At 62.1% G+C, this 112,319-nt stretch carries 112 protein-coding genes (2 of these 112 running past the window's edge); 59 read left to right on the plus strand and 53 right to left on the minus strand.

Annotation, left to right across the window (positions count from 1 at the left end; translation table 11 throughout):
- From rkpK to HT585_RS05405, 3 genes are all read right to left on the minus strand, one after another.
- Positions 1 to 17, minus strand: the beginning of a protein-coding gene (rkpK, locus tag HT585_RS05395) for a UDP-glucose 6-dehydrogenase (RefSeq protein WP_176351929.1). The gene continues 1,297 nt to the left of window position 1, outside the view; only the first 17 of its 1,314 coding nucleotides appear in the window; it begins with the start codon at positions 15 to 17; its stop codon lies beyond the left edge, outside the window.
- A gap of 70 nt (positions 18 to 87) precedes the next feature.
- On the minus strand, positions 88 to 1,131 hold the full coding sequence (locus HT585_RS05400; protein WP_176351930.1) for an NAD-dependent epimerase: 1,044 nt from the start codon (positions 1,129 to 1,131) through the stop codon (positions 88 to 90).
- A 69-nt stretch (positions 1,132 to 1,200) separates the two neighbouring features.
- On the minus strand, positions 1,201 to 1,533 hold the full coding sequence (locus HT585_RS05405) for an ArsR/SmtB family transcription factor (protein ID WP_176351931.1): 333 nt from the start codon (positions 1,531 to 1,533) through the stop codon (positions 1,201 to 1,203).
- A 49-nt stretch (positions 1,534 to 1,582) separates the two neighbouring features.
- Here HT585_RS05405 and HT585_RS05410 point away from each other — a divergent pair, with 49 nt between their 5' ends.
- Positions 1,583 to 2,065 carry an SRPBCC domain-containing protein gene (locus tag HT585_RS05410; protein WP_176351932.1) on the plus strand — a complete coding sequence of 161 codons (483 nt, stop codon included), beginning with the start codon at positions 1,583 to 1,585 and terminating at the stop codon, positions 2,063 to 2,065.
- Positions 2,066 to 2,078: 13 nt separating this feature from the next.
- Positions 2,079 to 2,435, plus strand: a complete 357-nt coding sequence (locus HT585_RS05415; RefSeq protein ID WP_176351933.1) for a hypothetical protein — start codon at positions 2,079 to 2,081, stop codon at positions 2,433 to 2,435.
- Positions 2,436 to 2,451: 16 nt separating this feature from the next.
- Here the strand turns inward: HT585_RS05415 and HT585_RS05420 are convergent, their stop codons facing one another.
- Positions 2,452 to 3,189: a L,D-transpeptidase gene (locus tag HT585_RS05420; RefSeq protein WP_176351934.1), complete on the minus strand. Its 738-nt coding sequence runs from the start codon at positions 3,187 to 3,189 to the stop codon at positions 2,452 to 2,454.
- Between the two features lie 235 nt (positions 3,190 to 3,424).
- Here HT585_RS05420 and recO point away from each other — a divergent pair, with 235 nt between their 5' ends.
- The 5 genes from recO to HT585_RS05445 all read left to right on the plus strand — a co-directional run bounded on the left by recO (position 3,425) and on the right by HT585_RS05445 (position 9,317).
- Positions 3,425 to 4,171 carry a DNA repair protein RecO gene (recO, locus tag HT585_RS05425; protein ID WP_176351935.1) on the plus strand — a complete coding sequence of 249 codons (747 nt, stop codon included), beginning with the start codon at positions 3,425 to 3,427 and terminating at the stop codon, positions 4,169 to 4,171.
- Positions 4,172 to 4,185: 14 nt separating this feature from the next.
- Entirely contained in the window at positions 4,186 to 4,695 is a 510-nt protein-coding gene (locus tag HT585_RS05430; RefSeq protein WP_176351936.1) for a PaaI family thioesterase, read from the plus strand.
- Positions 4,696 to 4,885: 190 nt separating this feature from the next.
- Positions 4,886 to 7,720: a DUF2339 domain-containing protein gene (locus HT585_RS05435; RefSeq protein ID WP_176351937.1), complete on the plus strand. Its 2,835-nt coding sequence runs from the start codon at positions 4,886 to 4,888 to the stop codon at positions 7,718 to 7,720.
- Positions 7,721 to 7,729: 9 nt separating this feature from the next.
- Positions 7,730 to 8,386: an HD domain-containing protein gene (locus HT585_RS05440; protein ID WP_176351938.1), complete on the plus strand. Its 657-nt coding sequence runs from the start codon at positions 7,730 to 7,732 to the stop codon at positions 8,384 to 8,386.
- Positions 8,387 to 8,465: 79 nt separating this feature from the next.
- Positions 8,466 to 9,317 carry an MOSC domain-containing protein gene (locus HT585_RS05445; RefSeq protein ID WP_176351939.1) on the plus strand — a complete coding sequence of 284 codons (852 nt, stop codon included), beginning with the start codon at positions 8,466 to 8,468 and terminating at the stop codon, positions 9,315 to 9,317.
- A gap of 22 nt (positions 9,318 to 9,339) precedes the next feature.
- On the opposite strand, the gene HT585_RS05450 is transcribed toward HT585_RS05445, so the two are convergent.
- The gene (locus tag HT585_RS05450; RefSeq protein WP_176351940.1) at positions 9,340 to 10,263 is read right to left on the minus strand and encodes a phytanoyl-CoA dioxygenase family protein; all 924 of its coding nucleotides are present in this window, start codon (positions 10,261 to 10,263) and stop codon (positions 9,340 to 9,342) included.
- Positions 10,264 to 10,391: 128 nt separating this feature from the next.
- On the opposite strand from HT585_RS05450, the gene HT585_RS05455 reads away from it, so the two are divergent.
- The 5 genes from HT585_RS05455 to nadC all read left to right on the plus strand — a co-directional run bounded on the left by HT585_RS05455 (position 10,392) and on the right by nadC (position 16,469).
- The gene (locus tag HT585_RS05455; protein WP_176351941.1) at positions 10,392 to 11,258 is read left to right on the plus strand and encodes a helix-turn-helix domain-containing protein; all 867 of its coding nucleotides are present in this window, start codon (positions 10,392 to 10,394) and stop codon (positions 11,256 to 11,258) included.
- Positions 11,259 to 11,363: 105 nt separating this feature from the next.
- The gene (locus tag HT585_RS05460) at positions 11,364 to 12,602 is read left to right on the plus strand and encodes an MFS transporter (RefSeq protein WP_176351942.1); all 1,239 of its coding nucleotides are present in this window, start codon (positions 11,364 to 11,366) and stop codon (positions 12,600 to 12,602) included.
- A gap of 169 nt (positions 12,603 to 12,771) precedes the next feature.
- On the plus strand, positions 12,772 to 13,851 hold the full coding sequence (nadA, locus tag HT585_RS05465; protein WP_176351943.1) for a quinolinate synthase NadA: 1,080 nt from the start codon (positions 12,772 to 12,774) through the stop codon (positions 13,849 to 13,851).
- Between the two features lie 55 nt (positions 13,852 to 13,906).
- Entirely contained in the window at positions 13,907 to 15,505 is a 1,599-nt protein-coding gene (locus tag HT585_RS05470) for an L-aspartate oxidase (RefSeq protein WP_176351944.1), read from the plus strand.
- Between the two features lie 55 nt (positions 15,506 to 15,560).
- Positions 15,561 to 16,469, plus strand: a complete 909-nt coding sequence (nadC, locus tag HT585_RS05475) for a carboxylating nicotinate-nucleotide diphosphorylase (RefSeq protein WP_176351945.1) — start codon at positions 15,561 to 15,563, stop codon at positions 16,467 to 16,469.
- Positions 16,470 to 16,580: 111 nt separating this feature from the next.
- Here the strand turns inward: nadC and HT585_RS05480 are convergent, their stop codons facing one another.
- The 9 genes from HT585_RS05480 to HT585_RS05520 all read right to left on the minus strand — a co-directional run bounded on the left by HT585_RS05480 (position 16,581) and on the right by HT585_RS05520 (position 22,388).
- Complete coding sequence (locus tag HT585_RS05480) at positions 16,581 to 16,895, minus strand: hypothetical protein (protein WP_176351946.1); 315 nt, start codon at positions 16,893 to 16,895, stop codon at positions 16,581 to 16,583.
- A gap of 144 nt (positions 16,896 to 17,039) precedes the next feature.
- Positions 17,040 to 18,020, minus strand: a complete 981-nt coding sequence (locus HT585_RS05485; protein WP_176352195.1) for an NUDIX hydrolase — start codon at positions 18,018 to 18,020, stop codon at positions 17,040 to 17,042.
- 1 nt (position 18,021) lies between these two features.
- Positions 18,022 to 18,561 carry a tyrosine phosphatase family protein gene (locus HT585_RS05490; protein ID WP_176351947.1) on the minus strand — a complete coding sequence of 180 codons (540 nt, stop codon included), beginning with the start codon at positions 18,559 to 18,561 and terminating at the stop codon, positions 18,022 to 18,024.
- Entirely contained in the window at positions 18,562 to 19,170 is a 609-nt protein-coding gene (locus HT585_RS05495; RefSeq protein ID WP_176351948.1) for a YfbR-like 5'-deoxynucleotidase, read from the minus strand.
- Positions 19,167 to 20,012, minus strand: coding sequence for a CAF17-like 4Fe-4S cluster assembly/insertion protein YgfZ (ygfZ, locus tag HT585_RS05500; RefSeq protein ID WP_176351949.1), 846 nt, complete (start codon positions 20,010 to 20,012; stop codon positions 19,167 to 19,169). The genes HT585_RS05495 and ygfZ overlap by 4 nt, the downstream gene beginning before the upstream one ends.
- 257 nt (positions 20,013 to 20,269) lie before the next feature.
- Complete coding sequence (locus HT585_RS05505; RefSeq protein ID WP_176351950.1) at positions 20,270 to 21,040, minus strand: hypothetical protein; 771 nt, start codon at positions 21,038 to 21,040, stop codon at positions 20,270 to 20,272.
- Between the two features lie 17 nt (positions 21,041 to 21,057).
- Positions 21,058 to 21,327 (minus strand): hypothetical protein, encoded by a 270-nt coding sequence (locus HT585_RS05510; RefSeq protein ID WP_115420638.1) that lies wholly within the window; start codon positions 21,325 to 21,327, stop codon positions 21,058 to 21,060.
- A gap of 159 nt (positions 21,328 to 21,486) precedes the next feature.
- Positions 21,487 to 21,939, minus strand: coding sequence for a TIGR02301 family protein (locus tag HT585_RS05515; RefSeq protein ID WP_176352196.1), 453 nt, complete (start codon positions 21,937 to 21,939; stop codon positions 21,487 to 21,489).
- Entirely contained in the window at positions 21,939 to 22,388 is a 450-nt protein-coding gene (locus tag HT585_RS05520; protein ID WP_176352197.1) for an NUDIX domain-containing protein, read from the minus strand. The genes HT585_RS05515 and HT585_RS05520 overlap by 1 nt, the downstream gene beginning before the upstream one ends.
- Positions 22,389 to 22,446: 58 nt before the next feature.
- Here HT585_RS05520 and HT585_RS05525 point away from each other — a divergent pair, with 58 nt between their 5' ends.
- Entirely contained in the window at positions 22,447 to 23,226 is a 780-nt protein-coding gene (locus tag HT585_RS05525; RefSeq protein ID WP_176352198.1) for an SOS response-associated peptidase, read from the plus strand.
- Between the two features lie 13 nt (positions 23,227 to 23,239).
- Here HT585_RS05525 and HT585_RS05530 read toward each other — a convergent pair whose 3' ends face one another.
- Positions 23,240 to 23,392, minus strand: coding sequence for a hypothetical protein (locus tag HT585_RS05530; protein ID WP_176351951.1), 153 nt, complete (start codon positions 23,390 to 23,392; stop codon positions 23,240 to 23,242).
- A gap of 413 nt (positions 23,393 to 23,805) precedes the next feature.
- On the opposite strand from HT585_RS05530, the gene cysS reads away from it, so the two are divergent.
- The 8 genes from cysS (at position 23,806) to rarD (ending at position 30,933) form a co-directional block, all read left to right on the plus strand.
- On the plus strand, positions 23,806 to 25,197 hold the full coding sequence (gene cysS / locus HT585_RS05535; RefSeq protein ID WP_176351952.1) for a cysteine--tRNA ligase: 1,392 nt from the start codon (positions 23,806 to 23,808) through the stop codon (positions 25,195 to 25,197).
- Positions 25,198 to 25,307: 110 nt separating this feature from the next.
- Positions 25,308 to 25,688, plus strand: a complete 381-nt coding sequence (locus HT585_RS05540; protein ID WP_176351953.1) for a VOC family protein — start codon at positions 25,308 to 25,310, stop codon at positions 25,686 to 25,688.
- Between the two features lie 12 nt (positions 25,689 to 25,700).
- Entirely contained in the window at positions 25,701 to 26,192 is a 492-nt protein-coding gene (locus HT585_RS05545) for a GFA family protein (protein WP_176351954.1), read from the plus strand.
- Positions 26,189 to 26,665, plus strand: coding sequence for a GFA family protein (locus tag HT585_RS05550; RefSeq protein ID WP_176351955.1), 477 nt, complete (start codon positions 26,189 to 26,191; stop codon positions 26,663 to 26,665). Before HT585_RS05545 ends, HT585_RS05550 begins: the two co-directional genes overlap by 4 nt.
- Entirely contained in the window at positions 26,662 to 27,159 is a 498-nt protein-coding gene (locus HT585_RS05555) for a GFA family protein (protein WP_176351956.1), read from the plus strand. Before HT585_RS05550 ends, HT585_RS05555 begins: the two co-directional genes overlap by 4 nt.
- Positions 27,160 to 27,161: 2 nt before the next feature.
- Entirely contained in the window at positions 27,162 to 28,124 is a 963-nt protein-coding gene (gene pip, locus HT585_RS05560; protein ID WP_176352199.1) for a prolyl aminopeptidase, read from the plus strand.
- A 26-nt stretch (positions 28,125 to 28,150) separates the two neighbouring features.
- A complete protein-coding gene (gene cimA / locus HT585_RS05565; protein WP_176351957.1) occupies positions 28,151 to 29,767 on the plus strand; it encodes a citramalate synthase in 1,617 nt (538 codons plus the stop codon).
- A 227-nt stretch (positions 29,768 to 29,994) separates the two neighbouring features.
- Positions 29,995 to 30,933, plus strand: coding sequence for an EamA family transporter RarD (gene rarD / locus HT585_RS05570; RefSeq protein ID WP_176351958.1), 939 nt, complete (start codon positions 29,995 to 29,997; stop codon positions 30,931 to 30,933).
- 75 nt (positions 30,934 to 31,008) lie between these two features.
- Here the strand turns inward: rarD and HT585_RS05575 are convergent, their stop codons facing one another.
- Positions 31,009 to 31,629: an LOG family protein gene (locus tag HT585_RS05575; RefSeq protein WP_176351959.1), complete on the minus strand. Its 621-nt coding sequence runs from the start codon at positions 31,627 to 31,629 to the stop codon at positions 31,009 to 31,011.
- A 243-nt stretch (positions 31,630 to 31,872) separates the two neighbouring features.
- Here HT585_RS05575 and HT585_RS05580 point away from each other — a divergent pair, with 243 nt between their 5' ends.
- From HT585_RS05580 to pssA, 4 genes are all read left to right on the plus strand, one after another.
- On the plus strand, positions 31,873 to 33,663 hold the full coding sequence (locus HT585_RS05580) for a LysM peptidoglycan-binding domain-containing protein (protein ID WP_176351960.1): 1,791 nt from the start codon (positions 31,873 to 31,875) through the stop codon (positions 33,661 to 33,663).
- Between the two features lie 219 nt (positions 33,664 to 33,882).
- Entirely contained in the window at positions 33,883 to 35,775 is a 1,893-nt protein-coding gene (locus HT585_RS05585) for an ATP-binding cassette domain-containing protein (RefSeq protein WP_176351961.1), read from the plus strand.
- A 113-nt stretch (positions 35,776 to 35,888) separates the two neighbouring features.
- On the plus strand, positions 35,889 to 36,587 hold the full coding sequence (locus HT585_RS05590) for a phosphatidylserine decarboxylase (protein ID WP_176351962.1): 699 nt from the start codon (positions 35,889 to 35,891) through the stop codon (positions 36,585 to 36,587).
- A gap of 9 nt (positions 36,588 to 36,596) precedes the next feature.
- A complete protein-coding gene (gene pssA / locus HT585_RS05595; RefSeq protein ID WP_176351963.1) occupies positions 36,597 to 37,472 on the plus strand; it encodes a CDP-diacylglycerol--serine O-phosphatidyltransferase in 876 nt (291 codons plus the stop codon).
- 76 nt (positions 37,473 to 37,548) lie between these two features.
- On the opposite strand, the gene HT585_RS05600 is transcribed toward pssA, so the two are convergent.
- From HT585_RS05600 to alr, 5 genes are all read right to left on the minus strand, one after another.
- Positions 37,549 to 38,289 (minus strand): SDR family NAD(P)-dependent oxidoreductase, encoded by a 741-nt coding sequence (locus HT585_RS05600; RefSeq protein WP_176351964.1) that lies wholly within the window; start codon positions 38,287 to 38,289, stop codon positions 37,549 to 37,551.
- Positions 38,290 to 38,301: 12 nt separating this feature from the next.
- Complete coding sequence (gene purF / locus HT585_RS05605; RefSeq protein ID WP_176351965.1) at positions 38,302 to 39,792, minus strand: amidophosphoribosyltransferase; 1,491 nt, start codon at positions 39,790 to 39,792, stop codon at positions 38,302 to 38,304.
- A gap of 144 nt (positions 39,793 to 39,936) precedes the next feature.
- A complete protein-coding gene (locus HT585_RS05610; RefSeq protein WP_077498713.1) occupies positions 39,937 to 40,560 on the minus strand; it encodes a CvpA family protein in 624 nt (207 codons plus the stop codon).
- Between the two features lie 134 nt (positions 40,561 to 40,694).
- Positions 40,695 to 42,098: a DNA repair protein RadA gene (gene radA / locus HT585_RS05615; RefSeq protein WP_025426437.1), complete on the minus strand. Its 1,404-nt coding sequence runs from the start codon at positions 42,096 to 42,098 to the stop codon at positions 40,695 to 40,697.
- A gap of 157 nt (positions 42,099 to 42,255) precedes the next feature.
- The gene (alr, locus tag HT585_RS05620) at positions 42,256 to 43,395 is read right to left on the minus strand and encodes an alanine racemase (protein ID WP_176351966.1); all 1,140 of its coding nucleotides are present in this window, start codon (positions 43,393 to 43,395) and stop codon (positions 42,256 to 42,258) included.
- A gap of 154 nt (positions 43,396 to 43,549) precedes the next feature.
- On the opposite strand from alr, the gene HT585_RS05625 reads away from it, so the two are divergent.
- The 3 genes from HT585_RS05625 to HT585_RS05635 all read left to right on the plus strand — a co-directional run bounded on the left by HT585_RS05625 (position 43,550) and on the right by HT585_RS05635 (position 45,486).
- Positions 43,550 to 44,407, plus strand: a complete 858-nt coding sequence (locus HT585_RS05625; RefSeq protein WP_176351967.1) for an AraC family transcriptional regulator — start codon at positions 43,550 to 43,552, stop codon at positions 44,405 to 44,407.
- 123 nt (positions 44,408 to 44,530) lie between these two features.
- Positions 44,531 to 45,184, plus strand: a complete 654-nt coding sequence (locus HT585_RS05630) for an AzlC family ABC transporter permease (RefSeq protein WP_176352200.1) — start codon at positions 44,531 to 44,533, stop codon at positions 45,182 to 45,184.
- A complete protein-coding gene (locus tag HT585_RS05635) occupies positions 45,181 to 45,486 on the plus strand; it encodes an AzlD family protein (RefSeq protein WP_176351968.1) in 306 nt (101 codons plus the stop codon). Before HT585_RS05630 ends, HT585_RS05635 begins: the two co-directional genes overlap by 4 nt.
- Before the next feature lie 18 nt (positions 45,487 to 45,504).
- Here the strand turns inward: HT585_RS05635 and HT585_RS05640 are convergent, their stop codons facing one another.
- Complete coding sequence (locus HT585_RS05640; RefSeq protein WP_115420622.1) at positions 45,505 to 47,007, minus strand: replicative DNA helicase; 1,503 nt, start codon at positions 47,005 to 47,007, stop codon at positions 45,505 to 45,507.
- 330 nt (positions 47,008 to 47,337) lie between these two features.
- Between HT585_RS05640 and HT585_RS05645 the strand changes: the two genes are divergently transcribed.
- Genes HT585_RS05645 through HT585_RS05655 form a run of 3 tightly spaced genes read left to right on the plus strand, consistent with a single transcriptional unit; the run spans position 47,338 to position 50,576 of the window.
- The gene (locus HT585_RS05645; protein WP_176351969.1) at positions 47,338 to 47,781 is read left to right on the plus strand and encodes a MarR family winged helix-turn-helix transcriptional regulator; all 444 of its coding nucleotides are present in this window, start codon (positions 47,338 to 47,340) and stop codon (positions 47,779 to 47,781) included.
- Positions 47,782 to 47,786: 5 nt separating this feature from the next.
- Positions 47,787 to 49,493, plus strand: coding sequence for an MFS transporter (locus HT585_RS05650; protein WP_176351970.1), 1,707 nt, complete (start codon positions 47,787 to 47,789; stop codon positions 49,491 to 49,493).
- An 18-nt stretch (positions 49,494 to 49,511) separates the two neighbouring features.
- Positions 49,512 to 50,576, plus strand: coding sequence for an HlyD family secretion protein (locus tag HT585_RS05655; RefSeq protein ID WP_176351971.1), 1,065 nt, complete (start codon positions 49,512 to 49,514; stop codon positions 50,574 to 50,576).
- A 73-nt stretch (positions 50,577 to 50,649) separates the two neighbouring features.
- On the opposite strand, the gene rplI is transcribed toward HT585_RS05655, so the two are convergent.
- The 6 genes from rplI to HT585_RS05685 all read right to left on the minus strand — a co-directional run bounded on the left by rplI (position 50,650) and on the right by HT585_RS05685 (position 54,985).
- Entirely contained in the window at positions 50,650 to 51,225 is a 576-nt protein-coding gene (rplI, locus tag HT585_RS05660) for a 50S ribosomal protein L9 (RefSeq protein WP_176351972.1), read from the minus strand.
- A gap of 34 nt (positions 51,226 to 51,259) precedes the next feature.
- Entirely contained in the window at positions 51,260 to 52,213 is a 954-nt protein-coding gene (locus tag HT585_RS05665; RefSeq protein WP_176351973.1) for a DUF2232 domain-containing protein, read from the minus strand.
- A gap of 195 nt (positions 52,214 to 52,408) precedes the next feature.
- Positions 52,409 to 52,657 (minus strand): 30S ribosomal protein S18, encoded by a 249-nt coding sequence (gene rpsR, locus HT585_RS05670; RefSeq protein WP_025426448.1) that lies wholly within the window; start codon positions 52,655 to 52,657, stop codon positions 52,409 to 52,411.
- A 27-nt stretch (positions 52,658 to 52,684) separates the two neighbouring features.
- Positions 52,685 to 53,131, minus strand: a complete 447-nt coding sequence (gene rpsF, locus HT585_RS05675) for a 30S ribosomal protein S6 (protein WP_025426449.1) — start codon at positions 53,129 to 53,131, stop codon at positions 52,685 to 52,687.
- A 283-nt stretch (positions 53,132 to 53,414) separates the two neighbouring features.
- Positions 53,415 to 53,927 (minus strand): ClbS/DfsB family four-helix bundle protein, encoded by a 513-nt coding sequence (locus HT585_RS05680; protein ID WP_176351974.1) that lies wholly within the window; start codon positions 53,925 to 53,927, stop codon positions 53,415 to 53,417.
- A 14-nt stretch (positions 53,928 to 53,941) separates the two neighbouring features.
- Positions 53,942 to 54,985, minus strand: a complete 1,044-nt coding sequence (locus HT585_RS05685; protein WP_176351975.1) for an aldo/keto reductase — start codon at positions 54,983 to 54,985, stop codon at positions 53,942 to 53,944.
- Positions 54,986 to 55,231: 246 nt separating this feature from the next.
- On the opposite strand from HT585_RS05685, the gene fabD reads away from it, so the two are divergent.
- From fabD to gmk, 7 genes are all read left to right on the plus strand, one after another.
- Positions 55,232 to 56,176, plus strand: a complete 945-nt coding sequence (gene fabD, locus HT585_RS05690) for an ACP S-malonyltransferase (protein ID WP_176351976.1) — start codon at positions 55,232 to 55,234, stop codon at positions 56,174 to 56,176.
- A 27-nt stretch (positions 56,177 to 56,203) separates the two neighbouring features.
- Entirely contained in the window at positions 56,204 to 56,941 is a 738-nt protein-coding gene (gene fabG, locus HT585_RS05695; RefSeq protein WP_176351977.1) for a 3-oxoacyl-[acyl-carrier-protein] reductase, read from the plus strand.
- Positions 56,942 to 57,276: 335 nt separating this feature from the next.
- Positions 57,277 to 57,513, plus strand: coding sequence for an acyl carrier protein (locus tag HT585_RS05700; protein ID WP_003531676.1), 237 nt, complete (start codon positions 57,277 to 57,279; stop codon positions 57,511 to 57,513).
- 221 nt (positions 57,514 to 57,734) lie between these two features.
- Positions 57,735 to 59,000: a beta-ketoacyl-ACP synthase II gene (gene fabF / locus HT585_RS05705; protein ID WP_176351978.1), complete on the plus strand. Its 1,266-nt coding sequence runs from the start codon at positions 57,735 to 57,737 to the stop codon at positions 58,998 to 59,000.
- Between the two features lie 367 nt (positions 59,001 to 59,367).
- Positions 59,368 to 60,555: an endolytic transglycosylase MltG gene (mltG, locus tag HT585_RS05710; protein ID WP_176351979.1), complete on the plus strand. Its 1,188-nt coding sequence runs from the start codon at positions 59,368 to 59,370 to the stop codon at positions 60,553 to 60,555.
- Between the two features lie 104 nt (positions 60,556 to 60,659).
- On the plus strand, positions 60,660 to 61,547 hold the full coding sequence (locus HT585_RS05715) for a YicC/YloC family endoribonuclease (protein ID WP_176351980.1): 888 nt from the start codon (positions 60,660 to 60,662) through the stop codon (positions 61,545 to 61,547).
- A gap of 3 nt (positions 61,548 to 61,550) precedes the next feature.
- Positions 61,551 to 62,210 carry a guanylate kinase gene (gene gmk, locus HT585_RS05720; protein WP_176351981.1) on the plus strand — a complete coding sequence of 220 codons (660 nt, stop codon included), beginning with the start codon at positions 61,551 to 61,553 and terminating at the stop codon, positions 62,208 to 62,210.
- Positions 62,211 to 62,440: 230 nt separating this feature from the next.
- On the opposite strand, the gene rsmA is transcribed toward gmk, so the two are convergent.
- The 6 genes from rsmA to lptF form a co-directional block, all read right to left on the minus strand.
- Positions 62,441 to 63,268: a 16S rRNA (adenine(1518)-N(6)/adenine(1519)-N(6))-dimethyltransferase RsmA gene (rsmA, locus tag HT585_RS05725; protein ID WP_176351982.1), complete on the minus strand. Its 828-nt coding sequence runs from the start codon at positions 63,266 to 63,268 to the stop codon at positions 62,441 to 62,443.
- On the minus strand, positions 63,268 to 64,296 hold the full coding sequence (gene pdxA / locus HT585_RS05730) for a 4-hydroxythreonine-4-phosphate dehydrogenase PdxA (protein WP_176351983.1): 1,029 nt from the start codon (positions 64,294 to 64,296) through the stop codon (positions 63,268 to 63,270). The genes rsmA and pdxA overlap by 1 nt, the downstream gene beginning before the upstream one ends.
- Positions 64,297 to 64,311: 15 nt before the next feature.
- Entirely contained in the window at positions 64,312 to 65,253 is a 942-nt protein-coding gene (locus HT585_RS05735; protein ID WP_176351984.1) for a SurA N-terminal domain-containing protein, read from the minus strand.
- 184 nt (positions 65,254 to 65,437) lie between these two features.
- Entirely contained in the window at positions 65,438 to 67,789 is a 2,352-nt protein-coding gene (locus tag HT585_RS05740) for an LPS assembly protein LptD (protein ID WP_176351985.1), read from the minus strand.
- Positions 67,789 to 68,871 carry an LPS export ABC transporter permease LptG gene (gene lptG / locus HT585_RS05745; RefSeq protein WP_176351986.1) on the minus strand — a complete coding sequence of 361 codons (1,083 nt, stop codon included), beginning with the start codon at positions 68,869 to 68,871 and terminating at the stop codon, positions 67,789 to 67,791. The genes HT585_RS05740 and lptG overlap by 1 nt, the downstream gene beginning before the upstream one ends.
- Positions 68,868 to 70,037 (minus strand): LPS export ABC transporter permease LptF, encoded by a 1,170-nt coding sequence (gene lptF / locus HT585_RS05750; protein ID WP_077498665.1) that lies wholly within the window; start codon positions 70,035 to 70,037, stop codon positions 68,868 to 68,870. The genes lptG and lptF overlap by 4 nt, the downstream gene beginning before the upstream one ends.
- Positions 70,038 to 70,362: 325 nt before the next feature.
- Between lptF and HT585_RS05755 the strand changes: the two genes are divergently transcribed.
- A complete protein-coding gene (locus tag HT585_RS05755; protein WP_176351987.1) occupies positions 70,363 to 71,853 on the plus strand; it encodes a leucyl aminopeptidase in 1,491 nt (496 codons plus the stop codon).
- Positions 71,854 to 71,894: 41 nt separating this feature from the next.
- A complete protein-coding gene (locus tag HT585_RS05760; protein WP_176351988.1) occupies positions 71,895 to 72,344 on the plus strand; it encodes a DNA polymerase III subunit chi in 450 nt (149 codons plus the stop codon).
- Positions 72,345 to 72,411: 67 nt separating this feature from the next.
- Here HT585_RS05760 and HT585_RS05765 read toward each other — a convergent pair whose 3' ends face one another.
- Positions 72,412 to 73,338, minus strand: coding sequence for a Gfo/Idh/MocA family protein (locus HT585_RS05765; protein WP_176351989.1), 927 nt, complete (start codon positions 73,336 to 73,338; stop codon positions 72,412 to 72,414).
- 227 nt (positions 73,339 to 73,565) lie between these two features.
- On the opposite strand from HT585_RS05765, the gene HT585_RS05770 reads away from it, so the two are divergent.
- Positions 73,566 to 74,408 (plus strand): GNAT family N-acetyltransferase, encoded by an 843-nt coding sequence (locus tag HT585_RS05770; RefSeq protein ID WP_176351990.1) that lies wholly within the window; start codon positions 73,566 to 73,568, stop codon positions 74,406 to 74,408.
- Between the two features lie 42 nt (positions 74,409 to 74,450).
- On the opposite strand, the gene abc-f is transcribed toward HT585_RS05770, so the two are convergent.
- Positions 74,451 to 76,340, minus strand: coding sequence for a ribosomal protection-like ABC-F family protein (abc-f, locus tag HT585_RS05775; protein ID WP_176351991.1), 1,890 nt, complete (start codon positions 76,338 to 76,340; stop codon positions 74,451 to 74,453).
- 325 nt (positions 76,341 to 76,665) lie between these two features.
- Here abc-f and HT585_RS05780 point away from each other — a divergent pair, with 325 nt between their 5' ends.
- From HT585_RS05780 to HT585_RS05790, 3 genes are all read left to right on the plus strand, one after another.
- Positions 76,666 to 76,953 (plus strand): hypothetical protein, encoded by a 288-nt coding sequence (locus HT585_RS05780; protein WP_176351992.1) that lies wholly within the window; start codon positions 76,666 to 76,668, stop codon positions 76,951 to 76,953.
- A gap of 69 nt (positions 76,954 to 77,022) precedes the next feature.
- A complete protein-coding gene (locus tag HT585_RS05785) occupies positions 77,023 to 77,301 on the plus strand; it encodes a hypothetical protein (RefSeq protein ID WP_176351993.1) in 279 nt (92 codons plus the stop codon).
- Between the two features lie 88 nt (positions 77,302 to 77,389).
- Positions 77,390 to 77,860: a MarR family winged helix-turn-helix transcriptional regulator gene (locus tag HT585_RS05790; RefSeq protein WP_176351994.1), complete on the plus strand. Its 471-nt coding sequence runs from the start codon at positions 77,390 to 77,392 to the stop codon at positions 77,858 to 77,860.
- Positions 77,861 to 77,944: 84 nt separating this feature from the next.
- Here the strand turns inward: HT585_RS05790 and HT585_RS05795 are convergent, their stop codons facing one another.
- A complete protein-coding gene (locus tag HT585_RS05795; RefSeq protein WP_176351995.1) occupies positions 77,945 to 79,030 on the minus strand; it encodes a GGDEF domain-containing protein in 1,086 nt (361 codons plus the stop codon).
- 249 nt (positions 79,031 to 79,279) lie between these two features.
- Here HT585_RS05795 and HT585_RS05800 point away from each other — a divergent pair, with 249 nt between their 5' ends.
- Positions 79,280 to 81,934 (plus strand): AMP-binding protein, encoded by a 2,655-nt coding sequence (locus HT585_RS05800; RefSeq protein ID WP_176351996.1) that lies wholly within the window; start codon positions 79,280 to 79,282, stop codon positions 81,932 to 81,934.
- Here the strand turns inward: HT585_RS05800 and HT585_RS05805 are convergent.
- Entirely contained in the window at positions 81,875 to 82,387 is a 513-nt protein-coding gene (locus tag HT585_RS05805) for a DinB family protein (RefSeq protein WP_176351997.1), read from the minus strand. The genes HT585_RS05800 and HT585_RS05805 overlap by 60 nt on opposite strands.
- Before the next feature lie 140 nt (positions 82,388 to 82,527).
- Here HT585_RS05805 and HT585_RS05810 point away from each other — a divergent pair, with 140 nt between their 5' ends.
- Together HT585_RS05810 and ndk are read left to right on the plus strand one after the other, a co-directional pair.
- Positions 82,528 to 83,217: a glutathione S-transferase N-terminal domain-containing protein gene (locus HT585_RS05810; protein ID WP_176351998.1), complete on the plus strand. Its 690-nt coding sequence runs from the start codon at positions 82,528 to 82,530 to the stop codon at positions 83,215 to 83,217.
- A gap of 103 nt (positions 83,218 to 83,320) precedes the next feature.
- Positions 83,321 to 83,743, plus strand: a complete 423-nt coding sequence (gene ndk / locus HT585_RS05815) for a nucleoside-diphosphate kinase (RefSeq protein WP_025426476.1) — start codon at positions 83,321 to 83,323, stop codon at positions 83,741 to 83,743.
- A gap of 74 nt (positions 83,744 to 83,817) precedes the next feature.
- Here ndk and HT585_RS05820 read toward each other — a convergent pair whose 3' ends face one another.
- The gene (locus tag HT585_RS05820) at positions 83,818 to 84,327 is read right to left on the minus strand and encodes a hypothetical protein (protein WP_176351999.1); all 510 of its coding nucleotides are present in this window, start codon (positions 84,325 to 84,327) and stop codon (positions 83,818 to 83,820) included.
- A complete protein-coding gene (locus HT585_RS05825) occupies positions 84,324 to 84,884 on the minus strand; it encodes a CGNR zinc finger domain-containing protein (RefSeq protein WP_176352000.1) in 561 nt (186 codons plus the stop codon). The genes HT585_RS05820 and HT585_RS05825 overlap by 4 nt, the downstream gene beginning before the upstream one ends.
- Before the next feature lie 67 nt (positions 84,885 to 84,951).
- On the opposite strand from HT585_RS05825, the gene HT585_RS05830 reads away from it, so the two are divergent.
- Entirely contained in the window at positions 84,952 to 85,848 is an 897-nt protein-coding gene (locus tag HT585_RS05830) for a branched-chain amino acid ABC transporter permease (protein WP_176352001.1), read from the plus strand.
- A 19-nt stretch (positions 85,849 to 85,867) separates the two neighbouring features.
- Here the strand turns inward: HT585_RS05830 and HT585_RS05835 are convergent, their stop codons facing one another.
- The 5 genes from HT585_RS05835 to HT585_RS05855 form a co-directional block, all read right to left on the minus strand.
- The gene (locus tag HT585_RS05835; RefSeq protein WP_176352002.1) at positions 85,868 to 86,332 is read right to left on the minus strand and encodes a molybdenum cofactor biosynthesis protein MoaE; all 465 of its coding nucleotides are present in this window, start codon (positions 86,330 to 86,332) and stop codon (positions 85,868 to 85,870) included.
- A 4-nt stretch (positions 86,333 to 86,336) separates the two neighbouring features.
- A complete protein-coding gene (moaD, locus tag HT585_RS05840) occupies positions 86,337 to 86,597 on the minus strand; it encodes a molybdopterin converting factor subunit 1 (protein ID WP_176352003.1) in 261 nt (86 codons plus the stop codon).
- On the minus strand, positions 86,594 to 87,181 hold the full coding sequence (gene pgsA / locus HT585_RS05845; protein WP_077498627.1) for a CDP-diacylglycerol--glycerol-3-phosphate 3-phosphatidyltransferase: 588 nt from the start codon (positions 87,179 to 87,181) through the stop codon (positions 86,594 to 86,596). Before pgsA ends, moaD begins: the two co-directional genes overlap by 4 nt.
- 126 nt (positions 87,182 to 87,307) lie before the next feature.
- Positions 87,308 to 89,332, minus strand: a complete 2,025-nt coding sequence (gene uvrC, locus HT585_RS05850) for an excinuclease ABC subunit UvrC (RefSeq protein ID WP_176352004.1) — start codon at positions 89,330 to 89,332, stop codon at positions 87,308 to 87,310.
- Entirely contained in the window at positions 89,329 to 90,093 is a 765-nt protein-coding gene (locus tag HT585_RS05855; RefSeq protein WP_176352005.1) for an SDR family oxidoreductase, read from the minus strand. The genes uvrC and HT585_RS05855 overlap by 4 nt, the downstream gene beginning before the upstream one ends.
- Before the next feature lie 365 nt (positions 90,094 to 90,458).
- On the opposite strand from HT585_RS05855, the gene HT585_RS05860 reads away from it, so the two are divergent.
- Entirely contained in the window at positions 90,459 to 91,097 is a 639-nt protein-coding gene (locus HT585_RS05860; protein WP_077498621.1) for an outer membrane protein, read from the plus strand.
- A gap of 48 nt (positions 91,098 to 91,145) precedes the next feature.
- Here HT585_RS05860 and HT585_RS05865 read toward each other — a convergent pair whose 3' ends face one another.
- The 4 genes from HT585_RS05865 to HT585_RS05880 all read right to left on the minus strand — a co-directional run bounded on the left by HT585_RS05865 (position 91,146) and on the right by HT585_RS05880 (position 93,923).
- Positions 91,146 to 91,736, minus strand: coding sequence for a glutathione S-transferase (locus tag HT585_RS05865; RefSeq protein ID WP_176352006.1), 591 nt, complete (start codon positions 91,734 to 91,736; stop codon positions 91,146 to 91,148).
- 101 nt (positions 91,737 to 91,837) lie between these two features.
- The gene (locus tag HT585_RS05870; protein WP_176352201.1) at positions 91,838 to 92,554 is read right to left on the minus strand and encodes a ribonuclease T2 family protein; all 717 of its coding nucleotides are present in this window, start codon (positions 92,552 to 92,554) and stop codon (positions 91,838 to 91,840) included.
- A gap of 2 nt (positions 92,555 to 92,556) precedes the next feature.
- Positions 92,557 to 93,003 (minus strand): hypothetical protein, encoded by a 447-nt coding sequence (locus tag HT585_RS05875; protein ID WP_176352007.1) that lies wholly within the window; start codon positions 93,001 to 93,003, stop codon positions 92,557 to 92,559.
- Between the two features lie 47 nt (positions 93,004 to 93,050).
- Positions 93,051 to 93,923: a 23S rRNA (adenine(2030)-N(6))-methyltransferase RlmJ gene (locus tag HT585_RS05880; RefSeq protein WP_176352008.1), complete on the minus strand. Its 873-nt coding sequence runs from the start codon at positions 93,921 to 93,923 to the stop codon at positions 93,051 to 93,053.
- A 69-nt stretch (positions 93,924 to 93,992) separates the two neighbouring features.
- On the opposite strand from HT585_RS05880, the gene HT585_RS05885 reads away from it, so the two are divergent.
- The 5 genes from HT585_RS05885 to HT585_RS05905 all read left to right on the plus strand — a co-directional run bounded on the left by HT585_RS05885 (position 93,993) and on the right by HT585_RS05905 (position 101,776).
- A complete protein-coding gene (locus tag HT585_RS05885) occupies positions 93,993 to 96,128 on the plus strand; it encodes a molybdopterin-containing oxidoreductase family protein (RefSeq protein WP_176352009.1) in 2,136 nt (711 codons plus the stop codon).
- 15 nt (positions 96,129 to 96,143) lie between these two features.
- Positions 96,144 to 97,037 (plus strand): cation diffusion facilitator family transporter, encoded by an 894-nt coding sequence (locus HT585_RS05890; protein WP_176352010.1) that lies wholly within the window; start codon positions 96,144 to 96,146, stop codon positions 97,035 to 97,037.
- A 47-nt stretch (positions 97,038 to 97,084) separates the two neighbouring features.
- Positions 97,085 to 97,681: an NUDIX domain-containing protein gene (locus HT585_RS05895; protein WP_176352011.1), complete on the plus strand. Its 597-nt coding sequence runs from the start codon at positions 97,085 to 97,087 to the stop codon at positions 97,679 to 97,681.
- A gap of 103 nt (positions 97,682 to 97,784) precedes the next feature.
- On the plus strand, positions 97,785 to 100,394 hold the full coding sequence (mprF, locus tag HT585_RS05900; protein ID WP_176352012.1) for a bifunctional lysylphosphatidylglycerol flippase/synthetase MprF: 2,610 nt from the start codon (positions 97,785 to 97,787) through the stop codon (positions 100,392 to 100,394).
- 38 nt (positions 100,395 to 100,432) lie between these two features.
- Positions 100,433 to 101,776 carry a virulence factor family protein gene (locus HT585_RS05905; protein WP_281410666.1) on the plus strand — a complete coding sequence of 448 codons (1,344 nt, stop codon included), beginning with the start codon at positions 100,433 to 100,435 and terminating at the stop codon, positions 101,774 to 101,776.
- Positions 101,777 to 101,783: 7 nt separating this feature from the next.
- On the opposite strand, the gene purN is transcribed toward HT585_RS05905, so the two are convergent.
- Positions 101,784 to 102,458, minus strand: a complete 675-nt coding sequence (gene purN / locus HT585_RS05910) for a phosphoribosylglycinamide formyltransferase (RefSeq protein ID WP_176352014.1) — start codon at positions 102,456 to 102,458, stop codon at positions 101,784 to 101,786.
- Positions 102,455 to 103,525, minus strand: coding sequence for a phosphoribosylformylglycinamidine cyclo-ligase (purM, locus tag HT585_RS05915; protein WP_176352015.1), 1,071 nt, complete (start codon positions 103,523 to 103,525; stop codon positions 102,455 to 102,457). The genes purN and purM overlap by 4 nt, the downstream gene beginning before the upstream one ends.
- A 260-nt stretch (positions 103,526 to 103,785) precedes the next feature.
- On the opposite strand from purM, the gene HT585_RS05920 reads away from it, so the two are divergent.
- The 4 genes from HT585_RS05920 to ppx all read left to right on the plus strand — a co-directional run bounded on the left by HT585_RS05920 (position 103,786) and on the right by ppx (position 109,513).
- Positions 103,786 to 104,907 (plus strand): AI-2E family transporter, encoded by a 1,122-nt coding sequence (locus HT585_RS05920; RefSeq protein ID WP_176352016.1) that lies wholly within the window; start codon positions 103,786 to 103,788, stop codon positions 104,905 to 104,907.
- A gap of 46 nt (positions 104,908 to 104,953) precedes the next feature.
- A complete protein-coding gene (hdaA, locus tag HT585_RS05925; protein ID WP_176352017.1) occupies positions 104,954 to 105,643 on the plus strand; it encodes a DnaA regulatory inactivator HdaA in 690 nt (229 codons plus the stop codon).
- 148 nt (positions 105,644 to 105,791) lie between these two features.
- Complete coding sequence (locus tag HT585_RS05930) at positions 105,792 to 107,978, plus strand: RNA degradosome polyphosphate kinase (RefSeq protein WP_176352018.1); 2,187 nt, start codon at positions 105,792 to 105,794, stop codon at positions 107,976 to 107,978.
- Positions 107,979 to 107,989: 11 nt separating this feature from the next.
- Entirely contained in the window at positions 107,990 to 109,513 is a 1,524-nt protein-coding gene (gene ppx / locus HT585_RS05935; protein WP_176352019.1) for an exopolyphosphatase, read from the plus strand.
- Positions 109,514 to 109,570: 57 nt separating this feature from the next.
- Here the strand turns inward: ppx and HT585_RS05940 are convergent, their stop codons facing one another.
- Together HT585_RS05940 and HT585_RS05945 are read right to left on the minus strand one after the other, a co-directional pair.
- Positions 109,571 to 110,929: an esterase-like activity of phytase family protein gene (locus HT585_RS05940; RefSeq protein WP_176352020.1), complete on the minus strand. Its 1,359-nt coding sequence runs from the start codon at positions 110,927 to 110,929 to the stop codon at positions 109,571 to 109,573.
- 114 nt (positions 110,930 to 111,043) lie between these two features.
- Positions 111,044 to 111,940, minus strand: a complete 897-nt coding sequence (locus tag HT585_RS05945; RefSeq protein ID WP_176352021.1) for an AraC family transcriptional regulator — start codon at positions 111,938 to 111,940, stop codon at positions 111,044 to 111,046.
- Between HT585_RS05945 and HT585_RS05950 the strand changes: the two genes are divergently transcribed.
- Positions 111,939 to 112,319, plus strand: the 5' portion of a protein-coding gene (locus HT585_RS05950; protein WP_176352022.1) for a DUF2000 family protein. 27 nt of this gene lie beyond the right edge of the window; only the first 381 of its 408 coding nucleotides appear in the window; it begins with the start codon at positions 111,939 to 111,941; its stop codon lies off the right edge, out of view. The two genes, HT585_RS05945 and HT585_RS05950, sit on opposite strands and share 2 nt — an antisense overlap.

Genomic DNA, 112,319 nt, shown 5'->3' on the forward strand with positions numbered 1-112,319 from the left:
ATCATCGTGACTTTCATCTGCTCTTCCTTTTGTTGCGAGAGCTTCGCTTATGCAGAGTATTGGGGACGGCGGTCGTCGCCGATCGGCTCAGGCTTGGCGTGCCGGTGAGCCAGCCATTTCAGGGCGACCGTAATATTCGTCATACCATGCCGCAAAGCGGGCAACGCCATCTTCCACCGAAATCGACGGTTTGAAATCGGTGAGCGCTTCGAGGAGATCCGGAGACGCGTAGGTGCGCGGCACGTCGCCCTGCTGCATCGGCAACAGGTTGCGCAGCGCCGGGCGGCCGACCGCCTTTTCGATGGTTTCGATGAAGGTCATCAGCTCGACCGGCTGGCCGCCACCGATATTGACCACACGGAAAGGCGCCTGCAGCGACAGCGTGTCCGCAGCCTTTTCGGACGGCACCCGGTTTTCCTCGGCGGGAACGACATGGGACAGCCGGAGAATGCCTTCCACCAGATCGTCGATATAAGTGAAGTCCCGGCTCATGCGGCCTTCGCCGTAAATGTCGATCGGCCTGTCGTTGTGGATGGCATCGATGAACTTGAACAGTGCCATGTCGGGCCGGCCCCAGGGGCCATAGACCGTGAAGAAACGGAAGGCCGTCGTCGGCACCTTGTAGAGATGGGCATAGCTGTGCGCCATCAGCTCCATCGATTTCTTCGTTGCCGCATAGATCGTCATCGGCTCGTCGGCTCGGTCGGTCTCGGCGAACGGGATCTTTTCATTGGCGCCGTAAATCGACGAGGTCGAAGCCAACATCAGGTGTCTGGGGCCGATTTCACGCGCCAGTTCCAGCATGTTCCACGAGCCGATAAGGTTTGAATCCACATAGGCCTTGGGATTTTCCAGGCTGTAGCGGACGCCTGCCTGGGCCGCCAGGTGGATGATGACCTCCGGCTCGGCGAGTTCTGCGGCGTGGTTCAGCGCATCCCGGTCTTCGAGCATGCCGACAACAGCCTTGAAGCCGTTCGAACGGGCGAGGATGGCGTGCCGCTGCTCCTTGAGGGCCACGTCGTAATAGGGCGTCATGCCGTCGAAGCCGACGACGAAATGTCCCTCGTCGATCAGTCGCTTGGCAAGATGAAAGCCGATGAAGCCGGCCGTGCCGGTGATGAGGTAGCGCAAGACGATATCCCCAGATTGCGTTGTCGCGCGTTCATACGAAGAAAGCAGGGCGATGGAAAGCCGAAAGCGTCATTCCGAGGGGCGGTCGAGCCCTTGCTGCAAGGCGGAAAGGATCGACATGGCGTGGCCAGCATACTGGCTGATCCAGCGTTGATGGATGGCCTGTATCGGTATGGCGTTGAGATGGTTCCAGCGCTCGCGGCCCTCGCGCTGGACGATCACCAGCTCGGCCTCTTCGAGAACTTTCAGATGCTGCATGACGGTGCAGCGGTCGAGGCTGGAAAACCGCAGGCAGAGCATGCCGGTTGTCTGCGGTTCATCTTTCAGGGCGTCGAGGATCTGGCGGCGCAAGCCGTTCGCGAGGGCCTTGAAAACCAGGTCGTCTTTCGAATCGGTTGACATGTTATGTTTTTATAACATATGCTGCATCAGCACAATGGGAGAAGAGGTCATGTCTTTCGAATTTCGGGTGAATGGACGCATCGATCGGCCTGTCGCCGAGGTTTTCGACGCCGTGGTCAATCCGGATCAGATCAGCAGATATTTCGTCACCCTTGGTGGGGTCAGCGGGCCTTTGGTTGCCGGCACCACGGTGACCTGGTGGGGCAATGTGCCGATCGAGGTCGAGGCGATCGAGCCTCACGAACGCATCGTCTTTCGCTGGGATGCCATGGTGGAGAAGGGCGAGGAGCCTTATCGCACCAGTGTCGAGATGCGTTTCAAGCCGCTCGACGACGGCGCCACGATGGTGACGATCGCCGAGACCGGCTGGCGCGAAAATGCCCGTGGACAGAAGAGTTCCTACATGAACTGCGAAGGCTGGTCGCAGATGCTGGCCTGCATGAAGGCCTGGCTCGAATACGGCATCAACCTGCGCCAGGGCTATTACGTCAGCGAATTGTCCGGGCAGCCGGCAACGGAATCAGGGCTTTAAGGGAGATCAGGCGATGGCAATGACAGGTGGAATCAATATTGCGATGAAGGTGCCGTCGCATCAGTATCAGGCGGTCATCGCCTTCTACCGTGACACGGTCGGCCTCGAGCCCTTCGATGAGAAGGCGCCGGCCAAGGGCTTCATCCTCGGCCCAAACCGGTTATGGATCGATGAGGCGCCGAACTACAGCCAGGCGGAGGTGTGGCTCGAACTCTTCACCGACGACCATGAGGCAGCACTCGGCGGGCTTGCCGAAAAAGGTGTTGTGCGCTGCGACGCAGTAGAGGATCTCGGCGAAGGCTTTCGCGGCGGCTGGATCATGAACCCCGCCAACATCGTGCACATGGTGCGCACGCCGGACGCCTGGTAGGCGCCCGGCGACGGGTTTAGTACATCAGCGGTTCGCCGGCGTTTGCCGGCGTCGACATCGGGGCGAGCATCTCGTTCACCGGCGCTTGTGCCTGCAGGACGACGACGCGCGAGTCCCTCGGGACGCGGTTGTAGAGATCGATAATGTCGGGGTTGAAGAGCCGGATGCAGCCGCTCGATACAGCCTTGCCGATCGACCATGCTTCGGTGGTGCCGTGGATCCGGAACAGGGTGTCGCGGTCGCCCTGGAACAGATAGAGCGCGCGCGGCCCGAGCGGGTTGCGCACGCCCGGTTCCATGCCGCCGGCAAGCGGACCGTAACGTTCCGGTTCGCGTGCCACCATGCTCGAGGTCGGCGTCCAGCGCGGCCATTCGGCCTTGCGACCAATACGCGCTTCACCTTCGAATTCCAGACCGGCTTTGCCGACGCCGATACCGTAGCGCATCGCCATGCCGCCATCCTGAACCAGGTAGAGGAAGCGGTTCTGGGTGTCGATCACGATCGTGCCGGGCGGCTCATGGGTCGCGTAGGCAACTTGCTGACGCAGGTAGCGCGTGTCGACCTTGCTGATATCGATGGCGTCGAGCGGAAACTTTTCGTCCGGCTTCGGTCCATACATCGCGACATAGTAGGGATCGGGGCCCTTCGGCTTCGCCGGTCCGCCGCTGGTCACGCAGCCTGCGAGCGTGGATGTGGCAAGGAGGAGGGCGAAGAGCTGCGCCAAGCGGCCGGCGCTGTTCCGGGACACACACATAATCGGGTCAATATTCCTGCTGATTGCATTTCGGGAAGGAGCGGACGTTGCCGCCGTGCATTGCCGTTCTAACGCCGAACATGGCCGCGGGGAGGCGCGGGTATGGCGAAATCGAGGCAATCGGAGAGTGTATCCGAAAGGCGACAGTTTGCGTGCAGCTCGAAAGCGTTTCGTCCGGGCCCAGTTCAGGCATCATCGCTTGATCCGCTTTCCATCGCGGGTGTATGCCATTTTCATGCAATGGAGCGATCAGGCCATCATTCTCGGGATCAGGCGGCACGGCGAAAGCTCTGCCATCGCCGAAGTCATGACTGCGTCCCGCGGCCGGCATCTCGGTATGGTCAGGTCCGGCCGCTCCCGGGCCATGCAGCCTGTCCTTCAGCCGGGTAATACCGTTGAATTGACCTGGCGGGCGCGACTCGACGAGCATATGGGCGAATTCCGCATCGAGCCGCTCGAACTGCGCGCCGCGCGGCTGATGGAGGCGGCGACATCCGTCTATGGCATCCAGGCGCTGGGCGCGCTTCTGCGCCTGCTGCCGGAGCGCGATCCGCATCCGCATCTCTATGAGGCTCTGGCTGTCATCGTCGATCACCTCGAGGATCCGGCCGATGCCGGTGAACTCTTCGTCCGTTTCGAGTTGGCCGTCCTGAACGACCTCGGCTTCGGGCTTGACCTGACCGAGTGCGTGGCGACCGGCGCGCGCGACGATCTCGCCTATGTGTCACCGAAGTCGGGGCGGGCTGTCTGCCGCGCGGCGGGCATACCCTATGCCGACCGCATGCTGGCACTGCCGGCGTTTCTCGCCGTCGAAGCGCGAAGTGCTGCCGATTACGACAGCCTTGCCGCTGCCTTCCGGCTGACGGCTTTCTTTCTCAATCGCCATGTCTATGAACCGCGAGGCCTCAAGGTTTCGTCCGCACGCGATGGTTTCGTCAACGCGGCGCTGAAGGCGCTGAAGCCTTCTTCCTCAGCCGCGTGAATGAGGAGTATTCCATGTTTCAAGAGCTTTTCCCCGGCATGCCCGTTTCCGGCATCGGCGTGCTTCCTCTGGATCGGGTCGCGCGCGACGGCGGCCTCAAGGTGATGCAGGATCTTCTGAAGGGCGATCTGCCCGCGCCGCCGATGTCGGCGACGCTCAAGTTCGGCCTGACCGAGGTAGAGGAGGGGCGGGTGGTCTTCAAGGGGCTCCCGACCGACGAGCATCTGAACCCCCTCGGAACCGTGCACGGCGGCTGGACGGCGACGGTGATGGATTCGGCGCTCGGCTGTGCGGTCTTCACCACCCTGAAGCCCGGCGAAGGCTACACCACCGTCGAATTCAAGGTGAACCTGGTGCGCCCGCTATTGCCCGGCATGGGCGAGGTCTTTTGCGAAGGCAAGATCGTCCATCGCGGCCGCACCATCGCCACCTCGGAAGCCTGGCTACGCGACGCCGGCGGCAAGCTCCTGGCGCATGGTACGGAAACCTGCGCGATCTTCCCCATCGACAACCTGCGCCGATAGCGGCGTTCGCTGCCACCCCGATTCGATATTGCGATGATCGCCGGTTGTCCGCGTTCGATTTCGAATGCGCGCACAGAATTTATCCAATTGCGCGAAGAGATCGGAGCTCTCAACCGTCTATGCCTTTGGCGGCCGTGCAAAATTCTGTATGGTCGCGGTCGGCCTGCGAATATTGCCGCCAGGGGAAAACATGATTGAACTGATTGCCTTAGTCGCATTTGCTCTGGCGCTCTCTGCCTTTTTCGGTGGTCGGAAAACAGCAGAACGGTTGGACCGCGAAGTCGCCGCGCTCAAGAAGGAGATCGCGCAGTTGAGCGCGGGCGAGCGTCTTGCGCCGCCCGTAGATGCTGCTGCGTCGGTTGAGGCTGCCGCAGTTTCGGAGCGGTCTTCCGAAGCCACGATCGAGGATGATGAAGGCGTCGAAGCGCTCTCGGCAAGCGCGCGCGAAGGGGCAAGAATCTTCGGCAATGCCGAAGCGCTGAACACTGAAAGCGCACCCAGCGAAGCCCTGGCGGCGAACGTCGAGGCGGCTTCGGTCGAGAACGCGCAGCCGCGCCAGGTGGAAAGCCTGGAAAGCCGCCTCGGTGCCCGCTGGGCGGTCTGGGTCGGCGGTATTGCGCTCGCGCTCGGCGGCGTCTTCATGGTCAAGTATTCTATCGACGCCGGCCTGCTGAGCCCGGCCGTCCGCCTGACGCTGGCAGCCCTCTTCGGACTGCTGCTCGCCGGTGCCGGCGAGGTCATCCGCCGTCGCGCCGTACCCGTCATCGCCAATGAATTCCAGAATGCGATGATTCCCGGCATTCTCACGGCCGCCGGTGCCGTCACGCTGTTTGGTGTCGCCTACGCGGCCTATGAGATTTATGGCTATATCGGCACGACGACGGCCTTCGTGCTGCTGGCGATGATTTCGCTTGCGACCGTCGGCTTGTCGCTGCTGCATGGGCAGGCCCTGGCAGGCCTTGGTCTGCTTGCCTCGCTGATCACACCGTTGTTGGTCTCGAGCGATGAACCACGCCCGTGGGTGCTCTTCGGATTCCTTTCGATCGTCTGGCTGGCGACGTTGCTGGCGTCGCGGCTGCGGCGCTGGATGGTCGTGCCGACGCTTGCCAATGTCGGCATCGGGCTCTGGGGGCTCGCCTATGTCACTGCCGTCTCGCCCTTCGACGCGATGCCGGTCGCCTTTGCGCTGCTGGTGATGCTGCTGGGTGTTGGCGTCGTCTGGCCGGGTGCAGAGGAAACGGACGTGGACGCGTTCACCGCGCCGTTGCCTGAGGTGACGAATCGTCCTGTTGCGGTCGCAGGCCCGTGGGAGAAGCTCTTCACGCCGGCCTACGCGGCGATCAGCGTCTCTGCGGCGATAGTCGCAACCGTGCTCGCCCTGATCTTCATCAGCCCGGCCGTCAGCGCGGTAAGCTACCCCGTCAAGCAGTTCTTCGTGGTCATCGCTGCCCTGGCCGCGCTTGGGGCGTGGCGGGCAAATGCCGTCTATCCGGCACTTCTGTCTGCTCTCGGCGCCATCGCCGGCATCGGCAGCCTGACGGCGCTGAGCGGCGTGCTTGCCTATCTCGATCCTTCGCTCGCGGGTGTCGCGCCCGAGATTGTTTTGCCCAGCCGCACCGCGACCCTGACGGCCCTGCTGCTGGCAACGCTGTTCGTGCTGTTCGGTGCATTCGTGCTTGCTCGCCGTCTGCGCGAGCATCCACAACTCGCGATTCTCTGGGCCGGCATTGCTGCCGTTGTCCCGGTTGCTCTGACGACGATGTCGTTCCTGATGACCGGCAACTACGCGTTCGACCTGCCGCACGGCCTGTTTGCGCTGGTTGTCGGCGGTGGTCTGCTTGCCTTTGCCGACTGGCTCTATCGCCGTGATGGCGAAAGCGAAGGCCTTGATATCGCTGCCAGCCTTCTCATCGGCGGCTCCTTCGCGCTGTTCGTCATTGCCCTGCACGCCTGGACCGACGGCCTTGTCACGACGCTTGCGATCGCGCTGCTTGGAACCGCCTATGCCGGCGCGACCCGCATTCGCAACTGGTCGATCCTGCCCTGGATAACCGCAGCTGCGGCCATCGTCGCTCTCGGCCGCATCGCCTGGGAGCCAACGATCGTCGGCGCGGAAAACCTCGGGACCACGCCGGTCGTCAATGCGCTGTTGCCGGGCTATGCTATTCCGGCGCTGTTGCTGGTCGCTTCCGCCTATTTCGTTCGCTCATGGCCGGATGCGCGGGTGCGCAACGTGCTGCAGGCGCTGGCGAGCCTCTTCGTGCTGTTGACGCTGGCGATCCTCGTTCGTCATGCCATGAATGGCGGCTTGCTCGACAGCGCCGTGCCGACGCTCGGCGAACAGTCGATCTACACATTGCTGGCGATCGGCGCCTCCGGAGTGTTCATGACGCTCGACATGAAGTCGCCAAGCCCTGTCTTCCGCTATGGCGGCATGGGGCTCGGCGTGTTCTCGATGCTCTCGGTTCTCTCGGCCCACCTTTTCGGGCTCAACCCCTATTTCAGCGGGGAGCTTCTCGGGCGCATCCCGTTCTTCGACCTGCTGCTGATCGGCTATCTCCTACCCGGCATCGGTTATGCCGGCCTTGCCTGGTACGCGCGCGGAAAACGCCCGCTGCCCTATGTCATGGCGCTCGCCGTCAGCGGCGCGATCCTCGCCTTCGCCTGGGCCACGCTTTCGGTCCGTCGCCTCTGGCAGGGGGAGAACGTGGTCGACTGGAAAGGTTTCCTGCAGGGAGAGACCTACACCTATTCGGTCGTCTGGCTTTTGCTGGGCGTTGCTCTGCTGGTGGTCGGCTCGCGCTTCAATGCCAAGAGCATACGCATCGCCTCGGCCGCGCTTGTCTTCATCGCCGTTCTGAAGGTATTCCTGATCGACATGTCCAATCTCGAAGGTTTTCTGCGCGCACTGTCCTTCATCGGGCTCGGCGGCGTCCTGATCGGCATCGGGCTGTTCTATCAGAAAATCCTGTCGGGCGCCGGTGTGACGCGGCAGCCATCCGCTGCGCCGACACAGCCGCAGTAGGAGCCAGCGATGACACGCGATATTGCACTCGCCGCGGCGTTTGCGCCGCACGCCGACCTCGCCGCCATTCTCCTGCCGCATGCCTTTGCGGCAGACGACGGTTCGCATGACGCCTCCCATTTGATCCGCGTCTGGAAGAACGCGGCCCGGATCCAAGTGGAGGAGGGCGGTGACGATCGCGTGCTTGCCGCTGCCGTGTTGCTGCATGATTGCGTTTCGGTGGAGAAGAATTCGCCGCATCGCATGCAGGCCTCGAGGCTGGCCGCGGAAAAGGCCGAGAGCATTCTGCGCGGTCTCGACTGGACGGCAGAAGACATTGCGTCCGTTGCCCATGCGATCCTCACGCACAGCTTTTCTGCCAATATCGCACCCGAGACGATCGAGGCGAAAACCTTGCAGGATGCCGACCGGCTGGACGCGATCGGCATGGTCGGCGCTGCCCGCTGCTTCTACATCGCCGGGCGCATGGGCAGTGGTCTTTACGATCCGCTCGATCCCTTGGCCGAGGACCGCGAGCTCGACGACAAGGCCTTCGCCATCGACCATTTCGAAACCAAGCTGTTCAAGCTCGCCGATGGATTTCAGACGGCCGCCGGCCGCAGGCTGGCGCTTGAACGCCAGCAACGGCTGCGCGATGTGCTTGCCATGATGCTGGATGAAATCTAAGCCTTTCAACAGATTACTACGGCCTGGTGAATCAGATCGTCAGGCGTCTGAATCATTTTCTGAAGACGAAGGAATTGCCATGAAGGTGACCGGACTGAACATTCATCCGCTGAAGAGCGGCAGGGCGATCCCGCTTGAGACGGTCACCGTCAAGCTCGACGGTTTCGAGGGCGATCGGCGTTTCATGCTGGTGGAGCCTGACGGGCGCTTCATCACCCAGCGCGAACTGCAGGTCCTGGCGCAAATCGAGGCGAGCCACATCGATGGTGGCGTGCACCTGAAGATGGGTGACAAGACGCTGTCGGTGCGCTTCGATCCGGACAACCGGCTCGGCGTTCGCGTCTGGGCCAGCGATGTCGATGCAGCGGTGGCGGACGATGCTGCAAACGAGACGCTGTCGACCTGGTTCGGCCGGCCCGTCAAGCTTGCGCACATGGATGCGTCGGCGGAACGCTTCGTCGGTGAGGAATGGGCCGGCACCGCAGCCCCCGTCGGCTTTGCCGATGGTTTTCCCGTGCTGATCACCACCACCGGCTCGCTTGCCGATCTCAACAGGACGCTCGTGCAGAAGGGACAGGAACCCGTCGGCATGGATCGGTTCCGCACCAACATCCTGCTCGATTGCGACGAGGCCTGGGACGAGGATTTCTGGGAGAGCCTGGAGATCGGCGGCATCCGCTTCGATTTCGTCAAGCCCTGCGCGCGCTGCATCATGACCACCCAGGACCAGATTACCGGCGAGCGCATCGGCGGCAATCCGGTCCAGGGTCTTGCCGAAAAGCGCATGTCGGCCGACCGTCGCGTCGCCGGCGTGCTGTTCGGCTGGAACGTCGTGCCGCGCGGCGAGGGCACCTTGAAGCTTGGCGACGAGGCCCGGATCGTCAGCCGGCGCGCGGAGCGCTGGCCGATGAAGGTGCGCGCCTCCGCTTAAGAAGCGCTCTGCAGCGTTTGCCTCAGAACCAGGGCGTGACACCGAGCAGTTTTGCCCCGAGGTCCGAGAGGTTGGCGGGCGTCGCATTGCGCCTTTCCCATTCGCGCGGGTCGCCCGGAAAGGCGTCGCGCTTGGGATGGTCGAGTTCGCGCCAGAGCCGCACGCGTTCTTCGCGCTCGGCTCTGTTGTCCCATTCGGCCGGATGCATGGAAATGTACTGCGCCATGCGCACCCTTCCATCGGAATGGTTTGGCCGCACGCCATGGGCAAGCAGGCTGTTGAAGATCATCAGGTCGCCGGCCTCCATCTCGATGTTGGTGGTCGCAAGGCCGGACATGTCCGGGTGCATCGAGTCTCGGTCTGCGGGCTGGGTCTTCTCCCAGACCTCGAAATTCTCAAACAACTCGGGAACACACTGAAAGCCGCCGACGTCGCCATCCTGCTTCTTCAGGCTGAGCACGCCCTGGACGCCGATCGGCAGTGGCCGGATCGAGGTGTCGACATCCCAGTGGATGAACCCGTTGGGATTGCCTTTGACCTTCTTTGGCGGGTTGAGATTGGCCCGGTCGATCGTCACCCAAAGGTCTTCGCGATCCCAGATATCGACGAAGGCGCCATAGATGCGTGGCTCCTGGCGATTGTCCCAGAGATACTGGTGATTGTAGATTTCCAGCATGCCGGTGTTGTTGAGTTCCTTCATCTTGTGCTCGCGGCGCTGCGGCGCGTACCAGGTCGTGGGATCGGCAGGATCCTTCTCGTCGAAGCGCCAGAGCAGATCGACAAGCCGCTCGACATTGGCGGCCGGAACGGCCTGCCGAACGATGACGTATCCCCTGGTGATCCAGTGCTGCCAGTCCTCTTCCGAGAGCACGCGCAAGGGTAGGCGCTTCTTGATGTCCTTCAACTGCGTTTCTGCGGCGGCGGTGGGGTGGCTGTCTCTGAGCATGCCGTTGGCTCCTCTGCGTCGGCCTCTGTCTGTCGATGCCGAAAGTTTAAGCGTTTCGCCGCGGCAGTGTTGCCTTCCACAGGCAAAAACTGATACTAATCTGGCGCCATCAGGAGGGTGGATGCAATATGAAGGCCGTTCTTCAGAAGATTGTCCGGCCGACGGATGCATCGTCGGTCATGCTTGATCGCCGGCTCGATGATTGCATCCCCTTCCAGTGGCATCATCATCCGGAGTTCGAGCTGACCCTGACTCTGAATTCACGTGGTCAGCGCTTCGTCGGCGATCACATCGGTACTTACGACGATGGCGACCTCGTTCTGGTCGGGTCGAACCTGCCGCATACCTGGCTTTCTTCCTCCAAGGTCGATGAAGTGGCGCCCCATGTGGCGCTGGTGCTCTGGTTTCACCCGGAATGGGTGGAGCGGATGCAGGACGGTTTCGTCGAGCTCGGCCCTGTGCGGGCGATGTTCGATCGCTCGGCGCCCGGGCTTCAGTTCTCGCAAGAAGTCGCGCATCGCATCCGGCCGTTGTTCGAGCGGCTGCGAACCCTTGCACCTGAAGAGCGACTGCCCGATGTTCTCGCCTTGCTGACCATCCTTGCGCGCGATGAGCATGCGACACGGTTGTCTGAGAGGGTGGTCGCTGCCTCGGGAAGGGCAGTCGATCGCGGTCGCCTCGACCGCGTGCTCGACCACATCCATCTCAGCTATGCCGAGAACCCTTCCATAGAGGAGCTTGCGGATATTGCCGCCCTTAGCCTCTCGGGCCTGCACCGGTTGTTCCTGCGGCATCTTGATATGCCGATTTCGCAATATCTGATGCGTCTCAGGATCGGCGAGGCCTGCGCGTTGCTTTCGGGCACCGAGAAATCCGTTGCCCATGTGTCGGAGATGGTCGGCTATCGCTCGATCGCCAATTTCAATCGGCAATTCAAGGCGCAGAAGGGCATGACACCGCGGCAGTTCCGCCAGAGATTCCAGGCAAACGGATGAAGGTTTCCGGGGCCATCAATTCCAGTGATCGCGCCGTCAATTTAATTGGCTTTTATCTATTTTAGCGCCCGCGTAGGATCTTGGCTCGTCATCAGGAGAAGATCCATGTCCGCCATATCGGGAGCATCTGCGCCGTCCAGCGTTCGCCAGGAAATGCCCTGGCTGATCATCGTCGCCGGCTCGATCGTCGCGATGCTCACCTTCGGCCCGCGCTCGGCGATGGGCTTTTTCCAGCTGCCGATGCTGGCAGAGACCGGGTGGGACCGCACGACCTTCGGTCTGGCGATGGCGTTGCAGAACCTCTGCTGGGGTGTGAGCCAACCTTTCTTCGGCGCGATCGCCGACAAGTTCGGCACCTGGCGCGTGCTGACTATGTCCGGGCTCCTCTACGCCTCGGGCCTGTTGATCATGGCCCATGCCGACGCGCCGATCTGGCTGCATATCGGTGGCGGCGTGCTGATCGGCATGGCCGTCGGCTCCGGCTCGTTCGGCATCCTGCTGTCCGCGTTTGCCCGCAACGTCACGCCCGAGCAGCGCTCGATGGCCTTCGGTATCTGCACGGCGGCAGGGTCTGCCGGCATGTTCCTGTTCGCGCCGCTGAGCCAGGGGCTGATCTCGGCCTACGGCTGGTCCGACAGCCTCGTCTATCTCGGCATCCTGATGCTGCTCGTACCGCTCTTTGCCATTCCTTTGCGCGGCAACTCGTCCTCCGGCAGCCAGTCGGAGGCGCAGTACAAGCAGTCGATCGGTGAGGCTCTGAAGGAGGCGCTCGGGCACAAGAGTTACCTGCTGCTGGTCTCGGGCTTCTTCGTCTGCGGCTATCAAGTGGCGTTCATCACCGCGCATTTTCCCGCCTATATCGGCGATATCGGTATCGACGCCCGTTACGCCGTGATCGCGCTGGCGCTGATCGGCTTCTTCAACATCATTGGCTCGCTATCGGCAGGCTTCATCGCGCAACGCTACTCCAAACCCTATTTCCTGGCGTGGATCTACATTGCCCGGTCTGTCGCCGTCACCGCGTTCCTGCTTTTACCGCAGTCGCCGACGTCGGTGATCGTCTTTGCTATCGTCATGGGCCTGCTCTGGCTTTCGACCGTGCCGCCGACAAACGCGCTTGTCGCCATCATGTTCGGCACGCGCCATCTCGGACTGCTTGGCGGCATCGTCTTTCTGTCGCACCAGGTGGGCTCGTTCCTGGGCGTGTGGATGGGCGGATATCTCTACGATCACTTCGGATCCTACGATCCGGTGTGGTGGCTGGGCGTGGCGCTTGGCCTGTTTGCCGCCGTCGTTCATTGGCCGATCGAGGAGAAAGCCGTTCTCCGTCCGGCCATGGCCTGAAGAAAACCGTGAACGGAACGTCGCGAAATGCGACGTTCCGTTCTTGAAATCTGTCACAAAACTTTCTAAATCAACCCATGCGGCTTTGCCGCTTTTGTTTTGGTTCAATTATGCTCAAGTTGAGCATAATTGAAGAGCCGCCCGAGAGAGGGGCGGAGAGGAGACTTCGATGACGCAGCTTGATTCCCGCACGCAGGGCGTGGCGAACCCGGTTTTTGTCAGCGCCGCCCAGCGCTTCGGCATCATCGAAAGACCCGAGCTTGCCTTTACGCCGGCAGTGGCGCGCGAAACGGAGCACCTCTACGAGAAGGTGAAGGACTTCATTCCCGCGATCGAGTGGCCGGTCTATGCGCCCTATGTTCACGCCATCAACCGGCTGAAGAAGGAGCGCAACGCCGTCATCCTCGCGCACAATTACCAGACGCCTGATATCTTCCATTGTGTCGCCGATATCGTCGGCGACTCGCTGCAGCTCGCCCGCGACGCCGCCAAGGTCGATGCCGAAATCATCATCCAGTGCGGCGTCCACTTCATGGCTGAGACCTCGAAGCTGTTGAGCCCGGAAAAGACGGTGTTGATCCCGGACGGCAAGGCCGGCTGCTCGCTGTCGGAATCGATCACCGGAGCGGACGTGCGGCTGCTGAAGCAGCGCTACCCCGGCGTTCCCGTCGTTACCTATGTCAACACCTCGGCCGACGTGAAGGCCGAAACCGATATCTGCTGCACCTCGTCGAACGTGCTTGCGGTCGTGGAAAGCTTCGCCTCGGACACGGTGCTGTGCATTCCCGACGAATATCTGGCGATGAACGTCGCGCGCCAGACCAACAAGAAGATCCTCACCTGGAAGGGCCACTGCGAGGTGCACGAGCGCTTCACCGCCGCTGAACTCCTCGCCTACAAGGAAGCCCATCCGGGCATCGAGATCATCGGCCATCCCGAGTGTCACCCGGATGTGATCGCCGTCTGCGATTTCGCCGGCTCGACATCGGGCATGATCAATTACGTCAAGGACAATCGCCCGTCGAAGGTGCTGCTTGTCACCGAATGCTCGATGGCGTCGAACATCCAGGCAGAGATCGAGGGGGTCGAGTTCATCAAGCCTTGCAACCTCTGTCCGCACATGAAGCGTATCACCCTGCCGAAGATCCTCGACAGCCTGCTGACGATGACGGAAGAGGTTCTGGTGGATCCGGCGATCGCCGATCGGGCGCGCCTTGCAGTCGAGCGCATGGTCAACCTCAAGCAATAACACCTGCCGGGCGAAAGGCCCGGCATACAAGCATGCGCTGGAGGAGAGCCGTATCATGCTGAGAGATCATTTCCGCCCGCAATCCTTCAACGGGATTGACGACATCGTCATCGTCGGCGGTGGCCTTGCAGGCCTCTTCTGCGCGCTGAAGCTCAGCCCTCGGCCGGTCACCATTCTTGCCGCCGCACCGATCGGCCACGGCGCCTCGTCGGCCTGGGCGCAAGGGGGCATCGCCGCAGCGATGAGCCCGGGCGACACCTTTGAAAAACACGTCGCCGACACGCTGACCGCGGGAGCAGGCATCGTCGACGAGAAGATGACGCGCATGATGGTGGCCGAAGGCCCGGCCCGCATCCACGATCTCCTCGAATATGGCGTCCCCTTCGACCGCGATCTCGAAGGCAAGTTGATCCTGTCGCGCGAGGCCGCTCATTCGGAGCGCCGCATTGTCCGCGTCAAGGGTGACATGGCCGGCAAGGCGATCATGGAAGCGCTGATCACGGCGGTGCGCAACACGCCGTCGATCCGCGTCATCGAAGGCTACGTGGTCGAAGAGCTGGTGCGCGAGGGCCGCTTCATCTCCGGCGTCATCGCCAGGCCGGATGCCGGCCAGTCGAAGAAACGTGTTTCGTTCCCGGCGCGCGCCGTGGTCCTTTGCTCCGGCGGCATCGGCCACCTCTACGCGGTGACGACCAACCCATGGGAAGCCTGCGGCCAGGGTCTCGGAATGGCGGCCAGGGCAGGGGCGATCATCGCCGATCCGGAATTCGTCCAGTTCCATCCGACGGCCATCAACATCGGCAAGGATCCGGCGCCACTGGCGACCGAGGCCCTGCGCGGCGATGGCGCACATCTCGTCAATTCGGCCGGGCATCGCTTCATGCTCGACATTCACCCGGATGGCGAGCTTGCCCCGCGCGACATCGTCTCGCGTGGCGTGTTTGCCGAGGTCCAGGCCGGGCGCGGCGCGTTTCTCGATTGCACCAAGGCGGTCGGCAAGCATTTTCCGGACATGTTCCCGACTGTCTATGCTTCCTGCATCGGTGCCGGCATCGATCCGGTGACGCAAGCCATCCCCGCCGTGCCTGCGGTGCATTACCACATGGGCGGCGTGTTGACGGATGCCGAGGGGCGCACTTCGATCGACGGCCTCTGGGCGGCGGGCGAAGTGACATCGACCGGCGTGCACGGCGCCAACCGTCTCGCCTCTAATTCGCTGCTGGAGGCCGTGGTCTTTGCCGCGCGCATCGCGGAAAACATCAAGGGCACACTGCCGACGCCGCAACTGACCCAATGGGGCGACAATGCCGGCGAGAACGACGATCCGGTCACGGTGGAAGACAGCCCGCAGCTCACGGTTCTGCGCGGTCTGATGAGCGAGTGCGTCGGCGTGGTCAGGACGCGCGAAAGCCTGTTGCGGGCAATTCGACAAATCTCGGCGCTCGAGCGCGACAACGCTCGCATGCGCTTCACCAACATCCTGACCACCGCCAAGCTGATTGCCGTCGGCGCGCTTCGCCGCACCGAGAGCCGCGGCGGCCACTATCGCGCCGATTGCCCTTCGGAGCAGCCGGAATGGCGCCGCCGCACCTACCTGACGCTCGCCGAGGCCAACCGCGTGGCGGCCGAGGTGGCGGAAACCGAAACGGCCTGACCATGACGACGTCATGGCCGCGGCCTTGAGAATACAGACAGGGAACAACCACCAGATGACCGCAGCCCTTCGCCCCGAACTGCCCGCCCTGATGGTCGAAGATCAGGTGCGTGCCGCCTTGCTCGAAGATCTCGGCCGCGCCGGCGACATCACCACCCTGTCGACCATCGGGCCGGAACTGACGGCAACGGCCGGCATGAATTCGCGGGATCCAGGCGTGATCGCCGGGCTCGAGCTGGCGCGCGCGGCGTTCCGGCTCGTCGATCCTTCCATCGTCTTCGAGGCTCTGGTTGCCGACGGCGACCGCGTGAAACCGGGAACGGCGATTGCCCGGATCTCCGGTCGCGCCCGGGGGCTTCTCTCAGCCGAGCGTGTCGGCTTGAACTTCCTCATGCATCTCTCGGGCATTGCCACCTACACGGCGAAATTTGCCGACGAGATTGCCCACACCCGTGCAAAAGTCTGCTGCACGCGCAAGACGATCCCTGGGCTGCGGGCGCTGGAGAAATACGCCGTTCGTCTCGGCGGTGGTTCAAACCATCGCTACGGCCTCGACGACGCCGTGCTGATCAAGGACAACCACATTGCTGTCGCCGGCGGCGTTGCCGGTGCCGTGCACGCCGCTCGCGCCTATTGCGGTCATCTGGTCAAGATCGAGATCGAGGTCGATGGCCTCGACCAGATGCGTGAGGCGCTGACGGCAGCACCCGACGTCATCCTGCTCGACAACATGGGTCCTGAGCGCCTGCGCGAAGCCGTGGCCATCAATGCCGCCCATTGGCAGCTTTCCGGCGGTGCCTATGCCGCCGATCCCAGGCGCACGCGTTTGGAAGCTTCGGGCAACGTTAGGATCGACACGGTCCGCGCCATCGCCGAGACAGGCGTCGACTATATCTCGACCTCCAAGATCACCATGGCGGCACCGACGCTCGATATCGGTCTCGACATCGCGATCAAGCGCTAAATCACGTGATGCGTAGCGGTCGCCAAAGCGCTTGAGGCGTGCCAGGCAAGGCCTTGAATCGATTCCGGTTTAAAGAACTGTCCAGCGACCGTCGCGCAATTGAGTCCGGCGTTATCGCTGCTGAATGAACGGACAGACGACGCGTTGGTCGATGGTGATCTCCGTGCCGCAGTCATAGCGGCAGATTTTGAACTGCCCTCGCATGTCCTGGCCGTTGAGATTGCAGATCGTCACCCCAGGTTGGCCGCCGCCCATCGGGCTGTTCTTGAAATAGTCGGGGATCGCCTTGTTCCCTTGCGGGTTCGGCACGACAGGCTGGTCCGAACGGTTGTTGAAATAGTCGGGGACCGCGTTGTTCCCCTGCGGGTTCGGCAGGAGATGCTGATCCGTCAGCAGGCTGGTGAGCAGCGCAAGCGCAAGCAACATTTATTCTTCCTCGGCGGCAGAGCCGGCACTTTATCTAAGTGAAGGAATATAGCGCCCACTGGCCGAAGTGTTAGATGCAGCCCGCATTTAACCCCGCGACAGCCATTTTATCGCCAGCAAGACTGCTCGGCCGCTTCCGGAGTGTTATGCGGACGACGAGCGACCGCCCACTTTGAGGCCGGGTGCGGGGCGCTCGTCAAGGATTTGGCGTCGGAAGCGGAAGAGTGCGGCTGGCCTTCCGCCGGTCGACGCCAGCGTCATGCCGGTCGGCTCGACCAGCTCGGCGCCTTCGACAAGGCGCCGAAAATTCTGCTTGTGCAGGTGCCGGCCGGAAATCGCCTCCACGGTTGCCTGCAGATCGGTGAGAGTGAATTCGGGCGGCATCAGTTCGAAGATGACCGGCCGGTACTTGATCTTGCCGCGCAGGCGGGCGATCGCGGTCGCGACGATACGGCGGTGGTCGTGGCGCATGGCCTGCCCGGCGACGGCGCCGTCCTGCTCCCGGCTCCGGCCGTCGATCGCTGCCTCGCGCACGAGACCCGCCTCGTAGAGCAGTTCGTAGCGCTCGAGCACGCGCTCCTCGTCCCAGGGGAAATCGCCAAGACCAAAGGCAAGCCGGATGCGCGCGCGTCGTTGCGTGCTGGGCGCCATGCGATCGTCATCGGATGGGCCAAGCTCCCAGCGGGAGAGCGCGGGCAAGATCACCTGGTCAAGGATGACAGGGCGGCCCTGTCGCCAGTCTTCCCACGGCAGATAGCCGTACCAGTCGCGCCAATGCGCACCGGCCTCGGCCAGCCGCTCGGTGTTTTCGGTATCGGTTCGCGTCAGCGCGAGGTAGCCGACCGAGACCATATGCTTGCCCTCTTCGCCCGGCAGTCGTTGCCGCCCGCGGTCGCCGAAGGTGTAGAGCTGTTCGATATAGCCGAGCTTGAGCGCCGTGCGCTTTTCCACCCGGTCGCGAAGGCTGGTCTCGAAGGTGCGGTGACGGGCGGGATCGAAGGGGCCGAACGGCAGGCTGTCGTGCGCGTCGCCGTCCGCCTCGTTGATGGCGAGAATGCGTGGGCTGCGATTGACGACGGCGACGATGGCCGCGTTGAGACCAATTTCGACCGTGACTGCCTGCATCTCAGACGCCAACACCGGCTCCCTCGGCAACAAGCGGCAGCACGAAAGGGACATTGCCGTCCGTGTCCGCACCGCGCCCGATGGAGCGTACGGCAGCAACCAGCCGTCCACCGCGCGACAGGACGGCGTCGCCGATTTCGACCAATCGCGTGTTCGGCGTCGCATAGGGCGAGGCAAGCCGCAGCCGCTCGACCAGGTCCTGGTCGTCCAGTTCGGGCTCGACGGCAAGCGCGGCGATAAGGGCGGCGGCCGGCGATCTTGAAACGCCCATCCAGCAATGAACGAGCATCGGACGCGTGCGGTCCCAGCCTTTGGCGAAGGCGACGATCTGCTGGACGTGCTCCTCCTGCGGTGCGATGAGCCCGCCGGTGCCGGCAAAGCTGATATCGTTCATCCCCAGTGTCAGGTGCCGTGCCTTGGAGATAACGGCCGGACGATGGAAGTCCTGGCCTTTGGCAACGAGGCTCAGCATTTCGGTGCAGCGGTGGCGCACAGCCATTTCGGCTATTCGGGCCAGCGGCGATACGACGATGTGGGACATTCAGGCATCCATCCTGGCTTTGGCGCGTTCCGTTTCGAGTGCAGCAAAGCGCTCGGTAAACAGCCGCTGGGCCTCGATGGCAGGCAAGGGTTCGATCAGCAGGCTGTCACGGGTAATGCCTCGTGGCTGCCCGAAAAATTTTCGTGCTTCTTCGGTCGAAAAGCCGGCAAGCACGGTGGCCTCGAAATAGGCGGCGACATGGTCTGCCTTCTTGATCCGGTCCTTGAGCTCCTTCGAGCAATGGGCAGGCAGCCCGAAGCGCAGATGGATGGCACTTTCCAGCCGGTTCTCGACCAGTTTGTAACCGCCCCCGACCACGGCCTTGAACGGAGAGATCATGTCGCCGATCACATATTCCGGTGCGTCATGCAGAAGTGCGAACAGGCAGTCGTCGGCTTTGCATTTGTAGCTGCGGCGAAAGATATCTTCCACCATCAGGCTGTGCTGGGCGACGGAAAAGGCGTGGTCGCCGGCGGTCTGGCCGTTCCAGCGGGCAACGCGGGCAAGGCCGTGGGCGATGTCGCTGATCTCGACGTCGAGCGGCGACGGGTCGAGCAGGTCAAGCCGCCGGCCGGAAAGCATGCGCTGCCAGGCACGCGCCGAAGTCATGCGCTTGCCTCATCGGCTGAGGTTGGGAAGGCAAGCCCGGTCCATTCCGGAAGTGTCAACGTGACAGGGACGTCGCCCGCCAGAAGCTCAACGCCGTTCGCCATCGCTTCGCCTGCTTTATCGATCCGCACGATCGCGAGCGCCGATGCACCGCGCACCGTGCCGAGCGCACCGATCGACTTGCCGTCGGCGGTGATCGCCGTGCCGCTTGGCGGAAGCGTCGACACGCCGGCGACGATCACCACGCGGCGACGGGGTGTGCCGCGGTGCTGCATGCGCGAAACCACTTCCTGGCCGACATAGCAGCCTTTGCGGAAGGAGAGAGCGCCGTTCTTGTCCATCAGCACATCGTGTGGGAAGGCGTCCTGCAGCGCGTAATCGGGGCCGGAAACGGCAATGCCGGAGACGATCCGGAGTTGATCGAGGTCGGTGGCGGACGCCGCGTCCGTATCGGCTTCGCCATACGAGCGAAACACCGCAGCACCCGCCTTTTCGAAGCGATGGTCGCGGTAACCGTCAGCCTGCGGCTCGTCGAAGACAACGATGGTGGGGGTCGCCGTGTCGAGCGCCAGCGTCACCGCCGAGCGCAGCTTGTACATGGTCAGCCGCTTCAACAGCGCCTCGGCCTGCTCGGCGGCGGTTTCCAGCCGAAAGCCGTCGCCTTCGCGGGAAATCATGAAATCGAACAGGATTTTGCCCTGCGGCGTCAAAAGCGCTCCAGGTCTGGCCTCATCCGGGGTGAGGGCATCGAGATCGGTGGTGATCAGACTCTGCAGGAGGTCTTCCGCGTCTTTGCCGGAAACGGAGACGATCGCGCGGTCGTCAAGGCGAACTCTGGGCATGGCTCGAATCCTGTTCACATTGCCGAACAGGTAGGATGTTCAGGGATGAACGGCAAGCGTGTCGGCGGCGCTTAAAGCGCTTCATCTTCAAACGGAAGCGATTCTGTTGGCTCAAAATGGCCGGTCCGCACGAAGGATGGCGCAGGGCGATGCCGATCCATCGGACAAGCCATCCGACACAGTGGGCGGTCGTTTTCAGCCAACCAGAAGAGCCGGAGGAATTTCGGCAGGATGCTTCCGTTTAAAGAAGAAGCGCTTTAGTCGCCGGCGATGAAAAATTTCCACTTCCCGTCGGGCATGATGCCGACCCGGTAGAAGTTGTAGCTGCCAAATTCTTCCATGTCGGCAAAATCACCCGCCGTCACCAACCGGAAGAGGTCGACCTTTTCCGGAGCTGTCAGTGATGCAAGCGGCTTTTCGGCGAAATAGGGCCAGACATAGGCTTCCTGCGGCGTGCCCTTGTCGACCTGGACGAAGCCGGTCGAAAGCACGTCGAGCAGGATCGCCAGGATCTCGACGCCGTCCTGGTCGCCCGACAGGCTCTTCAGGATCGCGATCGGGTCTTCATCGGCGCTGACGCCGGTAACCTGGGTCTGGGTAGGGCCCTTGCCGAGAAGCGGACGCAGCCGCTCGATATCGCCCGAGGCCGCAGCTTCGACGATCAGTTCGCGCATGCGCGCCACCGGGGCCGGTATCTTGGAAACGTCGCTCAGGACTTCGATCGGCTCGACCGTCTTTGGCTCTTCGACGGCCTGATCTTCCCTCGTTATCGTCACCGTTTTTTTGATCAGCGGGTCCGGCATCGGAATTTCGAGCGGGAGCTTTTCTTCCTGGTCCGGTTCTTCCTCTACAGGCTCGGCCGGCGGAGGGGGCGTGTTCTGGTCGCTCGCGACGGCTTTCGGTTCATCTTGCAATTCGCTGAGCGCAAACGCAGGCGCCGTCATCACCGGAGCGCAGAATGCGACACCGGCCAGAAGCAGCGTAACAAGGCGAACCGGAAAGGTCCGGTTGGCATGGTTCCGGCTCATAGGGGCAGTCCTGCTAATTACTGAAGCGAGCGTTGGGGCGAAAATTCACCGGCGAGCATGCGCTCGCGAAGCGAATTGAGCATCGCTTCCGCACCGTCTTCACCATGAAGCCGAACGGTTTCCCGCATGGCTAGAGCGATGGCCGCATCGGCGATGATCTCTGGCTCGATGCCATCAGCCATGCCGTCCGCCCAGGCTTCGTTCTGGTGTTCCAGCGCTGCCTGCATTTTCTCGTGGACGATCATGTCATCGATGTCGGTCAGGCTTGGTTCCATCATTCGTTCCATGCGACTTCCATTGCTGCAAGTGGCTCACTCTAACGTCGTTCGGCTGAACCTCAACTGAACGACCGTGACCCGGTTGTCACTTCTTACCACTCTCTTAACGAAATTAGCAGCCTTTTCCCGAAACGACACGGGGTCGTGAGAAAAGAGGTTAATTTATCGCTAATTTCCAAAGCGGGCGACGATTTCTGACGCAAGTGTTGCTCCTTCGGCACGATATCGCTGTTCGGCGACGATCGCTGGCTGGGTACAGGTCGTGTAGACGGAGGCAAAAGTACGATACCCGCGGTTGAAGGCGGCGGTCATCCTCTCGCGTCGTTTCGCTTCATTGGCCGTTTCCTTGTCGATCAGTTCCTGCATCGAGCGCCGCCAGACGTCCTCGGGCTCCTTGACGCAGAGATTGCGCAAATAGTGCACCGATCCGAGAACTTCGGCGAGGCGAATCAGTCGCTGGTCATAGGGCGTTGGCTTCTCCTCGACCGCAACGGGCGCGGGGCCTTGCACCTGCGCCTTATCCTGCGGCGGTGACGCCGTCTTCTGCGCCGCTGCGGCGGTTGCCGTGGCGACGATCAGTGTCGTCAGAGTAAGGCGGGCAATGATCGGGCCGAATGTCATCATTCCATCAAGTCCGAATCGGCGGCTGTTTCAAGGCGCCGGCCCTCGGCGGCCAGTTTTTCCACGCATTCACGAACACTGTCGGGGATGGGAAGCGCAAAGATCTCCTGTGGCGTGAACCAGCCGAGCCCGGCCGCATCGTCGCTGGCAACGGCAACGGCACCAGCGTCCGCCTGCGCTCGGAAAACGGAGAGGAAGAAGTGCCGTCCTTCCGATTCCTTGCCGGGCAGATCGTAGGTTTCAAACAGCACCGGTTCGCGTGCGTCGATGCCTGTTTCTTCCCGCAATTCACGCAGGGCCGTCTCTTGCGGCGTTTCACCCGGCTCGGCGCGGCCACCCGGAAACGCGTACATGTCGGCCGAAGGCGGATTGGCGCGTCGCACCAGCAGGTAACGGCCATCGCGTTCGAGAATGACGGAGGAGGCGAGTTCGGGCTGTTTCGGCATGATGGAATCAATTTCGATCGGTATCGTTGACCCATCCTACGTGAAGTGCCACATCCATGTCATGTGCGGACGTTTTGCGCTGACGGCGACGCCGGAAGAATTGATCGAGCTGTTCGGCCTGCTGGAAAGCGATGATTTTCCGGCCCGCTTCAATATTGCACCCACGCAGCCGATCATCGTCGTCATGGCTGCAGATGGCGGCGGGCCGGGCAGCAACCTGCCTGAGCGCCGGGCGCTTCTTGTCCGCTGGGGTTTTACGCCCGGCTGGGTCAAGGACCCCAGGGATTTTCCGCTTCTGATCAACGCCCGCGCCGAGACGGCGATCGAGAAGGCATCGTTTCGCGCCGCGATGCGCCACCGTCGCGTGCTGGTTCCGGCATCGGGCTTCTATGAATGGCATCGCCCCGCAAAGGGCAGCGGCGAGGCCTCGCAGGCCTATTGGATTCGCCCGCGAAAGGGCGGCATCGTCGCCTTTGCCGGCCTGATGGAGACATGGTCTTCCGCCGACGGTTCAGAGGTCGACACGGCTGCGGTGCTGACGACCAGCGCCAATCCGGCAATTGCGCCCATCCACGATCGCATGCCTGTCGTGATTCATCCGGAAGATTTCGCCCGCTGGCTGGACTGCAAGACGCAGGAGCCGCGCGACGTCCTCGATCTCATGACGCCTGCGCCGGAAGATTATTTCGAGGCGATCCCCGTTTCCGACAAGGTCAACAAGGTCGCAAACGCCGGGCCGGATATTCAGGAAGCGGTTGTTCCGCTACTGGTGCCCAAGGCGACGGCAAAGAACGACAAGAACGGGGACAAGTCCGACGACGGGCAAATGTCCCTGTTCTGATGCCCGTCAGTTCTCAGGCCGGCTGCTTCTTCAGCTTGACCGCGGGCTTTGCCTTTATCTGCAGGGCAGCGGCAAGCACGGCTTTCAGGCCGAGCGGGCGATATTGTTGAACCAGATCGGCGGATGTCTTGGCGATATCGGTGGTCTTGGCGGCCTTCACGTGCATGCACTCCTTGATGCTTATCCTGGGCCGGAAACGCCTCGTTCTCGCTTGCGTAAACGACAACGATGCTCCTCCTCGGCTTCTCCGGAGACAGGAATCAGGGTGCAGGGCCAAGCTGCACCGCGAATCTCCTTCCCGCGTGGCGATCCCAGATAAGCCAAATCATGACAAATCCATGACCATATCAGTGCCTTGATAGTCGGCTGTGCTTGGCAGGCCGCTGACCACTTGACCGACGCCATGCGAAGCGCGATAAGTGAGCCCATGAAAACGGTTACCTGCATTATCTGCCGGAAGATTATTCGCTAGCGCTCCGCTGGCCTGGCCGTTTTCGTCTGCCGAAATCCAAGATGACAAACGCGCGGGCCTCCCGGGCGCCGTATTTCTGACGGTTGCATGCGTATTGGAGATTTGGAATGGGCGGAGTGCCGACACTTAAGCTGTACAACACGCTGACGCGGGAGAAGGTCGATTTCAAGCCGATCGATCCTGACAATGTCCGCATGTATGTCTGCGGCCCGACCGTGTACGACTATGCCCATATCGGCAATGCGCGTCCGGTCATCGTCTTCGATATCCTGTTCCGGCTGCTGCGTCATGTCTTTGGCGAGCAGAAGGTGACCTATGTCCGCAACATCACCGATGTCGACGACAAGATCAACGCGCGGGCGTTGCGCGACTATCCCGGCCTGCCCTTGAACGAGGCGATCCGGCATGTGACCGAGAAGACCGAGACGCAGTTCCTCGAAGATGCCAAGTCGCTCGGTTGCCTCGATCCTGACGTGCAGCCGCGTGCGACCGATAACATTCCGCAGATGATCGACATCATCGACAAGCTGATCGCCAAGGGTCATGCCTACAAGGCCGGCGGCGAAGTGCTGTTCGACACCAAGTCGATGCCGGACTACGGCCAGCTTTCCAAGCGCAATCTCGACGAGCAGCAGGCCGGCGCCCGCGTTGCCGTCGAAGTCCACAAAAAGCATCCGGGCGACTTTGTGCTGTGGAAACTCTCGGCCGACCACGAGCCGGGCTGGGAGAGCCCATGGGGCAGGGGCCGTCCCGGCTGGCACATCGAGTGCTCGGCCATGAGCGGACGCTACCTCGGCGAGATCTTCGACATCCACGGCGGCGGGCTCGACCTCATCTTCCCGCACCATGAAAACGAGATCGCCCAGTCGCGCTGCGCCCACGGCACGGATGTGATGGCGAATGTCTGGATGCACAACGGCTTCCTGCAGGTCGAAGGCCGCAAGATGTCGAAGTCCGAAGGCAACTTCGTTACCATTTATGAGTTGCTGCACACCGAAAAATTCGGCGGCCGCAAATGGCCGGGCGACGTGCTGCGCCTTGCCATGCTGATGACCCACTACCGCGAGCCGATCGATTTTTCGATCAAGCGGCTGGAAGAAGCCGAGCACTTGCTGTCGAAATGGCCGGTGCCGGGTGACGTCCAGGGCGAGGTCGACCCGGCTATCGTCGCGGCGCTGTCGGACGACTTGAACACGGTGGCGGCGGTTCAGGCGCTCCATGCTCTGGCGCAGAAGGCTGCCGGCGACCCTGCACTCAGAGGTAGCTTTGCCGCAAGTGCGTCGCTGCTCGGCATCGTGCCGCAGGCCGTCGAACTCGACGAGGCCGTCGTTCACGAGGTTGATGGCCGTGTGCGTGCACGCCTGGAACTGTTGAAAGCAAAGGATTTCGCTGCGGCCGACAGGATCCGCGACGATCTGCTGGCTCAGGGCATTCAGCTCAAGGATGGCAAGGACCCGGCGACCGGCGAACGCGTGACGACGTGGGATGTGAAGCGATGAAAATCGTTTGCCAATCCGTGCTGTCGTGGTCGGTCGACCGATGTCAGGCAGGGAACGGCGCTCGCAGTTTGGTGGCGTGAGGCAAGGGGCATGAAGGAGGAGTTCGGGCAATGATCGATCATACCGGCATTTCGGTTGCGGACTTCGACAAGGCGAAGGCCTTCTATGACAAGACGTTCGCCCCGCTTGGAGCATCCTTCCTGATGATGGTGCCATCAGAGCATACCGGCGGCGTCAAGGTTGGCGGCTACGGTCGCGAGCGGCCAGTCTTCTGGCTGCATGAGGCCGCGGCCGGTCCCGGCCGGCACTATGCCTTCACTGCACGCAGCCGCAGCGAGGTCGATGCTTTCCATGAAGCGGCGCTCTCCGCCGGCGGCCGCGACAACGGCAAGCCGGGACTGCGGCCGCACTATCACCCGGACTATTACGCCGCCTTTGTCTTCGATCTTGATGGCAACAACATCGAAGCGGTCTGCCATGCGCCGGCTTGAGGAGACGCGGCGATGAGCCTCGACAACCGACCACACTATGCCGGCGGCTGCCAATGCGGTGCCGTGCGCTTTCGCGTCGAGGGCGTTCTTGGCGACGCGTCCGTCTGTCATTGCCGCATGTGCCAGAAGGCGAGCGGGAACTTCTATCTGCCGCTGGTGTCGGTGCGCGGCGCAACCGTGACCTGGACCCGCGGCGAGCGCAAGCGCTTCCAGTCGTCCAACTTCGGCTGGCGTGGATTTTGCGGCGATTGCGGCACGCCGCTGACCTACGAGGCGCCCGACGGCATGGCACTGGCGATTGCCGCCTTCGACGAGCCGCAGGGGATCGTGCCGACCATCCAGTGGGGCGTCGAGGGCAAGCTGCCCTATGTCGACGACGTTCCGGAGCTTCCAGGCGAGGAGACGCTGGCCGATGCCGAGGCAGCTTCATTCCTTGCCGATCTCGTTTCCTACCAGCATCCCGATCATGACACCGAAACCTGGCCCCCGGAGGACAAGAAATGACGGAGACTGTTCGAACAGGCGGGTGCCAATGCGGTGCTGTCCGCTTCCGCATCCGCGGTCAGCTCGGCCGTCCGTCGATCTGCCATTGCCGCATGTGCCAGAAGCAGTTCGGCTCCTTCTTTTCCGCGCTGGTGACGGCGCCGAAGGACGGCGTCGAATGGACCCGCGACGCCCCGAGCTATTTCCAGTCCTCGGTCAATATCGATCGCGGCTTCTGCGCGAAATGCGGCACGCCGATGATCTATCGCCATCCCGGCGGCATGGAGATCGCCATCGGCACCTTCGACGATCGCAGCGATCTGGCGCCGCAGATCCAGGTCAACTACGCCTCGCGGCTTCCCTGGGTCGAGACCATCTTCGATCAGCCAGCGCTGACAGATCCGGATTTCTACAGCAGGCAGGAGAGTATCATCTCCTTCCAGCACCCCGATCACGAGACCGAGCAATGGCATGAGCCCGGAGTGTTCAAATGACGATTTCGCGCATCTTTACCGGCGGCTGCCAGTGCGGAGCGGTCCGCTACCGCGCCGAAGGCGTGCTGGCGGATGCGCATATCTGCCATTGTCGCATGTGCCAGAAGGCGGCCGGCAATTATTTCATGCCGCTCGCCAATATCGCCCGCGACAATTTCGACATTACCCGCGGCCAGCCCTCGTGGTTCCGCTCCTCGCACCTGGTGCGCCGCGGCTTCTGCCACGATTGCGGAACGCCGCTGTTCTATGACATGCCGGATGAGGACTTCCTCAACATCGTGCTTGGTTCGCTCGACGATCCCGACGACCTGCCGCCAATTTATCAGTCGGGGGTGGAATCGCGGATGGTGTGGTTCTCGCGGCTTGCGAAACTTCCCGAAAGGCAGAGCGACGATGGCAGCGAGCTTTCCGCCACCCGGCATCTGCTCGTGCTCGAAACAAACCGCCAGCATCCCGATTACGATACGGTGCACTGGCCACCGATGAAAGACTGATGATGACTGCTGACTTGCGTACGCTCTATCCTGAAATCGAACCCTATGCGTCGGGCCATCTCGACGTCGGCGACGGTCACTCGGTCTATTGGGAACGGGTGGGGACGCCAGGCGCCAAGCCGGCCGTCTTCCTGCACGGCGGGCCCGGAGGCACGATCTCGCCCAACCATCGCCGGCTGTTCGATCCCAGCCTCTACGACGTGACGCTGTTCGACCAGCGCGGTTGCGGCAAGTCGACGCCGCATGCGGAGATCGAAGCCAATACCACCTGGCACCTCGTCGCCGATATCGAGCGTCTGCGTGAAATGGCGGGCGCGGAAAAATGGCTGGTGTTCGGCGGCTCCTGGGGATCGACGCTGGCGCTCGCCTATGCGGAGAAACACCCCGAGCGCGTCACCGAACTGGTGCTGCGCGGCATCTATACACTCACCAAGGCGGAACTCGACTGGTACTATCAGTTCGGCGTCTCGGAAATGTTTCCGGACAAGTGGGAGCGCTTCATTGCGCCCGTTCCCGAAAACGAGCGCCACGAGATGATGCATGCCTATCACCGGCGGCTGACCAGCGACGACAGGGCGACGCGGCTTGCGGCGGCCAAGAGCTGGAGCATCTGGGAAGGCGAGACGATTACGCTGCTGCCCGAACTGTCGACCAGCGGCCGCTTCGAAGAAGACGAGTTCGCCGATGCCTTCGCCCGCATCGAGAACCACTTCTTCGTCAATGCCGGCTGGATGGAGGATGGCCAGCTGCTGCGCGACGCCCATCGCCTGCATGGCATTCCCGGCGTCATCGTCCAGGGACGCTACGACATGCCATGCCCCGCCAAGTACGCCTGGCAATTGCACAAGGCGTGGCCGGAGGCGGAGTTCTACCTGATCGAGGGGGCAGGGCACGCCTATTCCGAGCCCGGTATCCTCGACCGGCTGATCCGCGCCACAGACAAGTTTGCAGGCAAGACCGAGTAACGACTGAGCATTATTGGAAACGAGCCATGACCAGGGAACGCATCTACCTCTTCGACACGACGCTACGGGACGGGCAGCAGACGCCCGGCATCGACTTTTCCGTCGAGGACAAGATCGCGATTACCACGCTGCTCGACGACTTCGGCATGGACTATGTCGAAGGCGGTTATCCAGGAGCAAACCCGACCGACACCGAGTTCTTCAAGCGCCGTCGCACGAAGAAGGCGTCCTTCGTCGCCTTCGGCATGACCAAGCGCGCCGGCGTTTCCGCCTCGAACGATCCGGGCCTTGCCGCCCTGCTCGAGGCAAAGAGCGACGCGATCTGTCTCGTCGCCAAAAGCTGGGATTACCACGTGGCCGTAGCGCTCGGCTGTTCCAACGCGGAGAACCTCGACAATATCAGCCAGTCCGTCGCAGCCGTCGTCGGTGCCGGCCGCGAAGCGATGGTCGATTGCGAGCATTTCTTCGATGGCTACAAGGCGAACCGCTCATATGCGCTTGCCTGCGCCAAGGCAGCCTTCGAAGCGGGTGCGCGCTGGATCGTGCTTTGCGACACCAATGGCGGCACGCAGCCGCATGAGGTGCGCGAGATCGTCTCGGCTGTCATCGCCGCCGGCGTGCCCGGCGCAAATCTCGGCATCCACGCCCACAACGATACCGGCCAGGCGATCGCGAATTCGCTCGCGGCGGTGGAGGCCGGTGTTCGCCAGATCCAGGGGACGCTGAATGGTATCGGCGAGCGCTGTGGCAACGCCAATCTGGTGACGCTCATCCCCACTTTGGCGCTGAAGGAGATCTATTCGAGCCGATTCGAAACGGCGATCGATGCCGACCGCCTGTTGGAGTTGACCAAGCTCTCGCATGCCTTCGACGAGCTGTTGAACCGCTCACCGGATATGCAGGCGCCCTATGTCGGCGCTTCGGCGTTCGCCACCAAGGCCGGCATTCACGCCTCGGCGCTCCTGAAGGATCCGCGCACCTATGAGCATATTGCTCCCGAAAGCGTCGGAAATCTCCGCAAGGTCATGGTGTCGGATCAGGGCGGCAAGGCGAACTTCATCAACGCCTTGAAGCGCCGCGGCATCGTCGTCGGCAAGGACGATCCCAAGCTCGACAAGCTGATCGCGATCGTCAAGGAGCGCGAGGCGACGGGCTATGCCTACGAAGGCGCCGATGCGAGCTTTGCGCTGCTGGCAAGCCGCATCCTCGGAACGGTGCCGGATTTCTTCCACGTCGAAAGCTTCCGGGTGATGGTCGAGCGCCGCTTCGACGCCAACGGCCAGCTGAAGACCGTCTCGGAGGCAGTCGTCCGGGTCGTCGTCGATGGCGAGACGATGATGTCGGTTGCCGAGGGGCACGGCCCGGTCAACGCGCTCGACTTGGCGCTGCGCAAGGATCTCGGCAAGTACCAGTCCGAGATCGATGACCTGGAGCTTGCGGACTACAAGGTCCGTATCCTCAACGGCGGGACCGAGGCGATCACCCGCGTTCTGATCGAATCGACCGATGGCACGGGCGCGCGCTGGTGGACGGTTGGGGTCTCCGACAACATCATCGACGCCTCGTTCCAGGCGCTGATGGACAGTATCATTTTCAAGCTCCTGAAGAACCGCGACCATGTCGGGTTGATCGCCGCGGAGTAACGCGTCGCACCGCACAGAACGGGCAGGGCGCGCCCATGATGGGTGCTCCTGCCCAAAGTATGAGCAAAATTCACCATCCGTTCACGGAAATGAATTGGTGCATTGAGGGGCATTGGAGTACGACGCCCTACGGAAGGGTTTGTCAGCCTGCAAGGCTGCGTCTTCATTGCGACCGGAGCGGGCGCGTCGCCACGACAGCCTCCGGCGAATACATCAGGAAAAACATCATGGCCGAGCCGAACGCGAAAGTACCCGCAGAAAACACCGATTCCGCCCAAGGCTTCGCCTTTGCGCTGACGGCATATCTGCTCTGGGGCTTCCTGCCTTTCTTCATGAAGGCGATCGCCCATATCCCTGCGCCGGAAGTCGTGGCGCACCGTATCGTCTGGTCGGTTCCGCTCGCAGGTCTCGTGCTCGTCTGGCTCGGGCGCACGGAAGACGTCAAGGTTGCGCTTCGCTCGCCGCGGATGCTGCGCATGGCGGCTCTGACGGCCGTACTCATCACCATCAATTGGGGCATCTATGTCTGGGCGATCGGCGCGGGCCGGGCGATCGAGACTGCGCTCGGTTATTACATCAATCCGCTGTTTTCGATTTTCCTCGGTGCGCTGCTTCTGAAGGAAAAGCCGAGCCCGGCGCAGATGGTGGCGATCGCGCTGGCGGCAGCCGCCGTTGCCGTGCTTGCGTTCGATGCCGGCGGTCTGCCCTGGGTGTCGATCGGGCTCTGCCTCTCCTGGGGCTTCTACGCCTTCTTCCGCAAGACGCTGCCGATCGGGCCGAACCAGGGCTTCTTCCTAGAAGTGCTGCTGCTCAGCATTCCTGCAATCGGTTACATCATCTGGCTCGAGACCACCGGCCAGGGGCACTTCGGCGACACAGGCATGACTGACGTGCTGTGGCTGATGTCGTGCGGCGTTGTCACCGCCATTCCGCTGATGATCTATGCCAACGGCGCCAAGCTGCTGCGGCTGTCGACCATCGGCATCATGCAGTACATCGCGCCGACGATGATCTTCCTGATCGCCGTCTTCGTCTTCCACGAGCCCTTCGGCACGGCAAAGCTGATCGCCTTCGGCCTGATCTGGGCGGCGCTGGTGATTTACTCCGGTGCCATGCTGGCACAGAGCCGCGCCCGTCGGGCCGAACAGGTCAGCCCGGCGGAGTAACAAATCCGACCCAATGAAAAAGGCGCGCCCGGGCAGACGCGCCTTTTTTGATTCTGCGACGAAATGAGTCCGCGCCTAGAGCCGCGAAATGATCTCGGCTTCGCCCTCGCGACCGTTTGCACCGCCAGCGGCCGCAAGGATCGCCGGCACGATATCCTCGGCCTTTTCGACGACGAGCGGCTGGACGAGATGGGCGGTGTGCACGAAGCCTTCGTCGCGCATGTGCTGCAACAGATCCAGCATCGGCTTCCAGAAGCCGTTCATGTTGCCGAAGACCATCGGTTTGCGGTGCCGCCCGAGCTGCGCCCAGGTCATGATCTCGACGATCTCTTCCAGCGTGCCGATCCCACCCGGCAGAGCGACGAAGGCGTCGGCTCGCTCGAACATGGTGTGCTTGCGCTCGTGCATGTCGGCGGTCACGATCAGCTCGTTGAGCTGGCCGAGCGAATGGCGGGTTGCTTCCTTGTCCATCAGGAATTCGGGGATGATGCCCGTGACCTCGCCGCCATTGGAAAGCACGCCGCTTGCGACTGCTCCCATGATGCCGCGGGTGCCGCCGCCATAGACCAGCCTGAGGCCGTGGTCGGCGATCGAGCGGCCGAGCGCGCGGCCGGCTTCCATGTAAATTGGGTCGCGTCCCGGCTGCGAGCCGCAGTAGACGCAGATGGATCGAATCGTGCTTGTTTCAGTGTTCATCCGGTCAAAAAACATTGCAGCGCAGCAAGGGTCAAGAAAAATGAGGGGAAAGCCGGGTTCGCGGCACTTGCAGAAGGGGCGGCTTCTTGTCTGCTACACTAGGAAACGCTAGCAATTTCAGGGATCGATTGAAGAAATTGGGCGGGTTGCTCGCAGTTGCGCTATAATGATTGCGCAAGCCCCGCGCCTTAGGCCGATGAGAGGGCATGCGCGGGGCACCGCTCCGCTCCTGTGGAGAGTGGCATGATCAAGAATAAGGCCGGCTGGGTGGCCCTTACTGTCCTTGCGGCAGCGACAGCGTTGATGGTTTTTGTAGTTCAACCGAATTTGCGTGGCGGCAAGGAAGCGTCAGCCGATGGCACGGCAAACGCCCCGGCCCAAACCGGTGAGACGGCATCTTCGACCGGCGGGCCTCAGCCCACGCCGGCTGCAAGCGCCGAGACTGCCGCGAAGCCCGATGACGCCAGCAAGGTGGCGGAGCCGCAACCGGTCGCAAGCGCTGTGGACGCGAAGCCGCCGGTCGAGGATGCATCCATTCCCGGTTTCGACGTTCTGCGCGTCGAACCCGACGGATCGACCGTTGTTGCCGGCCATGCCGCACCGGGCGCCAAGCTCGAGATTCTCAACGGTACCACCGTCGTCGGAACGGCTGACGTCGGCGTGACCGGCGATTTCGCCGCTGTCTTCGATACGCCGCTTCCGGCCGGTGACTATCAACTGACCCTGCGCGCCGTCGGTGAAGACGGCGTCGCCAGGAATTCGCAAGAGGTCGCAACGGTTTCCGTCCCGAAGGATGCCACCGGCCAACTGCTTGCTATGGTCTCCAAGCCGGGCGAGGCCAGCCGCCTGCTCACCACGCCCGACGCTCTTGGGAGTGCCACGCAGACGACCGACACGCCCGCCTCGCAGCCGGCTGCCGCGACGTCTGCCGACGTGGCGTCGGCAACACCGCAGGCGACGAGCGATGCTACGGCCAACACGGCAAAGCCGAACGGGGCTACGGGGCTGCAGGTGACCGCCGTCGAGATCGAGGGTGCGAAGATGTTCGTCGCAGGCAGCGCAAAGCCCGGTGCCCTGGTTCGCATCTATGCTGATGACAAGCTGCTCGGTGAAATGAAGGCCGACGACAAGGGCCACTTTGTCGTCGACGGCGAGATCGAGCTTTCGGTTGGCAGCCACATCATCCGTGCCGACATGCTGAGCGAAGACGCAAGCAAGGTTGTCATGCGCGCATCCGTACCGTTCGACCGGCCGGCAGGTGCCCAAGTCGCAGCCGTTGCCGGTCCGGTTTCGGCCGCCGCAACGGCCGGCCTCGACGGCTTGCGTGCGGAAGCCGGCAAGGCGCTTGCGCTGTTGAAGGGGCTGTTCGCCGACGGCAAGGTGCCGACGGGCGAGCAACTCGCGGCAGCACGTTCTGCAAGCGAATTTTCCCTGAAGTCGCTGGCTGATTTCAGGCTCACTGACAATTCCGATCAGGCGCTGAGTGATGAGGTCGCCCGGACGGCGAAGGCTGCAGCCGACGCGCTGGCGGTGCTGAAGGATGCTCCGCAGGATGCCTCGAGCGTCGCTGCGGCGCTTGGCAAGGTCGAGGCATCGGTCGGCGCCATCCTCGCCGAGCGCGGCAGCGCCACGCCGGCGGTGACTGCCGCGGCTGAGCCGGTCGTGTCGGGCGAGGTCGCCGAGGCTTCCGGTGCGGCGAAGGTCAAGGGGGCCGGTAGCGCGATCGCCAATGACGTCGCCGCTGCACAGCCTTCTATGGCTTCCACCGAAAGCCCGACCCAGCCGGAAACGGTGGAGCAGGCGCCGCTGAAGGAAAGCAAGAGTTCGGTCATCATCCGCCGTGGTGATACGCTCTGGCAGATCTCACGGCGCGTCTACGGTGCGGGCGTTCGCTACACCACGATTTACCTCGCCAACCAGGCCCAGATCGAAAACCCCGACCGGATCCGTCCGGGTCAGGTCTTCGGCGTTCCGGACCAGGCACTTTCCGACGAAGAATCGCGGGAAATTCACAAGAAGCATATGAAACAATAGCAATAGACCGTTCGTCGGCGCCCGTTGCATTGCGGTGGCGCCGACGGAGACCTATCTGTCGAACAGGGCGGCGTCTTCAACGAGACGCCGCTTTTCATTGGATGGCGACGAAGTGGCCCGATATCCTTTTCCAAGGTTCAGGGCTCTAAGCCATAATTACGCAGCCATGATGGTCAGACCGTCCGTCAGCGTGTGCGAAGAGTGAAAGCGGATCAAGACGTGGCACCTGCGAACCAGACGAAGACGATTTCCGCCGATACGAGCAACCCGTTTCGGACCATCGTCAACCTGTGGCCCTATATGTGGCCTTCGGATCGAGCCGATCTGAAGCTGCGGGTCGTCTGGGCGACGATCATTCTGGTGATTGCCAAGGTCGTGCTGATCCTCGTTCCCTATTTCTTCAAATGGGCGACGGATGCGCTGAACAACAAGCCGGACGCGCTGGGCTTTCTGCCGCAGTTCCTCGGCGGCGCGGTCATGCTGGTGCTTGCCTACAACCTTGCGCGCCTGTTGCAGGCGGGGCTCAACCAGCTGCGTGACGCGCTGTTTGCCAGCGTCGGCCAGCATGCGGTTCGCCAGCTCGCTTACAAGACCTTCGTGCATATGCACCAGCTGTCGTTGCGCTTTCACCTGGAACGCCGCACCGGCGGCCTGTCCCGGGTGATCGAGCGCGGCACCAAGGGCATCGAAACGATCGTTCGCTTCACCATTCTGAACAGCGTTCCGACGCTGATCGAATTCCTGCTGACCGCGGTGATCTTCTGGTGGGGCTACGGTTTCAGCTACCTGCTGGTCACGGCCATCACCGTCTGTCTCTACATCTGGTTCACGGTCAAGGCGAGCGACTGGCGCATCGCCATCCGTCGCTCCATGAACGACAGCGACACCGACGCCAATACCAAGGCCATCGACTCGCTACTGAACTTCGAGACCGTCAAGTATTTCGGCAACGAAGAGATGGAAGCCAAGCGCTTCGACAGATCCATGGAACGCTATGAGAAGGCGGCGACCCAGGTCTGGACCTCGCTCGGCTGGCTCAACTTCGGCCAGGCGATGATCTTTGGTGCGGGCACCGCCGTCATGATGATCATGTCCGCGCTTGCCGTGCAGCGCGGCGAACAGACCCTAGGCGACTTCGTCTTCATCAACGCCATGCTGATCCAGCTGGCCATTCCGCTCAATTTCATCGGTTTCGTCTATCGCGAGATCCGTCAGGGCCTGACCGACATTGAACACATGTTCGATCTGCTCGACGTGGAAGCCGAAGTGGTTGACCGCCCGGATGCGCGCCAGCTTGCCATTGCCAGCGGCGCAATCGCCTTCAAGGACGTGCACTTCGCCTATGATCCAAAGCGGCCGATCCTCAAGGGCATCAGCTTCGAGGTTCCGGCCGGCAAGACCGTTGCCGTCGTCGGCCCTTCGGGCGCCGGAAAATCGACGCTTTCGCGGCTTCTCTATCGCTTCTACGACGTGCAGCAGGGCACGATCACCATCGACGGGCAGGACGTGCGCGATGTGACACAGAAGAGCCTGCGCGCGGTCATCGGCATGGTGCCGCAGGATACGGTCCTGTTCAACGACACCATCGCCTACAATATTCGTTACGGGCGTGTGTCGGCGAGTGAGGAAGAGGTGGTGGCTGCGGCGGAGGCGGCACAGATCGCTAACTTCATCCAATCGCTTCCCGAAGGCTTCCAGGCGATGGTCGGCGAGCGTGGACTGAAGCTTTCCGGCGGCGAAAAGCAGCGTGTTGCCATTGCCCGTACGATCCTGAAGGCGCCGCCGATCCTTATTCTCGATGAAGCAACCTCTGCGCTGGACACCCGCACAGAACAGGAAATCCAGTCGGCGCTCGATGTCGTATCCCGCAACCGGACGACGCTGGTCATCGCTCATCGGCTTTCGACGGTGATCAATGCCGACGAGATCATCGTGCTGAAGGATGGCGTCATTGCCGAGCGGGGCACGCACGGGGAACTGATCGATCGCAGCGGACTTTATGCTTCCATGTGGAGCCGCCAGCGTGAGGCGACCCAGGCGGAAGAGCAATTGAAGCGTGTACGCGAGAGTGATGATCTGGGCATCGTCACGCGTGGCGAGCCGGCGCTATGACGGCATGCGCATTGGCTGATCACGACGCGTATTGTCGCTGTCGGGCGGGCGACGTTGCCGCGGGCGGCATTTCGCGCTAGGTCACGTTCCACAGCAAATCTGGAGTAGAGTTCATGAGCTTGGTCAATACGGTGCGCAACACGCTGGTCCCGGTGCACAAGGAAGGCTATCGCTTCATCGCGATCTTCTTCGTCGTGTCGCTGGTGCTGGGCTTCCTGTGGGAGCCGTTGATGTGGATCGGCTTTCTGCTCACCGCCTGGTGCGCCTACTTCTTCCGTGATCCCGAGCGCATGACGCCGATCGACGACGATCTGGTGATCAGCCCGGCTGACGGCCGCGTTTCGTCGATCGCCATGGTGACGCCGCCGGAAGAGCTGGGTCTCGGTTCCGAGCCGATGCTGCGCATTTCGGTGTTCATGAACGTTTTCAATTGCCACGTGAACCGGGCGCCGATGACCGGCACCATCCGCCGCATCGCCTACCGCGCCGGCAAGTTCGTCAACGCCGAGCTTGACAAGGCCAGCCACGAGAACGAGCGCAATGGCCTCGTCATCCAGACAAAGCACGGCGAAATCGGCGTCGTACAGATTGCCGGTCTCGTTGCCCGCCGCATCATGTGCTGGAAGTATGAAAACGCATCGCTCGACGCCGGCGAGCGCTTCGGCCTCATCCGCTTCGGCTCGCGCCTTGACGTCTTCCTGCCGGAGGGTGTCGAACCACGCGTCAGCCTTGGCCAGACCGCGATTGCCGGTGAAACCGTGCTTGCCGAATTCGGTTCGGCCAAGGGCCCGGTCATCAGCCGTCGCGCATAAGGAGCCCCTATGGAAGGTCCTCAACAGGAAAACCCAGCCGAACCGCCGCAAGTGGCGGGTGACGCCAACGGTTCCAATGACACCGGTCGCGGACCGCGACTGCGCGAAATACCGCTGCGCCTGATGATCCCGAACATGATCACCGTGCTCGCGATCTGCGCGGGTCTCTCCGGCATCCGGCTCGCCTTTGAGAACCGCATCGAGCTCGCCGTTGCCATGGTGCTGCTTGCGGCCTTTCTCGACGGCATCGACGGCCGCGTCGCCCGCCTGTTGAAGGCGACGTCGAATTTCGGCGGCCAGATGGATTCGCTTGCCGATATCATCAACTTCGGCGTAGCGCCGGCGCTGGTTCTCTACGTCTTCATCCTCGATCAGGCTCGTTCGATCGGCTGGATTGCGGCGTTGGTCTACGCGATCGCCTGCGGTCTGCGGCTGGCGCGATTTAATGTGATGGCCGAGCGCCAGTCCAAGGCGGCGTGGCAATCGGAGTATTTCGTCGGCGTGCCTGCGCCGGCCGGCGCCATGCTGGTGCTGTTGCCGGTCTATCTCGGCCTGCTGGGCCTGGCGCCTGAGCGCACCATGGCGCTGATTGCGTCCGGCTACACCGTACTGATCGCCTTCCTGCTCGTCAGCCGTCTGCCGGTCTGGTCGGGCAAGTCGGAAAGCCGCGTGCGCCGCGATCTGGTGCTGCCGGTCATTCTCGTCGTCGTGTTCTATGTCGCGACACTGATGACCTACACATGGGAGACGATGGCGGTGACCGCTCTCGGTTATCTGATCACGCTTCCGTTCGGCGCGCGCTCCTGGCAGCGCAAGTACGGCGGCGACTGGCCTGCCCATCCTGCCCATGGCGGCGACGGCCTGCCGGGCGACAAGGTCGACTGAAGCTGACTGTCAGCGCAAAAACAAAGGCCACCGTGGAAACACGGTGGCCTTTCTGGTTTTGGCGATGTGGTGATCGTTACTCCGGCAGGCGGTAGTCGGCGATCTTGTTTTCGCGAACGATGTAGAGCTTGCCGGTCTCGGTCTGGTCCGGGCCGAGCAGCGGCAGGAGCTTGGCTGCGACTTCGGAGGGATGCGGCACGGTTTCCGGGTCCTCTCCAGGCATCGCCTGGGCGCGCATGGCGGTGCGGGTAGCGCCCGGATCAACGCAGAGGATGCGCAGCGGCAGACGCTGCGTCTCGCCGGCCCAGGTCCGCGCGAGCGCCTCGACGGCGGCCTTGGAGGCGGAGTAGGGGCCCCAGAACGGCTTGCACTTGTGGGCGGCGCTTGAAGAAAGGATAAGCGCACGTCCGGCATCGGACTTGATCAGCAACGGTTCGAGCGTGCGGATCAGCCGCCAGGTCGCGTTGACGTTGATGTTCATGACCTTCTCGAACACCTTGGCCTCGACATGGCCGATCGGCGAGATGGTGCCGAGCACACCGGCATTGGCGACCATGATGTCGAGCTTGCCCCAGCGCTCGTTGATGGCGCCGCCGAGCTTGTCGATTGCGGCCATGTCGGCAAGGTCGAAGGGAACGAGGGTCGCCGAGCCGCCAACCGCCTTGATCGCGTCATCAAGCTCTTCGAGGCCGCCAACGGTGCGGGCGCAGGCGACGACATGGGCGCCAGCCTTGGCGAGTTCGAGGGCCGTGAAATAGCCGATACCGCGCGATGCGCCGGTGACGACGGCGACCCGGTCTTTCAAATTGATCGTCATTTTATTGTCTGATTATCCGTTGCTGGCGAGAACCGAGAGTTTGCGGACATTGCTGGCGCCTTCCTGGTCGAGAAGGCGGGTCGGATAGTCCCCGGTGAAATAGTGATCGGTGAACTGCGGCGACTTGGGATCGCGCTTGATACCGCCGACGGCTTCGTAGAGGCCGTCAATCGACAGGAACTCGAGAGAGTCAGCACCGATGAAGCGGCACATGGAGGCGAGGTCCGCATGCTGGTTGGCGAGCAGCTTGTCGCGATCCGGCGTGTCGATGCCATAGAAATCCGGGTGGAAGATCATCGGGCTGGCGACGCGCACATGCACTTCGCGGGCACCGGCATCGCGGATCATCTGAACGATCTTGACCGAGGTCGTCCCGCGCACGATCGAATCGTCGACGAGCACGACACGCTTGCCCTCGATCATCGCACGGTTGGCCGAGTGCTTCAGCTTGACGCCGAAGGCGCGGATCTGCTGGGTCGGCTCGATGAAGGTGCGGCCGACATAATGGTTGCGGATGATGCCAAGCTCGAAGGGAATGCCGCTCTGCTGCGCGTAGCCGATCGCAGCGGGCGTGCCGCCATCGGGAACCGGCACGACGACATCGGCTTCAACCGGCGCTTCCTTTGCGAGATTCTGCCCCATGTTCTTGCGTGCGACATAGACGTTGCGGCCGCCGACGACGGAATCCGGACGGGCGAAGTAAACGTATTCGAACAGGCAGAGCCGCTCCGGCTGCGGGGCAACCGGCTTGCGGGCATCGATCGAGATCGATCCGTCGGCCTGGATCTCGCAGATGATGATTTCGCCATTCTCGACGTCGCGCACGAACTTGGCGCCGATGATGTCGAGTGCGCAGGTCTCCGAGCAGAAGATCGGCTTGCCATCAAGTTCGCCCATGACGAGCGGACGGATGCCGTGCGGGTCGCGGGCGGCAATCAGCTTGGTTCGGGTCAGCGCCAGCATCGAGTAGCCGCCTTCGACCTGCGCGATCGCATCGGCGAAGCGGTCGGTGGTCGAAGCGTGCTTTGAGCGGGCGATGAGGTGAAGGACCACTTCGGTATCCGACGTCGACTGACAGATGGCGCCGTCCGAGATGATCTGGCGGCGCAGCGTCAGGCCGTTGGTGAAGTTGCCGTTATGGGCGATCGCAATGCCGCCTTCATGCAATTCGGCAAACAGCGGCTGGACGTTGCGCAGCGCCACTTCGCCTGTCGTCGAGTAGCGCGTATGGCCGATGGACATGAAGCCCGGTAGCTTTGCGAGGGTCGCGGGGTCTGTGTAGTGATCACCGACCAGGCCCATGCGCTTTTCGGTGCAGAACTGCTTGCCGTCGAAGGTGACGATACCGGCGGCCTCCTGGCCGCGATGCTGGAGCGCGTGCAGGCCGAGCGCCGTCAGCGCCGCGGCATCCGGATGCCCCAGGATGCCGAACACACCGCACTCTTCGTGCAGGGTATCGCCATCGATTTCGTCATGGATTTCCTTGGATCTCAGATCGGTCATCACAGTCGCCTTTGCTCCGTGCCGGTGCGCATATCGTGATCAGGCCCGCCGTCTTCAAGCGATATTAGCTGAAAACGGACACAAGCGTTATTCCCAAAAGGACAAAGCCCGCGCAGCGGGCTTTGTCGGCAGTTTTTCCATGTCTCAGCCGTTGGTGGCCGGGGCGTCGTCAACCGGCGCCTGGTCGGGCGAACCCGACGGTGCCTGTCCGGGCGTGCCGGCCGGGGTCTCGCCTTCGCCTTCACCAGTCGTGTCCTTGCCGCGCAGGCGGTCGAGGATGGTGGCGTCGGCTTCCTCGGGCAGGAGCGCGATCAGCTTGTTGCCGAGATTGTCGAGCAGCGGCTTGGACTTCGCCTGTGTAACCCAACCCGGCTGCTGCTGCGGAGCGACCAGCCAGTTGAAGAACAGCATGGCGACAACCACGAGCAGGATGCCGCGTGCGGCCCCGAAGAGAAAGCCGAGCGTGCGGTCGAGCGCGCCTATGCGGCTGTCGATGATGAAATCGGCAATCCGCATGGTGATGAAGGAAATGATGATGAGCGCGACCAGGAAGATCACCGCCGCCGAGCCGATCAGCGCGACCGTATCGCTGCTGGTGTATTGCTTGGCATAGGGCAAGAGGTGCGGGTAGAGGAAGTAGGCCGCTGCCGCAGCGCCCACCCAGCTTGCAACCGACAGGACCTCGCGCGAGAAGCCTCGTACCATGGCCAGGATTGCTGAAAACAGCGCGACGCCGAGAACGATACCGTCGAGAATTGTAATGGGCATTTTGTCCTTACTCCGAACCCGGTTCGTCCGGGTCTCCTCAAGCCTATCCGCCGTCGGCCCTGCCTGATATCCAGGGCATTGTTGTGAGCCTGCTCAGAAGCCGCCTCGTGGAGCCGCTTGCAGCACCCGCACCTTCAATCTGCGTCCTCTGCCGGCCTCAGCGCGTTTCGCGATCCCGCGATGCGCGCCACCAGATCCGGCAGGCTTTCCAGCTCGCTCCACCGGCCATTGCCATTTTTCGGCAATTCGGTCGAGGCAGCAGGCAGAACAGCCTGCGAGAAACCGAGTTTCTCGGCTTCCTTGAGGCGTTGAGCGGTATGCGCAACCGGCCGGATGGCGCCCGACAAGCTGACTTCGCCGAAATAGACGCAATCAGCCGGAAGGGCAAGCCCGGCAAGCGACGAAACCAGTGCGGAAGCCACGGCCAGGTCGGCGGCAGGCTCGGAAATCCGGTAGCCGCCGGCGATGTTGAGGTAGACGTCGTGCTGGCCGAGCCTCACGCCGCAATGGGCTTCGAGTACGGCAAGGATCATGGAAAGGCGAGCCGAGTCCCAGCCGACGATGGCGCGGCGCGGCGTGCCGAGCGAGGTCGGCGCCACCAGCGCCTGCACTTCGACCAGGATCGGCCGCGTGCCCTCCATTCCGGCAAAGACGGCAGCACCGGGCGATTTCTCGTTGCGCTCGCCGAGGAACAATTCCGATGGGTTGGCGACCTCGCGCAGCCCCTTGTCCGACATCTCGAAGACGCCGATCTCGTCGGTGGGTCCAAAGCGGTTCTTCACTGTTCTGAGGATGCGGTAGTGATGGCCGCGATCACCTTCGAAATAGAGCACCGCATCGACCATGTGCTCGACGACGCGGGGGCCGGCGATCTGGCCTTCCTTGGTGACGTGGCCGACGAGCACGACGGCGGTGCCCGTCTGCTTGGCAAAACGGATCATCGCCTGCACGCCGGTGCGCACCTGGGTGACCGTGCCGGGGGCCGAATCGACGATGTCGCTCCAGAGCGTCTGGATCGAGTCGATGATGACGAGATCGGGGCGCTTGCCCTCGGCAAGCGTTGCCAGAATGTCTTCGACATTGGTTTCGGCCGCGAGCAGCACATCGCTGTCGGCGGCACCCAGCCGCTGGGCGCGCAGGCGCACCTGGGCGACGGCCTCTTCCCCGGAGACGTAGATGACGCGGTGCTTCTGGCGGGCAAGGGCGGCTGCCGCCTGCATCAGCACCGTCGATTTGCCGATGCCGGGATCGCCACCGATGAGCAAAGCGGAGCCGCGAACGAAGCCGCCGCCGGTCGCGCGATCAAGCTCGGATATGCCGGTCTGGATGCGCGGGGCGTCCTCGATTTCGCCGGATAGCGTGGTGAGTGCGACGGGGCGCCCCTTTTTCGGCGCACGCGAAGGGCCTCCGCCGATACCTGCGGTCGGGTCGTCTTCGATGATCGTGTTCCATTCGCCGCAGCCCTCGCACTTGCCGGCCCAGCGGGTATGGATAGTGCCGCAGTTCTGGCAGACGAATTGGGTGCGGGCTTTCGCCATCGGATGTAACTTTCACAGTGCGGAAACTTCAGCGCATCGCCAACGGCGATGCGGCCGGTGATCAGAGAATCACTTTTGCCTCCACATAATGCCGCGAAACGCGGAACAAAAGGTGATTTTCGGCGACGGACTGTAAAGTATCCGTGTGAAGGTCGCCTCAGACGGCGCCGACGTAGTGACGTTCGTAGCGGTGGCCGAGGCTCGTCAGCATCTCGTAGCCGATCGTGCCGCCGGCGCGCGCCACATCGTCCACGGCGATATGCCGGCCGAAAAGCTCGATATAGTCGCCCGCCCGAACAGCGTTTTCCGGAAGGTCGGTCACGTCGAAGAGGCTGAGGTCCATCGTCACCCGGCCGACATGCGGCACCTTCTGGCCGTGCAGGAAGCCGAAGGCGCCCGAAGGCGTTGCTTGCCTGAGTGTCACGCCACCGCCTGAGACAGACCGGTGGTAGCCGTCGGCATAACCGACAGCAACTGTCGCGATGCGACTGTCGCGATTGAAACGGGCGGACGCGCCGTAACTTGCGTGACCACCGGAGGCGACAGTGCGCACCTGAAGGATCCGGGCTTCGGCCGTCACCACCGGCTTCATCGGATTGGCAACGTCATTGACCGCTTCGCCGCCATAGACGGCAATGCCCGGGCGCGTCAGGTCGAAGTGATAGTCGCTGCCCAGAAACACGCCACCGGAGTTGGCAAGGCTCGCGTCGACGCCCTCGAATGCGGCCGTGGCTTCGCGGAAACGGTTGAGCTGGTAACCGTTGAGCGGGTTGTCCGGGTCGTCGGCGCAGGCGAGATGGCTCATGATCAGGACGGGCGAAAAGCTGGCAGGGCGCGCCGGATCGTTGGCAAGAGCAACGGCCTCCTCGACCGACAACCCCAGCCGGTTCATGCCGGTATCGACATGCAGCACGCAAGGATGGTCGCCGCGCTCGGACAGCGCTGCCATGAAAACGGCCAGTTGCTCCTCGGAATTGATCACCGGCACCAGATCGTTGTCGAAGAACATCGGCTCGTTGCCGGGCCACATGCCGGCCAGGATGTAGATCCGGGCTTCGGGCAACAGGGGTCGCAGGTCGGCGCCTTCCTCCGCATTGGCGACGAAGAAATCGCGGGCGCCGGCGGCGTAAAGCGCAGGCGCGGCCCCCTCGATGCCAAGGCCGTAGGCATCGGCCTTCAGCACCGCGGCGGCGCGTGCCTTGCCCGAGCGGGCATTCATCGAACGCCAGTTGTCTGCCAATGCGTTGAGGTCGATCGTGAGCCGGTTGGAGGCGGAGAGAAATTCTGAACTGAGCATGCCTGACACTCTGCGTGGACGATCAAAGAGCAATACAGTCAACCATCCTCGCCCGCAAATGCCGTCCTGCGGCATGGCGGCATTCGGTCGGGAGGTAGTAGCGAAGAGCACTTTTGTGCAAGACGGTTGCCGTTGCGGACGCTAGGATTGCCCCATGCACACGATTTCGCAGGAACAAGCTCTTGATACCATGCCGCTGGAGGGCGCGGAGCGGACCCGCTTCTGGCGGGACCCCAGGTTCGATGGCATGGAATGTCTGACCGCGACCTTCATCACGCACGAGTTTGCGCCGCACGCGCACGACACATTCAGTATCGGCGCGATCGAAGCTGGATCGCAAATCAGCAAGATCAGGGGTGAAAGATCGCAAGCGGGCCCAGGCGATTTCTACCTCATCAATCCAGACGAGATCCACGACGGTCACCCAGGCGGGAGTGGCTACCGCTACCGTATGGTCTATCCAAGCACCGACCTGTTGGTGAACATCCTGGAAGACGTCACCGGGCGTGCGTTCCAGGGAACGCCGTCCTTTTCAAAGCGTATGCTGCGCGACCCTGATTTAGCCCAATCATTCTACCACGCGCACAAGGCCCTTGAGCATGCGACCGGCGCCCTCGAAGCCGAGGAACGCATGTTCGGCGTGCTTGCCACGATGTTCGAGCGGCACGGCAGTTCGATCATCGCGCCGGTCGACACGAAGGAACAGTCTGCGGTTCAGCAGGCCCGCGACTATCTGACCGAGAACTACGCTGAAGATATCGGCCTGGAGGAGCTGGCGAGGGTCGCCGGCCTCAGTCGCGCGCATCTGATCCGGGCTTTCCGGCGGCAGTTTCACATCACGCCGCATGCCTTCCTCACCGACAAGCGCGTGCGGGCGGCAAAGACGCTGCTGCGGCACGGCTGGTCGGCGGTCGATACCGCCTATCAATGCGGCTTTGCCGATCAGGCGCACTTTACCCGGCACTTCAAGGCACGAACCGGCGTGACGCCTGGCGCCTTTCGCGCCGGTTGATCACTTTCGTTCAATACGGCCCGCTCGGCCGAACCTAAATGTCCTCCATTCGTCATCGATCGGGAGACAAGAGCATTGAGCGATACGGGATTCCTTCCAGACTTTAGAGCCGGGGCCATGGCGATGGCGCCGCTGATCGTGGCTGTCATGCCGATCGGGCTGGTGTTCGGCGCGGTTGCCGCTGGCAAGGGGCTTTCGGGCGCTGAAGTGACGTTGATGAGCGCGCTGGTTTTTGCCGGCGGCTCGCAATTCGTGGCGATGGATATCTGGACGCATCCGGCCTCCTGGGCAGCGCTCGCGTTTTCGGCCCTGCTCGTCAATGTCAGACACGTGCTGATGAGCGCGTCGCTCGGCGGAAAGCTGCAAGGGTTCTCGGGCCCGGCGAAATACGCCTCGATGCTTCTGCTCGCAGACGAGATCTGGGCGATGGCGGAGATGCGGGCGAAAGAGGGCAAGCTCACGCCCGCGTGGTTTGCAGGACTGGCGGTGCCCTTTTATCTCGTGTGGGTGTCGACCAGTCTTGCTGGCGCCTTGCTCGGCGCTTTCCTCGGCGATCCCAAAGTGACAGGGCTCGACTTCGCTTTTCCGGCAGTTTTTATCGTGCTGGTCATGGGCTTCTGGAAAGGCCGGGAGACCGGAGCGGTGCTGGCAGCCAGTGCGGCTGCCGCAGTGCTGACGCATCAGCTTCTGCCTGGGGTCTGGTACATCGCCGCCGGTGCCGCCGCCGGGGTCGCGGTCGCGCTTCTTGCAGGCCGTCGTCAGGAGGCGCTCGCATGACTGTCGATCCGAACATGCTTCTTGCCATCGTCGCGATGGCGATCGCCACTGTCGCCACCCGCATCGGCGGGCTGGTGCTCATTCGGTTCGTAACGATCGGCGAGACACAGAGGCGCGCGCTTGAGGCCATCCCGCCGGCGGTGTTGATGGCGGTGATCGCGCCGACGGCGCTGGTCACAGGTCCGGCGGAAACGATCGCGACGGTGGTAACTGCACTTGTTGCCGTGCGCCTGCCGTTGCTCGCCGCGGTCGCGGCCGGCGTCGTCACCGTGGCGATCCTTAGAATGGCTTTGGGGGCGTAAGGACGCCCCCAAGTTTTCTCAGTGTTCTTCGTACTGGGTGAACGACGGATCGGCCAGATCGGTAAAGCGGGTGAATTCCGACTGGAAGGCGAGCTTGACCGTACCGGTCGGTCCGTGACGCTGCTTTGCGATGATCACGTCGGCCGTGCCCTTCACCTGCTCCATCTTCATCTTCCACTCGTCGTACTTCGGGTCGAACTCGTCGCGGGGCTCGAGGTTCTTGACGTAGTACTCCTCACGGAACACGAAGAGCACGACGTCGGCGTCCTGCTCGATCGAGCCCGATTCACGCAGGTCGGAGAGCTGGGGGCGCTTGTCTTCGCGGCTTTCCACCTGACGGGAGAGCTGTGACAGCGCGATGATCGGTACGTTCAGCTCCTTGCCGAGCGCCTTCAGGCCGGTGGTGATCTGCGTAATTTCCTGCACGCGGTTGTCGCTCGACTTGCCCGAGCCGGTCATGAGCTGGATATAGTCGACCACCAGGCAATCGAGGCCGCGCTGGCGCTTCAGGCGGCGGGCGCGGGCGGAGAGCTGGGCAATAGAGATACCACCGGTCTGGTCGATGAACAGCGGCACTTTCTGCATCATCTGCGAGCAGGCGACGAGCTTTTCGAAATCGGCTTCGGAGATGTCGCCGCGGCGGATCTTGGAGGACGAGACTTCGGTCTGCTCGGAAATGATACGGGTGGCCAGCTGTTCGGACGACATTTCGAGCGAGTAGAAGCCGACGACGCCGCCGTTCTTCGCCTTGAACGAGCCGTCCGCCTGGACCTCCGGATCGTAGGCGGCAGCGATGTTGTAGGCGATGTTGGTTGCAAGCGAAGTCTTGCCCATGCCGGGGCGTCCTGCGAGCACGATCAAGTCCGAGCGCTGCAGACCGCCCATGCGGGCGTCGAGCGACAGGATGCCGGTGGAAATGCCCGACAGGCTGCCGTCACGCTCGAAGGCCTGGCCGGCCATGTCGATCGCGAGCGCCACCGCGTCGTTGAAGGATTGAAAGCCGCCGTCGTAGCGGCCGGTTTCGGCAAGTTCGAACAGCCGCCGTTCCGCATCCTCGATCTGGCCTTGCGGCGGCATGTCGAGCGGCGCGTCGAAGGCGATGTTGACCATGTCCTCGCCGATGGTGATCAGCGATCGGCGCAGCGCCAAGTCGTAGATGGCGCGACCATAGTCTTCCGCATTGATGATCGAGACGGCGCCGGCGGCAAGGCGCGCTAGATACTGCGCGACCGTCAGGTCGCCGACCTTGTCGTCGGCCTTCAGGAAGGTCTTGATCGTCACCGGGTTGGCGGTCTTGCCCATGCGGATGATGTCGCCGGCAACTTCGTAGATGCGGCGATGCAGCGGTTCGAACAGGTGAACCGGCTTCAGGAAATCCGAGACACGGTAGAACGCATCATTGTTGACGAGGATCGCGCCGAGCAGCGCCTGTTCGGCTTCAAGGTTGTTCGGCGCCTCGCGATAATGCTGGTCCGACTGGTCCTTGCCGATAGGGGCTAGCTTTCGCGCTGCGTCGTTCATGGTGGTTCGTCTCTGCCTTTTCTGGTGTGCACCCGGTTTGATATCTGCGACTCTGCGGGTCAAGTGCATGAGGGACACAGTCGCTGGCCATGTGTTGCAACCCGTTGCCTATGCCCGTTGTTCGACTGATCCACAGGCTGACGTCGCAAAAGCACAAAAAATAAAGTTCGCATGAAAAACGACGTTGACGCTGCGAATCGCTGCGACCCGCGATTGCGCCAATTCTATCGCTGTTTGCCGCTGCGCTCAAAACGGCATCTTGAAAAAAGCCGCAGGATGGATTAGATAGCAGCAATATAATTAGCATGCTACTAATATGGAAAAGTTACTATGTATCAACCGACCGTGAATCGCGAATTGTTCGACGCCCTGGCGATGGTCAATCGCAAGCTGCGGGCGGTATTCGATGCCCGCGTCAAGGAGCGTGGTCTGACGTTGCCACGGGCGAGGGCGCTGTTTGCGCTGACGAAGAAGGATGGCTTGAACCAGCGGGAGCTCGCCGACGAGCTCGACATCGAGACGCCAACGATCGTACGCCTCCTGGATGGCATGGAAAAACAGGGCTTTATCGAGCGCCGGGTCGAGGCGACGGACCGCCGGGCCAAGCAGGTCCACATGACCGAGCTTGGGCGCACGATCGCCGACGAGATCCTGCGGCTTGCCGATGAAATCCGGGCAGAGGTGCTGCTGGGTGTCGACGCCGACGAGGTCGCTGCCGCGCTGAAGGTGGTCCGCACCATCGCTGACAACGTTCAATCGCTTGCGAAGGAATGATGGGGATGAGTGCCGCCGCAAGCGCTGCAGCCAATGACAACCGGACCGCCATCGTCGAAGGCGATGCGTCGGCGCCCGCAGGCGCAGACGAAGTCTCGCAGCTCCCGGCGCCGAGCGTCGCGACGCCGCCCGCGCCGCAGCCGGTGAGCGTTGCCAGGTCAGCGACCTACGTGGTTTGTTCGGCGCTGCTGTTCCTGACCCAGGGCCTGGGCATGAACCTGGCACTGGCCAATCTCACCCAGCTTCAGGGATCACTTTCGGCGACCTCGATCGAGGCCGCCTGGCTCTCGGCGGCCTACATGGCGCCGAATGTTTCGCTCTCCATCGCGCTGGTCAAGATCCGCGCACAATACGGTCTGCGCCGTTTCGCTGAAATCGGCATCCTCGGTTTCGTGATCGTCTCGTTGATGAACGTTTTCGTTTCCGATCTCCATTCGGCGATCGTTGTTCGCTTCATCAGCGGCATTGCCGCTGCCCCCATGTCGACGCTCGGCTTCCTCTATATGCTGGAGGCCTTCCCGCCGGCGCGCAAGCTGACGGTCGGACTTGCTCTGGCGCTGACATGCACAACGATCTCGGCGCCGATCACCCGGCTGATCTCGCCGACACTGATCGAGTATGGGCAGTGGCATGGGCTGTATACGCTTGAGATGGCGCTGGCGCTGATGGCCCTGCCGATTATTTATCTCATGCCACTGACTCCGGTGCCGCATGCAAAGGTGATCCAGAGAACGGATATCCTCAGCTACCTGCTGGTCGCCATCGGCTTCGGTTGCATTGCCATCGTGCTGACGATGGGCCGGCTCTACTGGTGGTTCGAGGCGCCTTGGCTCGGCGTGCTTCTGGCCGTCGCCATCGTGGCCCTGACGGCGGTGGTGATGATCGAACTCAATCGCGAGTTGCCGCTGATCGACATTCGATGGCTCGCCTCGAAGGAGATCCTGCATTTTACCGCGGTGCTGCTGGTCTTTCGCCTGGTCGCCTCCGAGCAGTCGGCGATTGCGGCAAACTTCTACCAGTTACTTGGATTGCAGTTCGAACAGGTCGCGACGCTTTATTGGGTCATTCTTGGCGCATCGATCGCTGGCGGCATCCTGTGCGCAGCGCTTATGAACCCTGCTCATGCCGAATTCGTGCATATCCTGGCCCTGAGCCTGCTTGCTGCAGGCGCCTATATCGACAGCCAGGCGACAAATCTGACGCGGCCCGAACAGATGTATCTGAGCCAGGCGATGATCGCCGGGGGAACAGCACTTTTTCTGCCGCCGGCCATGTCCAGCGGCTTCAAGGCGGCGCTGATGAAGGGGCCGAGCTACATCCTCAGCTTCATCGTCATCTTTCTCTTCACCCAGAGCATCGGCGGCCTGATCGGCACCGCAGCCTTCGGAAGTTTCGTCACCCTGCGCGAGAAGTTTCACTCCAATGTACTGGCCGAGCAGGTGGTGATGTCGAATCCGCTCATTGCCCAGCGCATCAGCCAATTGGCTGGAGCCTATCGCCGAGTGATCGGCGACAGGACCCTGTTGGACGGCGAGGGCGTTGCGCTGCTCGGACAGCAGGTCACCCGCGAGGCGAACATTCTTGCCTACAACGACGCCTTCCTGCTGGCGTCGATCATCGCGCTTTGCGCGCTGGCCGGCCTGCTGGCGCATATTCTTTACAAGCGGATTGCGGCGGACCTGGCGTCTCCCGCAACCGCGCTCACGTCCTGACGAACAGAGTTGATCACCATGCTGAAATTTTTGCGCTCATCCACGACGATCATCGTTCTGCTTGCCGGCCTCTCGGGCCTGACCCTGGTTCTCTATGCCTGGCGGCTGCCGCCGTTCCACAGCTCCGTGGAGATGACCGAGAACGCCTATGTCAGGGGCTATCTCACGATCATGAGCCCGCAACTGTCCGGCTATGTTGCCGAGGTTCCGGTGCACGACTACGAGGAGGTCAAGGCCGGCCAATTGCTCGTCAAGATCGACGACCGCATCTACGCCCAGAAGCTGGCACAGGCTGAGGCTGCGCTTGCCGCCCAGAAGGCATCGCTTGCCAATTCACGTCAGCAGGAACTGTCGGCCAAGGCGGGTATCGCGGCAAGTGAAGCGCAATTGGACAGTGCGAAAGCGGCGCTTAACAGAGCGGAGGCATCCTGGGGCAGAATCCGGCCGCTGGCGGAAAAGGGCATCTCGACCCGCAGCGATGCAGACCAGTCGAAAGCCGCGTTCGAGCAAGCGATAGCAGCTGTCAATCAGGCGGAGGCCGGCCTGGAGGTGTCACGTCAGGCGCTGGCCACCACGCTCGGTGCCCGCGCCGGTCTGCAGGCCGCCGTTGCCGGCGCCGAGGCCGCCGTCGAACTGGCACGGATCGATCTCGAAAACACCCGGATTGTTGCGCCGCGGGATGGTAAGCTCGGCGAGATCGGCGCACGCCTCGGCCAATACGTCACGCCCGGCTCGCAATTGCTGTTCGTCGTACCGCACGACGTGTGGGTACTGGCGAATTTCAAGGAGACGCAGCTCGATGGCATGAAGGCCGGTCAGCCGGTGACTATTTCCGTCGATGCGCTGCAGAAGAGCATGCTGACCGGGCATATCGAACGCTTCTCGCCGGCCGCCGGCTCCGAGTTCAGCATCATCCGTCCTGACAATGCCACCGGCAATTTCACCAAGGTCGCCCAGCGCGTTGGTGTGCGGATCGCGCTCGATCCTGGCCAGCCGCTTGCCGATCTGCTGTCGCCCGGCCTTTCCGTCGTCGTGCGCGTCGACAAGAACGCCGCCCCCGTGGCCGAGCTTGCCCATAGCTGAAGCCTAGACGGCGCAAAAGAAAAAGCGCGGATCCTGGAATCCGCGCTCTCTCAATCAGAATTGCCAGTAAGGCTTATTCTTCTTCGCCGTCGAAGTCGGCTTCCGGGTTGAAGAAGTCTTCCGGCTTCAGCGCGTCTTCGTCAACGCCGTAGATGGCATCGGCCGAGGTCAGGCTTTCGCCCTTTGCCTGGCGCTCAGCTTCTTCAGCCGAACGGGCAACGTTGACTGCAACTGCGATTTCGACTTCCGAATGCAGGTGCAGCGTAACGTTGTGCAGGCCGATCGACTTGATCGGGTGGTTCAGATCGACCTGGTTGCGGCCGATGTTGAAGCCTTCTGCAGCCAGAACGTCGACGATGTCGCGAGCGGCAACCGAACCGTAGAGCTGACCGGTTTCGCCAGCCGAACGCACGATGATGAAGGACTTCCCTTCGAGCTTCTCGGCAACCTTCTGGGCTTCCGACTTGCGCTCGAGGTTACGGGCTTCGAGCGTCGAGCGCTCGGATTCAAAGCGGGTCTTGTTGGCAGCGTTGGCGCGCAGTGCCTTGCCGAGCGGCAGCAGGTAGTTGCGTGCGAAGCCGTCGCGAACCTTTACGGTTTCGCCCATCTGGCCGAGCTTGGCGATACGTTCGAGAAGAATGACTTCCATGATCTTGTCCTTTCAGAGTTCAGGTTTGGTGAGGTCAGTTTTTTCCCACCGGGGTGACCGCGATGGTGCGTCGCGTATCGGTCAGTCCCGTCAGGAGGAAGAAGATTGCCGGGATCGTGAACACGAGCACCGACAGGTATGCGATCCACAGCACGGGAAGCCGCCAGGACTTGCCGCGCGTGCGGAAATGGAAAGACGCGAAACCGGCAAGCAGGAAGCCCGCGCCGAAGGTTCCGCAGACGAGTGCGCCGACTGTCGCAGGCGCTCCGCCCAAAAAGGTCAGGACGAGGCCGCCGAGAAAGATGAAGATCGCGTTGCGGTGCATCCGCAGCGTCGAGGGAATGTCCTCGCGCGGCCGCAACGACTTGCCCGACATCTGCACGATGCGGGTGGCAACGTAATAGGCGGTAAACAGCATCACCACCCAGACGGCGCCCTGGATGAGGGGCAGCGCCAGCGTGAAGATCGACTTGATCTGCGCAATCGCCGCTGCGTCCGGGTTGTAGAGGGGTTCCTGTGCCTTCACCGCCTCGATGACGATGTCGACCATGCGGTCGGACACACCAGAATCGTATCCGACGATGAAGCCGACGATGATCATGCCCGCGGTCACCAGGCCGGCGAGGTGGCTGAGAATGTCGGAAAGCGGATACCAGGCAAGCGCGCCATCCGGGCCGCCGAGCTCCGTCGCCGGGCGCGCAAGATTGGCGAGATGGCTGAGCCAGCCGGCCGGGATCAGCGTTACGACCAGGATCAGCAGCGCGAAATAGGGCGAGATCAGAGCGGCAGCGGTCGCGCCGGCACTGATGATGGCCGTGATTGCGGCTGCATTGCCCCAGCCGAGGCCGGCAATGAGAATGGGGAGCGCCGACGCGGCATAGAGGACGATCGCAAGCGACGACTGCGTGTTCGCGCCCATCGACAGGAGGGCAGCGGTAACACCGGCGAGAGCGCCTGTTAGCAGCGATGTCTTGTTCACGGTATTCACGTTCGCTGTCCTGCTTCGTGCAGTTAGGGGATGGCCAAGGCTCAGCCCCAACATGGGATTTCTGTGTGTTTCCACACGAGGGTTCCGATCCGCGCCCAACGCGGAAGGGAGAGGGCAAGGCGTCACGTAAAGGGAGCGCCTTGCCCGAGAGTCAGTTTCCGTTGAGTCAGGCGACCAACGGAAGGTCAGCCGTTGTTACGAAACGACGTAGGGCAGCAGGCCGAGGAAGCGGGCGCGCTTGATCGCCTGGGCGAGTTCGCGCTGCTTCTTCTGGGAAACGGCCGTGATGCGGGAAGGAACGATCTTGCCGCGCTCGGAAATGTAGCGCTGCAGAAGACGGATGTCCTTGTAGTCGATCCGCGGAGCGTTTGCACCCGAGAAGGGGCAGGTCTTGCGGCGACGGTGGAACGGGCGACGAACCGGAGCGGAAGAAACTTCAGCCATTGTCTTTAATCTCCTAAAGCTTCTTGATTACGCGCGGTCTTCGCGCGGACGACGCGGGCGGTCTTCGCGGTCGCCACGGTCCGGACGCGGACCACGGTCGCCGAAGCCACGCTCCGGACGGTCGCCATCGCGGCGCGGACGGTCGTCGCGGTCGCGCTTCTGCATCATGGCAGACGGACCTTCTTCGTGCTTCTCGACGGCGATCGTCATGTAGCGCAGGACGTCTTCGTTGATGCGCATCTGACGTTCGATTTCGTGAACCGCCGCTGCCGGAGCGTCGATGTCCATAAGAACGTAGTGAGCCTTGCGGTTCTTCTTGATGCGGTAGGTGAGGGACTTGAGGCCCCAGTTCTCTACGCGACCGACCTTGCCGCCGTTTGCTTCGAGAACGCCCTTGTACTGCTCGACGAGACCGTCGACCTGCTGGGGCGTGATGTCCTGGCGGGCCAGGAATACGTGTTCATAAAGAGCCATTGTGGCTTGCCTTTCTTGCGTTAATCAGCCCGGACATCGGCGGCTAAGCCTCAACGACTGTTCTTAGTGGCTGCGGACAGCCGGCAAGAAAGTGTTGTATCGAGACGGTCGAGAGCGGAGACACGGGAGGCCGGAAAGACTTGCAATCCTAACGGCTCCCCTCGAGGAAGCCGGCCCTCCGTTCAGCCACCAGCCAGAAGACCGGGCATTTCGAACAGCGCGCTTATACGCATATTTCAGCGAAAGGCAAGGCTTGGCCGGTCTTTTCGCCGCGCTTTGCCTTTTAGGCCGCTCCCTTGGCCTTCTTCCACGTGCGCAAACGGCGTCGCGCATTGGCATAGGGGGAGGACGTGTTGAACTGGATCATCCGGCCGAGCGGCCATTTCCCATACCACGCCTGACCATAGAGCGCTTGGTCATCGCGCGCCTCGATCAGCGCGACCAATCTATTCTTGCTGGCTGTGAGACGCGACAGGCGTTCGGCGGGCGGAAGCGCCCGGTAGTCGCCATAGAATTTCTGCGCGAGCCGGCCGAGTTCGTTCCACTTGTATCCGGTCTCCGGAAAATCTGTGGGTAGACCTTGCTCGTCCCGTTCGATCCATTTGATCACCAGTTCGCCCCAGCCGGTGAGGTAGGCGACGAGGTCGCCCACACTGATCATCGTGCCCTTGGCGTGGCCGTCGAGCGAAGGCTCGGCGAATCGCTCCGGCGCTATGCCGTCGAGTTCGCGCTTGAGCTTTGCGAACCCCGTCTCGATGGCATCAAGCAGTTCCGCTTTCGTCTGGGGCACGGCCATGGGCAGTTTCGCGCTCAGATCGGCATGGGATAGAGCCGGTGCAGGCGACGAATGCCGTTCATGACGTCCTGCGACAGCGTCATTCCTGCCGCACCGAGATCCGTCTTCAACTGTTCCATCGAGGTTGCGCCGATGATGGCGGATGCCATGAACGGGCGGGAAAGGCAGAAGGCGATCGCCAGCTGCGACGGGTCGATCCCATGTTCGCGGGCAAGAGCCACGTAGCCGGCGACGGCCGGCTCCTGGTGCGGCGTGAAGCGGCCGCCGAGATCGCCGTTGATCGCAAGGCGCGACCCTGTCGGCCTGGCGCCGTCGAGGTACTTGCCAGTCAACAGCCCGGCCGCGAGCGGCGAGTAGGCGAGCAGTCCCACATCCTCGTGATGCGAAAGCTCGGCAAGGTCGAGATCATAGGCGCGATAGAGAAGATTGTATTCGTTCTGGATCGAGGCGACGCGTGGCAGTCCGTTCCGTTCGGCCATGTCGATCAGCTTCATCGTGCCCCAGGCGGTGTCGTTCGACAGGCCGATGGCGCGGACCTTGCCTGCCTTCACCACATCGTCGAGCTTTTCGAGAATCGCCTGGAGATCGGCGGCCACATGGGCCTTGTTCTGCTTGGCTGGCTCATAGGACCAGGCGTTGCGGAAATGGTAGTGGCCGCGGTTCGGCCAATGAATCTGGTAGAGGTCGATGTAATCCGTCTTCAGACGCTTGAGGCTGGCGTCGACCGCCTCGTCGATGCCCTCGGGGGTGATCGGGCCGCCGTTGCGGATATAGGGTCGGCCGGAGCCCGCGACCTTGGTGGCGACAACGACGTCGTCGCGGCGGCCACGTTTTTGCAGCCACGTGCCGATAAAGCGCTCCGTGTCGCCGTAGGTTTCGGAGGACAGCGGCGTCGTCGGGTAGAGTTCGGCTGTGTCGATGAAGTTCACGCCGTTCCCGAAAGCGTAGTCGAGTTGCTCGTGCGCCTCGGCTTCTGAGTTCTGGGAGCCCCAGGTCATTGTGCCCAGGCAGATTTCGGAAACCTTGATGCCGGTCCGGCCAAGCGTGTTGTAACGCATTGCGTGATGGTCCTTGTGGATGGCGGGTCTCGACCCGGCAAGAGGGGTGCCCGCGATAGAAATGGCTGAAGGCCGCAAGCCCAGGGGAGGTTGCGCGGGCAGGGCGGCGATGCGCGGCAAACTTACGCCTTGATTGGCGAAGATCAAGGGCAAAAGGCCGCCTGAAGCCCGCAAAGCCGGGCCTGCGCGCTTGACTCACCGTTCAGGAATGTGAATGGAGAGGAAAACTAGGGAAGGGACAATCCCATGAGTATTGCATTCACGTTCCCGGGCCAGGGCAGCCAGGCTGTCGGCATGGGCAAGGATCTGGCTGACGCGTTTCCGGAAGCAGCGGCAGTCTTTGCCGAGGTCGATGACGCGCTCGGCGAGAAGCTCTCCGAGATCATGTGGAACGGCCCCGAAGAAACACTGACGCTGACGGCCAACGCCCAGCCGGCGCTGATGGCCGTATCGATGGCGGTGATCCGGGTTCTGGAAGCCAAGGGCCTCGATCTGAAGAGCAAGGTCTCGTTCGTGGCTGGTCATTCGCTCGGCGAGTATTCGGCGCTCTGTGCCGCCGGAACCTTCTCGATTGCCGACACGGCGCGCCTTCTGCGCATCCGCGGCAACGCCATGCAGGCGGCCGTGCCCGTCGGCAAGGGCGCGATGGCGGCGATCATCGGGCTTGAGCATGCTGATGTCGATGCGGTCTGCCGCGAAGCTTCCGCACTTGGCTCCTGCCAGATCGCCAACGACAATGGCGGCGGTCAGCTGGTGATATCAGGCGAGAAAGCTGCCGTCGAAAAGGCTGCGGCACTTGCGTCGGAAAAAGGTGCAAAGCGCGCCCTGTTGCTGCCGGTTTCTGCGCCTTTCCATTCGAGCCTGATGGCGCCGGCGGCCGATGCGATGCGCGAGGCGCTTGCCAAGGTCGAAAAGCACAATCCGTCCGTGCCTGTTATCGCCAACGTCCTGGCCGCTCCGGTCGGTGACGCCGAAGAGATCGCACGCCTCCTCGTCGAGCAGGTGACGGGCCAGGTTCGCTGGCGCGAGACGGTTGAGTGGTTCGCGGCCAACAACGTCACCACACTTTATGAAGTGGGTTCCGGCAAGGTGCTCACCGGACTTGCCCGCCGGATCGACAAGTCCGTCACCGGCATTACCGTCAACACGCCTGCCGATATCGACACCGCGCTCTCGGCGCTTCTGGCCTGAGTGCTCCAGTTATAAGGAATCAATCCGATGTTCGATCTTTCCGGCCGTAAGGCTCTTGTAACCGGTGCATCCGGTGGTATCGGCGAAGAAATCGCCCGCATGCTGCACGCCCAGGGCGCAATCGTCGGCCTGCACGGCACGCGCGTCGAAAAACTCGAGGCGCTTGCCAACGAACTCGGCGAGCGCGTCCAGCTGTTCCCGGCCAACCTGTCCGACCGCGCCGAAGTCAAGGCGCTGGGCGAAAAGGCCGAGGCTGAACTGGGCGGCGTCGACATCCTCGTCAACAATGCCGGCATCACCAAGGACGGCCTTTTCGTTCGCATGAGCGACGAGGACTGGGACAATGTGCTGGAGGTCAACCTGACCGCCGTGTTCCGCCTGACACGCGAACTGACCCACCCGATGATGCGCCGCCGCTTCGGCCGCATCGTCAACATCACCTCGATCGTCGGTGTCACCGGCAACCCGGGCCAGGCAAACTACTGTGCCTCGAAGGCCGGCATGATCGGCTTTTCGAAGTCGCTCGCTCAGGAAATCGCGACCCGCAACGTCACGGTCAACTGCGTTGCGCCCGGCTTCATCGAGAGCGCCATGACCGGCAAGCTCAATGACAAGCAGAAGGACGCCATCATGGGAGCGATCCCGATGCGGCGCATGGGAACCGGTGGTGAGATCGCGTCTGCCGTCGTCTACCTCGCTTCGAACGAAGCAGGCTACGTCACCGGCCAGACCATTCACGTCAACGGTGGCATGGCAATGATCTGACGTGGTGTCCGGGGCCCCGCATGCCGTCCACGCCAACCGGCGCGATCCCGGCCCGCAATGCTCCGGTATCTCCCTGCCAAATGCCTGAAATTCAATGTTGAGCAAGCGATTGTCAGGCATTTTCGCACTTTGCGGCAGAGTTAAACCGTGTTAATCGGGCCATGACTGTTAGCAGTCGACCGGCCCCGCCAGGTGTCCGGCAGCCTTGGCTGCCTTGGGTTTGCCGCGGTTCTGGTTGGATGGATTGCCCGTTGGACCGTCTTGGTCTATCAGGCGTATTGAGAGTACCGGTGCCAGAAAGGCGCCCAGAGAAACGAAGGTCGAGGAACTCCGACATGAGCGATATCGCAGAACGCGTAAAGAAAATTGTTATTGATCATCTTGGCGTCGACGCCGAAAAGGTCAGCGAAGGCGCAAGCTTTATCGATGACCTCGGCGCGGACTCGCTCGACACCGTCGAACTGGTCATGGCATTCGAAGAAGAATTCGGCGTCGAAATCCCGGATGATGCCGCGGATTCGATCCTGACTGTCGGCGACGCAGTCAAGTTCATCGAAAAGGCCCAGGCCTAATATTTCACGGCCAAGCCGTAGACGGGCCGCGTTCAGCGGCCCGTACCAGCCCAGGGAAAGTGGGCGGTCCCGTGCTGAGCGCGGGGTTCTCGATCAGCAATGCGGTCCGGCATTTCCCTCTGATCGTTGCTACAAGAACTTAAAATGGATGCACGGATCGGGTTCGTCACACGTGGTCCGATCCGGCTCTGAAATTGAACAGTCAGGGTGGGTCGCGGACTATGAGACGTGTCGTTATCACCGGTACCGGCATGGTATCTCCTTTGGGTTGCGGTACCGAGGCAACTTGGGCGCGCCTGATCGCGGGCGACAACGCTGCGCGCAGGGTCACGGAATTCGAAGTCGAAGATCTGCCCGCGAAAATTGCGTGCCGCCTTCCATTCGGCGACGGCTCGAACAACACCTTCAATGCCGATGACTGGATGGAGCCGAAGGAACAGCGCAAGGTTGATTCCTTCATTGTCTACGCGATGGCCGCTGCCGACATGGCGCTGGCCGACGCGGGCTGGAAACCCGAAAACGACGAAGACCAGATTGCGACCGGCGTCCTGATCGGCTCGGGCATCGGCGGTCTCGAAGGCATTGTCGAAGGTGGCTACACGCTGCGCGACAAGGGCCCTCGGCGCATCTCGCCCTTCTTCATTCCCGGCCGCCTGATCAATCTTGCCTCGGGCCAGGTTTCGATCCGCCACAAGCTGCGCGGCCCTAATCATTCTGTCGTGACCGCCTGCTCGACCGGTGCGCATGCCATCGGCGATGCGATGCGCCTGATCGCGCTCGGCGATGCCGACGTCATGGTGGCCGGTGGTGCCGAATCGCCGATCTGCCGGATTTCGCTGGCCGGTTTTGCCGCCTGCAAGGCGCTGTCGACGCAGCACAATGATGATCCGCAAAGGGCATCGCGTCCCTACGATGTCGATCGTGACGGTTTCGTCATGGGCGAAGGCGCCGGCATCGTGATCCTGGAAGAGCTGGAACATGCCAAGGCGCGCGGCGCGAAGATCTATGCCGAAGTCGTCGGCTACGGCCTCTCCGGCGACGCCTATCACATCACGGCGCCGTCCGAAGATGGCGATGGTGCCTACCGCTGCATGCAGATGGCGCTGAAGCGCGCCGGACTGACGGCGGCCGACGTCGACTACATCAACGCCCACGGCACCTCGACCATGGCCGACACGATCGAGCTGGGTGCAGTCGAGCGGCTCGTCGGCGAACATGCCTCGAAGATTTCCATGTCGTCGACCAAGTCGGCAATCGGTCACCTGCTGGGTGCTGCCGGTGCGGTCGAAGCAATCTTTTCGGCGCTGGCGATCCGCGACAACATCGCGCCGCCGACGCTGAACCTCGACAATCCTTCCGTCGAGACCAAGATCGACCTGGTGCCGCATGTTGCCCGCAAGCGCGAGATCAATGTCGCTCTGTCGAACTCCTTCGGCTTCGGTGGTACAAACGCCTCGCTGGTTCTGCGCCGCTACACCGGCGCCTGATATTGCCGAGGTTATCAACGGGGCGATGTTCGTCACAGCCCCGTTGATCCTGCTTTTGCCGCATTGCTCGCTACAAGCATGTAGCAGGAGGACGTGCCGCCTTTCTGAAGGGATTGGCACTGCCTGACGGCTATGTTCGCGCAAGGCACATCTGACAGTCTGTTGTATCGCTATTGCCGCGCGCATGCTGGCTGTCGTCGAGCGAAAATGCCGTTGACTGGCAGGTGCGCCGAAACCATTTATTCCACTGCCGGCCCAAAGGGCGGGCTGCGGCTCAAACGATTTGATTTATACCTGCCACGGTCCAGGCCGAAATTCGCACCGCGGCAGCTAGAGTGAGGATGCGAATTTCGGGTTCGGGACAATCGTGAGCGACTCAAACGAGAACGGCGCGGCGCAATTCGGCCGCAGTGACACCGGGAACAACGGGCCGATCATTCCGAAATCGGCCAGCGAAGCCTTGCGGCCCGAGAAGGCGCCGCAGCCGCCGAAGCGTTCGCGCAAGGCGCGCAGCCAGGTTGTGATCTTCCTGAATTTCGTCATGACCGTTATTGTTTTCGCCGCACTCGCAGCGGCCGGTGCGGTCTACTACGCCATGCACCAGTACGAGAAGGCAGGCCCATTGGAGGCCAACAAGAACTTCATCGTCAGAAGCGGCGCGGGTATCAGCGAGATCGCCAGCGGTCTCGAACGTGGCAACATCATCACCGATGGCCGCGTCTTCAGGTTCGTCTCGGAGGCTTACCTCGACAACGACACGCTCAAGGCCGGCGAATATGAGATCAAGGCCGGGTCTTCAATGCAGGAGATCATGCAGCTGCTGAAATCCGGCAAGTCCATTCTCTATTCCGTGTCGCTGCCGGAAGGTCTGACCGTCAAGCAGATGTTCAGCCGGTTGTCCGCTGACGAAGTCCTCGTCGGCGATCTGCCGAAGGAACTGCCTGTCGAGGGCTCGTTGAAGCCGGACACCTACAAATTTACCCGCGGCACCAAGCGTGTGGAAATCGTCCAGCAGATGGCGGCCGCCCAGAAGGCATTGGTCGACCAGATCTGGGAGAAGCGCGATCCGAACCTTCCGGTCTCGACCGTCGAAGAGTTCGTTACGCTTGCCTCGATCGTGGAAAAGGAAACCGGCCGCGCCGACGAACGTCCGCGTGTTGCCTCCGTCTTCATCAACCGGCTGGACAAGGGCATGCGCCTGCAATCCGATCCGACCATCATCTACGGAATTTTCGGCGGCGACGGGAAACCGGCGGACCGGCCGATCCTGAAGTCGGATCTCGACAAGGATACGCCTTACAACACCTACATCATCAAGGGTCTGCCGCCGACGCCGATCGCCAACCCGGGTCGCGCGGCGCTTGAGGCCGTTGCCAATCCGTCGCGCACACCGGAGCTCTACTTCGTTGCCGACGGCACGGGCGGCCACGTTTTTGCCGTCACGTTGGACGAACACAACGCCAATGTTCGCCGCTGGCGCAAGGTAGAGGCCGAGAAGGCAGCCGAAGCGGCAAAGGCCGCGCAGGACGCGGGGACGGCGGCGCAGCCCCAGTAGCAACAGCCTTGCATTGTGGACGGATTTATCACGGCGCGGATATCCCTTGCGGGATACCGCGCCGTCGCCTTATTGCTTCTCCAGAAAATGCAACGGAGGTGAGGATGCCGCTCCAATCGATGACCGGCTTTGCCCGGAGAGAAGGCAGCAGCGGCCGCCATCGCTGGGCTTGGGAATTGCGCTCCGTCAACGGTAAGGGCCTTGATGTCAGGCTACGCTTGCCGCAGGGGCTTGAGCGGTTCGAGCCGGGTGTACGCCGGCTTGCTGCGGAATTCTTTTCCCGAGGCAATCTGCAGGTCAGCCTGTCCGTCAGCGGAGCGGAGAACGTTGTTGAAGCGGTGGTGAACCAGGCGGCGCTGACGGCTGTCCTAGGTCTGCGTGAGCAACTCGGCGACCTCGTCGACCCCGCGCCGCTCAAGTTCGACACGCTGCTGGCGATCCGGGGCATCGTCGATTTCCGTGAGCCCGAGGAGAGCGAAGCGCAACGTGCCGCCCTCGACGACGATATCATGACGGGGCTCAAGCTTGCTCTGAGCGATCTGCGCGATATGCGCGAGGAAGAGGGCGGTGCGCTCTGTCAGATCCTGCTGGGGCAGGTCGATACCATCGAGACGTTGACGGCAACCGTCGAAGCCGATCCTTCGCGCAGTCCGGCGGCAATAGCCGAAAAGCTGACGCAGCAGGTGGCGCTGGTGGTGGGCAACGGCTCTTCGCTCGATCGCGACCGGCTCTATGCCGAAGTGGCCCTGCTTGCCACCAAGGCCGATCTGAGAGAGGAGCTGGACAGGCTTGGCTCTCATGTTGTCGCTGCCCGCGACCTGCTTTCGAAAGGCGGGCCGGTCGGCCGCAAGCTTGATTTCCTGGCACAGGAATTTAACCGGGAATCGAATACGATCTGTTCCAAGTCGAATGCGGCTGCGGTCTCTGCCGCCGGCATCGAGCTGAAAGTCGTGATCGATCAGTTCCGCGAACAGGTTCAGAATCTGGAGTAACGTATGAAATCGGCGACACCTTCGCCCATCAAGATCGCCCGCCGCGGGCTGATGCTGGTCATTTCCTCACCTTCGGGGGCGGGAAAGTCGACGATCGCGCGCAACCTGCTGGAAGCCGATCCCGAAATGAGCATCTCGGTCAGCGTGACCACGCGTCAGCGTCGTCCAAGCGAAATTGATGGCCGGCACTATCACTTCAAGTCGATCCGCGAGTTCGAAGCAATGCGGGCGACCGACTCGCTGTTGGAATGGGCTGAGGTTCACGGCAATTTCTACGGCACGCCGCGCGATGCCGTCGAAGCGGCGATGGCCGCCGGCCGCGATATGCTCTTCGATATCGACTGGCAAGGCGCCCAGCAGCTTCAGGAGAAGATGGCCGGCGACGTCGTCTCGATCTTCATCCTGCCACCGTCGATGGCGGAGCTGCAGTCGCGGCTGCATCGCCGGGCCGAAGACAGCGAGGAAGTGATCGCCACGCGCCTGGCCAATTCGCGTGCTGAAATCGAACATTGGCGCGAATACGATTACATCGTTCTCAACGACGATCTCGACCGTGCCTTTTCGTCAGTGCGCGCGATCGTCGAGGCGGAACGCCTGCGTCGGGACCGGCGCCCTGGCCTGTTCGAATTCGTTAATGGGCTTCTGACGGAAAATCCGTTCTGAGATCGCAATGACGGCCGGGTAATGCCGGCCGTTCACCCTGGAGCGGGTGCCCCACAAGCGTGCGCGCAAGGCGATGCGCCTGATCATTCTTCACGAAAAATGCTAATGCGGCTTTGCGTCAGGAAGCGCGTGGAAACAAAGAGATAGAGCGTCTTGGTGATTCCGTTTCACCGGAAGCGCTCACGTCCTCCATCCAGCCCCCAAAAAAAGACCCGCTTGTGCGCGAGAGCTTAGAGGCAGTTTGCCAGCCGGCAGAATTCGTCCACGGAAAGGGTTTCCGCGCGCCGCTGCGGGTCTATATCGGCTTTTGCCAAAAGCGTTTCGCCACCGAGTGGCTTCAAGCTCTGCCGGAGCATCTTGCGACGTTGGCCGAAGGCGGCATGGGTGACCTTTTCGAGCGAGGTCACCGCGCACGGGATAGGATTGGCAATCGGCTCCAGATGCACCACTGAAGACGTTACCTTTGGCGGTGGCGTGAAAGCCTGGGGCGGCACGTCGAAGGCCATGCGGGCGTTCGTCCGCCAGCCACACAGGACACCCAGGCGGCCGTAGTGGTCGTCGTCCGCATCAGCGACGATCCGCAAGCCCACCTCGCGCTGAAACATCAGTGTCAGCGATTGCCAGAAGGGGGGCCACGTCTTTGGCAGGAGCCAGTTGACGAGAAGCTGGGTGCCGACATTGTAAGGCAGGTTGGCAATGATCTTGACGGGGCCGCCACCGCTGATCGCCTCGAAATCGATCTTCAGCGCATCGCCTTCGATCACCTCAAGCCGGTCCGGATAGTGATCGGAGATTTCGGCAAGTGCTGGCAGGCAGCGGGAATCCCGCTCGATCGCCACGACTTTCCTAGCACCCAGCGCCAGGATCGCGCGCGTCAGGCCGCCGGGCCCTGGGCCGACTTCGATGACCGTCACATCCTCGAGCGCACCGGCCGTCCGGGCGATCTTCTGGGTGAGATTGAGGTCGAGCAGGAAGTTCTGCCCAAGCGCCTTCTTGGCGTCGAGGCCATGGCGCTGAATTACGTCCCGGAGCGGCGGGAGTCCGTCGAGAGCGGCCATCAGACGATAACTCCTGCGGTATTCTTGGAAAGCTCTGCCGCGAGCGTCAGGGCCGCGACCAGGCTGTCGTCACGGGCGACACCCTTGCCGGCGAGACTGAAAGCGGTACCGTGGTCGGGCGACGTGCGGATGAAGGGAAGGCCAAGCGTGACGTTGACGCTGTCGTCGAAACCAAGTGCCTTGGCCGGGATCAGCGCCTGATCGTGGTACATGCAGATCGCGACGTCGTAAGTCGCGCGCGCCCGGTCGTGAAACATCGTATCGGCGGGCAGCGGCCCGGTGATGTTGATGCCTTCCGCGCGCAACCGCTCGACGACAGGTCGGATGATCGCATCGTCCTCGGTGCCCAGAGCACCGCCTTCACCTGCATGCGGATTGAGCCCGGCGATCGCCAGCTTCGGCTTGTGGATGCCGAAGCGCGTGCGAAGGTCGGTGGCGGTGATTGTGCAGGTCCGGTAGATCAAGTCAGCTGTGAGCTGGGCCGGAACGTCTTTCAGTGGTATGTGGATCGTGACAGGCACGGCCCGAAGCTTGGGGCCGGCCAGCATCATCACCGGCAACAGGGGTTCGCCGGTGGCCCTCTCTGCGAGATCCGCCAGGTACTCGGTATGGCCCGGAAAGCGAAAGCCGGCGACATAGAGCACGGCCTTGGCAATGGGGTTGGTGACCACGGCCGAAGCTTCGCCATTCATGACCAGCCGCACCGCGGTGTCGATGGCACCCGTTACGGCCGGCGCGTTGGCAGAATCGGCCTCGCCAGCGATGACGGGAGCCATGCAGCGGACGGGCAGAACGGGCAGGGCACCATCAAAATGGGCGACTGCGTTCGCGCAATCGGTCTCACGGATCGAGACCTCATGGCCGAGCAAGTCGGCTCTGGCGGCCAGGGCGGCGGGATCGCCGATGAAAACGAACGGCGGGGTTGAGCGTTCGCGGCGACCAAGCCACGCGGTCAGGCTAAGGTCCAACCCGATCCCGGCAGGATCGCCCATGGTCAGGGCGAGGGGCCCGCCGGTCGTATCGCGCATGTTTGCCCGCTGATCTTACTTGTTGACGATCTGCGCCTTCGTGCGCAGTTCCTCGAGATATTTTTCGCTGTTCGGATCTTCGCCGCCGGCCTTCTTCTTGCCGAGGTCCTCGGCGCGGAAGACGATTTCGGCGGCGGTGTCGTCATTGACCTGGCGCTTCTTGCAGATGGCGAGAAACTCGACGCCCTTTTCGGTCACGCGCGTTCCCGTCGTGTTGCCGTCGCCGGCCTTCTCGACAAGCGGCTTCCATTCGTCCGGCAATTGCTGGGCCAGCATGCGGCCGAGATCGCGAATGGAAACGTCGCGATAGTTCGCCGCAAAAACCTTTGCCGTATCGCATCCCGGGAACTGGGCACGCGCTGCGTTGGCTTCCGCTTGACGCTTGCCGGTGATGGCGCCGCGCTTCTTCTCCGGAATGACGAAGATGACCTGCTTGAAATAGTATTCCGTCGTGACGGGCTTGTTGCCGCCACCCTCCATCATCCGCTTGACGAGATCGGCACCCTGCAGCCGGCTTCCGCTACCGAAGCGGAAATTGACGGCGCGCGGCCAGCTCATCTGCACCGCGATGAACTGCTTGAAGTGGTCTGAGCCAACACCGGCCTGGTCGAGAATCTTGCCGAGTTGCTCGGGAGAGAGCTTGTTGCCGGCCGCAAAGCGCGCAAAGGCCGCGTCCACGTCCTGCGTGCTGACCGACTGGCCGATCCGTGCGATTTCTGTGCGCTTCAATACTTCGTCGACGAGTTGCTTCTTGGCTTCTTCTGCACCACCGCCCTGGCGTTGCAGGCGAAGGAAGGCGACGCGCTTGGCAATGTCGCCGGAGGTGATCACGGTGTTGTTGACCGTTACCTTCACCTGGCTCGCAGCCTGCGCGCTGGCGCAAACGGCGATGCTCAGGCTGCCGGCCAAAGCCATTACCGAAAGCGTCCTCAAGATCGACATTTTCCCGCCCATCATCTTTTCCTGTCCTTGGCGCGGTCGAAACGTTGCGCTTCGATCCGCATCCCGGCTCACGCCGTTGTTCTATCTTGTCGGAGGGAATGCATAATACATGCGGCCAAACGATGACAAGACCGTTTGGCTGGCCCGATAGCCGGCAGAGGGGCAATCCTTTGGCGAATGCCCCTCCGGCTAAAGTGTATCAATAGTAGTCCAGCTCTTCGAACTTGGTGTCGCCGACATTGACGTCGCCGAGTGTACGGAAGCTGATGCGGGCACCAATCGACCAGTCGTTCGCAAGCGTACTGTCGGTATCGCGTTCCTGCTTGTAGACGAGCGAGAACAGCGTGTCCTGATCGTCATAGGTGATGCCGAAACCGTTGCGCGATATGACATCGTTGTTGATGTCGTAGGTTATCGCGCCGAAGACCGACCAGTAATCATGGAACCTGTAGGCGGCCGCGGTCTGGATTTCGTCCTGATCGCTCTGCGAGCCATAAAGCGGCTGCGCCTCGATGCGTGTATAGGTCATGGCTGCCTGCCAGGTCAGGCCGAGATAGCCGACGGTGGCATCGGCGCGGCGCAGCGCCAAATCCTCTTCGTCTAGACGTCCGGCAAGATTTGCCATCAGGCCAGACGGCGCATCGATACCGAACATGGCGACGTAGTCGGACCGTTTGCTTTCGAGGCCCGAATTCGCTCCCGCCTTGACCAGGTCGTCCGTTGCGAACGAGTTCAGGCCGCCGAGATGGTAGGATTGACCGACGATGCCGCGCAAGCCGTAGCCGCTGTCGAATGTCCCTGTATAGCGAAGACCGACATTGGCGCGAGTGCCGCCTTCGATGCGGTCGAAGCCCGAGAACTTGTCGCGATCGAACAGGTTGGTCGCGTCGAAGACGAAGCTCTGCGCATCCTCGTTGGGTAGGCCGCCGGCATATTGCTCGTCGGGACGGGCATAGACCTGGGCGATCGGCTCAAGGACGTGGCTGCTATTGTCGCCCACGAACAGGATCGGGTAGCGCGCCTCGAGACCTGCCGTCAGCATGCGCCGCGTTGCGGCATCGCTGTTGTTGTAGTCCCCCGTATAGCCGGCACCGGGGTCCGTCATGTTCAGGCCGAGCGCGTCACCGCGAGCGGCCAGCAACGGCGTCAGGACGATCCCGCCCGGAGCGATGTAGGTGCGCTTCCATTCGAGTTCCGCAGTCAGGCGGTGCGATGTTCCTTCGAGACCACGGTACCGATTGACCACGCCCGGAATGGAATCGAGGTCTAGCCGGTTGCGCTTTATGTTGGTGAGGTTCACCGTTCCCGAAAGTTCGCCGCCCAGTACTGGCTGAGGTGCCTTGTAGGAATAGTCCAGAACCTGTGCTGCCGGCTGCTGGTTTTCGGCGACGCTGTTTGCGTCCGCGTCCTGAATGTCGAAATAGAAGGCGCGCAGGTCGAAATAGTTCCGCTTGCCAAGGCCGGTCAGGTAGGCTTGGTTGACGTAGGTCGTTCCGTCGAACGTCGACAGTTCATAGGTCTTGGCGAAGTTGTTGTCGGACTGAACGAGGACGTTCCAGCCGAAAGTCCAGCGCGGATTGATCTCGAAATCGCCCTTGGAGGCGATCATGCCGCGATTGGTTTCGAGCGCATCGACCGTGCCGGGCGTAAACCGGCTCCTGTCGAGCTGGCTGATGCCGGCAACGCTCAGGGTGTGAAGGCCGTTGTGGAATCTCTGGCGGAACTCGCCTTCCAGCAGGAAGCCCTGCCGACTAAGGCCGGTCAATGTGGCAGTCGCGTCCATGTGGGGCGATATCGCCCAATAATAGGGAACGCCGACGCCGGCGCCGAGCTTCTGCGTGTAGCGGAACTTTGGAAACAGGAAGCCGCTCTTGCGCTTCACCGTGTGGTCCGGAAGCTCCATCACCGGAATATAGGCGATCGGCTTGCCAAATAGCTCGAACCGGGCATTTTCCAGCCTGATCGTCCGCGTGCGCCCGTTCTGGACGACGCGTTGCGCCTTGATGTGCCACAGCGAACGATGATCGGGCTTCGTCGTGCACGGTGTGCACGCCGTGTAGACGGCCTCGTTGAGGATGAATTCTTCGCCGTTCCGGCGCTCGCCGCTGGTCGCAGCAAGCCGCGTCAGATCTGTCGTCTCGATGCGCATGGCATCGACGAAACCGTTGCCGAAGTCGTCGGTCACATCCATCTTTTCGGCGTAGACGACATTGCCGCCCGGCTCGATCAGCTGGATTTCACCGGTGGCATGAATGCGGCCCGACTTCTGGTCGTATTCGACCTGCCGGGCCACCATCTTGTAACCGCCGTAGTCGATCTGCACGTTGCCGCGCACGATCACTTTCTCGGCGTCCTTGTTGTAGACAAGCTCATTGGCGGACAGAAGCAGCTTGGCATCTTCCGGCATGTTCGGGCGCAACGAATCAAGGCGCTCCGAAGTCTGCTGCGCGAGCGCGGGCGCACTCATTCCCATGGCAAGTGTCTGCAGCGCCACGCCTGCGAACAGGGCAGCGTTGATCAGCTTTGTACGTTTGCGGTTGCCTGCCGCCACTAGCCGTCCTCCTGGTTTAAAAGAATCGTCGAGCCCAGCGCCATCGCTACAACAACTGGCAACCAGGCTGCAACGAAAGGAGGCACAATACCGCTGCTCCCGAATGCTTTGACAAGCACGGTGACGACATAAAGCACGAAGCCCGATAGGATTCCACCGAGAATTACCGAGCGGGATTGGTTGAACCGGCTAAATTTCAGCGACACGCACGCGGCAATCAGCGTCATGGCGACAAGCAGCAGCGGCAAGGACAAAAGCGAGTGGAATTGGGTTTCCATGCCGTTGGTCGAAAAGCCGAAGGAGCGAGCCACTTCGATCTTTCGAGGGAGGTCGAAAAACTGAATGGAATCAGCCTTTGCAAGCCTTTCCTGAACAAACTCGGGCTTCAGATTGGTGCGCAGCTGTGCCGTTTGCAGACGACGAGGCAGCTGTCCGCTGCGTGTTTCCGCTACATCGTTAAGAAGCCAGTAACCATCTTCGAGTTTCGCCGAGGCGGCATCCTGTCTCAGAATGATCGAACCCTGTGGATCGAAGTGGATGACGGTGACGTTGATAAGGGTCGTGCCGCCGTCTTGAACCGAGCGGGCGCCAATGATCGTATCGGTGCCCTGGTAGATCTGTCTGAGCCACGGGATCGAGCCGGCATCCGAGGTCCGCGACGAACCAAGGGCGGCAAGCATGGCCTCTTCCTTCTTGGCTCCCCAGGCTGCCAGCGGGTTGAGTGCGAGCACGGCGAGCACGCCGAACAGGAAGGCGCCAAGGACCAACGGACGCAGGAACTGCCATACCGAAATGCCCGCAGCCCGGGTGACGACGAGTTCGTAACGCCTGTTGAGCGAGATCAGGGCGGCCATCGCAGAGAAAAGCGCGACGAAGGGAACGGTCTGCTGCAGGATGGTCGGGATCCGGAAGGCGCTGATCAGCAACGCGGCCGTTATCGAATAATGCGGCAGGTTTGACAGGCGGCTCGCCTGTTCGCTGAAGTCGATGATGAAGACCAGCGAAAAGATGCCAACCAGAAACCAGAAGGTTGTGACTGCGTAACGGGTGAGGAAGTAGCGACCGAGCGTGGTGAAGATCACGATGCGTTGCTCCCGTCGGAGGCCGGTCGCACGAGGCGAAGGCGCACCATCAGCTCGGACAGCTTTTCCTGCCAGGTCATGGGAATGTCGAGGCGACGGTTGCTGGCGAGCTGATGAATGGCAAGCGCGCCAGTGGCAAGGGGAACGACATACATCAGCGGAACGAACCAGACCGAATCTTCGGCACTGTTGCCCGCATAGAAAGTCATCCAGCGAATTACCAGGGCGGAGCCGAGGGCGCTGACCATCGGGTGGACGCGCGCCTCGCGGTGCGAGCGGGCATCGCTGCAGAAGACAAGCGCGACCAGGCCGAACAGCAGCGGGAACGTCCATTCCGTCAGGCGGCGGTGCAGCTCGGCGGTGAAGGCAAGCGGGTTACCCTGATAGACGGGATCGTTGGGGTCCGGGTTGAAAAGATTGGGAAGGTCGCGATCCTTGGCGCGAATCGTCGCTTCGCGCGTCGTCTTCGTCATGTCGGCGAGATCGAAGGCGTAGGAATCGAACTTGATGATCGACACGCCGCCGTCGGGCAGCTTTCGCTGAACTTCGCCGTCCTTCATCACGAGCGCCGAGCTCTTCTCGTCCACGGCACCTTCGCGCGCATAATAGACGAGTTCGAAAGCCGGGTTGCGCGAATCGGCGACGAAGATCCCTTCGAGAACGCCACCGCCGCGTCGGCCGCCAACTTGCACATAGAGACCGTCGGTAATCTTGCGGAAGGCATTCTCCTGGACGACCGAGGACAGCAGGTCCGCATTGGCCGTTGCCAGCATCTTGCGCACGGCGACGCGCGAATAGGGCTCGACAAAATTGTCGACCACGAAAGAGAGGACGCTCAGGCCGGCGGCGAGAAGGATGATCGGACGGATGATCGTCATGCGCGAGCTTCCGGCGGCATTCAGCACCGTCAACTCCGAATCGGTGTTCATCGTCGTCAGCGTCTGAGTAACGCCGATGACGAGCGCGAACGGCAGGATGATTGGCACCACCGACGGCAGGATGAGCGTTGCCAGCTTGAGGAAGGCAAAGACGGACTGCCCGCTATCGGTCACCAGATTGACGTTGGTCAGGGCCTGCGTCGTCCACACGATGCCGAGCAACGGCAAAAGTGTCGCGAGGAACATGGTCAGGGCACGCCGGAAAATGTAGCGTTCGATCAGCTTCATGTCCGTTTCCGGTCCAAATTCCTGCTCATGTTTCCGTGCCGCGCCGCCGCATCGAAACGCTTGTTTCTACCGCCGCCATCAGCGGGAACCGTGTTTCCGTCTCGCGTCCGCCATTGCTCGAATTGTAAAGCAACTGGGATAATTTAAGGCGAAGAACCTCGGTTAACCGCATGTAAACATCTGCGGGCATCTTGCCAAGCCGTTGAAAAGCGAGAAGGGTGCCGACCACAGCTTTGACGGCGGCAGACGGAGCGAATGTTTGTCACTGTAACCGCCCGGTAACAGGTGCGAGCGCCTAAGACCGAGAAATGCCCGGAGTTTTGTAATGTCTATGAAATTTGAGTTCACCTTCGCCAAGTCTCATCGCCCGGCGGGTGGTGTCGCAGTCCTTTTGAAAGCGACCGTTGGACTGGCAGCGGGCGCCGATGTCGCCGATCCGGAAGGCGTTCTGGCCAAGGCGGCGAAGATCAAGAAGTTCAGCGGCAAGGCATTCTCCGCCCTCGATATCCTTGCGCCGCATGGCTCGCCCGCAGACCGGATCCTGGTGCTTGGCCTCGGTAACCCTGATGCATTGACCGATCACGATTGGCTGAAGGCAGGCGGCGCCGCAGCGGCGAAATTGCGTGGGGCGGAAAAGGCCACGATCTTCATCGACGTGCCCGATCTCGAAGTCAGCGGCAAGGCGGCGGCCGACTTCGCACTCGGCATGGAAATGAACGCCTACAGTTTCGATGGGTACAAGACGAAAAAGGCCGACGACGAGGCTAAGCCCGCGGGCAAGCCGGTAAAGGTCACCATTGTGACCGGCGCGGTGATTGCGGCGAAGAAGGCTTTTGCGACGGCGCAGGCGGTCGGCGAGGGCGTGTTCCTCGCCCGCGACCTGGTCAACGAGCCGGCAAACGTCCTCGGCCCGCTGGAGTTCGCAGCCAAGGCGAAGGAGCTGGAGAAGCTCGGCGTCGAGGTGGAAATCCTCACCGAAAAGGAAATGAAAAAGCTGGGAATGGGCGCACTTCTCGGTGTAGCCCAGGGCTCGACGCGTCCGCCGCGACTGGTCGTGATGCAGTGGAAGGGCGGCAAGTCCAAGGAACGCCCGGTTGCTTTCATCGGCAAGGGCGTCGTGTTCGATAGCGGCGGCATCTCGATCAAGCCCGCGGCCGGCATGGAAGAGATGAAGGGCGACATGGGTGGCGCCGCGGCCGTCACCGGCTTGATGCACGTGCTGGCGGCACGGCACGCCAAGGTCAACGTTGTGGGCATCATCGGGCTTGTGGAAAACATGCCTGACGGTAGCGCGCAGCGCCCGGGCGATATCGTGACTTCGATGTCCGGACAGACGATCGAGGTCATCAACACCGACGCCGAGGGACGTCTCGTGCTGTGCGATGCGCTCTGGTATTGCAACGACCGCTTCAAGCCGCAGGCGATGATCGACCTCGCAACGCTGACCGGCGCGATCATGGTCGCGCTTGCGACCCATCACGCCGGCCTGTTTTCCAATGATGACCGCCTGGCGGGCCAGTTGCTGGCCGCCGGCATTGCCACGCAGGAGCGCCTCTGGCGCATGCCGCTTGGCAAGGAATACGACAAGATGATCGACAGCAAGTTTGCCGACATGAAAAACACCGGCGGACGGTATGGCGGCGCGATTACGGCGGCTCAGTTCCTGAAGCGCTTCGTTGGGGATACGCCCTGGGCGCACCTCGACGTCGCCGGCACGGCCATGGGTTCGCCGACCGACGAAGTCAACCAGTCGTGGGCGTCGGGTTTTGGCGTTCGCCTGCTCGATGAACTGGTCCGCGCGAGCTACGAGTCCTGAGCGGCAACGCAAGCCGTGACGAAGGCCGTGGAGAGATCGGTATGACCGAGATCCTTTTCTATCACCTGACGGAATCGAAGCTCGAGGACGCGCTTCCGCCGCTTCTCGACAAGAGCGTCGAGCGCGGCTGGCGCGTGGTGGTGCAGACGGTCGACACCGAGAGGCGCGATGCGCTCGACACGCATCTCTGGGTCTACCGGGACGAGAGCTTCCTGCCGCATGGGACCGATGCCGGGGACCTTGCTGCCGAGCAACCGGTTTTACTTGTCGCCGACGAAGGCAACCACAACGCCGCTACGGTTCGCTTCCTTGTCGATGGAGCCAATCCGCCACCGATCGAGACCTATGAGCGAATCGTCTTCATGTTCGACGGCTACGACCAGCAACAGCTCGAAGCCGCCCGCGGGCACTGGAAACGGCTGAAGGGTGAGGGCCATAGCCTCACCTATTGGCAGCAGAACCGCGATGGCCGATGGGAAAAGAAGGCCTGACCAGCACACCCGAATTGCTTGACTGTGACAAAGCCCACGCCAAACCGTGGGCTTTGTCTTTCGGCGGCTAATCGTGGAAGGCTTCAACGAACTTGCGACGGCCGAGCATGAACGCATCGGCGACATGCCGCAGTGGCGCGAGGTCGACGTCCGATGTCTTGGCCCTGATGATTTCGGCGAAACGCTTGTAGAGCATCGGATATTCCTGCTCCGGTTCCTCGTGCACGATCTTGCCGTCGATTGATAGTTTCGCGCCACCTTCCGACAGCACCATTTCGCCGGCGCTGGTCTGCGCTATGATGTCCCAGCTCTGCTTGCCGGTCTGGCGCCAGTCGAATTCTGCCGAAACCGCCAGCTTGTCCGCATCGGTAAACGCGATCGTGGCGGCGATGGGGGCGTCGCGGTTTTCCGGGAACTCCAGGGTCGCAGCGGTAATGAACACTGGTCGCGGCAGAATGTGCGTGACGATCGACAGCGCATTGATACCCGGATCGAAAATGCCAAGGCCGCCCGCTGCCCAGATCCATTCCTGGTTCGGGTGCCACTGCCGAACATCCTCTTTCCAGACGATCTTCACGTCGCGGATTGTCGTTGCCGCGAGAAACGACCTTGCCGCCTCAACGGCAGGCGCATAGCGCGAATGCCAGCTCGCAAACAGGGAAAGCCCCTTGGAGGCCGCGAGCGCTTCGAGGTCTGCGACCTCGCTCAAGGTGGCGCCCGGCGGCTTTTCGAGGAAGACGTGCTTGCCCGCTTCAAGGGCAGTGCGCGCCGCCTCGTATCGGTATTGTGGCGGCATGCAGAGCGACACCGCATCGATGGCGGGAACGGCCTCCAGCATTGCTTCGATTGACTTGAAATTATCGATGCCGTCGACGGTGCCGTGGCGGCTCGCCGCGGCAATCAGCCGGTAGTCGCCGTTCTTGGCGATGGCAGGCAAATGTTGGTCACGAACGATCTTGCCGACGCCGACAAGCGCGATTTGAATTGGAGGCATGGTGTTTCGCTCATATTAGTATGATTTATTGCCGGTTCTTGTAGCAGATTGCGCGGCGCGGGCAAGCGCTGCCTGGAAAAGCTGGTCCCGTTTGCCGAACGGCAAACAAACGGCAGCGGCCCCATTCTCTCCGGCCCTCCCGTGCCCTAGCTTCTACAATCCATGATGCCAATCAACACGGTCAGCAAACGCGACACGAGTGGCAACAGGCAGCACGAGGAGAGACCATGCACCAGCACATCCGCCAAGCGAGCCGCGACGAGCTCGATGCCATCATCGATTGGGCGGCGCGCGAAGGCTGGAACCCGGGGCTCGACGATGCGGCGGCTTTCTGGGCGGCGGACCCGGAAGGGTACTGGGTCGCAGAGCGCGAGGACAGGCTGGCAGCCTCCATCTCATTGGTGCGCTATGACGAGGCCTACGCTTTTCTCGGTTTCTACATAACGGCCCCGGAGTTTCGCCGGCAGGGCATCGGCTGGCAGATGTGGCAGCGAGCCCTGACGGCGGCCGGGCAGCGCGTCGTCGGTCTCGATGGCGTCGTTGCCGAACAGGAGAATTATTGCCGCTCCGGCTTCGTTCTCGCCCACGCAAACATCCGATATGGCGGCATCGTCGACGTGGTCGAGCCTCCAGGCACGGAGCTGATCGAGGTCGCGCCGGTCCACACGCCGATGCTGATCGACTACGACCGCCGCTTCATGCCGGCCCGGCGCGACGCCTTTCTCACCGAATGGCTGAGACCTGGCCGGACGCGTCGAAGCATCGTGCTGTTTCGGGACGGTGCGGTTTCCGGCTATGGCACGCTACGATCCTGCCGTCAGGGCTACAAGATCGGTCCGCTCTTTTCCGAAAGCGAGACGGTGGCCGACCTGGTGTTTCGAAAGCTGGCCGCGACGGTGAAAGGCGAGGAGGTCTATCTCGACATTCCCGAGCCGAACGCCTCGGCACGGGCGCTTTGTGAGCGCTACAACATGAAACCGGTTTTCGAAACGGCGCGGATGTATCGAGGTACCGCACCGGATCTGCCACTTGCCCGGATCTACGGCATCACCACCTTCGAACTCGGCTGACCGGCGATCACATGCCGCAAGAGCCAGTCCTAACGCGCTGGATCAACTGGCCATCGCCTCTTCGTATTCGGAAGAGAGCTCGAGCCATTGTTCCTCGGCATGCGCAAGTTTCTCAACCGCGTCCGAGCGTTCCTTGGCCTTCTGCGCGGCTTTTGCCGGCGTCTTTTCATAGAGCGCAGGATTGGCGAGTTCGGCGTCGAGCGCTTGAATCACTTTCTCCAGCTTTGCCGTCAGCGATTCGATTTCGTTGATCTTTTTCCTCAACGGGGCGAGCGAGGCGCGTTTGTCCGCATTGGCCTTGCGCTGGTCCGCCTTCGACAGCGAATCGTCCGCGCCGACTGACTTGGACTTGTCTTCCTTCGCCTTCGGACCACCCACGATCAGGCTTCGATAGTCTTCGAGGTCGCCATCGTAGCTTGTCACCGTTCCGTCCCGCACCAGCCACAGCCGGTCGGCGGTCGCCTCGATCAGGTGGCGGTCGTGCGAGATCAGGATCACCGCACCGGAATAGTCGTTGAGCGCCGTGATCAGCGCATTTCGGCTGTCGATATCTAGATGGTTGGTCGGCTCGTCGAGGATCAGGAGGTTGGGTGCGTCGAAGGCGGCAAGCCCCATCAGCAGGCGTGCCTTTTCGCCGCCCGACAGGTCCTTGGCGGGCGTTTCCATCTTCTCGGTCGCCAGGCCCATCTGCGCCACACGGGCGCGCACCTTTGCTTCCGGCGCTTCCGGCATGCGGCGGCGTACGTGCTCCACCGCGCTCTGGGTCGGGATCAGGTCGTCCAGCTGGTGCTGCGCGAAGAAGCCGACCTTGAGGTTCGGGGCGATCTTCAGTTCGCCGGATTCAGGTGCAAGCCGGCCGGAAATGAACTTGGCGAAGGTCGACTTGCCGTTGCCGTTCGAGCCGAGCAGGGCGATGCGATCGTCGGTGTCGATCCTGAGGTTCAGGCGCTTGAGGATCGGCTTGCCCGGCTCGTATCCGACGGTGCCGCCGGTGACGGCGATGATCGGCGAAGCGGCTTCCTTTTCCGGGTCGGGGAAGGAGAAGCCCTGGACGTGATCCTCGATCACGGCGGCAATCGTGCCCATGCGCTCCAGCGCCTTGACGCGGCTCTGTGCCTGACGGGCCTTGGTGGCTTTCGCCTTGAAGCGGTCGATAAAGCTTTGAAGGTGCTTTCGCGCCGCGTCGTTCTTGGCCTTCGCCTTCATCTGCAGCTCGTCGGCTTCCGCCTTCTGCCGCTCGAACTGGTCGTAGGGACCACGATAGTAGGTGAGTTTCTTCTGGTCGAGATGCACGATGGCGTTGACAGCCGTATTCAACAGGTCGCGGTCGTGGCTGATGATGATGACCGTGTGCGGATAGCGGCGAATGTAATCCTCGAGCCAGAGCGTGCCTTCAAGGTCGAGATAGTTGGTCGGCTCGTCGAGCAGCAAGAGGTCCGGCTCGGAGAAGAGCACGCCGGCCAGCGCCACGCGCATCCGCCAGCCGCCTGAGAAGGAGGAGGCGGGGCGCTGCTGCGCCTCATGGTCGAAGCCGAGGCCGGAGAGAATGCTCGCGGCACGCGCTTCCGCCGAGTGTGCGCCGATGTCGGCCAGCCGTGTCTGGATTTCGGCGATGCGATGTGGATCCGTCGCGGTCTCCGCTTCGGCGACGAGCGCCGTGCGTTCCTTGTCCGCCTTGAGCACGATCTCGATCAGCGGCTCCTCGGTGCCCGGCGCTTCCTGGGCCACCTGGCCGATGCGCGCGTTCTTCGGCAGCGCTATCGTGCCGGCCTCTGACGCGAACTCACCGTTGATAATGCGGAAGAGTGTCGATTTGCCGGCGCCGTTTCGCCCCACAAGCCCGGCCTTCGTGCCTGCAGGCAGCGTCACGGATGCGTTTTCGATGAGGAGACGGCCCGCGATGCGGGCGGAAAGGCCGGAAATCTGGATCATTGCGGCCTTTTGCCCGGAGTCAGGGCGGAAGGCAAGAGCTGTCCGGCGGCTGCCGTTTCGAGCCTGCGTCTTGAGGTGGGGTTCGCAGTTTTCAAGGGGCCATTGTTATCAATTCATGAACAACGCGTTCCGACAATCGATACTACACATCCTCATCGTGAGGGACCATCTGTTTAATCGAAGGGCAGCGAAAGGCTCTTCCGACCGCCTCGATCGACTGAACGCCATCGGCAAGGCCACCGCGTTCCAGGAAAGACCGATCCGGCCAAACGTAGTTTTGACAAAACCCTCGTTCAATCGAACGAGCCTCCCAGGAGTAAAGACGATGAAAACCACTGTTCACACCGCACTCGCCGCAGCCCTCGTTGCAACTGCCGTCATCGGTGGCGCCTCCGCTGCCTTTGCCGGTGGCAGTTACTACGAAGGCATCAGCCCGACCCGGCTGTTTACCGAACGCGCGCCCCAGGCCGTCGGTAGCTCCACCTTGAACATCCGCGGTTCGGAAGCCGGCTATATCGACCGTACGGCCACCGGCTCGGTCTACAACTACGACGCCAAGCCGCGGGTCGCTCAGGGCGGCGAAGGCGAATACTACCAGGGCATCTCCCGCTAAGGCGCACTCTGCCGCCGGTCATGGGGCCTCCGGCCCTATGACGCTCAATCCCCATCAAGGAACAGACCCATGACCAAGTCCATCGCAACGCTTCTCGTTGCAGCAGCGACGCTCGCCGGCGCATCCGCGGCCTTTGCCGGCGGCAGCTACTATGAAGGTGTCAGCCCGGCGCCGCTGTTTACCGGTCGCGCTGCCGCTTCTGCCGGTACCGGCGTGTCCGCAAGCACGGCAGAAAGCGGTGATTACTACGCCGGCATCGAGAACAAGTCGGTTGATGCCGCCGCGACCGGTGCGATTGCCAACGGCCACGCGAAGGCCTTCGGTAAAGCCAGCCAGGACAGCCAATAACAAACGCCCAACGGACGACCAGATAACCCGGTCCCGCCAAGCGGGGCCGGGTTATCTCGTTTTGGCGTTGCCAATGAGGTGATTTGCCATGACAGAAAAAATTCAGGTCGCGGAACGGCTCTTCGAACTCTATCACCGCGTCCATCGCCTGGTGAACGCGTCGATGAGTGAAGAAGGCGTGTCGCTCGCGCGCAGCAAGTTCCTGTTCTACCTCAGTGAACTCGGCCCTTGCCGCTGTGCCGACATCGCTTCGGCGCTCAGCTTTGCCCCGCGAACGGTGACCGAGGCGATCGACGGACTGGAGCGGGACGGCATGGTTGTGCGCGAGCCGGACCCCGAGGATCGACGGGCGAAGATCATTTCGATTACCGATCTCGGCCGGACCGGTCTGGAGGCGGCGCTCCAGCCCCGCCGCCAGATGATCGAAGAGCTTTTCTCGGCGCTTGATGATGCGGAGCGCACTGATCTCTATCGCCTTCTCGGTCTGCTCGGTGACAAGGCTTGCGAAATCGGTGCGAGCCGGATGATCGGCCATGAGCGGCAAGCAGAGGCCGCATAGGCAAAGACGCACGCGGCCAAGGCATGTTACGCAAAACCGACCGCTTGAAGCACAACAAGCGAGGTCTCGAGATTGTGACGTGCCTCAGGCAGCGTGCGGCGAATAGGTCCTGGGCCGCCTGCCGCCAAGCTCCGCCGAATAGACGAGAACACCCGATCGCGAGCCAGAGCGCGCCGCTGAAAGTGCCAGTTCCGCCTGTTGCATGAAATCAGTCGGCGTTGCCAGCGGCTGGGCCACTGCGATCCCGGCCGCGAGCGAAAGCGTTTCGGCGGTGAAGGCACGGCCGGGCAGGGCGATGCGCAACGCTCCCACCGATTGCCGAATGCGTTGCGCAATCGCTTGGGCATTCTCCTCTGTGACATCGCTGCAGAGGAACGCAAACTCCTGGCCGCCGACGCGCGCAACGAAGTCGCTCTTCTTGATCGACTTGCGAAACAGCGTCGAAAGCTTGCCGAGCGCCTTTTCCGCGGTGGCGGCGCCGTGCTGCTCGGCGAGACCGCGGAGCCCTTCGACAGAGGCCACGATCAGGGCAACCGGCTCTTTTTCGTCTTCGGATTCAAGCAGTGTTTTCAAGCGTGCGTTCAGCGCCTGGCGATTGGGCAGGCCGGTGACGGGGTCTCGGGTCAGCGGCTTGCGGCTTTCTGCGAACGCGCCTTCCAGCACCGCAAACCGCTCGGCACTTGATTGCAAGGCCGTCAGAAACGCCTGTTCCTCATTCATCAGCAAGCCGGCCGCATCCCGCAGCCGCGCGGCGTCATCGGCAAATTCCGTAAGGCCCGCAACCGGATCGCAGGCGAGGCGGTCCTTGAAGCGGTCAAGCTGACTTCTGAAGGCATGTCGTTGCGCAAGGCTGTGCCTCAGCTGCAGAGCAAGGTCGCTGAGCTCTTCCTGCGCCGTTGCCCTTGCTCTGTCGGCAGCAAGCGCTCCATGGGCTATGAGGTGATGCTTGAGCCCGAGTTCGTCAAGGGCGTCCTGCTTCGGTGTGGCGCCGAGCGCTGCAAGGTCGCGCGAAAGCTGCGGCAACCGGCCGGACAAGGCTTCATAGACAAGCTCATAATTGCGCGGCAGCGCCGCGATGCCAAGCTGAGACATGGACTGCGCCACCTTCAGAATGATGGCGGTGCTTTTCGTCTGAGTTCGGCTGGTGTTCGCGGCGGCTTGCCTGGTCATTCCGTGGTCGTCCTCGATGCCTCTATCGGATCTGCAGGCACTATGGGCTGGGCGCATTTAAGGGAGTCTGAAGACAGCGCAGCATTGGCCGAATCCGCGCGGTATGGTTGCCGAAATCCCACCGAAGGCAGGGCTGACGCAACCGATCGGAGCAGGGGTGCTGAAACTTGCTATTTTCGTTCATGTTTATAGTTGACGGAGACAGTCAGCAATTATATGCCGCCTTGCTAAATCGGGCGGGAGGCTCGAATGCAGAGTGGCGGTTCGACAATGCCCCCTTCGTTCATGGCGGATCTGGCGAGATGGGGCGAGCGTGCCGCTCTGGTCCTTCCCGGCCAGCGGCTCGTGAGCTACCGCGAACTGCATGAGAGGGTTGAGCGTCAGGCTGCGTTGTTTCCGCGCATCCGCTCGCTGGTAACGCTTGAATCTGAGCTTTCCGAACACCCGATCATTGCCTATCTGGCGGCGCTCAGGGCCGGACATGTGGTTGCCATGCAGGCACCGCGCGGTGCCGGTGCTGCAGCCTGGGCCGACATGTTCGAGCCGGACTGCGCCTATCGCCGCATCGACGGCCGCTGGCGAACGGAACATCTTTGCGGCAGCGATGAGCCCCTTCATCCGGATCTCAGCGTCCTGCTGTCGACCTCGGGCAGTACAGGTTGCTGCAAGGCGGTGCGGCTCTCCACCGCCAATATTGCGGCCAATGCCCGCTCGATCGCCGAATATCTCGACCTTGCTGCAGATGATCGAGGCTGCCTGATCCTGCCGCTGCACTACTCCTACGGCCTCTCCGTGCTGAATGCCCATCTGAGCGTCGGCGCCAGCCTCTACATTCCCAACGGCTCGATCCTTGACCGGGGGTTCCTCGACGGTCTTGCCGCCAGCGGCTGTACCAATCTTTCCGGCGTGCCTTATTCCTATGAACTTCTGGAAAAGGTCGGGTTTCGTGATCGTGCGTTCCCGCGATTGCGCTTCATGACGGTTGCCGGCGGACGTATGGCGCCCGAGCGCGTCCGTGCCTACGACGAGCATCTTCGCGCCCAGGGCGCCAGCCTGTTCGTCATGTACGGGCAGACGGAAGCGACGGCCCGCATCGCCTATGTGCCTCCGTCTCGACTTGCGGGCAACGAAGACCGGATCGGCATCGCCATTCCCGCAGGCGCCCTGTCGATCGAGGATGAAGAGGGGCGACCGATTACCGGTGCAGGTGTCTCAGGCGAACTCGTCTATCGCGGCCCCAATGTGATGATGGGTTATGCCTCGTCGCGCCAGGACCTGACCCGCGGCGCTGACGTCACGGAACTGCATACGGGCGACCTGGCGGTTCGCGAGGCAGATGGTCTTTTCCGTATCGTTGGGCGCATGAAACGCATGTCGAAGATTGCCGGCCTGCGCATCGGCCACGATGCCCTCGAGCAGGCTCTGGAGCGGCGCGGCATCGTGGCGGCGATCGTCGGCGATGACGAAGGGCTGCATGCATTTTTCCAGAGCGAGGGCAAACCCGAGGATGTGCGACGCCTTCTCGTCGCGGCGAGCGGCCTGACACTAGCCCATATCAGGGCCACGCATGTGCCGGATATCCCGAGATTGCCGTCTGGCAAGGTCGACTACACCGCATTGAACCTGGCCGCAAAGCAGGCGGTCGCGGCAGGCGACGGTGATCGCCAAGGCATCGAGAGCCTGTTCCGGCAGGTGTTCTATCCCGCGAGAGTGAAGTCTGAGGACAGTTTCCTCTCGCTTGGCGGGGATTCGCTACGTTTCGTGCAGCTCTCGATCGGTCTCGAAAAAGCGCTCGGCCAAGCGCCGGAAATGTGGGAGGCCATGCCGATCGCAACGCTCGCCGCGCTGGAAAGGCGAGAGACGGCCACCACGCGGATTGGAATGGATCTTATCATCCGCGCCTTGGCGATTTTGCTCGTCGTTGTTCATCACGAGACCCTGTGGCCGTTGCCCGGCGGGTCGGCTGCCATGGTCATCCTTGCCGGCTTCAGCCTTGCCCGGTTTCAGATGGGACCGCTTCTGGCCGGTGACGGCCTTGCCATTCTGCGGCCGCTCGTACAGATTCTTGTGCCCTATTATCTCATCGTCGGCGTCTATGCTGCCGTTTGGGGTGAGGTTCCCTGGGCGTCCGTTTTTCTCGTCGGGAATTTCGGATTTGCCGATCCAGAGACCCGAGGGATGGTGCCCTACCTTTACTGGTTCATCGAAGCCTATTGCCAGATGATGCTGGTCTTCGTGGCGCTGTTTGCAATCCCGCGCTTGCGGCGGATTGCAGCTTTGCAACCCTTTGCGGCGGGCATGCTTTTGCTCGGTGTGGCGCTGGCCGCCCGGCTGGCATTGCCGCTCTTGTGGCCAATCGGCAACCGCCAGATCTTTACCCTGCCATGGATCTTCTATCTCGCGGTAATCGGGTGGTGCGCGGCGATCGCCGAAACGCATCTGCAGCGACTGCTGCTGGTGTCGGCGGGGACGGGTGCGTTCCTGTTCTTTGGTCTCTACGAAGGTGTGTGGATTGGTACGAAGATCAAATACCTGCTGTTGATCGCCGTGCTCGTCGCGTTGGTCTATGCGCCCCGCGTCAACGTGCCGCGCTGGGCCGCACAGCTTGTGCTGCCGCTATCGGCTGCCGGTTTCCATATCTACATCCTGCATCGTTTCGTGCCGGAACTGTTGCTGGCGCCGCTGCAGGGACAGCTTCCGACAGTCCTGTTCTCCACGATGTCGATCGCAGGCGGCATCGCGCTTGGCCTTGCCGCATGGCTGCTGCAAGGCCGGCTGCTCAAGACGGCTGCGAGCGGGAGCCTGCCGCTCGAACGTCTGCGGCCGCTCGCGCTGGGAGCCGCGTTATCCCGCCCACTTCTCGCCTTCGGCCCGCAGAAAGAACGCGAGATCCAGCACAACTGACGGGCGGCCGAGTGCCGTCAGCGTCGCATGCACCTGGCCGCGATGGTGAGCCTGGTGGTTGAAGACATGGGCAAGCGTCGGTCCGAGCGTTTGCGTGATGCTGACGGGATTGCTCAGGGGCGTGTAGGTGAACTTGGCCACGAGCCGCGCCTCATCCAGCCCGTCGATCCAGGCGATCATGCGTGCATCCTCCCGCTCGCGCGCACTGGCAAGCTCGGCGAAGTCGTCATGGAGTGTTGCGTCCAGCACGGTCGGGGCGTCGCCTTCGCCGGTGAAACGCTTCATCCAGATCCGGTCGGCGGCGAGGATATGATTGAGCGTCGCAATTACCGAACCGAAGAAGGCGCCTGTGCTCTGCCGCAGCTCGCTGTCGGACAGTTCTGCCGCCGCCGCGTAGAGCCGACCGTTGGCCCAGTTGTTGTAGTCGGCGAACATGCGAAAATGATCGAGCATCTGTTTCTCCTTTTCAGTGGCAAGGCTAACGCAGATCCGCATTCCTGTGGCGAATGCCACCCATGAAATTTAATGATTTGATCGTGCGGCCTGACTGGCATCCAATGGAACGAGCCAATTCATTCTCGCCGGGAGATCACGTGAGCAGGAAGCTTTATTCTCTTTGCGGTACCGACAGGGCACGTCCCTTCTCGCCACACGTGTGGAAGACCAAGCTTTCGCTTGCGCACAAGGGGCTCGAGTTCGATGTCGTCCCGGTCGGATTCACCGAGATCCCGAAGGTGGAGGAGGGGGCCACCAGGCTCGTACCGCTCCTGCGCGACGGCGATCGGCTGGTGCAGGACAGTTTTTCGATTGCCGTCTATCTCGAGGAGAATTACCCGGATCGGCCATCGCTGTTTGGCGGGTCGGGTGGCGTCGCCATGGCTCGCTTCGTCGAGGGCTGGTCGCAGACCACGCTGCATCCGGCGATCGCCCGCATCATCATCACGGATATTCACGACAGCCTCGACCCCGTCGACCGGGTCTATTTCCGTGAAAGCCGCGAGGTGCGGTTCGGCACATCGCTTGAAGCCGTGGCTGAGACCGGGAGGGCTGCCCTTGCAACCTTCGCCGAAAAGCTTGAGCCGCTGCGCCATATGCTGAAGTTTCAGCCCTATTTCGGTGGCGAGCTCCCGCTGTTTGCCGACTACATCGTCTTTGGTGCCCTGCAGTGGGCGCGCATCGTTTCGCCGCAACGGCTGCTTTCGCCGGGCGATCCGGTCACCGACTGGTTCGAGCGATGCCTCGACCTGCATGACGGCATCGGACGCTCTGTGACAGCGGCGTGAAACCCTGAGCGCTGCCTGCGAATCGTGAGCGAACCCCCTTGTTTTGCGCGGGATTGGCGGCTAATGAACCGCCACTTCTCAAGAAAACAAGGGAATTGAGCCAATGGCGATTGAACGTACCTTTTCGATGATCAAGCCGGACGCAACGAAGCGTAACCTGACCGGCGCCATCACCAAGATGCTCGAAGACGCCGGCCTGCGCGTCGTTGCTTCCAAGCGCGTCTGGATGAGCCGCCGCGAAGCCGAAGGCTTCTACGCCGTTCACAAGGAACGTCCGTTCTTCGGCGAACTCGTCGAGTCCATGTCCTCGGGCCCGACCATCGTTCAGGTTCTCGAAGGCGAAAACGCCATCGCCAAGAACCGCGAAATCATGGGCGCCACCAACCCGGCAAACGCTGACGAAGGCACGATCCGTAAGGTTCACGCTCTTTCGATCGGCGAAAACTCGGTTCACGGTTCGGACGCTCCGGCAACGGCTGCTGAAGAAATCGCATACTGGTTCTCCGGCACCGAAATCGTCGGCTGAATCAGGATCTGCATTTCCGGCCGTAACGGCTTGAATTGATTTGATGGAACCGGAGCGGAAACGCTCCGGTTTTTTCATGTCGGACACTTCGCGGTTTCAAAATGCGCCGGCGCCTTGCCGTCCCTGAATACGGCGGGGTTCTTGTCATAGGCCGGTCCGTCGACCAGCGCTTTCGCCGGCAGCATGTCCTGATCGATGTCGGAGGTGACGGTGGTCTCCAGTGTCTGCAGCGCCTGGCCGGCCGGCCCCTTGACCTCGATCGTAACCGCATAGGGCTTTTCCTTCTTCACGCAGGTGATATCGGGGCTTTCGAGCACCACTTTTTCCAGCTTCGGAAACAACTTGCGTGTCAGGGTCAATGGCTCGCCACCTGCCGGGTTCTCGAAGGTTGCCACGACGATGCTACCCTCTGGCACGGGTTCGAGTTTGCTCAGCGTGATCATATAGGTCGCATAGGCAAGTCGGTAGTTGAAGACGAACATCTTGCCCGTCAGCTTCAACGGATCCGGGCCGGTCTCCCGTTGGCAGCCCGCCATCAGTAGCAGCGCCATCATCGCGGCAAGTATTGCGATCGTCCTCGTCATTCCTGTGCCTCCTCCTTGCTGCGGTGATAGTGGCGCCTCGCCTTGCTGCGATTGCCGCAGACCGCCATGTCGCACCAGGTCCTGCTACGGTTGCGGCTTCTGTCCAGAAACAGCCAACCGCAATTGGGGCAGATCTTCAGGCGGTCGGGCTCGGGATTGGCGGCGAGGCTGAGGGCCGAGTGGGCCGTTGCCGTGTCAAGCGCAATTGCCGTTTCGCCGTTGCCGCTACCACGCAGTATCGAGGCGATTGCCTCTAGCAGGTCGGCCATCAAATCAGGCCGCTGCTTGGCTCCCACCTGCGCGCGAAAATGCCGGTCCGTCGCCTCGCGCAACGTCAGCAGTCTTGCACGGTTGCGTTCGGCCACAGGCAGAAGCGCGCCAAAGCGCGTGCTTTCGGCGCAGAATCGATTGGCCGCGGCAGGGAAGGCGTCGAGCGCCGGGGCGTCGGCAAAACGATCGATGCGCCTCGCCGGATCAAAGCGCAGGATGACGGAATTGGCGACATCCAGCGCCAGCGCGCCGCCGGCAAATCGGTGTGCTGTCCAGGTGAAGGTCATCGGTGATTCCTAACTAGTAAAAGTCATTTTACCAGTTATATTGATGTTGTCACGTTCCGGATGCGCCATGCTCTATTTCCTGCAGCAGATCGCCAATGCCGTTCCGATCGCCGCGCTCTATGCCGCGCTGGCCTTCGGCTATGCCATTGCCTTTGCCGTGACCCGAAGGGCCGATCTCACCTATGGGGCTCTCTTTGCTTTTTCCGGCCAGATGTTCGTGCTGTTTGCCGATTTCGGTTGGAATCAGCTGTGGCTGGTGCTGCCGGCGGCGCTTGGCATCGGTGCTGCCGCCGGTCTGACGCTTGGCGTCGGGGCAGGGCTCGTCGCAGGTCGCTATGTGATGCGGCCGCTGGCGTTCTCCTCCGCCAACACGGTCGTCGTTGCCTCGCTCGGCTGTCTGCTGGTGCTGATGGAGATCGCGCGGCTGGCGTCGGACACCAAGAGCCTTTGGCTGCCGCCATTTCTGAACGGCAACATCGACTTCTGGTCGGATCCGAAATTTCCGGTGACGCTGACGCTGATCCAGTTGCTCAACACGCTGCTGATGGTGGCGCTGGTCGGTGCCGGCCACTGGTTTCTGGCGCATAGCCGCGCCGGCCGCTCCTGGCGGGCGGTGTCGGAGGATCGTGATGCCGCCGCCCTTTGTGGCATCGATGCCGCCCGCGTCTACATCGCCGCCTATGGCGCCGCATCATTGATTGCGGCATGCTGTGGTATCCTGGCCGCGTCCTATTACGGCAACATGGATTTCGGCACCGGTCTCACCTTCGGCGTCAAGGTGCTTTTCATCGCGGCAATCGGCGGCCAGACCTCGCCGCTTTATGCAGCCCTCGGTGCCGCGGCGATTGGCCTGCTCGAAACGATGTGGGGCGCCTACGGCCCGATTCTCTGGCGGGATTTTGCGATCTTCGGCTTCCTCGTCGTCGTGCTGGCCGTGACACGGCAGGAGAAAGCCATCCCGTGATCTCCTGAGGTGCTGAGCCTCAGCGCTTCCAGCGGTCGCGGGCTGTGTCGTCCGCATCCTTGGCGCTGACCCAACCGCCGCTCGTGCCATCGGCCAGATGTTCCTTCTTCCAGAAGGGGGCCGAGGTCTTGAGGAAGTCCATGATGAAATTGGCGCCGTCGAAGGCGGCCTGGCGGTGTGGCGAGGCGGTGACCACGAGTACGATGTTTTCACCGGGATTGATCCGGCCGTAGCGATGGATCGCCGTTGCCGCCTGCAGCCCGAAGCGTTCGATCGCCAGTTCACAGATGCGGGTGATTTCCGCCTCCGCCATCCCTGGATAGTGTTCGAGCTCGAGAGCGGCAAGCGTGCCGGCTTCGTCGCGGCAGAGGCCCGAAAACGTCACGACCGCCCCGATCTCAGGGCGGTCGAAAGAAAGACGGGAAACCTCGGCCGACAGGTCGAAGTCCTCGCGCTGAACGCGCACGGTGATGGGCGCGCCCATGGTGTCAGCCACCGGTCATCGGCGGGAAGAGGGCGATCTCGCGTGCGCCGGCGATCGGTTCGCCATGCTCGACATGTTCCTGGTTGATCGCGGCACGGATGACATTCTGGTGCTCGAGCGCCGTCTCGTATTCTTCCCCCAGCGTCTTCAGATGCGCAAGCAGGTCAGCGATGGTGACGACGCCAGCCGGAACCTCCAGCGTTTCCTCACCCTTGCCGATGCGTTCGCGCACCCAGGAGAAATAGACGAGATTGACGGTGCTCATTCGTTGACCACATGCTTCAGGCCGGCGCGGAAATAGTCGTAACCGCTATAGAGCGTGATCGCCGCAGCAATCCACAGCAGGCCGATACCGATCTCCGTCGTATAGGGCAGGATCTTGTCGCCGGCGGGGCCGGCCAGCAGGAAGACGATCGCCACCATCTGGATCGTCGTCTTCCACTTGGCAATGCGTGTCACCGGGACGCTAACCTTGAGCGCCGCCAGATATTCGCGCAGGCCCGAAACGAGGATCTCGCGGCACAGGATGATGATCGCGGCCCAGATCGACCAGCCGGCAATTGTGCCGTCAGCGGCCACGAGCAAGAGGATGGACGCGACCAGCAGCTTGTCGGCGATCGGGTCGAGCATCTTGCCAATGTTGGACGTCTGCTTCCAGATGCGGGCGAGATAGCCGTCGAAGAAGTCGGTGATCGAGGCGATGGCAAAGAGAGTGACCGCCGTCCATCGCGCGAAATCCGAACTGTGCAGCCGGCCCTCGATGAAGAAGCAGAGCACGATCAGCGGCACGATCAGGATTCGGAAATAGGTGAGCAGATTGGGGATGCTGTAGGCGACGGGCGTGGGCATGGATTCGGGTTCTCTGTCTTCCTCGGAGGTACAGAATGACTTTGCGGCCCTCAGGTCAACAAATCATTGTGCGAAGGGTGTCATAATTGGCGCATCCCACCTGAACGCCGGGTGAATTCTCGCTGGTCATTTTGCCGCGTCCTCGTGGAAATGCTCGTAGACCAGCCGCGCGACTGCCTCAGAAATCCCGTTGACCGCCATCAGGTCGTTCATGCCGGCGCGTGAAACGGCCTTGGCGGTGCCGAAATGCGTAAGCAGGGCGCGCTTGCGCGTCGGCCCGATGCCGGCGATCTCGTCGAGCGGGTTTTTCACCATCTCCTTCTTGCGTCGGGCACGATGCGAGCCGATGGCAAAGCGGTGCGCTTCGTCGCGCAGGCGCTGGATGAAATAGAGCACCGGATCGCGCGGCGGCAGCGTGAAGCTGTCGCGCCCGAGCGCGAAGAAACGCTCGCGCCCGGCATCGCGGTCGACGCCCTTGGCAACACCGATCGCCGTCACGCAGTCCTCGACATCGAGTTCTTTCAGGATCGCGCGAACGGCCGTCATCTGTCCCTGGCCACCGTCGATCAGGATGACATCAGGCCAGGCGGGGAAGGCGGCATCCTCGGCAATCTCGATTGTGCGGTCCGGTTTGCCTTCTTCCTTGAGCAAACGCGAGAAGCGACGGGTCATCACCTCGCGCATCATGCCGAAGTCGTCACCGGGCGTGATGTCGGTCGATTTGATGTTGAACTTGCGGTACTGGCCTTTAACGAAGCCTTCGGGGCCGGCGACCACCATGCCGCCGACGGCATTCGTGCCCATGATGTGCGAGTTGTCGTAGATCTCGATCCGGCGCGGCGTGCGTTCGAGCTTGAACGTCTCGGCAAAGCCGTCGAGCAATCGCGATTGAGACGCGGTTTCCGCCAGCTTGCGGCCATGGGCCTCGCGGGCGTTGGCGAGCGCATGATCGACAAGATCCTTCTTCTCGCCGCGTTGCGGCACCTGGATTGCCACCTTGTAACCGGACTTTTCGCTCAGCGCCTGACCGAGCAGTTCCTGTTCCTCGACCGCCTCGCAGAGCAAGATCTGCCGCGGACAGGGCTTGTCGTCGTAGAACTGGGCGAGAAAGGCCGAAAGCACTTCTGCCGTCGACAGCGACGGGTCCGCCTTTGGAAAATAGGCGCGGTTGCCCCAGTTCTGCCCGGTGCGGAAGAAGAACACCTGGATGCAGGAGGTGCCGCCTTCGTGGTGGATCGCGAAGACGTCAGCCTCTTCGACGCCGGCCGGGTTGATTCCCTGGTGGCTCTGCACGTGGCTGAGGGCGGCGAGCCGGTCGCGATAGAGGGCGGCACGCTCGAAGTCGAGGTTTTCCGAGGCCTCGCCCATTGCCGCCGCAATCGTTGCCTTGACCGCCTGGCTCTTGCCGGACAGGAAGTCCTTGGCCTCCGATACCAGCTCGGCATAGCCCTCGTTGCTGATCTCGCCCGTACAGGGCGCCGCACAGCGCTTGATCTGGTGCAGAAGACAGGGACGCGTCCGCGTCTCGAAGACACTGTCGGTGCAGGTTCGCAAGAGGAAGGCGCGCTGCAGCGAGTTGATCGTGCGCCCGACGGCGCCGGCCGAGGCGAAGGGGCCGAAATAGTCACCCTTCCGGCTGCGCGCGCCGCGGTGTTTGTAAAGGGCCGGTGCGCGGCTGTCGCCTGTGACAAGGATATAAGGAAAGGACTTGTCGTCGCGCAGAAGCACGTTGAAGCGCGGCCGAAGCCGCTTGATCAGGTTGGCTTCGAGCAGAAGCGCCTCGATCTCCGTGCGCGTGGTGACGAACTCCATGTTCGCCGTCTCGCGAATCATCCGCGAAATCCGATTGGAGTGGCCACGCCCTTGCGCGTAGTTGCCGACGCGCTTTTTCAGGCTGCGTGCCTTGCCCACATAAAGGACGTCGCCGTCCTCGTTGAACATGCGATAGACACCGGGGCCGTTCGGGAGCCGCTTGACGAAGGCCTGGATCAGTTCGGCGCCCTTGAGGCCCTCGACCTCGTTGCGGTTCTCTGCCCACTCGATGGCCGGAACTGCGGATGCGCCTTCGGCGACCTCGATCAGGTCGTCGTCGTCTTCGGCGTCATTGCCGTCATAGAGGATGCCGCCGTCGGTCGGCACGCGTCCGTTCATTCTACTATCTCCCTGATATCAGGCGTTTCCCAGGCGAGGTGCTGGCCGCCGTCCAGCGCGATCATCTGCCCGGTAATCGACGGCGTGTCGAACAGGAAGCGGATCGTCCGCCCGAATTCGCCGAGCGCCGGGCCGCGCCTGAGAATCAGCGCGTCGACCTGTGCCTGGAAATCGCGCGGATCCTGTCGTTCATTGGGCAAGGTCGGGCCGGGGCCGATGCCGTTGACGCGGATATCCGGCGCGAGCGCCTGAGCCATCGTTTGTGTTGCCGTCCACAGAGCGGACTTTGATAACATATAGGAAAAAAAGCGCGGGTTTGGAGACCAGACGCGCTGATCGATCACATTGACGACGAGGCCGGAGACGCCGCGCGGCAGCTGACGGGCAAAGTCTCGCGTGAGCAGGGACGGGGCTTTCACATGCAAGGCGAAGTGCCGATCCCATACCGTTTCGTCGAAAGCGTCGAGGCTGTCTTTCTTGAACAGCGAGGCATTGTTGACGATCAGGTCGATCGGTCCGAGCGCGCCGTTGACCTGCGCCATCAGCGCCGACGTTTCCTGAGTCTCTGTAAGATCTGCCTTCACCGCAGCGGCGACGACGCCTTTTTTCGACAGTAAGGCCACAAGTGCCTCTGCCTCATCGAGCGAACCGTTCGCGTGGATGGCGACCGCGAAGCCGTGCGCCGCGAGGTCTTCAACTATAGCCTTGCCGATCCGTTTGGCGCCACCGGTTACGAGTGCCACCTTCAGTGCTTTCTTCAACGTTTCATCCCGCTTTTCGAATCTTCGTGCCAGCGGACGAAGATATAGGCAAGAAACGCCGCCCTGAAACTCTCCCTGATGATTCATTTCGCAAAAATTAATGGAATTCGCGTAAATTGTATTATTTTGAGTTTATATAGTATAGCTTTCGTTAATCTTGAAAGATGGTTAATAAAATCCCTGTGGCGTGAAAGCAACATCAAATTTTGGACGTGATTGTGCCACCAAAATTTCACATTTTGGCTCTTGTGAATCCTCATTTGCTGGCCAATTTCAGCTCAACCGGGCGGGTTAATTGAAAGTTGTCCGATGTTTCATTGAGGGATCCCAACCCTTAGGGCATCGGTTCGTAAAGGAGAATATTTATGCGTACGCTCATCACCACCCTCATGGCTTCGGCCGTATCCCTCATCGCCTTCCAGGCCGCCCAGGCTGCAGACGCGATCGACGAAGTTCCGGCAGCTCCGGCAGCCGAGTACACCGAGCCGGCAGCCAAGAACTGGTCGGGCGCCTATGTCGGCGGTACGGCTGATTGGCACCATGGCCAGGCCGATGCAACCGGCAACAACACCGCAGCTGGTTTCGGTGGCGGTCTCTACGGCGGTTACAACATGCAGAGCGGCCAGATCGTATACGGCGGTGAAGCCGACGTCGGTTACTCCGGCCAGGACTCCACCAGCGGCAACCTGCGCATGAAGCAGGGCGTAAACGGCTCGCTGCGCGCTCGCGTTGGTGTCGATCTGAACCCGGTACTGCTCTACGGTACGGCAGGTCTCGCTGTTGGCCAGGCCAAGGCATCGACCTCGGCTGGTTCGGACAAGAACACCATGGTCGGCTGGACGGCCGGTGCCGGTGCTGAAACCTTCGTCACCGACAACATCACCGCGCGCGTCGAATACCGTTACACCGACTACGGCTCGAAGGACTTCAACGTTGGCGGTACCAACGTATCGTCCGGCTACGACGAGCACAGCGTGCGCGTCGGTATGGGCGTCAAGTTCTGATCGGCTTCTGCCGGATCAAGGAAAAGGCCGGGGAGACCCGGCCTTTTTTCATGCTTTGAATTTGGAATATTCGGGAAAGTGCTTCTCGAATTTGCTCGGCCAGTTCTTCAGCTTGGCGCGGCCGCGTTGCCATTCTCCACTGAAGCGCAGCTCGACGTAACGAAGCAATGCCGCGAGCGCGAAATGCCCGGCATGCAGCTTGGCTCCGGTCTTGGGCAGGTTTTCGTTCAGGTGGTCGAGGCCGCGTTCGACCTTGGTCCACTGCATATCGATCCAGGGCTGATGCACCTTTTCCGGTGGGTGAATGCGCTTCTCGTAAACGATGGCCAGAAGGCAGTCGCAGATGCCGTCACACAGCGCCTCGAGAATGTCGACGTCCGTGCGTTTCCCGCCATTCTTCGGGTAGAGCTTACCCTTCGTTTCCCGGTCGATGAAGTTCATGATCGCACGGCTGTCGTAGATCGATTTTCCCTCGCCGGTGATCAGCGTCGGAATCTTGCCGAGCGGATTGCTGCCGATAAGCTCAGGCGAGTTGGCATTGGTGTCGGTCAGGGCGCTCTCCACCGCAAAGCCGGCGTAATGCGCAGCCATGCGGACCTTGTTGGAGTAGGGTGACGTTGGTGAGTAGAGTATTTTCATCGAGCATCTTTCCCTTTCGCGCATGGCTGCCGAACAGAAGAACGGAAGGCCAGGCGCTGTTTCAAAATAGCAGGCCCCGTACGGTGCCCCCCGGCATCGACCTAGGACACCGGCGGCAGGATGACGGTGTCCCTTCGGCAGGCCTGGCGATCGACTTCCGGGCAGGGGCGGAAATTCAGCCCCTTGTCAAAGCAGATCCTGATCTCCTCCAGCCGCTTGCCCTCGCAGGTAACAGCGACCGCGTTGGACGTCATGCCGGGATTTCTGGCCACGAAGTCCGCCTCTATCGCGCTCACGGAAAGCGAAATTTCCCGACGTGGTGCCCTGAGTTCCTCCGGTAGGACGACGCGCTCACGCGCCGCCCGGGTGACGGCGAAATAGTCCTGCTGGCTGAGACCAGAGCACGTGCCGTGCTTGCGCCATTGGTGCCCGATCAGCCCCATGGACGGAATAAGGTCGAGATACTGGCGGCCAAGTGTCTCCGGTACGCGATCCGATTGCCGCGTCGGGCAGAAATCGGGGTAGCCTCGGTCGTTCTGCGGCCACAGCCCATGCACGATCAGCCCGCGATTGCTGCCTATCTTGCATTGACCGGTTTTGCCGGACGGGTCGTTGTCGTCGCACCATGTTGGCGACCAGGAGAGTGAGAGAACATAGAAGTCAAAGCCCTGGCCAACAGGGATGACAGCATCGGCTTTTACTTGGTCCGGAGCTTGTGTCGGTGGCTTCTTCTGCGCGCTGTCGTCGCTGCAGCTGGCAAGTGTCAACACAAAGAAAAGCGCCGGCAGCAGCCGGCGCTGTCGGCAATCTGCGGGCATGGTCAGCGAAGCGAAGCGCAATGGGCGCCGTAGACGTACCACGGGTCAAGCCCGCCGACGCAGAATTCGATGCTGCGGCCGATGCCGGCAAAGCCCCAGTTGCGCTCGATAAGGTAATAGAGCGACCGCTGCTCTCCGTCGGTCATGACGGCCGTCGCCCGGCAATATTCGCGCTCGACACGGTGTGTGTAATCCCGCAGCTCAAGCCGGTTCTGGCCCATGTTGCGGATCTCGGCAATCGAGAGATTGGCGTGCAGATAATTCGCGGCCTTGTACTCGAACCGGGAGGTGATGAAGCCCAGAACCGAGGCGTCGCCACAGACGCCAGCACTATAGGACGCCGGCTGGTCGCGGTAAGTCCCGAGATAGTCGGCCGCCGTGGCGGCGGGCGCCGTGGCAGCGGCGAAGGAAAGCGAGGCCAGAAGGGTTGCGGCGAACTTGCGAGTCATGGGCGTCTCCCTGGATCGTCTCGCAAGATTGCGGCTTTCTGCGCCTTTCAGTCAAGAGCCCGGGTTGCTGCTTCTTCGCCACGCAGCCAGAAGCAGCGTGAAGAAGCGAAACGGTCCTGTCCCAACCGGGTTTTCAGAAATGGCAACAGCACGTCGAGTTCGCCCTTGAGCGTGAAGGGCGGGTTGACGATGATCAGACCCGAACCGGACAATCCAGTGGTGTCACGGTCGCTGCGCACCGAGAGTTCGGCGCAGAGCATCTTCGGGATATCGAGTGCCTTCAGCGCCTCATGAAACGCCTTGATCGGGGCGTTCTTCTTCAGCGGATACCACAGGCAGAAGGTGCCGCCGGCAAAACGGCGATAGCCCTTGGCGAGACCGTCGGCCAACCGCTCGTATTCGCCCTCGATCTCGAACGGCGGGTCGACGAGGATCAGGCCGCGCTTTTCTTTTGGTGGCAAGTGGGCGCCGAGCGCCAGCCAGCCGTCAAGCTCGGTGACGCGGCTCTGGAAGTCGCCGTCGAAGAGCCGATGCAGCGTCTCATAGTCGTCCGGGTGCAATTCCATCGCCGACAAGCGGTCCTGCGGGCGGAAAAGCATGCGGACCAGCTTCGGCGAACCGGGATAACGCGTCAGTTCCGAATCGGGGTTCAGCTCGCGAACGGTGGCGAGATAAGGTTCGAGGATGGCGGCGACCGGCGCCGGAAGGTCACCCTCGAGCAGCCGGCCGATGCCGTCGCGCCATTCGCCGGTTTTTTGCGCCTCTTCGCTCGACAGATCATAAAGGCCGATGCCCGCGTGGGTATCGAGAACTCGGAACGCCTTCTCCTTCTGCTGGAGATAGGTGACGAGCCGGGCCAGCACCGCATGCTTGAGAACATCGGCGAAATTGCCCGCGTGGTAGATATGCCGATAGTTCATGAGGGCCGCCGATGGCTGTTATCAATTGTTTCGATGGATGGGCGTTTGGCTCTTTGAGCCCGATTGTCGATGCCATATAGAAAAGCCATGAACGTTGCGACCCCCATCAAAGCAGAAAAGTCGATCGGCCATTCCGTCTGTCCGCACGACTGTCCCTCGGCTTGCGCACTGGAAGTGGATCTGACCGCCGAAGGCCGGATCGGACGCGTGCGCGGCGCCGCCACCAACACATACACCGCGGGCGTCATCTGCGCCAAGGTCGCGCGCTATTCCGAGCGCATCTATCATCCCGACCGGCTGATGGTGCCGCAGCGCCGCATTGGCGCCAAGGGCGGCGGCAACTGGCAGGAGATTTCCTGGGAGGCGGCCCTCGACGAGATCGCCGACCAGTTCGTCAAGGCCGAGCAGAAGTACGGCGCCGAAGCGATATGGCCCTATTTCTACGCCGGCACCATGGGCCAGGTGCAGCGCGATTCCATTGACCGCCTACGCCACGCCAAGCGCTATTCCGGCTTCTTCGGTTCGATCTGCACCAACATGGCCTGGACCGGGTTCTCGATGGCAACGGGTTCGCTGCGTGGTCCCGATCCGCGCGAGATGGCGAAATCCGACTGCGTGGTAATCTGGGGCACGAATGCGGTTGCCACCCAGGTCAACGTCATGACCCACGCGGTCAAGGCCCGTAAGGAACGCGGCGCCAAGATCGTCGTCATCGACATTTATGACAACCCCACGGTCAAGCAGGCCGATATGGGCCTGGTGCTGAAACCGGGAACGGACGCGGCGCTCGCCTGCGCGGTCATGCATGTCGCCTTCCGCGACGGTTATGCCGACCGCGCCTACATGGCGCAATTCGCCGACGATCCGGCAGGACTCGAAACGCATCTGAAGTCGCGCACGCCCGAATGGGCATCAGTGATAACGGGGCTCTCCGCCGAGGAGATCGAGGCGTTCGCCAAACTTGTCGGCACGACGCCGAAAACGTACTTCCGTCTCGGCTACGGCTTCACGCGCCAGCGCAACGGCTCGGTGGCGATCCATGCCGCCGCCTCGATCGCGACGGTGCTCGGCTCGTGGAAGCACGAAGGCGGCGGTGCTTTTCATTCCAACAACGACATCTTCAAGCTCGACAAGCGCGAACTCGTCGGAACTGCATTCCATGACCCGGATGTGCGCATGCTCGACCAGTCCCAGATCGGGCGGGTGCTGACCGGTAATGCCGAGGCGCTGCGCCATGGCGGCCCGGTGACGGCGATGCTGATCCAGAACACCAACCCGGTGAACGTCGCGCCCGAACAGCGGCTGGTGAAGCGCGGCTTCCTGCGCGACGACCTGTTCGTCGCGGTGCACGAACAGTTCATGACCGACACCGCGCAACTCGCCGATATCGTTCTGCCGGCAACGATGTTCCTGGAGCATGACGACCTTTACCGCGGCGGCGGTCACCAGCACATTCTGATCGGGCCGAAGGTGGTGGAGCCGCCATCGACCGTGCGCACCAATCTTTTCGTCATCGAGGAACTGGCCAAGCGCCTCGGCGTCGCCAATCATTCCGGCTTCGGGCTAACGGAGCGCCAGCATATCGACCTGCTGCTCGCCAATTACGGCATCGGCTATGACGAGATGAAGCGCGAGAAATGGCTCGACTGTCAGCCGGCATTCGAGGACGCGCACTATCTGAACGGGTTCGGCCATCCCGACGGCAAGTTCCGCTTCAAGGCGGACTGGACCGGCACGCCGGCGCCGAACCGTCCGCCGAAGTCGATGGGTCTGCAGGGGCCGCATGCGGCGCTGCCGGAATTCCCCGACCATGTCGATCTGATCGAAGTTGCGGATGCGGACCATCCCTTCCGTCTCGCCACATCGCCGGCCCGTTCCTTCCTCAATTCCACCTTCGCCGAGACCCCGTCCTCGATCCAGAAGGAAGTGCGCCCGCTGGTGATGATGCATGCGGATGATGCTGCGTCGCTCGGTGTCGGCGACGGTGACATCGTCAAGCTTGGCAATCAACGGGGCGAGGTGCGCCTGCACGTCACAGTTGGTGGCGGCGCGCGGCGCGGCGTGGTGATCGCCGAGGGCCTGTGGCCGAACAGCGCCCATCTCGACGGCGAGGGCATCAACGTGCTGACCGGCGCCGACGCTGTTGCGCCCTATGGCGGCGCGGCCTTCCACGACAACAGGGTCTGGGTCCGTCCAGCCTCCTAGCCACGGGATGCATCGATGAGCGGCGACCATCAACATGCGGATGTCAGCAACACGCCGGTCTCGCGCCTCTGGGGTGCGCTTGGGCTTACGGGCGGTTTCATGCTGGCCGAGGTCGTCGGTGGCATTCTGACCGGCAGCCTGGCGCTGATTTCGGATGCGATGCACATGCTGACCGACGCGGCAGCGCTGGCGATCGCGCTGGTTGCCATCCATGTCGGCCGCCGGCCTTCCGATCTGCTGCGCACCTACGGTTATGCCCGCTTCGAGATCCTGGCAGCGGCCTTCAACGCGCTGCTGTTGCTCGCCGTCGCCTTCTACATTCTCTACGAGGCCTGGCAGCGCCTGTCGCTGCCGCAGGAAATCCAGTCCGGTGGCATGTTGCTGATTGCCGTCATCGGCCTCATCGTCAATCTGATTTCGATGCGGCTTCTGACCAGCCACAAGGATGAAAGTCTCAACGTCAGGGGTGCTTATCTCGAGGTCTGGTCGGACATGCTCGGTTCGGTAGCGGTAATCGCGGGTGCGGCGATCATCTGGTTTACCGGTTGGCAGTGGGTCGATTCGCTGCTCGCCGTCGGCATCGGCTTCATGGTTTTCCCACGCACCTGGGTGCTCTTGAAGGCGTGCGTCAACATTCTCCTGGAAGGCGTGCCGCCGGGCATGCGGTTGGCGGATGTCCATGCGGCGATCACCACCGTACCGGGCGCCGCCTCGGTCCATGATCTGCACCTTTGGGCGATTACCCAGAGCCAGCCGTCGCTGACGGCACATGTCGTTCTGGCCGAGGATGCCGACGGCGAGACGGTACGGCGTGCGATCGAGCAGCGCCTGCGCGACGAGTTCGATCTACACCACACGACGTTGCAGATGGAGCGCGAAAGCTGCGCGCCATCGGAACATATCCATTGACGGTCGAGCGCGACCGCATATTTCCTCTCCCGATCAAGGACACTGCCATGACGAAACATCACGATCCGCGTGTGAGGATCATCGACCGACGCACGCTGTCGGACGGCTTTGTTCATCTTGAGGAAATAACCCTTGAACAGGATATGTCCGACGGCGGCACCGTGACGGTGAAGCGTGAAGTGCATGATCACGGCCGCGCCGCGACCATCCTGCTGTTCGACCCCAAGCGTCGGAGCGTCGTGTTCGTTCGTCAGTTGCGCGTGCCGGTGTTGCTGCAGGGCGATCCCGCCTATCTGATCGAAGCGCCGGCGGGCCTGCTCGACGACGATACGCCGGAGGTCGCCATTTGCCGCGAAGCGTTGGAGGAAACGGGATATCACGTCGATGCGGCCAGGCATCTCTTCGATGCCTATATGAGCCCTGGTTCATTGACGGAGCGCACCAGCTTCTTCGTCGGGTTGATCGACGTGGAGGAAAAGGCCGGTGTTGGCGGCGGCCTGGCGCATGAGGGCGAGGATATCGAGGTTCTCGAAATTCCCTTCGATGAAGCGGTCGCGATGATTGCCACCGGCGAGATCTGCGATGCCAAAACCATCATGCTGCTGCAATGGGCGCAGCTGAACCGTGGCGTGCTTACGGCATAAGATCTTGTTTTGTAAGCAAACAATACATTACGGATATTTCACTTTTTGATCGTTCTCCGGTAGGCTACAGCGCTGATGTCTTCATCAATGACATGGGCAACCCATGACGTCCTCCCTCACGGAACGTGCAGCCAACGACGATCAGCAGGTCGAGGCAGGATGGAGGCCCTTCCTGCGTCGTAACCGGCGCTACCTTCAGGCGCTCGCAACCTTGCTGGTCATCGGCCTTTTCGGCCTTGCGATCTTCCATCTGACCTCCGAGGTCCAATATGACGACGTGGTCCAGGCGCTTGCCGATACCAGCTGGACCTCCGTCGTTGCGGCCATTCTCTTCACCGCCCTGAGCTTTTTCGCTCTTACCTTCTACGATGTCGGTGCGCTGGAATATGTCCGGCGAAAGCTTCCCTATGCCGATGTCGCGTTGACGGCGGCCTGCGCCTATGCGGTTGGCAACACGGCCGGCTTCGGCGCCTTGAGCGGCGGCGCCATCCGCTACCGCGCCTATTCGCGCCTGGGCATCGAACCGGAAAACATCGCCCGGATCATCGCCTTCGTCACGCTTGCCTTCGGCCTCGGGCTTCTCACGGTCACATGCCTGAGCCTGCTCGCCGTCGGCGAATATGTGGCGCCGTTGACAGGGCTGGACCCGTTCTGGCTGCGCATGATTGCCGTTGCCATCCTCGGCACCGTGCTTGCCGTCTTCGTCAAAGGGCGAGACGGGCATGAAGTGACCATCGGGCGCTTTGCGCTGCGGATGCCTGATTCGCGCACGTCCTCACGCCAGTTCCTTGTCACGGCACTGGACCTGGCCGCATCGGCCACGGTGCTCTACGTGCTGCTTCCCGCAGGCACGATCGGCTGGCCCGCCTTTCTGGCGATCTATTCGCTGGCCGTCGGCATCGGCGTGCTCAGCCATGTGCCGGCCGGGCTCGGCGTTTTCGAAACGATCATCATCGCCACGCTCGGCCACAGCGCCGATGTCGACACGATCCTCGGTGCGCTGGTTCTCTACCGTGTCATCTACCATGTCCTGCCGCTGCTAATCGCGATCGCCGTCGTCGTCGGCATCGAACTGCGCCAACTGTCCGGCCATCCTGTTGCGTCCAGCGTGCGCCGTATCGGAGGGCGCATCACGCCGCTTTTGTTGGCGACGCTCGGCATCGTGCTGGCGATCATGCTGGTGCTGTCGAGCGTCACACCGACGCCGGATGAAAACCTTGCGTTCCTCGAGGGCTTGCTGCCGCTGCCGATCGTCGAAGGCGCGCATTTTCTGGCGAGCCTGCTCGGCCTGGCGCTCGTCATTGTCTCGCGCGGCCTCGCGCAGCGGCTTGATGGCGCCTGGTGGGCGTCGGTCGCAATCGCCGTTGCCGCGCTGCTGCTTTCGCTGATCAAGGCGATCGCGCTGGTCGAGGCCGGCATGCTGGCCTTCTTCCTCGTCGGTCTCATTGCCAGCCGCCGCCTGTTCGTGCGGCCAGCTTCGCTCTTCGGCCAGGCGCTGACGCTGCCGTGGCTGACGGCGCTCGGCGTCATCTGCCTCGGCGGATTTGTCGTTCTCATGTTCGTCTATCGCGACGTCGACTACAGCCATGAACTCTGGTGGCAGTTCGAATTCTCCGCCGAAGCCCCCCGCGGCCTGCGGGCGCTGCTCGGCGTCACGATCGGCGCCAGCGCCATTGCCATCTGGAGCCTGATGCGTCCGGCGGCCTCTGGCGCCGAGCCGGCAAGCGATGATGCCATGGAGCGGGCATTGGCGATCGTCGAGGCGCAGGACATGTCCGATGCCAATCTGGTGCGCATGGGCGACAAGAGCCTGATGTTTTCCGCCGATGGCCGCGCCTTCATCATGTATGGCCAGCGCGCCCGCTCGTGGATCGCGCTGTTCGATCCGGTGGGTCCTGTCGATGCGTGGCCGGAGCTGATCTGGCAATTCATCGAGACGGCCCGCGCCAGCGGCTGCCGCGCGGTGTTCTATCAGGTTTCGCCGCTCGGGCTTGCCTACTACGCCGATGCGGGGCTACGTGCCTTCAGGCTCGGGGAACTCGCCCATGTCGATCTCGCTCGGTTCGAGATGAAGGGCGGCAAATGGGCCAATCTTCGCCAACAGGTCAGCCGCGCCCAGCGGGACGGGCTTGAGTTCAAGATGGTTGCGCCGGCGGACGTTCCGGCGATCATGGGCGAATTGACCGCGATTTCCGATGCCTGGCTCGCCCATCACAACGCCAAGGAGAAGGGTTTTTCCCTCGGTGCCTTCGACCCTGATTACCTGGCCGAACAGCCGGTGGCGGTCCTGACCTATGAGGGGCGGATCGTCGCCTTTGCCAACATCCTGGTGACGGCGACGAAACAGGAAGGCACGGTCGATCTCATGCGCTTTGCACCGGATGCACCCAAGGGATCGATGGACTTCCTCTTTGCCCAGGTGATGGAACACCTGAAGGCGGAAGGATACCGCACCTTCAATCTCGGCATGGCGCCGCTGTCGGGCATGTCTTCGCGCCAGATCGCTCCGGTCTGGGACCGGGCAGGGCGGACCTTCTTCGAACACGGCGAGCGCTTTTACAACTTCAAGGGGCTACGCGCCTTCAAGTCGAAGTTCCACCCGCACTGGCAGCCGCGCTACCTCGTGGCAAGTGGCGGTATCAACCCGATCCTGGCCTTGATGGATGCGACATTCCTGATCGGCGGTGGCTTCAAGGGAGTGATGAAGAAATGATGCGGATCCAGAACTTCTGTAAGCCTCTGGCAGGAGCCATGCTGTTGGCGACGGTTGGACTTGCGCCGGCCGTGGCGCAGGATAAGCCGGCGACCTACGACACAGGCATGATCCCGGCACCGCATATCCTCATGCCGAAGGACGCGGTATCCGCCCTCGTTGTCCTCCTGTCTGGTGCGGACGGCTGGAGCGACAAGGAAGACGCGGTCGCGCGGGACCTTGTCGACGACAAGGCTGCCGTCATAGGCATCGATCTCAAGGCCTATCTCGCCGCTCTCGGCAAGGATGACGGCGACTGCATCTACACGGTGTCGGATATCGAGGCGCTGAGCCAGCAGGTTCAGCGGTCTCTGAAGAGCGATGCCTATCTGCCGCCGATCGTTGCCGGCGTCGGCGCAGGCGGGGCCATGGCGCTGGCGATTGCGGCCCAGACGCCCGCCGCGACCATCGGCCAGACGCTCGCCGTCGATCCTGAGGAAGGCATAGCGTTGACGAAGCAGCTCTGCACACCGGCAGAGAAAATTCGGAAAGGCGACCGCATGGTGTACGGCCTGACGGACGGCGCGCTTCCGGATCCGATCTCCGTCGTCTTTACGCCGACGGCATCCGATGACGGCCGAAACCACGTGGCAGCGCTGATCGAAAAACACGCCGATATCACACAGGAAGAGAGTGACGACGAAGCCTACGCGACCCTTTCCGGCCACCTGACGGATCTGATCGACAACGAGGCTAAGTCCGACAATCCGTTCGGCTTGCCGCTGACCGTGCTCGACACCAAGCCCACCCGCGACACCATGGCGGTGATCTATTCCGGCGACGGTGGCTGGCGCGACATCGACAAGCAGGTTGGCGATGTCCTGCAGCAGCAGGGCGTCCCTGTCGTCGGCATCGATTCTCTGCGCTATTTCTGGTCCGAGCGCGATCCTCAGGCGACCGCCGACGATCTCGCCAAGGTGATGGACTACTATCGCAAGCGCTGGAACGTGCGAAACGTCTTGCTGATCGGTTACTCCTTCGGCGCCGATATCCTGCCACGCACATTCAACCTGCTGCCGCCGGCCGAGCGCGCCCGCGTGCGGCAGGTCACGCTGATGGCGTTGTCGCATCGGGTCGACTACAAGATCTCGGTGCTTGGCTGGCTCGGCGCATCCGGGCAGGGCGATGCCGGCGATCCTATCGACGATATCAAGCGCATCGACCCATCGCTGGTGCAATGCATCCATGGCACGGAGGAAGAGGACGATGCCTGCCCAGACCTGAAGGGCACGGGTGTCGATGTCGTCGCCATCGAAGGCGGGCACCATTTCGACGAGGACTATCCGGCGCTGACCCGTCGCGTGCTCGACGCGCTCGACCGGAGGCTGGCTTCCGCGAAGTAGTCCGGTCTCAGGCGGCCGGCGAGATCAGGATGGAGGATGCGGGCGAGGGCTCGACATCCCTGGTGACGACGCGCCCGCCTTCCATACGGACCTTGCCTTCGGCCAGCAGCCGGAGCGCCATCGGGTACGTCCTGTGCTCGACCGTCAGCACACGGGCGGCCAGCGCGTCGGCAGTATCGCCGTCGACGACGGGCACCACCGCCTGCGCGACGATCGGGCCTTCGTCCATGCCTTCGGTCACGAAATGCACGGTGCATCCCGCCACTTTCATGCCGGCATCAATGGCGCGCTGATGGGTGTGGAGACCCGGGAAAAGCGGTAGAAGCGACGGATGGATGTTGATGATCCGGCCTTCGTGGCGCTGGATAAAGGTCGCCGACAGCAGCCGCATGTAGCCTGCAAGGCAGATGATGTCAGGAGACAGCCGATCGAGTTCGGCAAGGATCGCCGCTTCGTGCGCGTCCTTGCTATCGAAATTCTTGCGCAGGAACGCATGGGTCGGGATGCCGAGCGCTGCCGCCTTGGCAAGCCCTCCGGCGTCTGCCTTGTCGGCGATCACTGCAACGATCTCGGCTGGAAAACCAGGCTCACCCGCGGCCTTGGCCAGCGCGAGCATGTTGGAGCCGCCGCCCGAGATGAAGACGACGACTTTTTTCCGGCCTGCCGTCACGTCGTTCGTCATAGGGCGAGGCTGCCCTTGTAGATCGTGCCATGTGCGCCCTCAGTGCGGGCGACCATGCGACCGAGCGTGAAGACGGTTTCGCCCTCTGCCTCAAGCACGGCTGTCACTTCATGCGCCTTTGCTGCCGGAACGACGGCAATCATGCCGACGCCACAGTTGAAGGTCCGCAGCATTTCGTTGGCCGCGACGCCGCCGGTCTGGGCAAGCCAGGAGAACACCTTCGGTGCCTTGATGGCGTCGAGGTCGATCTCGGCTGCCAGATGCTTCGGCAGCACGCGCGGAATGTTCTCGGGGAAGCCGCCGCCGGTGATGTGCGCCAGCGCCTTGATCGAGCCGGTCTCGCGGATCGCCTTCAGAAGCGGCTTCACATAGATGCGGGTCGGCGTCATCAGGAGGTCGGCGAGCGTACCTTCGCCGAAGGGCGCGGGCGCGTCCCAGGCAAGGCCCGAAAGAGCAACGATCTTGCGCACGAGCGAATAACCGTTGGAATGAACGCCCGACGAGGCAAGGCCGAGAATGACGTCGCCTTCGCCGATGTCGCCGACCGGGAGCAACTGCCCGCGTTCGGCGGCGCCGACGGCAAAGCCGGCAAGGTCATAATCGCCACCCGAGTACATGCCCGGCATTTCTGCCGTCTCGCCACCGATCAGCGCGCAGCCGGATTGGCGGCAACCGTCGGCAATGCCGGCAACGATTGCGGCACCCTGATCCGGATCGAGCTTTCCCGTCGCGAAATAGTCGAGGAAGAACAGCGGCTCGGCGCCCTGGACCACCAGGTCGTTGACGCACATGGCAACGAGGTCGATGCCGACGGTGTCGTGCTTGTTGGCGTCGATGGCGATCTTGAGCTTGGTGCCGACGCCGTCATTGGCGGCAACGAGCACCGGGTCTGTGAAGCCGGCCGCCTTGAGATCGAAGAGGCCGCCGAAGCCGCCGATCTCGCCGTCGGCGCCGGGGCGCCGGGTCGAGCGCACATGCGGCTTGATCTTCTCCACCATCAGATTGCCGGCATCGATATCCACGCCTGCATCACTATAGGTGAGGCCGTTCTTTCCCGACTGGCTCATGCTGGTTCTCCAAGGCTGGTCGCGCGACAGGTATTTTGCGGATGCGAATTGCACGGCGGGCAAGGGAGTGCAAGCCGACAGCCAGTCTTCTCGGCCTTTTTTCAACATTTTGCCCATATCCCACCGGCAAGACAGCGGTCGAGAGTTCAATTTGGGGGCCTCTGAGGCGCGTAGACTTGACCGCTGCGCGCTGAGCCCCCTATCTCCTCAAACAGAATAGGATGCGGCAAAGGCATGCGTGGCGTGTTACGGGGAACACCATGGACATAAAAGTCAGCGGTTCGGGACTACAACGCCAGGTGATCTTCTGGCTGCTGGTGCTTGCTGCCTTCATCGCCTTCCTGATGGTTTTCAGCTCGATCCTGCTGCCGTTCCTGGCGGGCATGGCGCTTGCCTATTTCCTCGACCCGGTCGCCGACCGCCTCGAGCGCCTCGGTCTTAGCCGGCTGATGGCGACGGTTGTGATCCTCATCGGTTTCGTGGTGATCTTTGCCCTGTCGCTGATGATCATCATTCCCGTGATCTTCACGCAAGCCGCCGATTTCATCCAGAAGATGCCGGGCTATATCACCAAGCTGCAGGAACTCTTGACCGACAGCCAGTCGACGCTGCTGCCGCAATGGCTGGCGGACCAGATGACAGCGATCAAGCAGAATTCGGCCAAACTGCTGGAGCAGGGCGCCAGCTTCCTCGGCACACTCTTCCAGCAGCTCTGGAATTCCGGCATGGCGCTGCTCGACATCCTGTCACTGTTCGTCATCACGCCTGTCGTTGCCTTCTATCTGCTGCTCGACTGGGACCGGATGGTCGACAGGGTCGACAGTTGGGTACCGCGCGATTACGTCGGCGTCGTCCGCCAGATCGCCCGCGACATGAACACGACGATTGCCGGCTTCGTTCGCGGTCAGGGTTCGCTCTGCATCATCCTTGGCCTTTACTATGGCATCGGCCTGTCGCTCGTCGGTCTCAATTTCGGCCTGCTGATTGGCCTGTTTGCCGGCATGATCAGCTTCGTCCCCTATGTCGGCTCGATGGTGGGGCTGGTGCTGGCGGTCGGCGTGGCGCTGGTGCAATTCTGGCCCGACTATCTCTGGATCGGGCTTGTCGCCGCCATCTTCTTCAGCGGCCAGTTCCTCGAAGGCAACATCCTGCAGCCCAAGCTGGTGGGAAAAAGCGTCGGCCTGCATCCGGTCTGGCTGATGTTCGCCCTTCTTGCCTTCGGCGCCCTCTTCGGTTTCGTCGGGCTGCTGGTTGCCGTTCCCGCGGCCGCTGCCATCGGCGTGCTTGTTCGCTTCGGCATCCAGCGATACCTTGATAGCGACCTCTACCATGGGCATGGGAAGGTCGCGGTGAAGAAGACAAAGGGCAATCAGCCCGGCTGATGGCAATCGGCCCGGCTGATCGTCCCCTCCTTGTCCCGAGTACAGCATGACAAAACGTCCCTTCGAACAACTGCCCTTGGCATTCGACCACGACCCGGCAACGGGTCGTGAGGATCTGCTCGTTTCCGATCGGTTGAGCGCGGCGATTGCGATCGTCGATCACTGGCCCGACTGGCCGTCGCCGGTTGTCATCATCGCCGGGCCGGTCGGCTCCGGCAAATCGCATCTTGCCAGCATCTGGAAGGAGAGGGCCGGCGCGCGAACGATCCACCCGGTCGCAGGATCAGACGCGGCGCTGATGGCTGCCCAAGGTCCTGTTCTGTTCGAGGACGCCGACCGCCAGGGTTTTGACGACACCACGCTGTTTCATGTCATCAACAGCGTGCGTGAGCATGGCACCGGTCTGTTGATGACCTCGCGGCTCTGGCCGATGTCCTGGCCGGTCGTTCTTCCCGATCTGCGCTCGCGCCTCAAGGCGGCGACTGTCGTCGAGATCGGCGAGCCTGACGACGAACTGTTGACGCAGGTGCTGATCAAGCTCTTTGCCGATCGCCAGCTTTTGATCGATGAAAGGCTCGTCGGCTATATCGTCCAGCGCATGGAGCGCTCGCTCGAGGCGGCCCAGACGATCGTCGAGCGCATCGACCGACTGGCGCTTGCCCGAGGCGTCAGGCTGACCCGGTCGCTTGCCGCCGAAGTCCTGGAAGAGCTCGGGAATCAACGCCATTCCGATTAGTACCAGGCCTCGATGATAGAAACCTATAGGATGGTCCATGGCCGACCTCTTGCGGCGTCGACGTCCTTGACCGATGCATCGAACTGTCACAGTTCTGTCGTCAAACTGTTATAGTTCCTGCCTGCGGAGAAATGGGGTCTGATCGGCAATGGATAATGCGACGTCTGCGGTGAACGAGAACAAACAGACGGCGGAGGAAATCGATCTGCTCTCCAGCCCGGAGCGCTTCATCAATCGCGAATTTTCCTGGCTGCAGTTCAATCGTCGCGTGCTTGAAGAGACGCTCAACACGGCGCATCCGCTGTTGGAGCGGGTTCGCTTCCTGTCGATCTCGGCCGCCAACCTCGACGAATTCTTCATGGTGCGCGTCGCCGGCCTCGAGGGCCAGGTGCGCCAGGGGCTGGCCATGCGGTCGCCCGATGGCAAGACGCCGGCCGAGCAGCTCGAAGACATCCTGAAGGAAATCGACAACCTGCAGATGGAGCAGCAGGCCTCGCTTGCTGTGTTGCAGCAATATCTCGCCAAGGAAGATATTCTGATCGTCCGGCCGGCGTCGCTGTCGGCGCAGGACAAGAGCTGGCTTGCCAACGAGTTCGACCAACTGATCTTTCCGGTGCTGACGCCGCTGTCGATCGATCCGGCGCATCCGTTCCCGTTCATCCCGAACCTCGGCTTCTCGATGGGCCTGCAGCTCGTCAGCAAGACCGGCCGCGAGCCGATGACGGCGCTGTTGCGCCTGCCGGTGGCGCTCGACCGCTTCATCCGTTTGCCCGATTTCAAGAACGTCATCCGCTACATCACGCTCGAAGACATGGTCAGTCAGTTCATCGACAGGCTGTTCCCGGGCTATGAGGTCAATGGTTCCGGCACGTTCCGCATCATTCGAGACAGCGACATCGAAGTCGAGGAAGAGGCGGAAGATCTGGTGCGCTTCTTTGAAACCGCGCTGAAGCGCCGGCGCCGCGGCTCGGTGATCCGCATCGAACTCGATTCGGAAATGCCTGCTTCGCTGCGCCAGTTCGTCGTTCAGGAATTGAGCGTTCCGGAAAACCGCGTCGCCGTGCTGCCCGGTCTTCTGGCATTGAACACGCTGTCGGAGATCACCAAGGCGCCGCGCGACGATCTGCGCTTCGAGCCCTATAATCCGCGCTTCCCGGAGCGCGTGCGCGAGCACGCCGGCGATTGTTTTGCCGCGATCCGCGAAAAGGACATGGTGGTCCACCACCCCTACGAATCCTTCGACGTCGTCGTGCAGTTCCTACTGCAGGCGGCTCGCGATCCGGAAGTGGTGGCGATCAAGCAGACGCTCTACCGCACCTCGAACGACAGCCCGATCGTGCGCGCGCTTGTCGACGCGGCCGAAGCGGGAAAGTCGGTGACGGCGCTGGTCGAGCTGAAGGCGCGCTTCGACGAGGAAGCCAACATCCGCTGGGCGCGTGACCTGGAGCGCGCCGGTGTGCAGGTCGTCTTCGGCTTCATCGAGCTCAAGACCCATGCCAAGATGTCGATGGTCGTGCGCCGCGAGGAGGGCCGGTTGCGCACCTATTGCCACCTCGGCACCGGCAACTATCACCCGGTCACGGCGAAGATCTACACCGACCTGTCATTCTTCACGTGCAATCCCGTCATGGCCCACGACATGGCGAACATCTTCAATTTCATCACCGGCTACGGCGAGCCGGAAGCCGGGATGAAGCTGGCGGTTTCGCCGCACACGCTGCGCCCCCGCATCCTCCAGCATGTGGAGGAGGAGATCGAGCACGCCAAGGCAGGGCGGCCGGCGGCGATCTGGATGAAGATGAACTCGCTCGTCGACCCCGAGATCATCGATGCTCTCTACAAGGCCAGCCGGGCAGGCGTCGAAATCGACCTCGTCGTGCGCGGCATCTGCTGCTTGCGGCCGCAGGTTCCGGGCCTTTCCGACAATATTCGTGTCAAGTCCATCGTCGGCAGATTCCTCGAACATTCCCGCATATTCTGCTTCGGCAACGGTCATGGTCTTCCATCGGAGAATGCGCTTGTCTATATCGGCTCGGCGGATATGATGCCGCGCAATCTGGACCGGCGGGTTGAGACGCTTGTGCCTCTCATCAACCGGACTGTGCACGAACAGGTTCTTTCGCAGATCATGCTGGGCAATCTCATCGACAACCAGCAGAGCTACGAAATTCTTCCGGACGGCACGTCTCGCCGGATGGAAGTCGGCAAGGACGCCGAGCCGTTCAACGCGCAGCATTATTTCATGACCAACCCCAGCCTCTCCGGCCGGGGTGAAGCCCTGAAGTCCAGCGCACCGAAGCTGATTGCCGGCTGGAAGAGCAGCTGGCGCAAGTAAACTGGTTTTGCATGGTCGAATCTGAAGCGCAGGGGCGTCTGCCCGGTATCCGCCCGGTTTCCGTTGTGGATATCGGCTCGAACTCCATTCGCCTTGTCGTCTACGAAGGCCTGAGCCGCGCTCCGGCCATGCTGTTCAACGAAAAGGTCATGTGCGGTCTGGGTAAGGGCATCGATGCCACCGGACGCATGGACGAAGAAAGCGTCGAGCGTGCTCTCAGGGCGCTGCATCGCTTTAACGCGCTGTCGCAGCAGGCGCGCGCGACCTCCATGTATGTCTTGGCGACAGCGGCCGCCCGCGAGGCGAGCAACGGTCCGGCCTTCATCGCCAAGGCCGAGGCCATCCTCGGTCACAAGGTGCGCATCCTCACTGGCGAAGAAGAAGCCTACTTCTCCGCCATGGGCATCGTCAGCGGCTATCATGATCCCGATGGCGTGGTCGGCGACCTCGGAGGCGGCTCGCTGGAACTCGATGAGGTCAGCGGAAAGACGATCGGCAAGGGCATCACGCTCCCACTCGGCGGTATCCGCCTCTTCGAGCACAGCGGCGGCTCGCTGCCGAGGGCCCGCACCTGGGTGCGCAAATTCATGAAAAGCACACCGGTGCTGAAAGCCGGCGCCGGCCGCACTTTCTATGCCGTCGGTGGTACGTGGCGCTCGATCGCCAAGCTGCACATGGAAATCCGGAACTATCCACTGCATATGATGCAGGGCTATGAGATTTCCTACGACGAGGCGATGGCGCTGCTACCGGAAGTGATCGAGCCGAAGAACATCAAGCCGTCGGCCTATGCGACGATCTCCAAGAGCCGTCGCAGCCTGCTTCCTTTCGGCGCGATCGTGATGCAGGAGGCGCTGTCGATCATGAAGCCGGAGCGGATTTCGTTCTCGGCGCTCGGCGTGCGCGAAGGCTATCTCTTCTCGCTCCTGAACGAGAACGAACGGGCGCAGGATCCGCTGCTGACCGCTGCCGGCGAAATCGCCATCCTGCGGGCGCGTTCGCCCGAGCATGCCCGTGAGCTTGCCGACTGGACCGGCCGCATGGTGCCGTTCTTCGGCGTCGAGGAAACCGAAGAGGAAAGCCGCTATCGCCAGGCGGCCTGCCTCCTTGCCGATATCAGCTGGCGTGCACACCCGGATTATCGCGGCCTGCAGGCGCTGAACATCATCGCCCACTCGACCTTCTCCGGCATCACCCATGCCGGGCGGGCCTATATCGCGCTTGCCAATTATTATCGCTTCGAAGGCCTGAACGATGATGGTGCGACCGGCGCCTTGACCGGGATTACCACGCCGCGGCTGCTGGAACTGGCAAAGCTGCTTGGCGGCCTTTTGCGCGTCGCCTACCTCTTCTCTGCTTCGATGCCGGGTGTGGCGAAGAACCTGACGTTCCGCAAATCGTCATTGCCGGATATCGATCTGGAGATCGTCGTGCCTGCGGCCTATTCGGAGTTTGCCGGCGAGCGCCTCGACGGGCGGCTGCAACAGCTCGGCAAGCTGACCGGCAGAAGATTGGCATTCCATTTCGAGAGCTGAACGCTTCTCGATCTCAGTTGAAGGGCGCGCGGACGGAGATCCGCGCGCCCTTTTTGTCTATTCGGCCTTCAGGAAGTCGCCGACCTCGAGCAGAACGAACTCGTTGTCGTCTGCCTTGTCGAGCGCACGGCCGGCCGAGAACGGCAGGTTGTTGTCGTTGCCGACGATGATGTGCGTGTCGTCGACGCGATCGACGTTTTCTATCGTCACGAACGGCATGTCGTAGTAGCCGTCGCCACCGCCCTGGCGCTTCTTGTTATCAGGGTCGGCGATCTTCAGAAGGTCGATGTAGCCGATCTTACGAACGGCCTTGCCGACATTGCTGTCGTCGAAGGCGATCTTGTAGACGCGCTTCACCTTCGAGCCGACGGCAAAGCAATCGGGCTTCGGGTCCTTGGGGTCGGCGCAGGCCTTGTCGAGCGTGCCGGCGCCATTGTCGCGTTCGATCACCAGAGCTGTTCTGTCGTCGAGCATGTTGAAGTCGCCGATCGCTTCCCCACCTTCGGCAAGCGGATAGAGCCAGCTGCGGCCGGTCCAGGCCTTGGTGGCGACGTCGAGCTCGATGACGCGCAGCGCCGGACGGCCATCCGCCTGTTCGACGGTTTCGCTGTCGGTCCAGATCGGGCCTTCGAGCAGGCCGTAGAGCTTGGCTCCGTCCTTCGAAAGGGCCATGCCTTCATAGCCACCGGAGCGCTTCAGGTTGAAGGCAGGCGTCTTCTTCGAGGGGTCGCCCTGCAGCGTCAGGGTCGGATTGTCGGGCGACATGACAGGTTTGCCGTCCACCGTGGTCGCGATGACGTCGGTCAGCTTGCCGTCGACGTCGAACTTCAGGATGTAGGGACCGAACTCCTCGCCGACCCAGAAGCCATCGGCGACCGGCTGGATCGATTCGACGTCGAAGTCGGCGCCTGTCAGGTAGCGCTTGTTGGAGCCCTCCATGACGATCGGGAAGGGGGCCTTGCGGTCGGGATCGGTGAGGAACAGGGTCTTCAGCGCCTCGACCTTGCCGGCGTCCCAGTCCATCTTCACGTGGTGCAGCATCAGCATGGCATCTGTCGAGTTCAGCTTGCTGCCGAAACCGTTGTCGGAAAGGCTCCAGAAGGTGCCGTCTTCCATCGCCTTGATGCCGGAAAAGCCCTGCATCGGCTGACCGTTGAAGGGCAGAGAAAGGCCTGTCGTGCGCACGCCATCCTTGCCGGGCACGGTGCCGAGCGCGTCAGCGCGCTTGCGGTCGGCGGTGGTGAATTTGCCGGATGTCTTGAGATACTCCGGAGCGTCCGACGGTGCCGCCAGGATCGTGTTTGCCGGCAGGATCGCGTGTGCCTTCAAGGTTGCTGGAAAGGCATTTTCTTCAGCCAAAGCGGCCGTCGTCATCAAAAGGGTGAGCGCCGCGGTGGCGAGAAGCGTTTTGGTCATGAAAGTCACCATGGGTTGGATGCCAGAGTACGCGAACCCGATAGGCGGCTTTGATGACGGTTGGGTGATATCTGGCTTACAGCGCTGTGAAGCTTTGATGACAGGGCATCGGCGTCAGCCGGCAAGGGCAAGCGTCGCCCATCGACCCGGCGTCACGCCGTAAGCGCGTTTGAAGTGGCGGGTGAAGTGGGCCTGGTCGGCAAAGCCGTTATCGAGCGCCGCACCCGCCAGGCTGTGGCCGGTCGCAATCATCCGACGCGCCTGCTCCAGCCGCCGCATCAAGAGATAGCGGTGCGGGCTGGTGCCGAGAACCTTGCGGAACTGGCGGGCGAGCGTGAAGCGATCAAGGCCACTGACGGATTCGAGTTCCTGTGACCCGACCGGGCGATCGAGATTGGCCCTGAGATAATCCGTCGCCTCGAACACTGCCCGTTTCGCAGATCGGCCGGCGGCCTTTGCCGTCGTGCCGGCATGGCGACACAGCCCCTCGGCGATACGCGTCAGAATGTCGTCCAGCGCCAGTTCGTCGATGCCGCAGTCAAGGTCCATGACGGCCTCGCCGATCGCTTGGCGCAGGGCCGTATCGCCTACAACGGGCGCTGCTATGAAAGGCAAGGCTGCGCCGTTGTCGCCAAGGGCCGCAATCAATCGCTCCGGCTGCAGATACATCATCCGATAGCGAAGCGTTGCTTCCGTTCCTGCGCCGCCGTCGTGCAGCTCGTCCGGATGGATGATGATGATGCTTCCCGGCGTGCTGTATCGGCTCTCGCCGCGATACTGGAAGGTTTGAATGCCGCCGAGGGTAACGCCAAGCGCGTAGGTGTCGTGGCGATGCGGCTCGAAGACCTTGCCGTGCAGCCGCGCCTCGATCCGCTCGATGCCGTCCACAGGTGCTGCGACGCGGATGCCATCGCCCGGTGATCCGCACAATCGTTCAAGATCGATACCCGCGTCTTCGGTTAAGGCCTCTCCGGGCACGCCCTGATGTCCTGAAATGGAGAAACCCGTCATGTTCGACACCAAGTTTGCGATCGTGTTGCGCGAGGATCTGGCCACCTGGCAGAAGCTGAACGTCACCGCATTTCTGGCCACCGGCATCGCCGGACAGAAGCCGGCAATCATCGGTGAAGTCTACCGCGATGGCGCCGGCAACGTCTACAACGCACTGAGCGTTCAACCGATCATCGTGTTATCGGCAGATGGTGCGACGCTCGGCAACATTCAACGCCGCGCGATCGAAAGGCAAATACAAACGTCTGTCTATGTTGATGCCATGTTCTCGACCGGTCACGACAGTGCCAACCGCGCCGCCTTCGCTGAAACCAGTCCCGGCGACGCGAAGGTTGCCGGCATTGCCGTTCATGCCGACAAGAAGCTGGTCGACAAGATC

The sequence above is a fragment of the Ensifer oleiphilus genome (assembly GCF_013371465.1).
Taxonomy (GTDB): domain Bacteria; phylum Pseudomonadota; class Alphaproteobacteria; order Rhizobiales; family Rhizobiaceae; genus Ensifer; species Ensifer oleiphilus.

Coding starts and splice junctions, on each gene's coding strand:
- pgsA (WP_077498627.1), bottom strand. CDS start 87,181: ATGCCCACGCCCGTCGCCTACAGCATCCCCAATCTGCTCACCTATTTC.
- HT585_RS05635 (WP_176351968.1), top strand. CDS start 45,181: ATGACTGTCGATCCGAACATGCTTCTTGCCATCGTCGCGATGGCGATC.
- HT585_RS05880 (WP_176352008.1), bottom strand. CDS start 93,923: ATGAACTATCGGCATATCTACCACGCGGGCAATTTCGCCGATGTTCTC.
- cysS (WP_176351952.1), top strand. CDS start 23,806: ATGGGCGGAGTGCCGACACTTAAGCTGTACAACACGCTGACGCGGGAG.
- recO (WP_176351935.1), top strand. CDS start 3,425: ATGCAATGGAGCGATCAGGCCATCATTCTCGGGATCAGGCGGCACGGC.
- HT585_RS05885 (WP_176352009.1), top strand. CDS start 93,993: ATGCCATATAGAAAAGCCATGAACGTTGCGACCCCCATCAAAGCAGAA.
- alr (WP_176351966.1), bottom strand. CDS start 43,395: ATGCTCAGTTCAGAATTTCTCTCCGCCTCCAACCGGCTCACGATCGAC.
- HT585_RS05485 (WP_176352195.1), bottom strand. CDS start 18,020: ATGCAGGCAGTCACGGTCGAAATTGGTCTCAACGCGGCCATCGTCGCC.
- rpsF (WP_025426449.1), bottom strand. CDS start 53,131: ATGGCTCTTTATGAACACGTATTCCTGGCCCGCCAGGACATCACGCCC.
- HT585_RS05430 (WP_176351936.1), top strand. CDS start 4,186: ATGTTTCAAGAGCTTTTCCCCGGCATGCCCGTTTCCGGCATCGGCGTG.
- hdaA (WP_176352017.1), top strand. CDS start 104,954: ATGACAAAACGTCCCTTCGAACAACTGCCCTTGGCATTCGACCACGAC.
- HT585_RS05590 (WP_176351962.1), top strand. CDS start 35,889: ATGAGCTTGGTCAATACGGTGCGCAACACGCTGGTCCCGGTGCACAAG.
- HT585_RS05575 (WP_176351959.1), bottom strand. CDS start 31,629: ATGAACACTGAAACAAGCACGATTCGATCCATCTGCGTCTACTGCGGC.
- HT585_RS05600 (WP_176351964.1), bottom strand. CDS start 38,289: ATGACGATCAATTTGAAAGACCGGGTCGCCGTCGTCACCGGCGCATCG.
- ygfZ (WP_176351949.1), bottom strand. CDS start 20,012: ATGCCCAGAGTTCGCCTTGACGACCGCGCGATCGTCTCCGTTTCCGGC.
- HT585_RS05420 (WP_176351934.1), bottom strand. CDS start 3,189: ATGTGTGTGTCCCGGAACAGCGCCGGCCGCTTGGCGCAGCTCTTCGCC.
- HT585_RS05715 (WP_176351980.1), top strand. CDS start 60,660: ATGCCGCTCCAATCGATGACCGGCTTTGCCCGGAGAGAAGGCAGCAGC.
- HT585_RS05630 (WP_176352200.1), top strand. CDS start 44,531: ATGGCGCCGCTGATCGTGGCTGTCATGCCGATCGGGCTGGTGTTCGGC.
- HT585_RS05510 (WP_115420638.1), bottom strand. CDS start 21,327: ATGGAACGAATGATGGAACCAAGCCTGACCGACATCGATGACATGATC.
- HT585_RS05945 (WP_176352021.1), bottom strand. CDS start 111,940: ATGACGGGTTTCTCCATTTCAGGACATCAGGGCGTGCCCGGAGAGGCC.
- HT585_RS05700 (WP_003531676.1), top strand. CDS start 57,277: ATGAGCGATATCGCAGAACGCGTAAAGAAAATTGTTATTGATCATCTT.
- ndk (WP_025426476.1), top strand. CDS start 83,321: ATGGCGATTGAACGTACCTTTTCGATGATCAAGCCGGACGCAACGAAG.
- HT585_RS05545 (WP_176351954.1), top strand. CDS start 25,701: ATGAGCCTCGACAACCGACCACACTATGCCGGCGGCTGCCAATGCGGT.
- pip (WP_176352199.1), top strand. CDS start 27,162: ATGACTGCTGACTTGCGTACGCTCTATCCTGAAATCGAACCCTATGCG.
- HT585_RS05825 (WP_176352000.1), bottom strand. CDS start 84,884: ATGACCTTCACCTGGACAGCACACCGATTTGCCGGCGGCGCGCTGGCG.
- HT585_RS05415 (WP_176351933.1), top strand. CDS start 2,079: ATGGCAATGACAGGTGGAATCAATATTGCGATGAAGGTGCCGTCGCAT.
- HT585_RS05770 (WP_176351990.1), top strand. CDS start 73,566: ATGCACCAGCACATCCGCCAAGCGAGCCGCGACGAGCTCGATGCCATC.
- HT585_RS05860 (WP_077498621.1), top strand. CDS start 90,459: ATGCGTACGCTCATCACCACCCTCATGGCTTCGGCCGTATCCCTCATC.
- HT585_RS05650 (WP_176351970.1), top strand. CDS start 47,787: ATGAGTGCCGCCGCAAGCGCTGCAGCCAATGACAACCGGACCGCCATC.
- purM (WP_176352015.1), bottom strand. CDS start 103,525: ATGAGCCAGTCGGGAAAGAACGGCCTCACCTATAGTGATGCAGGCGTG.
- HT585_RS05555 (WP_176351956.1), top strand. CDS start 26,662: ATGACGATTTCGCGCATCTTTACCGGCGGCTGCCAGTGCGGAGCGGTC.
- HT585_RS05755 (WP_176351987.1), top strand. CDS start 70,363: ATGTCTATGAAATTTGAGTTCACCTTCGCCAAGTCTCATCGCCCGGCG.
- nadC (WP_176351945.1), top strand. CDS start 15,561: ATGACCGCAGCCCTTCGCCCCGAACTGCCCGCCCTGATGGTCGAAGAT.
- cimA (WP_176351957.1), top strand. CDS start 28,151: ATGACCAGGGAACGCATCTACCTCTTCGACACGACGCTACGGGACGGG.
- HT585_RS05530 (WP_176351951.1), bottom strand. CDS start 23,392: ATGCACGTGAAGGCCGCCAAGACCACCGATATCGCCAAGACATCCGCC.
- HT585_RS05870 (WP_176352201.1), bottom strand. CDS start 92,554: ATGCCCGCAGATTGCCGACAGCGCCGGCTGCTGCCGGCGCTTTTCTTT.
- HT585_RS05805 (WP_176351997.1), bottom strand. CDS start 82,387: ATGCTCGATCATTTTCGCATGTTCGCCGACTACAACAACTGGGCCAAC.
- uvrC (WP_176352004.1), bottom strand. CDS start 89,332: ATGAACGGACGCGTGCCGACCGACGGCGGCATCCTCTATGACGGCAAT.
- HT585_RS05490 (WP_176351947.1), bottom strand. CDS start 18,561: ATGTCCCACATCGTCGTATCGCCGCTGGCCCGAATAGCCGAAATGGCT.
- rpsR (WP_025426448.1), bottom strand. CDS start 52,657: ATGGCTGAAGTTTCTTCCGCTCCGGTTCGTCGCCCGTTCCACCGTCGC.
- HT585_RS05735 (WP_176351984.1), bottom strand. CDS start 65,253: ATGATGGGCGGGAAAATGTCGATCTTGAGGACGCTTTCGGTAATGGCT.
- HT585_RS05905 (WP_281410666.1), top strand. CDS start 100,433: ATGCTGTTGGCGACGGTTGGACTTGCGCCGGCCGTGGCGCAGGATAAG.
- HT585_RS05820 (WP_176351999.1), bottom strand. CDS start 84,327: ATGACGAGGACGATCGCAATACTTGCCGCGATGATGGCGCTGCTACTG.
- HT585_RS05470 (WP_176351944.1), top strand. CDS start 13,907: ATGCTGAGAGATCATTTCCGCCCGCAATCCTTCAACGGGATTGACGAC.
- HT585_RS05865 (WP_176352006.1), bottom strand. CDS start 91,736: ATGAAAATACTCTACTCACCAACGTCACCCTACTCCAACAAGGTCCGC.
- HT585_RS05780 (WP_176351992.1), top strand. CDS start 76,666: ATGAAAACCACTGTTCACACCGCACTCGCCGCAGCCCTCGTTGCAACT.
- HT585_RS05580 (WP_176351960.1), top strand. CDS start 31,873: ATGATCAAGAATAAGGCCGGCTGGGTGGCCCTTACTGTCCTTGCGGCA.
- HT585_RS05765 (WP_176351989.1), bottom strand. CDS start 73,338: ATGCCTCCAATTCAAATCGCGCTTGTCGGCGTCGGCAAGATCGTTCGT.
- ppx (WP_176352019.1), top strand. CDS start 107,990: ATGGTCGAATCTGAAGCGCAGGGGCGTCTGCCCGGTATCCGCCCGGTT.
- HT585_RS05930 (WP_176352018.1), top strand. CDS start 105,792: ATGGATAATGCGACGTCTGCGGTGAACGAGAACAAACAGACGGCGGAG.
- gmk (WP_176351981.1), top strand. CDS start 61,551: ATGAAATCGGCGACACCTTCGCCCATCAAGATCGCCCGCCGCGGGCTG.
- HT585_RS05830 (WP_176352001.1), top strand. CDS start 84,952: ATGCTCTATTTCCTGCAGCAGATCGCCAATGCCGTTCCGATCGCCGCG.
- mprF (WP_176352012.1), top strand. CDS start 97,785: ATGACGTCCTCCCTCACGGAACGTGCAGCCAACGACGATCAGCAGGTC.
- HT585_RS05655 (WP_176351971.1), top strand. CDS start 49,512: ATGCTGAAATTTTTGCGCTCATCCACGACGATCATCGTTCTGCTTGCC.
- HT585_RS05920 (WP_176352016.1), top strand. CDS start 103,786: ATGGACATAAAAGTCAGCGGTTCGGGACTACAACGCCAGGTGATCTTC.
- rplI (WP_176351972.1), bottom strand. CDS start 51,225: ATGGAAGTCATTCTTCTCGAACGTATCGCCAAGCTCGGCCAGATGGGC.
- rsmA (WP_176351982.1), bottom strand. CDS start 63,268: ATGGCCGCTCTCGACGGACTCCCGCCGCTCCGGGACGTAATTCAGCGC.
- HT585_RS05460 (WP_176351942.1), top strand. CDS start 11,364: ATGTCCGCCATATCGGGAGCATCTGCGCCGTCCAGCGTTCGCCAGGAA.
- purF (WP_176351965.1), bottom strand. CDS start 39,792: ATGACCGATCTGAGATCCAAGGAAATCCATGACGAAATCGATGGCGAT.
- pssA (WP_176351963.1), top strand. CDS start 36,597: ATGGAAGGTCCTCAACAGGAAAACCCAGCCGAACCGCCGCAAGTGGCG.
- HT585_RS05645 (WP_176351969.1), top strand. CDS start 47,338: ATGTATCAACCGACCGTGAATCGCGAATTGTTCGACGCCCTGGCGATG.
- HT585_RS05495 (WP_176351948.1), bottom strand. CDS start 19,170: ATGACTTCGGCGCGTGCCTGGCAGCGCATGCTTTCCGGCCGGCGGCTT.
- HT585_RS05550 (WP_176351955.1), top strand. CDS start 26,189: ATGACGGAGACTGTTCGAACAGGCGGGTGCCAATGCGGTGCTGTCCGC.
- HT585_RS05505 (WP_176351950.1), bottom strand. CDS start 21,040: ATGAGCCGGAACCATGCCAACCGGACCTTTCCGGTTCGCCTTGTTACG.
- HT585_RS05800 (WP_176351996.1), top strand. CDS start 79,280: ATGCAGAGTGGCGGTTCGACAATGCCCCCTTCGTTCATGGCGGATCTG.
- HT585_RS05685 (WP_176351975.1), bottom strand. CDS start 54,985: ATGCGTTACAACACGCTTGGCCGGACCGGCATCAAGGTTTCCGAAATC.
- HT585_RS05515 (WP_176352196.1), bottom strand. CDS start 21,939: ATGACATTCGGCCCGATCATTGCCCGCCTTACTCTGACGACACTGATC.
- pdxA (WP_176351983.1), bottom strand. CDS start 64,296: ATGCGCGATACGACCGGCGGGCCCCTCGCCCTGACCATGGGCGATCCT.
- HT585_RS05455 (WP_176351941.1), top strand. CDS start 10,392: ATGAAGGCCGTTCTTCAGAAGATTGTCCGGCCGACGGATGCATCGTCG.
- HT585_RS05680 (WP_176351974.1), bottom strand. CDS start 53,927: ATGGCCGTGCCCCAGACGAAAGCGGAACTGCTTGATGCCATCGAGACG.
- rarD (WP_176351958.1), top strand. CDS start 29,995: ATGGCCGAGCCGAACGCGAAAGTACCCGCAGAAAACACCGATTCCGCC.
- HT585_RS05795 (WP_176351995.1), bottom strand. CDS start 79,030: ATGACCAGGCAAGCCGCCGCGAACACCAGCCGAACTCAGACGAAAAGC.
- HT585_RS05440 (WP_176351938.1), top strand. CDS start 7,730: ATGACACGCGATATTGCACTCGCCGCGGCGTTTGCGCCGCACGCCGAC.
- nadA (WP_176351943.1), top strand. CDS start 12,772: ATGACGCAGCTTGATTCCCGCACGCAGGGCGTGGCGAACCCGGTTTTT.
- HT585_RS05895 (WP_176352011.1), top strand. CDS start 97,085: ATGACGAAACATCACGATCCGCGTGTGAGGATCATCGACCGACGCACG.
- HT585_RS05640 (WP_115420622.1), bottom strand. CDS start 47,007: ATGAACGACGCAGCGCGAAAGCTAGCCCCTATCGGCAAGGACCAGTCG.
- HT585_RS05445 (WP_176351939.1), top strand. CDS start 8,466: ATGAAGGTGACCGGACTGAACATTCATCCGCTGAAGAGCGGCAGGGCG.
- HT585_RS05625 (WP_176351967.1), top strand. CDS start 43,550: ATGCACACGATTTCGCAGGAACAAGCTCTTGATACCATGCCGCTGGAG.
- fabG (WP_176351977.1), top strand. CDS start 56,204: ATGTTCGATCTTTCCGGCCGTAAGGCTCTTGTAACCGGTGCATCCGGT.
- HT585_RS05785 (WP_176351993.1), top strand. CDS start 77,023: ATGACCAAGTCCATCGCAACGCTTCTCGTTGCAGCAGCGACGCTCGCC.
- HT585_RS05610 (WP_077498713.1), bottom strand. CDS start 40,560: ATGCCCATTACAATTCTCGACGGTATCGTTCTCGGCGTCGCGCTGTTT.
- fabD (WP_176351976.1), top strand. CDS start 55,232: ATGAGTATTGCATTCACGTTCCCGGGCCAGGGCAGCCAGGCTGTCGGC.
- HT585_RS05480 (WP_176351946.1), bottom strand. CDS start 16,895: ATGTTGCTTGCGCTTGCGCTGCTCACCAGCCTGCTGACGGATCAGCAT.
- lptF (WP_077498665.1), bottom strand. CDS start 70,037: ATGAAGCTGATCGAACGCTACATTTTCCGGCGTGCCCTGACCATGTTC.
- moaD (WP_176352003.1), bottom strand. CDS start 86,597: ATGAGCACCGTCAATCTCGTCTATTTCTCCTGGGTGCGCGAACGCATC.
- HT585_RS05875 (WP_176352007.1), bottom strand. CDS start 93,003: ATGACTCGCAAGTTCGCCGCAACCCTTCTGGCCTCGCTTTCCTTCGCC.
- HT585_RS05940 (WP_176352020.1), bottom strand. CDS start 110,929: ATGACCAAAACGCTTCTCGCCACCGCGGCGCTCACCCTTTTGATGACG.
- HT585_RS05435 (WP_176351937.1), top strand. CDS start 4,886: ATGATTGAACTGATTGCCTTAGTCGCATTTGCTCTGGCGCTCTCTGCC.
- HT585_RS05525 (WP_176352198.1), top strand. CDS start 22,447: ATGTGCGGACGTTTTGCGCTGACGGCGACGCCGGAAGAATTGATCGAG.
- HT585_RS05405 (WP_176351931.1), bottom strand. CDS start 1,533: ATGTCAACCGATTCGAAAGACGACCTGGTTTTCAAGGCCCTCGCGAAC.
- HT585_RS05835 (WP_176352002.1), bottom strand. CDS start 86,332: ATGGGCGCGCCCATCACCGTGCGCGTTCAGCGCGAGGACTTCGACCTG.
- fabF (WP_176351978.1), top strand. CDS start 57,735: ATGAGACGTGTCGTTATCACCGGTACCGGCATGGTATCTCCTTTGGGT.
- HT585_RS05540 (WP_176351953.1), top strand. CDS start 25,308: ATGATCGATCATACCGGCATTTCGGTTGCGGACTTCGACAAGGCGAAG.
- radA (WP_025426437.1), bottom strand. CDS start 42,098: ATGGCGAAAGCCCGCACCCAATTCGTCTGCCAGAACTGCGGCACTATC.
- HT585_RS05790 (WP_176351994.1), top strand. CDS start 77,390: ATGACAGAAAAAATTCAGGTCGCGGAACGGCTCTTCGAACTCTATCAC.
- HT585_RS05410 (WP_176351932.1), top strand. CDS start 1,583: ATGTCTTTCGAATTTCGGGTGAATGGACGCATCGATCGGCCTGTCGCC.
- abc-f (WP_176351991.1), bottom strand. CDS start 76,340: ATGATCCAGATTTCCGGCCTTTCCGCCCGCATCGCGGGCCGTCTCCTC.
- HT585_RS05450 (WP_176351940.1), bottom strand. CDS start 10,263: ATGCTCAGAGACAGCCACCCCACCGCCGCCGCAGAAACGCAGTTGAAG.
- purN (WP_176352014.1), bottom strand. CDS start 102,458: ATGACGAACGACGTGACGGCAGGCCGGAAAAAAGTCGTCGTCTTCATC.
- HT585_RS05760 (WP_176351988.1), top strand. CDS start 71,895: ATGACCGAGATCCTTTTCTATCACCTGACGGAATCGAAGCTCGAGGAC.
- HT585_RS05890 (WP_176352010.1), top strand. CDS start 96,144: ATGAGCGGCGACCATCAACATGCGGATGTCAGCAACACGCCGGTCTCG.